This is a genomic window from Acinetobacter sp. YH12064, from assembly GCF_013419735.1.
GTDB lineage: Bacteria > Pseudomonadota > Gammaproteobacteria > Pseudomonadales > Moraxellaceae > Acinetobacter > Acinetobacter amyesii.
In genome coordinates, this window is sequence record NZ_VOZP01000002.1 from 57672 (window position 1) to 173014 (window position 115343).

The following is a 115343-nucleotide window of genomic DNA, read 5'->3' on the forward strand; positions in this document are numbered from 1 at the left end:
AGGTAAATATCATTCAATTACTGCTCAATTACGTTTCGAAGAGTTAGAACAAGTACATGCGGTCTATGCGGATTTAGCAGCTTGTAAACACATTCGTACCGCGCTGTAATTCTGTTGATTTAAATAAAAAAGCACGCTTTCGAGCGTGTTTTTTATATCTAAGTATAATAGTAATACCCTCAAGTAATTCAGTATTTAACCCCCCTTTTGTACGTCTAATTCATTATAATCCATACATGACTTTGATAGAAAAGGACACGAAATACGTGACTGAAACTGTTCAAAAACCCGAATTAATCATTCGTCAATATAACCACCTTACCCCTTATGCAGACCGCTTTTTAGAGATGAAAACTCTCACTGAACAGCGAGATGAATACTCACCCGATGAGCTGTGGATATTGCAACATCCCGATGTATTAACTCAGGGGCAAGCTGGCAAACCTGAACATATTTTGGTGCAAAGTAACATCCCTGTGGTACAAACAGACCGTGGTGGACAAGTCACTTGGCATGGACCGGGTCAGTTGGTCGCTTATTTCATGTTTGACTTAAATCGCTTAGGTTGGAACGTGCGTACGCTGGTTTCCTATGCAGAAAACTTGATGATCGAACTGCTGAAAAAGTACGGCATCGACGCTTATGCCAAGCCTGATGCACCGGGTGTTTATGTTGCAGAACGCAAAATTGGTTCTCTCGGTTTTAAAATTCGTAAAGGCCGCAGTTATCACGGTTTGGCACTGAATATCGATTGTGATCTATTTGGTTTTCATACCATTAATCCATGTGGCTATGCTGGATTAGAAATGGTTCGTATACAAGATTTGGTGCAAGATTACCCTAAATTTGAAAACTTATGCGTCGATATCATTGATACTTTGAAAAACAGTGGTTACTTTAAAGACGTAACAGTCAAACAACTATAAAAGACTTTGCTTTCTCAAATAAAATAATTTAGAGTAAAAGCTCTAAATTTAATAATTATAGATAAGGGATGTACACGTGATTGCAACTAAATCCGTTAAACCCGCGCTCCAGCAGGCCTATGTCAAACTCATGATGGATGTGATTGGCAGAGGTCTGGTCATGGCGAGCCAGGTCGATGAAGAAATTAAACAAGAAGTTGCTAAATTTCCAGTTAATTTTATTTTATCTATGAATGTTTTTCCTAATGGTGCTGCATTTGTCGCGCAAGTTACGGAAGACCATCAACTCAAACTCCTCACACCCGGCACTCAAAAGCCTGACTTAACCATTACGTTTAAGCATTTGAATCATGCCTTTTTGGTCTTCTCATTTCAAGAAAGTACCGCACAAGCCTTTGCCAATGACCGCATGATCGCCGATGGTGATTTGTCTTATGCCATCCGACTGGTGCGTTGTCTCAACAAAATGGAAGCGTTAATTTTACCTAAATTGGTGGCTGAATTGGCTGTCAAAGAATATCCAACACATTTAAGCCTAAAAGAAAAACTGAGCGGTGCTGCAAATATTTATTTAAAAGTAGCCCAGTCTTATTTAAAACGGAGCGCATAACACATGGCTAAACCATATTACGAATTTTTCTGTCCTGTAAAAGTGATTGCTGGCCATGCTGCTTTAGAACACATTCCATTCGAACTGTCTACTTTAGGTGCTAAACGCCCCATGATCATTACTGACAAAGGCGTTCGCAGTAATCAATTACTTGCACCGATTGAAGCGGCATTTGAAAGTACCGAGACGGTGATTGGCTATATTTTTGATGATGTTCCGCCAGACTCAAGTCTAGAAACCGTACGTAAAGCGGCTCAACTTTACCGCGACAACCAATGTGATGCCATTATTGCAGTCGGTGGTGGTTCAGTGATTGATACCTCCAAGGCAACCAATATCTTGGTGTCTGAAGGTGGCGATGACCTACTGAAATACTCAGGTGCGCACAACTTACCTAAACCTTTAAAACCATTTTTTGTGATTCCAACAACCTCGGGTACAGGTTCAGAAGTGACTATGGTCGCTGTGGTTTCTGATCCTGAAAAGAATGTCAAAATGGCTTTTGCATCGAATTATTTGATGCCACATGCGGCAATTCTTGACCCACGTATGACGCAAACTTTGCCACCTCATCTTACGGCGATGACAGCGATGGATGCGATGACGCATGCCATTGAAGCCTATACGTGCATGGCGGCGAACCCGATTTCAGATGCCTATGCAACTGCCGCAATCAAGAAAATTAGCAATAGCTTATTTGGTGTATTAGATAATACCAGCGATGCACATGGGCGCTTAGAACTTGCACAAGCGTCTACAATGGCAGGAATTGCATTTTCAAATTCAATGGTTGGATTGGTGCATTCATTAGGCCATGCGCTGGGTGCAGTCGCTCACCTGCCCCACGGCTTATGCATGAACTTATTCTTGCCGTATGTGTTGGAATACAACAAACAAGTGAATGGCGATAAGATTGCTGAATTGCTATTACCACTGGCTGGTCCTGATATTTATGCACAAACACCGGCCAACCTCCGCGCTGAAAAAGCCATTTCAACGCTTTTAGCCATGCGTGACCGCTTGTTTAGTTTGACCAAATTACCACGTACTTTGAGTGAAACAGGTAAAGTGACTGAAGCTCAATTAGATGAAGTGGCAGAGAAAGCACTGAATGATGGATCTATTATTTATAATCCTAAAGAAGCCAGCTTAGAAGACCTCAAAACTATTCTAAAAAAAGCTTGGTAATTGCTGAAAAATAAGCGAATATAGCGAAAAATTAAGCCTGATGTTTTTTTAAACATCGGGCTTTTCACTTGCAGAACGCAATATCAGTTATTTTTTAATCAAACTGGCATAATTTCTGCTAAAAATAATTTCAAAGTTACTGACAAAATGTACCAATTTGGAGTAGATTGGCGCACTTTTGTTTTAAAACGTAGGGGGGATCGTTCGTCTCAAACGATCCTTAGAATATGACTGATCCTTGATCAACGATAAGAGGATAACGCCGTTGACAAATATCTCTGGGACTCAATCGGCAGCTAAACTGCAAAAAACGCTTGGACTCTGGCACATTATTATTATTGGTTTGGCTTACATCCAACCAATGACTCTATTTGATACTTTTGGTTTAGTATCTGAAGAAAGTCATAGACACGTGCCGACTTCTTACATTATTGCCCTGATTGCAATTCTGTTTACCTCGATTAGTTATGGTCATATGATCCGTCGCTACCCTTCTTCGGGTTCTGCGTATACCTATGCCCAAAAATCTATTCACCCGAACGTAGGTTTCATGGTGGGTTGGTCTTCTTGGTTAGACTACCTATTATCTCCAATGGTAAATATCATTCTTGCAGTGATTTACCTTGAAGCACTATTTCCAACAGTAAACCACTGGGTATGGGTCATTGTGCTAACGGCATTCATGACTGGAATTAACTTACGCGGTGCGCGTTTTGTTGCTAACTTCAACAGCCTGATTGTACTTGTGCAGTTATTAGTAATTGGTATTTTCACGTGGATGGTCTACAGCAAGCTTCAAATGGGCTTCAATGCTGATGGCCCGATTTCTGCGGCAGAACGCTATCAATTATGGAGCCTTGAGCCATTTTGGAATGAGCTGACGTCTGTGGGTGCGCTGATTACAGGTGCAACATTACTGTGCTTCTCGTTCACTGGTTTTGACTCATTAAGTTCATTGGCAGAAGAAACCAAAGATACTGAGAAAACACTGCCGAAAGCGATTTTCTTAACTGCTTTAATCGCAGGGATTATCTTCATTATTAGTACCTACTTCATGCAGCTGTTCTTCCCTGCTGAGCCGGGTAACTATTTCAAGAATATTGCTGAAACACAGCCAGAGATACTCTTGCTCGTCGGCGGCTCACTGTTCCAATCCTATGTGTTAACTTTTGCGATTGTGACAGTAATGGCATCAGGTATTTCTGCACATGCTGGCGTATCACGTCTGATGTATGTAATGGGTCGTGATGGCGTCATTAACAAAAAGATTTTTGGTCATATTAGTCCGAAAAACTTCACACCATCGTACAACATCATGATCGTAGGTGCGGTTGCATTAACTGCGGGCTTTATGAATCTTGATATTGTCATTTCGATGATTAGTTTTGGTGCATTGACAGCCTTTACTTTCGTGAACTTATCTGTGATTTCACGTTATGCGCTACGTGATGGCCGCACAAAAACAGCCAAAGATATTTTTAGCTTTGTCGTTATTCCAATGCTTGGCTTTATCAGTATCTTTGCAATGTGGTTGGAAATTGAAGAAACTGCATTGAAATATGGTTTGTGGTGGGCAATGTTTGGTATTTTATACCTTGGTTATAAAACCAAAGGTTTTAAACACCCTGCCCCGCAACATAACGAATTTGATGATAAATTCTAATCAAGTTTATCTCTAAACAAAAAAGGCGCTTAAAGCGCCTTTTTTGTTATTCTAAATATACCAATTAAGGTTGTATGGCTTTTCTAGATTGCTGAAATTGAATTGAAATTTCTTCACACTTGTCTGGTGTATTGCCTTTTAATTCAACCGATGCTCCATCACCGTGTGACCATATACCATCTTCAACAGTCTCTAAATTTACAGCTGCTTCAAATATATGCTGTTGTTGTGGATAGAGTTTGATATCTATAGGTGTATCACATACTTGTTTTGGAAAATATGGTCTAACCTGCTCGAATAATTGCATGGTTAATGGCATATCACATTGCAAATGAATGGTGACTGGTACGCTATTGGTATTTTTTAAGATCAATTGAACATTTTGCGAATTAAGATCCGCTTGGGCAGCAGGTATTTCTACATACGTTTTTGTGTCAATCGACTGACGATCAAATGGATTGAGGAAGGCTAATTTACGTTCAACGCCATAACAAGAATCCTGCACGGAAGCTGAAAACTCTAAATATCGTGTCCCCAAGATAATTGTTCCGCGGCCATCCCCTGCATGACCGATATCAATGATTGGATCACCTGTACCTTCAATTGAAACCCCGCCACTGCGAAAAAACTCTATGTCACAACCCGCTAAAACGCTGATCAAGCCACAAAGGGTTAAAGTCTTAAAGTTTAATTTTCGTATCATGTTGATAAACTCCAAAGCGAAATACACGATTTGCTTCAGGATTTCCCTCATCCATTTCGCAACGCTCCGCGGCAAGTTTTAAAAGTTGTAGTGAGTATTTCTGCCAAAGCTCTAAACTCATTTCATGTAATTTATTAATCGAGTCTTCTGTTAATTCATCAGCACAAATGGCTTGTTCTAAGTATGGTATTTCATCAGGATTCAATAAATTATGCAAACCTGCTTCTAAATGCGCTTGAACGTTTCGCGTTAAAATTTTGCGTGCTTCTAATTGTGAAGGATCTGGAATAAAACGACGCTGTTGTAAATACACCTGCCCATCTTTTTCAGTGGCAATTTCCAAACGAACAAGTTCATTGAGTACCGAACGCGGATGACGTTCTGTTGAAATTCTTTTCACCAGCATTTCAAAGCTATTTTCTGACTCACTGCTAAATGGTAAAGAATCCCCCCAGCCTTCTGCTAACCATAAACCAATCACACGTGATGGCACACTAATCGGCTCTGAAACAGTCGCTTCGGTCAAATCCTTACCTTCAGAAATCACTTCTTTATAAGCTGTCACGTCTTTACGGTGTAGGCCTGAAAGTAAACTGATCGCAGAAATCGTGGGTTTTTGATCGATACGCTCTAACTCACGTAAAGCTTGTTGAAAAAATATAGGCTTCAATGCAGCAGTAAACTCAGTATATCCAACACCTGATCGTATCAACCATTGGCTCAACTCATTCATCAGCACCAATACTTGCTGTAAATTTTGATCTGCCTCATTGGTGAGAAGTTTGCTCATTAAATTGCCATGAAAATTAGACTGCATAAGTGAAATTTTCGCATTATTCTTTCTACTACACAATTTTTATCTGATGAGATCTTGAGGGTATTCAGTAAAAAAATCATTCTTTACATTAAAGTGCGTAAACGACACGCTGATCGATATATCCAAACTTTCAACGCTATGCCACCACCCAATCGGTATAAATAATGTTTCTCCCGGATGCAATGTACACTCAATAGGTGTGACCTTTTTCAACGATGGATAGTCTGCTAGATCAGCCTTTGCGACGTCTGAAACCTGACTGAATACCCAATGATCGTTATACATATACGGCATTTGCCATGCAGGAATCAAAGTCACTTTTTTACGTCCATAGATTTGTGCCAACATATTATTGGTTAAGTCATAATGCAGTGGTGTAAATGTGCCTGCAGGGCCAAACCATAAAAAATGTCGATTTTTGATCTCTTTTTGACAATAAGCTTTGGCGAAGTCACCTAGATCTTCACTAATCTTTTGCATGAATTGCTTATTTTGAGCGGCGTTATTCGCAGTTAAATAAATGTCATTGCTGTGCTTAGTGGCTTTAATTTGTGCGACAAAATCTTGCATCAAAATAATACGTTTCAGTTGTACCGATTTTTTTTCAAAATCTTGATGCTGCTCACGATGCATCTGGACTTCAACCAACTCATTTTCAAAATGCTCTGCAAAATAATCAGGACTCCATTTATGCAATGCAGGCCAATGTTGTATCCCACCGTTTAAAATGACCGGTCGCATCTGGCTATAATACCGCTCTATAAATGTTTCAAAATCAGGTGTTTCTATGCAATCGATTGTGGATGAAATATGGTCGTTCAATTGATTCAATTGACCCATCACCTGTAATAGCCAACGCTGTTTATTCTGCTGTTGCTGTACTTGCTTCAGTTTTTTAAAAATTACGTTATTGTTTACACGCTTTAAAAACTGAATGATCAAATGATTTGAAATATTTTTTTGCTTAATTTTTTCTAAAATTTCATCTGTCTCTAAGCCCTCAAGACTGTAGTCCAAAAGTTCATTTTGCAGCTGTTCTGAAAGTTGGTCTACATCAGAAAATAAGTATTGATCCGCCCTTGGGCTTAATCCATGTGATTGTAAAATCAGACTTATTTTCTGTACATCGCAACCATTTTCAATATTTTCATTCAACCAATTTTGCCATTCCGTCGGTAAGGACTTATACCAATTTTTACTTTGCTTTAGATGTTCACTCTGGCTTTCTACATTCATTTTCACCACTCCACCCTCTTTACAAGTGAAGTATAAATGATCTATTTTAAAAATGCTAAATTTTCGCATTTTACAATTATTTAAACACCGCGAATGTTATGAATCCGTCAAATATCACGCGGAATGACATAACAAAGTAAAGGAGAAAGTTCATGAAAATTCGTCATTTAGTCATCGTTAGCAGTCTGTCTTTAGCTTCAATACCAGTATATGCAGGTTTTGCCGATACCATGCGTGATTTAAGAAATACGCTGAATCAATTTAATGAAACATCCAAAGAAGTATCGAATACCGCAAAAGAATGGACAGGCAGTCGGGCCACGACTAACTCAAGTTATGCTGCAAATGGTTTCAGCATGGGACAGCAACTCAGACCTAAAATTAATAATCTACCGCTTTATCAAACTGCCGATAAGTCGAGCCAAGTCATTAATAAACTGTCAAAAAATGCAGACATTATTTTTGCGGGAAACATGACTAAAACAGGTTTGATAGAAGTCACTACAGAACATGGCAATGGCTGGATTGAATCACACCTTGTTCAATAAATCTTGATTTTAAATGTTTATACAACCGCATCAGCCGTACATAACAACTTTACTCTATTGAGCACTAGTCATGAATAATAATCACAAAATCAGCATTATCGCTGCTGTATTTACGACATTGGTGGGCTGTGGTGGATCAAGCTCCAATGATGGTGGCGCGACACCTACACCTACACCTACACCTACACCTACACCTACACCTACACCTACACCTACACCTACACCAACGCCAACGCCAACGCCAACGCCAACGCCAACGCCAACGCCAACGCCAACAACTGTAGCGGATAAATTCACAGGAGAATGGATTCAAGGGAACTCTGCCCTCGGTAACGGTAATTGCGATTTACCACAAATTTCAATTCATAAAACCAGTGAAAACTCAGTCAGTGCAGTGAACGAAGAACTAAAATATGCGGTACACAATAGTTCAAGTAAAACTTGCAGCGGTGAATTTGTTTCCAAACGCTATCAATTACTTCATGACATGGTTATAAGTGAAATACAGCCGGCTGCAACACTAAATAACTTTGAATATCATGCAATTAAGTTTCAACCAGTCAGAGGTGGCGCGACGAGCAACCGTGTCTTAACTTTTTTAAATAATCATTCTTTCTGCGTGATTAACGCAACGATTTCAAATCCAAGCTATATCATCATGCAACGCGGACTAATTACTGACCCACTCAAGGACAGCCGCTGCTATACAAAAAATTCCAATGAATTCTTCACCAATTTAAAACCGAAAACCAAAATCACAGCTGCGGACTTTAAGTCTGAGAATTTTATTAATACCACCGACACAGTAAACTTCTTAACTCAGCTCAATACAATGGGACAAAGTGGTTATAAGTTAATTGGCTATGATTCTAAAACTTTGGACAATGGTAATGTTAATAGCTACATGAAACTTGCCAATGAAAATACGCGTTTCAATCATATTGTGGCAGACCGTACAGCACCCTCTATCGCTGACATATATTTTACATGGCGTAATCAGTTAAATGAAAAAGGTAAATCAGGCTATCAATACCTGCATAGCGTCAGACCAACCAATGCCCTGAATTTCAAAGATTATTTTATTAAGAAGGAAAATGATACCGCGACATATACTTACGACAGCGGCTATGTTTCCCCGCTCGTAGACCCAGTGCAACTGGAAACTATGCTCAATACACTGGGTGCCCAAGGCTGCCGTATTATTCAATTCAAAAGCTATTACACAGGTTTTCGTCCTGAAATTCTGAACGGCAATCAAAACAGTCCTAAAGTTGCAACCTGTATAAATAGCAGCGCACACCATGGCACCTACAGCTATCGCTATAAAACTTACCCAACCGGCAGCAATAGTGTAGAGCGCAGCTTAAAATTACAGGAGATGATCGATGAGCAAGCAAAAGACGGTTACCGCTTAGTCAGCCGTGCTTTAGATATGAGTTCAACCACCAAAAACGGCATGCTGTTTATGAAAGACAGCGAAAACACTAATGTCGGTGAGTTTAAAGTCTTTAGTGAAACTGTCTTTGCAACGTCGACATTTAACGACGTCTTACTGAAACGTCTCCAGCAGCAAGGTCAACTCGGTTGGTTATACACCAGTGGTCAACTGCTGTTTGCAAACAATCCAAAACATCTACAAACAGAACTGAGTGACTTTAATTTAATTGATTAATTCATGAGGTATCTCGAGCTTTTCCATGTCCTTTATTTTTTACCTCAAGGACATGGATCATTCACATAAATCAAAGCAGTGATAAAAATCACTTATTTTAAGCGGCAGTTAAAACCCATCTTGGTATCTACAATATTTTTTTCATAACCTAAACTTTGAATAAATTGATTTCGATCTGCTACTAACTGCTGATCGGCAGGGCTAAGACGCGCTTTATTTTTTTGTGCCAACCCATAGGTTTCATTCACTAAACCCTGATAGATCCCGCAAACTTCCTGACGCTTGGACTTTTTCAATTGACGACCACCATACCATGAACGTTCAAAATCGTCGGCTTTTAGTGTTTTTCCCCATTCCTCAATACGCTGATTTTGTCTTTGCTGCATTTCCAGCATGCCCTGCTGGATTTCAGCCTTAGTAAAAGGCTTGATCACCTCAACCTTCGGTACAACTGAAACATTTTCTGTAGTTGCAGTAACGGTGACTGGTATCTGTTCCGTTGTGGTTGATACGGTTGGATTAGCCCAACTCATTGATGAAATGAATCCGGTCGCAATCACGACACCAAAAGCTTTTAAATTTATAGATTTCAAGTTTTAAGTACCCGTTTTATTTCTTCACAGTGTTCTTATACACATTTTTATATTGATGCTGAAGTTTTTAAGCCCTTATTTTACAAAACTTCATTGCTGTAAACGGTTCACTGTGTTCACTCCCAATAAAAAACCGCTCGAAAGAGCGGCTTTTTGAACAGATCACACTTAGACCAATTCTTTAAAGTCTTGCTGACGCCAAGCTTCATATAAAATCACAGCAGTAGCATTGGACAAGTTTAAACTGCGTGAATTAGGTGCCATCGGCAGGCGAATCCAATGTTCTTTCGGGAACATCATACGGACATCTTCCGGCAAACCACGTGTTTCTGGCCCCATCAACAGCGCCACAGGACGGTTTAAATCAGAGGTATGCGGTGTTTCAAAACCTTTGGTGGTTAATGGATAAATGGCATCCATCTCAATACCTTGCGCTTTTAAGCCCGCAAGGCATTCTTCAAAGTTTTCCCACACTTTCATGTGTGCCCATTCATGATAATCCAAACCGGCGCGGCGGAGTTTTTTATCATCCAGCTCAAAACCTAATGGCTTGACCAAATGCAACTGCGCTCCAGTATTGGCACATAAACGAATGATATTCCCTGTATTTGCAGGAATTTCTGGCTCGTATAAAACAACATGGATCACAGTTTTTTTCTCTACTCTTTAGTTAAATAATGGCTTAAAGCTCAGGCTATAGTTTCTGTAGCTGTAGCATAAGTTTAGATGGTACAACAAGCGCTTGCATATCTACATTGCTTAGCTTTCGCTTTACACGAGGACAATCCACTTACTCATATCCTTTGTACTTAGCTTTCGCCTTGCAATTGGACAATACAATAACTTGCTTATCCTCTTTGCTCAGGCATAGCCTTCGCCTTGCGCTCGGGCAACGCGTTGCGTTGCTTACCCTCGCTCATGCCATTGAAGTTGTTCACGCAGACTCACCACATCACCAATAATCGTCAATGTAGGCGCCTGAATTTGGTATTCACTGACTTTAGATGCAATATCTGCCAATGTCCCGACCACGACTTTTTGTTCAGGTGTCGTCCCTTTAGAAACCAATGCGACAGGCATGTCTGGACGCTGCCCATGCGCAATGAGTTTCTCACAAATTTTTTCTAGACCGACCAAGCCCATATACAGCACGAGCGTTTGATTTTGATAAACCAACTCATTCCAAGGTAGCTCAGGTGAACCTTCTTTGAGATGCCCTGTCAAGAAGCGTACACTTTGCGCATAATCTCGATGCGTTAAAGGAATCCCTGCATAAGCCGAACATCCAGAGGCAGCAGTAATTCCCGGAACGACTTGGAAGGCAACGCCTGCCGCAAAGAGTTCCTGAATTTCTTCACCGCCGCGGCCAAAGATGAACGGATCTCCGCCTTTTAAGCGGCAAACGCGTTTTCCTTCACTTGCATATTTCACTAGTAAGGCATTGATGCCTTCTTGCGGAACAGCATGATTGGATCGTGCCTTACCTACGTAGATTTTCTCTGCATCACGGCGGCAGAGGTCCATAATCGGCTGAGAGACCAAACGGTCATAGATCACCACATCCGCTTGCTGCATTAAACGCAGGGCTTTTAAGGTCAGCAGTTCAGGATCACCCGGCCCTGCACCCACCAAATACACCTCACCTTTCGGCTGTTTCCATTCCAATAAGGCCTGTTCAATCAAACGATTGGCTTCAGTGAAATTGTCATTGAATACCTGCTCTTTGAGCGGGCTTGCATACAAGTCTTCCCAAAAAATACGGCGTTCATCTGGATTGACGATTTTGGCTTTAACGGCTGCGCGCCATTGGCCTGAGAACTCAGCCAGTTTGCCCATGCCATGCGGAATCGAGCTTTCTAACTGGGTGCGTATTTGGCGCGAGAGTACTGGCGATGTGCCATTAGATGCAACGGAGATGACCAGTGGAGAACGGTCAATGATCGCAGGAACCATAAAACGGCAATGCGGCGGATCATCGACACTATTAACCAAGACATTTTCAGCTTCGCAGGCTTCAAAAACCGCCTGATTGACCGCTTTGTCATTGGTTGCTGCAATCACTAAACGAAACTGACGAAGCGCAATGGCATTTTCTTGATAAACCGATTCGTGATAAACCGAGTTGAGATATTGACCTTGGGTTTTATTAACCAAGGTCAATAAATCATCTTCAATTTCGGGTGAGCAAACTGTCAGCTGAGCGCCCGCTTTTGCAAGCAGCACAGCCTTTCGATATGCAATTCGACCACCACCAACAATCAGACAAGGTTGCTGCTGCAACTTCAAAGAGATTGGAAAGATATCCACACACGACCTCAATAGTTTAAATCTGATTGTCTTAAGCAATTTTTGTGCACAAATGTATGCACTTTATCGACTATTAATCGATAAATTCAGCACCGCCCATATATGGACGAAGTACTGCTGGAATTTCAATTGAACCGTCTGCACGTTGATAGTTTTCCATCACGGCAAGTAAAGTACGACCAACGGCCAAACCTGAACCATTTAGCGTGTGTACAAACTCAGTTTTCTTTTGGTCAGTACGGTAACGTGCTTTCATGCGACGTGCTTGGAAGTCACCCATGCATGAGCAAGATGAAATTTCACGGTAGGTATTTTGGCTTGGCACCCAAACTTCTAAATCATAAGTTTTGATTGCACCAAAGCCCATGTCTCCGCCACACAGAACGACTTTACGGTATGGTAAGCCTAATGCTTGAAGAATACCTTCGGCATGACCCGTTAATTCTTCCAACGCATCCATCGAAGTTTCAGGTTTTACAATCTGAACCATTTCTACTTTGTCAAATTGGTGTTGACGGATCAAACCACGTGTATCACGGCCATACGAACCCGCTTCACTACGGAAACATGGCGTATGCGCTGCATATTTTAATGGCAAACGTTCTGGATCAATGATTTCATCACGCACGAAGTTGGTTACAGGCACTTCTGCAGTCGGGATCAGGTAGTATTCTTTTTCGCCTTGAAGTTTGAATAAATCTTCTTCAAATTTAGGCAATTGGCCTGTACCACGTAAAGAATCTGCATTAACCAAATACGGTACATACGCTTCGGTATAGCCATTTTCCAAGGTATGTGTATTTAACATAAATTGAGTAATTGCACGTTGTAAACGCGCCAATGGGCCTTTGAGTACGCTAAAACGAGTACCTGTCAATTTGGTTGCGGTTTCAAATTCTAAACCGCCCATCATTTCACCCAAGTCAGTATGGTCTTTGATCTCAAAATCAAACTGACGTGGTGTACCCCATTTTAAAACTTCAACATTGTCATTTTCGTCTTTACCTTCTGGCACAGACTCATGAGGTAAATTCGGAATCGATAAAGATTTGGCTTCAAGTTCAGCCTGAAGCTCAGAAAGTGCAACTTCTGCGGCTTTAATTTCATCACCAATAGCAGACATACGTGCCATGATTTCAGATGCATCACCGCCAGCTTTTTTAATTTGACCAACTTGTTTTGCACCAGCATTACGTTCAGCTTGTAACGACTCAGTTTTAGACTGAATTTCCTTACGGCGAGCTTCAAGGTCTGCCCACTCTGCTACGTTAAGTTGAACACCACGTTTTGCTAAGGCTAAGTTTACAGCCTCAATATTATTTCTGAGTAATTTCGGGTCGATCATAGCCAATCTTAAGTAAAGAAAAAAACTGGCTATAGTGTAAGCTCTTAACACTCAAAAATACAGTGACCGTGCTTACAGCTGCCCCTTATTAGACCAATAATCTTGCTTCAAATTGTCTTATTTGGTGTCGTAATTTGGCAAACTTGGTAAATATTCAGGTTTAAATAGTCCTTTAGCCGTAAAATATGGAAGTTTTAGCTCAGGCATGCCCTCTGCATAACTCGCCAATTCATACAGTGGATAAGCAAATACAATCCCGTTCGCACCATAATAAAAATTATCGCTTAACTGAAGTTTTGAACGTTCAATATTATGACTATCTAACCACATATAGTTGGCATCAAAAAGTGCGCTAATCACTTTCGCATCTGCACCTTTGACCAAGACATCTTGTAAAGCCAAACGTTTTTTGGCTTTTAAATCAAAATTGACATATTCAACATGGGACATACCATGAGCCGCATGCGCTGCGTAGGTATAGCTTTCGATTGCAAAAGTTGCGATATGTCCCCACTGACTAATATATCGAACAGAAGTTGTACTTTGACTTAAGCCTGCATCCGTCTTGTCTGATAAATCGATTTTTTGATTCGGCTCAGTTGAAAATGCAATCGGGTCTGCTTTTTTAATCCGATCAATAAAATATTGATTAATCCAATCAACATTGGTTTCAACCGTTTGAATCCTATATTGGGTACAACCTTCCGCATCGCAAGCTTGAGCTTTTGGTAATTGCATCTCGACAGATTTAGATTGAATAAGTGGAATCGCATCAGCGACGACCGCTGGCTTCTGTTCCGTTGTTTCACCTTCAACAGGTTCATTTCGAGGATGGCAGGCCGTTAATGACCCGACTAAAACCACAGCTGAAACAGCCCAAGCTATATTATTCATATGATTTTTTTTCATCCCAAAATTCCCTATAGCAACAGTCAAAACCACAAGTCACTTCATTTAAGCAAACTGTGAATATCAGCATACTACTAAATTTCTCTTATATTCAGCTTGCTGGCTTTACATTTCTCCATAAAAAAAGCAGACGGATGTCTGCTTTTTTCGATTATGAGAATTATTGATCAATAATGTCCGTACCTTTTGGAGGTACAAAATTAAAGGTTGATGCTGGAATAGACGCATTCACCTTCACATTATTGAAACGTACATGGGTTGTTTGACCTAATGAGTCTTGGAGAATCATTAAAGTCGGCGCATTTTTCGCACCGAAACTAATGGTTAAGCTTTGAAACACGCCATCGTCACTTTTTGGATATAAGGTGTAATAGGTTTTAGTCTTATTCGGCTGTGTAATACGATAAGACTTCATGATTTGAGCCGTATTACCTGACAATAATAATGCAGGTGTATTCGCAACTTGGTCATCTAAGCTTTGGCGTACTGCTTGTTGTAGGTCTGGGTCATAGATCCAAACTGTTTTACCTGTGGTCGCAATAGTTTGCTTAGATGGACTGGTTGTTTCCCAATAGAATTTACCCGGACGCTGAACTTTCATGACCCCAGTAAAAGTTTGATTCATATGCTGCGCACTTAAACCTTTCTTTTGAGTAGCTTTCGGGTTGGTCACTTTTGTAGTTTGCTGAAAGTTAGCAGTAAAACTTTTAATACCCGATAATTGTTTCACCAAATTGGCAGTTGCCTGCTGCTCCGACGCTGCAACTGGTGCCGCGAATACTGTCGTACTCATAACCGGTGCCAGTGTCGCTGCACCTAATGCCATAGCACAGATGGTTTTACGAAGCATTTTCATAGATTCACCTTTTATATTTGCATCAACGCAATTTGTTAGATGGCTCCATCTTAAACCACTTTCATTGACTAAATTTAGAGAAAATAAGAAGTTTTGTATGGTTATTAATGCAAATTGCTGTTTTTTATTCATCATGATGGAGAAATATAAAATAAAAAGGCACTTGATTTGACTCAAATGCCTTTCAAATAATTAAATCATGATTTAGCAATTTTAATAATCCAATTTGAGTTATTTCCATTGCCAACCGATCGATGCACCAGCGCCAAAGTCACCTTCAGAGTTCCCTGTTGCAGCCAATTTATACACATATTTATTGCTTTCAGTCACTCCACTAAAACCAACTGCATAGCCTTGTGAACCTTCCCAAGTCCCCATATCTACGCTAAACATGTTGTATCCAGCATCTGTGGGTTGCGGTAAGGAGGCGATTGCAATACTTGAAGCAACAGCACCGTAAAGATTATCTTTAAATTTATTGAAATTATGGTTCATTTCATTCACACGTTGATTGGTATAACTATTGGCTTGATTAAGTACATTTGCCCCATGCTGATCTGTATATGCTTTTGAACTATTTAACACTTCTAGATCTGCTTGACGCATTTGTTTCACGTTTACCGCATCGGTGTCTGCCGTACCTGCTGCCACATGGATAACTTGCCGCTCTGCACCAGCCGAGCCAACGGAAACCGTATTATTGCGGTCAGAGCTTGAACCATTGCCAAGTACAATAGCATTATTTGCAGAGGTGTTGATATTGTTACCAACCACATAGGTATTATTACCTGTGACTCTGTTATTTGAACCTACAGCACCAGATCCATCACCACTGACTGTATTGTTTACACCGAGGGCAATAGAATGATTACCATCAGCTTTATTACCTGCACCGACTGCAATCGCATCTTGTCCATTCGCAGTTGGTTTAGGTGCTGTATTGGCAACGTTTGATTGTATTTTAATGTACGGATCTGTTCCTTTTAAGCTCAACAACCATTCAACTTCAGTACCGACAAATCCATTTTTTATCGCAAGTTCATATGCACTGAAACCATTTTCACCTGTTAGCCCTTGTGCGCCAACTGCACCATGTAGACTTTCTAGCCATTGGTCTTCATTGCCTTCATAACCATTGTTCACCGCAACTTGATAAGCACTTGCACCATCTAAACCATTGCTACCATTCAGACCGTTCAACCCATCCTTACCATCGATGCCGTCTCGGCCATTAAATCCATCTTTACCAGTAGCACCTGTAGCGCCTGTTGCTCCAGTATCGCCTTTGTCACCTTTAGCTCCAGTCTCACCCTGTGCACCTGTTGCTCCTGTCTCACCAGCAGGACCTTGAGGTCCCATTGGCCCTACTGGCCCAGGAATACCACTATTGCAACGATTACAAGTATGCTCAGGATATGACGAGCCACTCCCACCAGCCCATGCAATTGAGCCTAGAGAAAGTAAAATACTCACAGCAAGTAATTTTGGTACAGCTTTAATAGCGATTGAAGTTATTTCACCAAGTCCTAGTGTCTTTTCAAATGCAATTTGTTGGCTTTCATCAGGACAATTCCTTTTCTGATAGTCAGCATTGATAAAAACTGTATTCAATATTTTATTCATGTCCCTATCCTTTTTTTGTATTTGTACTCCTCTATTACGCTCTTTAATTTTTGTGATTTAAATCGCTATTTATGGTGATTTATTGATATATACATCATTTGTAACAATCTAAAATAATACCTCACATTTTATTCAGACGAAAAAAAACCCGCAAAAAAATGCGGGTCTTTTTTCTATTCAAGCTTACGCTTCAACAGATACGTAGCGACGACCGAATTGGCCTTTCACTTCGAATTTTACAACGCCGTCAGCAGTTGCAAATAAAGTATGGTCACGGCCCATACCTACATTTACACCAGCGTGGAATTCAGTACCACGTTGACGAACGATGATGTTACCAGCAGTCACAGATTGACCGCCGTAGATTTTAACACCCAACATTTTTGGGTTCGAGTCACGACCGTTTTTAGTCGAACCACCGGCTTTTTTAGTTGCCATGTCTACTTACTCCTCGTAATTAGCCTGAAATAGCTGTAATTTTCAACTCAGTGAACCATTGACGGTGACCTTGTTGTTTACGATAGTGTTTACGACGACGCATTTTGATGATGCGGATTTTGTCGTGACGACCATGGCTAACTACTTCAGCAGTTACTTTAGCGCCAGCTACTACTGGTGCACCAATTTGAATGCTGTCACCGTTAACAAGCATCAACACGTCATCAAAAGTAACAGTTGAGCCAGTTTCAGCTTTCAATAATTCTACTTTAAGGGTTTCACCCTCAACTACACGGTGTTGTTTACCACCGCTTTGGATTACTGCGTACATTTAAGTACTCCAAACATGCCCGTGTTGTCGTGCCGGTAAAGGGATATACCGATCTTAAAACGATCGTCACTGGGGTTTCGCAAAGGCAAAGATTTTAAGGGATAACCCAAAAAACAACAAGTCATTTCCGTAAAATATTAGATGAGTATGCGTTTATTATATAAACAGTGTCATTAAAACTATTAAAATGAGTGCTCTATTTCACTTATCATGCTTTTGGCAAGGTTTGACATAGATTTTTAGCAACAATTCGCTAATATACACTGGACTGACATCAACAACATGCTGTTCAAACAACATGCTAAAGATAAAAGTCTGTTAAAAAATAAGTACAATACTTCCGCTTGATGAAAAAAATCACTTAAGATTAAGTCAATTGAGTAAGTTCTTATCTGTTATTCATATAACAAATTGCTACACTACGTCTGTAATTCAAAAATTATTGAGGTTTCTCTTCATATGACCATCGACTTTAAGCAAGATATTCTCGCGCCTGTTGCTACTGACTTTGCTGCGATGGACAAATTTATTAATGAAGGGATCACGTCTAAAGTTGCCTTGGTCATGGCAGTCAGTAAACATGTAGTCGAAGCAGGCGGTAAACGCATGCGTCCCATTATGTGCTTACTTGCAGCAAAGGCTTGTGGCGCAGAAGATTTAGAAAAACACCGTAAACTTGCAGCAATTATTGAAATGCTACATACCGCAACCTTGGTTCATGACGACGTAGTCGATGAATCGGGATTACGCCGTGGCCGCCCAACAGCAAATGCGACATGGAATAATCAAACTGCCGTACTTGTGGGTGATTTTTTGATTTCTCGCGCTTTTGATTTATTGGTGGATCTAGACAGCAAAGTTTTACTCAAAGACTTTTCAACGGGTACCTGTGAAATTGCTGAAGGTGAAGTTTTACAACTTCAATCACAGCACCAACCTGAAACTACTGAACAAACCTATTTAGATATTATTCACGGTAAAACTTCGCGTTTATTTGAGCTCGCTACCGAAGGTGCAGCGATTTTGACGGGTACACCAGAGTACCGTGAACCTCTTAGAAAATTTGCCGGACACTTTGGAAATGCCTTTCAAATTATTGACGATATTTTAGATTACACCTCAGATGCTGAAACATTAGGTAAAAATATTGGTGATGATTTGATGGAAGGTAAACCAACTTTACCTTTAATCTCGGCCTTAAAGAATACCACTGGCGAAGAACATGACATTATTCGCCGCAGTATTGCCACAGGTGGTACGGCAGATTTAGAGCGTGTTATTCAGATTGTACAAAGCTCTGGGGCACTTGATTATTGTAGCCAACGAGCGACTGAAGAAACTGAGGCAGCACTAGCCGCTTTAGCAGCGCTACCAGATACTGAATATCGTCAAGCTTTAATCAACCTCGCAAACTTGGCATTACACCGAATTCAATAATTAACAATATTCCTCGTAATTCCCATTGCCTATGCATATAAAACTGAATGATATCTTTTTGACCATGCAGCAACAGCTCGATACCCCTCGGGCTGTGCTGGATGAAAACTTGCTGATCGAATTGGTCAACCGAATTCGACCAGAAGATACAAAAAATACTGACGAAATTAAGAAAAAATTTCAGGCTTTCATCCAAGCTTTACTCATCACGCCAGATGCAGCCTCTACCTTGCAAAGTTTTGTCCTAAAACTCATTAGCCGATATAAACAAACCAGTTTATATGCGGACACAGGTATTTTGTCTCTCGATGGTTTTTGGGGACAACTGTTCCAACGGCTTGGCGCACATTTTCTTCCTCTGATCAATGACGAAACTCAATTACAAGATTTAGTCCGTCGAGTTTTTTATCGTCATAGCGACAAATATTGGCTGGACAGTATTGATGATCAGCAATGGATGCAGCTCTTTCGATTGTTTAACCAAGGTCATAGCAATCAGGAAGAAAAAAAGAAAATTCGCCGTGAGTTAATTAAAGCCATTACCGTTTTGTCCTATCGGGTAAGTGGTATTGGCTTATATCCTGAATTTATTAATGCACAGCCTGAACTGACCGAATATGAATCACCTTTTTTGGTGCAAAACCGCGAAATAAACGATTTTATTCAGCAGTATAAAAAGCTCCATCAAAGTGCTGAAGAAATGAGTGCTGTGCTACCGCCAGATGCTTCTCAAGCGTTGGTAATGCTGGAACAATGTCGTGATGTGGTACTGAAGATTCGGCGTGCGACCAAACGAATTGGCGTAAGTGTCAGCCTGACTTACTTATTGTCGCTTTTAGAACAGTGTTTAGATCGCTTAGAAATCTTACTCAACCTGATTGTTGAAGAAGATGATGTCCGCTATGTGTCTATGGGTAGTTTACTCAGTGATGTGACGTCAGCGATTTATAGCGAACGCAGTGTGCGCGATTTGCTCGCCACCAATAGTGAATTGGTTGCCCTACAAGTCACCGAAAACGCAAGTAAAACTGGCGAACACTATGTAAGTACGGACAAACAAGGCTTTATGAGCATGTACCGATCTGCGGCAGGTGCCGGTGTGATCATTGCGTGTATGGCAACTTTAAAAGTGCTGATGGCCCGTGTCAGCATGGCACCGCTCATGCAAGCCATTTCATATAGTCTGAACTACTCTTTCGGCTTTATGCTGATTCATGTCTTACATTTTACTGTTGCCACTAAACAGCCTGCGATGACAGCTGCCGCCCTTGCCTCGACGGTTCAGCATCGTAAAGGCTCGAAAATGGCGCAGATTGCCGAGCTTGCCGCGCTGATTATTAACATCATTCGAACCCAGTTTATTGCAATCTTAGGCAACATCAGTATTGCGATTCCAGTTGCAGCATTGATCGCATTAAGTTGGGACATGGCTTTACATGAGCCATTAATGAATCATGCAAAAGCAGCTAAAACCTTACACGACCTCAATCCATTTACCTCATTGGCTGTGCCACATGCTGCGATTGCTGGGGTATGTTTGTTTTTATCAGGTTTGCTTGCTGGATACTTTGACAACATGGCGATCTATCGCAAAGTTGGACCACGGATTCAAGCACATCCAAAGTTAAAACGCATCATGGGTCAAGAGAGACTGGATAAGCTTGCCGCTTACATTGAGCGAAACTTAGGTGCTTTAGCAGGTAACTTCTTATTCGGGATCATGCTGGGCAGTATGGGAACGATTGGATTTATTTTTGGTTTACCTTTAGATATTCGCCATATCGCCTTCGCCTCGGCCAACTTCATTCAAGGCCTCATCAATATTAATGGTTCACCAGACATTGGCTTAATCATTGTGTCATTCTTAGGAGTTATTCTGATTGGTCTGACTAACTTATTCGTCAGTTTCACGTTAACCATTATTGTGGCACTACGGGCACGTCGCGTAAGATTTGAACAATGGAAACCACTGGCTAAATTGGTGATGACTCATTTTCTAACGCGACCAAGTGACTTTTTCTGGCCACCGAAAACCCCACTTGAAGTTGAAGATGGCACACAAGCCAGTAAGAACAATCATTAGCAGATTTGTGTTTTATTTTAGTAAGATGTAAATGAACACAAAAAATAAAATCAGTATGATTTACACATACTTGAAATAAAGTGTACTGATGAGTACACTTTAGTCCATTAATTAACCGAGCTCAAACCGGTTAAAATGACAAGGAATAAAATATGCCACGAACGCTACTGTTTGTTGGTTTTTTTGCATTAATTATCAGTGTGTTGTCGCTTTATTCTAGCTATTTAAATCTATTAGATTTAAGTATCGTGGAATGGATGAGTCAGCACCGTATTGCTGTTTTTAATCAAATTGCCATCGGACTTTCGGCGCTAGGCGGCATGCCTTTTGTATTATTTTTCACCACACTATGGTGTTTACACTTTGCGTGGTATAAAAAATACACAGAGATTGTTTTTATCAGTATAGGGATCTTTGGAAGTATCGGCCTTGCATGGTTGCTTAAATTTACGTTCACCAGACCGCGTCCCCCAGAAATGTACCATCTTGTAGCGTCTTACGGGAGTTCATTCCCAAGTGCACACAGTTGTTATGCTGCATCGCTTGCGTGTCTGATGATCTTGATTTACCGACAACATGCTCAACATCGCTTGATCACCATTTTGGCATTGTTATGGATGCTGTGTATGGGTGTTTCGCGAGTATATGTTGGGGTTCATTTTCCGACAGATGTCTTATCCGGTTGGAGCATAAGTTTTATTTGGATCGCGCTACTTTATTTGAGTTACATCAAAATCAGTAAAGCGTAAACAAATGAATAATTTAGATAAATATCTAATTGAGGTGGAACAATGATGTCTGCAAAGCTTTGGGCTCCTGCCCTGACTGCTTGCGCATTGGCAACAAGTATTGCACTTGTTGGTTGTAGCAAAGATCCTAAAAATGCACAGCAAGCTGCTGCTGCACAGCAAATGCCACCAACTGAAGTCGGTGTCATTGTTGCCCAACCGCAAAACGTTGAACAATCTGTTGAACTTTCAGGCCGTACATCTGCCTATGAAATTTCAGAAGTACGTCCACAAACCAGTGGTGTAGTACTGAAACGTTTATTTGCAGAAGGTAGCTATGTTCGCGAAGGACAAGCCTTGTACGAGATCGACTCGCGTACAAACCGTGCTTCAGCTGACAGTGCTCGTGCTGCTTTAAGACGTCAACAAGCAAATTTAGGCGTGTTACGTGTTAAAGAAGGTCGCTACCGTCAGCTTGTGGGATCAAATGCGATTTCTAAACAAGAATATGACGATATTGTTGCGCAAGTAAAACTGGCTGAAGCAGACGTTGCTGCATCTCAGGCAGAACTTAAAAATGCAGAAATTAACTTAGGTTACTCAACTGTACGTGCGCCAATTTCAGGTCAAACCAACCGTTCTACAGTCACAGCGGGTGCATTAGTTACTGCATCTCAGGCTGATCCATTAGTCACAATTCAACGTCTTGATCCAATGTACGTTGACATTAACCAATCAAGTGCTGAACTTCTTCGCTTACGTCAACAATTAAGCCAAGGCAACTTAGACAGCAGTAATAACACCAAAGTGAAATTACGTCTTGAAGATGGTAGCGAATACCCAATTGAAGGTCGTCTTGCATTTTCTGATGCAAGTGTGAACCCCGATACAGGTACGGTTACACTTCGCGCTGTGTTCTCTAACCCGAACCATTTATTGCTTCCGGGTATGTTTGCCAATGCTCGCATCGTTCAAGGTGTGATTCCAAATGCTTACCTGATTCCACAAGCTGCTATTACACGTACCCCTACAGGTCAAGCGATTGCAATGATTGTGAATGCAAAAGGTGCTGTTGAATCTCGTCCTGTAACCACTGTTGGTACACAAGGTTCGAATTGGATCGTGACTCAAGGCTTGAATACTGGCGATAAAGTGATTGTTGACGGTATTGCGAAAGTTAAGCCAGAACAACAAGTTGTAGCCAAACCGTATCAACCTCAGGCTGCTGCACCTCAAGGTGCGCAACAACCTGCTGCAGCAAAGCCAGATGCTAAAGTTGCAGAACAAGCAGCACCTAAATCTGAACAAAAAGCTACTTCAAACGCATAGGGAGTAGACTGAATGGCTCAATTCTTTATTCATCGCCCCATTTTTGCGTGGGTGATTGCATTGGTGATTATGTTGGCGGGTGTACTCACGCTATCTAATATGCCAATTGCACAGTATCCGACCATTGCGCCGCCAACGGTTTCAATCTCTGCGACTTACCCTGGTGCGTCTGCAGAAACAGTTGAAAACACCGTAACCCAAATCATTGAACAACAAATGAATGGTTTGGATGGCTTACGTTATATTTCGTCAAACAGTGCGGGTAACGGTCAGGCATCTATTACATTGAACTTTGAACAAGGGATCGATCCAGACATCGCCCAAGTTCAAGTCCAAAACAAACTCCAGTCTGCGACAGCGCTATTACCTGAAGACGTACAACGTCAAGGTGTAAAAGTCACCAAATCTGGCGCAAGCTTCCTACAAGTTGTAGCATTCCACTCACCATCGGGTAAGTTGACTGCGGACGACATTAAGGACTATGTAAACTCGAATATTTCTGAACCTCTCAGCCGTGTGGCAGGTGTAGGTGAAGTCCAAGTATTTGGTGGTTCTTATGCGATGCGTATTTGGCTAGATCCAGCCAAAATGGCAAACCTGAAAGTTACACCGAGTGATGTGGCTGCGGCTATCCGTACACAGAATGCTCAGGTTGCTGTTGGTCAGTTAGGTGGTGCGCCTGCAACTGAAGGTCAAGTACTGAACGCGACCGTTACAGCACAAAGTTTGTTGCAAACACCAGAGCAGTTTAAAAACATTTTCCTGCGTAACAGTAGTGATGGTGCTCAGGTACGTTTAGGTGATGTTGCACGTGTTGAATTAGGTGCTGACAACTATCAGTTCGACTCTAAGTTCAACAACAAACCTGCTGGTGGTGTAGCGATCAAACTAGCAACTGGTGCAAACGCATTAGACACAGCCGAAGCTGTTGAAGCACGTTTAAAAGAACTACGTCCAAACTACCCTGAAGGTTTAGAAGACACGCTTGCATTTGATACGACTCCATTCATTAAGTTATCGATTGAAAGTGTTGTACATACCCTTGTAGAAGCCGTGATTCTTGTATTCTTTGTGATGTTCTTATTCTTACAGAACTGGCGCGCAACGATTATTCCGACATTGGCTGTACCTGTAGTGGTATTGGGTACTTTTGCTGTCATTAACATGTTTGGTTTCTCGATCAACACACTCACCATGTTCGCGATGGTACTGGCGATTGGTCTCCTCGTGGATGATGCGATTGTTGTCGTAGAGAACGTTGAACGTGTCATGGTTGAAGATCATCTTGACCCAGTGACTGCAACTGAAATCTCAATGAAACAGATCTCGGGTGCCTTAATCGGTATTACCTCTGTGTTAACCGCTGTATTCGTGCCGATGGCATTCTTCGGTGGTACGACAGGTGTTATTTATCGTCAGTTCTCAATCACGCTGGTAACAGCAATGATTCTGTCATTGATTGTAGCATTGACCTTTACCCCTGCCCTATGTGCGACCATGTTGAAACAACATGATCCAAACAAACCTGAAAGCAACAATATCTTTGCCCGTTTCTTCCGTTGGTTTAACAGCTCTTTTGATAAAGTTGCGCATAAATACCAAGGCGGCGTGAACTTCATGACACACCACAAGATTTTCTCTGGTGTGATTTATGCAGTTGTAATCGGGTTATTAGTGCTTTTATTCCAAAAGTTACCTTCATCATTCTTACCTGAAGAAGACCAAGGTGTTGTAATGACACTGGTACAGTTACCACCGAATGCCTCACTTGAGCGTACGGATAAAACTGTCACTGCAATGACCGATTACTTCCTGAAAAACGAAGAAAAATATGTCGATTCTGTATTCAGTGTTGCCGGTTTCTCGTTCACAGGTGTAGGTCAAAACGCAGGTCTTGCATTCATCAAGTTAAAAGATTGGGAAGACCGTACATCACCTGAATCTCAAGTGGGTGCGATTATTCAACGTGGTATGGCATTGAACATGATCGTGAAGGATGCTTCATACATCATGCCAATCCAATTACCAGCAATGCCTGAATTGGGTGTAACTGCCGGCTTCAACTTGCAGTTAAAAGCTTCTGCAGGTCAAACTCATCAACAACTTATCGATGCCCGTAATATGGTACTCGGTATGGCTGCTCAAGATAAACGCCTCATGGGTGTTCGTCCTAACGGTCAAGAAGATACACCACAGTACAAAATCACGATTGACCAAGCTCAAGCTGGTGCAATGGGTGTGAGTATTTCTGAGATTAACACCACAATGGGTATGGCATGGGGTGGTTCTTACATCAATGACTTCGTTGACCGTGGTCGTGTGAAGAAAGTCTATGTACAAGGTGAGGCTGCGGCACGTATGATGCCTGAAGACCTGAGCCAGTGGTATGTCCGTAACAACCAAGGCACAATGGTTCCATTCTCGACCTTCGCTACTGGCGAATGGACTTATGGTTCACCACGTCTTGAACGTTATAACGGTATCGCATCTGTGAACATTCAAGGTTCACCGGGTGTGGGTGTAAGTTCGGGCGACGCGATGAAAGCGATGGAAGAAATTGTACAAAAACTTCCTTCGATGGGCGTTCAAGGCTTTGACTATGAATGGACTGGTTTATCTCTAGAAGAACGTGAGTCTGGCGCACAAGCACCATTCCTATACGCACTTTCATTGTTAATCGTCTTTCTATGTCTTGCTGCCTTGTATGAAAGCTGGTCTATTCCGTTCTCAGTATTACTGGTTGTACCATTAGGTGTATTGGGTGCGTTATTACTGACTTTCCTTGGAATGGTGTTCTTCAAAAATCCAAACTTGGCGAATAACATTTACTTCCAGGTGGCTATTATTGCCGTCATTGGTTTGTCCGCGAAGAATGCGATCTTGATCGTAGAATTCGCCAAAGAACTTCAAGAAAAAGGTGAAGATCTGTTTGACGCAACATTGCATGCCGCTAAAATGCGTCTACGTCCAATTATCATGACCACTTTAGCCTTTGGTTTTGGTGTACTTCCGCTTGCCCTTTCTTCGGGTGCAGGTGCAGGTAGCCAGCACTCTGTAGGTTATGGTGTATTGGGTGGCGTAATCAGTTCTACCCTACTTGGTATTTTCTTTATTCCTGTGTTCTACGTATGGATCCGAAGTATCTTTAAGTACAAACCAAAACAACAAAATAATCAGGAGCATTTATCGTGATGCAAAATGTATGGTCTATTGCAGGTCGTAGCATTGCGGTTTCTTCACTTGCGCTTGCTTTGGCTGCCTGCCAAAGCATGCGTGGTCCAGAGCCGGTTGTTCAGACCAATATCCCCGAAAGCTACACAGCAAGTGCTTCTGGTACTTCTGTTGCTGAACAAGGATATAAAGATTTCTTTGCTGACCAACGTCTGGTACAAGTTCTTGACTTAGCTTTAGCCAATAACCGTGACCTACGTACGGCTGCTTTAAATATTGAACGTGCACAGCAACAGTATCAAATCACTGCCAATGGTCAATTACCAACCATTGGTGCAAGTGGTAGTGTACTTCGTCAAGACACGTTGAATACACAAAAGCCTATCACCTCTTACAATGTCGGTTTAGGTGTCACTGCCTATGAACTTGATTTTTGGGGTCGTGTACGTAGCTTAAAAGACAATGCTTTAGACAGTTACCTTGCAACTGCAAGTGCCCGTGATGCAACACAAATTGCATTGATCGGTCAAGTGGCTCAAGCATGGTTAAACTATGCATACGCTAACTCAAACTTGAAGCTTGCAGATCAAACCTTAAAGGCTCAGCTTGAATCTTACAACCTGAACAAAAAGCGTTTTGATGTCGGTATTGACAGTGAAGTTCCTGTTCGTCAGGCTCAAATTTCTGTAGAAACTGCACGTAATGATGTTGCGAACTACAAAACTCAAATTGCTCAAGCGCAAAATTTATTGAATCTATTAGTGGGTCAACAAGTACCTGCGAACTTGCTGCCGAACCAACGTGTCAATCGTATTACTTCGACCAATACCATTGGTTCAGGTATTCCAAGTGATTTGTTGAACAACCGTCCAGATGTACGTGCAGCTGAATACAAACTATCTGCCGCTGGTGCGAACATTGGTGCAGCTAAAGCACGTCTGTTCCCTACGATTAGCCTGACAGGTTCTGCGGGTTATGCTTCAACGGACTTAGGTGATCTATTTAAATCAGGCAACTTTGTATGGTCTGCTGGCCCTAGCCTAGATATTCCAATCTTCGACTGGGGTACACGTCAGGCCAATATTAAAGTTTCTGAAACTGACCAGAAAATTGCATTGTCTGATTATGAAAAATCAGTTCAGTCTGCTTTCCGTGAAGTGAATGATGCGCTTGCAGTTCGTCAAAACATCGGTGACCGTATTGCAGCACAGCGCCGTTTAGTTGATGCAACCAATACAACTTACAAACTATCAAATGCTCGCTTCCGTGCTGGTATTGATAGCTACCTAACTGTGCTGGATGCGCAGCGTGCATCTTATGCAGCTGAGCAAGGTTTGTTGTTGCTTGAACAAGCAAATCTCAACAACCAAGTTGAATTGTATAAAACACTTGGTGGTGGTATCAAAGCCAAAACTTCTGAAGCTGTGCAACACCAACCTTCTACTGCTGAGCGTAAAGCAGCATCAAAACAATAATTTGATTTGGCCTAGCCAGTAAAATTTGAAAAGCTCACTTCGGTGGGCTTTTTCATTTTTAGATCGAAGCTTTAAAATAAAAATGAATTTATTGCTTTTTGCTAAAGAGTTTTCTATCTTCAATTCACCTTTTTATATTGATAACTACAAATGCTTTTAAGTAATCTTGAATCTGTTCCGGGTCATACCATTACACAACAACTTGATGTCGTTTATGGCAGTACTGTCCGCAGTAAACATGTTGGTCGTGACTTTATGGCTGGCCTAAAAAATATCGTGGGTGGTGAACTTAAAGGTTATACAGAACTACTCGAAGAATCTCGTCAAGAAGCTATGAGCCGTATGATTGATAAAGCACGTGCCTTAGGCGCGAATGCAGTCGTCGGCATCCGTTTTTCAACCTCAAATATTGCTCAAGGCGCCTCTGAATTATTTGTGTATGGCACGGCAGTTCGCGTAGAAGCCAACTCAGCAAAACTACCAGACCCATTTCCAACTCAGGACTAAGTCATGGATGCCTTAATTTTTAAAGTCCTGATCTTTGTGGTGCTCTTTTGTATTGGTTGGGGCTTCGGTCGCCATATCGAACAAAAGCATCTCAAAGAACTCGAAGCTCAAGAAAAGCGATTGGCGCATATTCACATAGACAACAACCGCTTTAAAACTACTGAACATTTCGGACAACTGATTTCAAGTAATGTAGTGATTTCACATGATTATTTTAAATATGTGATTGCCAATATTCAGAACTTCTTTGGCGGACGTTTAACCAGTTATGAAAGCATCGTCGATCGGGCGCGTCGTGAAGCCGTGGTGCGTTTAAAGCAAGAAGCTGAAAAGATGGGCGCAAACCAAATTATGGGCTTACGTTTAAGTACCACCGAGCTTGGTATGCAAGGTGGCATGGTCGAAGTTTTTGCTTATGGAACAGCAATTCAAAAGAGAGACATCTGATCTCTCTACTTCTCCCCAATTCATTTTTACTATTTAATTTACTTTACACAATGTGTTTTCAAACTCTTCATAACTCACACTTTCATTGCGACAAACTTTAAAACAAACTTCATTAAATTTCTTTTCATCAATATTTGGATCATGATAACTAAATGCAACATCTCCAGCATAAGCACGTGCCAGATCTTGCACCACAATGTCAGCTTTACATCCATATAAAGTTGGACATGCCTCTAATGTTCCTTCGTAATACTCTTTACACTGAGTCGGTTCGACATCCACCTTATTGGGTTTTTGCATCGACAAATTTAAACCATTTTCATTCATTAGAAGAAAATATTGAAGTTTTCTAAATGGTTTTAAGTCAATCTCGAGTCCCGAATGATTGATACGAGCCAATTGATCTTTGTAAGAATTATGATCATCTGAGATTAACTCTGCATTACCAGCTTTGTCGATTTTGATAAAGCTATAGTTGACAGGCATATATGCGCCACTCCCCTTATGTGCAATCACTTCGATCAAATGATCTTTCGCAATAAATGCTCCCGTAAATACAGTCGATTCAACACTGGTCAGCAACTTACCTTTCACTAAAACACAATATCCAAAACATTGATCTTTGAATCTAGCCTGATCGCCTTTAAAATCATCAACAGGATGAAATTCAGCTCGCCATTTAAAATCACCAATTTTATTCGAGCTATAAGGTAATTTATCAACATCTGAATCTTGAGGATTTTGACTGTAATACTCAGACTTCAATAATCCTTTTTCATCAAACAGTGCTTCGATCGGTAACCACCCCTCATTTGGTCCTCGCATAACAACTTCTGCACTCGCCGCTTCAACTTTAGGTTCAATCTCAACAGATTCAATAACTGGTTCTGATACAGTTCCTATTTCTTTTTCAGGCTTTTCGAGCGTTGACTTCTGCTCAATTTTTTGAGTTTTCTGTTTAAAATAAAAATATGCCACTGTACCGATTGCACCAATGATTGCGCACAAAATGATGGCTATTCCCCATTTGTTAAAATTATTCTTTTTCATTTCTTATAATCTCGTTACTCATTAAAAAAGTCACTGTTAAGAGTGACTTTTAAACTTGATAAAATTTACTTCACTTTGGTTTTACGAATCATTTTATATAACGTTGTCGGTGATAATCGAGATACCCAAACACCGAGCTTTTCTTTAGAACCACCCACCACGATGTATTCTTCCCCACGTTGCAAAGATTGCACCACCGTTTCGGCAAACTCATTGGCTTCTAGACCATTTTCAATGGCTTCATCCTGATGCCCTTGTGGCTTGCCGGCACCATTGAGTGCATTAAATGAAACATTGGTTTTGACAAATCCGGGGAATATCACCGATACGCCCACCCCTTGATCCGCAACTTCCGCACGTAGACTGTTCGCCCACATATGAATGGCAGCTTTTGCAGCAGAATAGGTCGCGCGGTATTGTGTCCCTAATAAGCCTGCAACACTTGAAACAAAAGCAATTCGACCAGACTTTTGTGCTAAAAATGTCGGTAAAACGGTTTTAGTCAAATAGACTTGCGAAAAATAATCTACTTCCATGATGGCACGTTCAGTTTGCATAGTCGTATCCGTGATCAATGCACGCTGACTCAATCCCGCATTATTGATTAGCCAATCAATTCGGCCTTTATGCGCAAGGACTTGTTCATAAGCATGGCGAACTTGTTCTTCATTGGTAATATCGGCACACACTGAAAGATGCTGATCTGGATGTAATAATGAAACCCGGACTTTTTCCAACTCTTCAAAACGACGTGCGGTCAAAATGACCTGCGCCCCTTGCAAAGCACATTCTTTTGCTAAAGCTTCACCCAAACCTGACGATGCCCCAGTAATCCATACCACTTTTCCGTTCAAATCATCACGTTTTGCCATTTTGACATCCTTTTAAATAACTAATTTATTCATTTATATGTATTTTATGCTTTACGTAGTACAGGCTCATTGTTCAAAAACACCATAAAATGATCAAAGTACTGACTCATTGACTGTGCATCATAAATTTTGCCGAGTTTATCAAAACGTTTATAACCGAGTTGCGTGGTGAGATTGATGACACCGGTTAAAGTTTTATCCACCACCATGTTAAATTTCAGCATTTTTTTCGGTTCTCGCACCAAATGCGTCACCCCGGCATCGACCACTTGTGTAAATGCCTTCAATGCGAGTGGGACATATTGATTCTGCCCTTCTTTCATTTGACTGACATAGGCAAGCAAGTCGGTTGCTAAAGAGGCATCGATCGGATAATGCATATAATGCTGACCATCTTCGCTGTAAAAACGTCCATATAAATAATTTACCATCGGTACAAGGCGGTCATTGCCAAAAAAAGACACCGACCACGGCATATATTTACGGGTCGTTTCACGTATTTGCTGAATAATTTTTTCGGATTCATTGTCTCCAGACTTATTCATGCGCGCCATTTGGCCAAAAACTTGATCTAAAATTTCACATGCAATATCCGCTAAATTATCCCCTAAGGCTTTGGACTGACTTTCTGTTTCACCTGCATTGAGTTTTTGATGAATCGTCTCAAAACGTTGATATGTCGTAGGTTGAATCTTTAAAGAAATAGAATAAGTCATTTGATATTGCTCCTTTTATCTTAGTTTTGGGATCAATGGGTACTTCTTATCTTAGGTCCTATCATACGGACTCTTTTATTTACTGCCAAATCCTAAAAGTTAACATTCGCCCAACATCCCTAATTCACCATTTTTTTTGCTACAATAGATCTAATTTTTTATCCACTTTTGATCTGTTTAGACTATGACTGATTCAGCGCAAAATATTGCTACGACTTACGATCCGACCGAGATCGAAAAAAAATGGTACAAGACTTGGGAAGAGAGAGGCTACTTCAAGCCATCTCAAAAAGGTGATTCATTCTGTATTATGATTCCGCCGCCAAACGTCACCGGTAGCTTGCACATGGGTCATGGTTTCAACAATGCCATTATGGATGCGTTGACTCGTTATAACCGTATGTCTGGCAAAAATACCCTTTGGCAGCCGGGTACTGACCATGCAGGTATTGCAACGCAAATGGTTGTTGAACGTCAATTGGGTGCTGAAGGCATCAGCCGTCACGACCTTGGCCGTGAAAAGTTCATCGAAAAAGTGTGGGAATGGAAAGAACAATCTGGCGGTAATATTACCCGTCAAATCCGTCGCCTCGGTTCTTCTGTAGACTGGTCTCGTGAACGCTTCACCATGGACGAAGGTCTTTCTAACGCGGTTAAAGAAGTATTTGTTAAGCTACATGAAGAAGGCTTAATTTACCGTGGTAAACGCCTAGTCAACTGGGACCCTAAACTACAAACTGCCCTTTCTGACTTAGAAGTTGAGTCTGATAAAGAAGAAGCAGGTTCACTTTGGCACTTCAAATATTTCTTTGAAGACAAATCAATCCGCACCCATGACGGCAAAGATCACATTGTTGTGGCGACAACACGTCCTGAAACATTACTTGGCGATACCGCTGTTGCAGTTGCACTGGATGATGAACGCTATGCAGCGCTTGTGGGTAAAAACATTATCCTACCTATTACAGGCCGAGCAGTTCCAATCGTTAAAGACGAATATGTAGACAAAGAATTTGGTACAGGCTGTGTGAAAATCACCCCTGCGCACGACTTCAATGACTATGAAGTGGGCAAACGCTGTGAACTTCCAATCATCAACATCTTCAACAAAAATGCTGAAGTTCTTGCTGAATTTGAATACATCGCAAAAGCGGGCGAGCAAATTTCTAAAACCATTCCTGCCCCTGCAGACTATATTGGTTTAGAACGTTTTGAAGCACGTAAAAAATTGGTTGCTCAAGCAGAAGCTGAAGGCTGGTTAGACCAAATTCAACCGTACACATTGAAGCCACCTCGCGGTGACCGCTCAGGCGTGATTGTTGAGCCACTTCTAACAGACCAATGGTATGTGAAAATTGCGCCGCTTGCTGAGCCTGCAATTAAAGCGGTTAAAGATGGCGACATCAAATTCGTTCCTGAGCAATACAGCAACATGTACATGGCTTGGATGAATAACATTCAAGACTGGTGTATTTCACGTCAATTGTGGTGGGGTCACCGTATTCCTGCTTGGTACGATGCTGAAGGTAACGTATTTGTAGGTCGTGATGAAGCTGAAGTTCGTGCAAAAAACGGCATTGCACCTGAAGTTGAATTAAAACAAGACGAAGATGTACTCGATACTTGGTTCTCTTCTGGTCTTTGGACATTCTCAACTTTAGGTTGGACTGGTGACGCTGCGAAAGATAAAGAAAACTACTTCTTAAATACTTTCCACCCGACTGATGTACTAGTAACAGGTTTCGACATCATCTTCTTCTGGGTTGCCCGCATGATCATGATGACCATGCACTTCATGAAAAATGAAGACGGCACACCGCAAGTTCCGTTCAAAACTGTGTACGTTCACGGTTTGGTTCGTGATGGCGAAGGTCAGAAAATGTCTAAATCTAAGGGCAACGTGCTTGACCCATTAGATTTGATTGACGGTGTTGATCTTGAAACTTTAGTACAAAAACGTACAACAGGTTTGATGAACCCGAAACAAGCAGCGAAGATTGAAAAATCAACCCGTAAAGAATTCCCTGAAGGTATTCAATCTTACGGTACTGACGCTGTACGTTTCACATTCTGTGCGCTTGCGAACACTGGCCGTGACATTAAGTTCGACATGAAACGTGTTGAAGGCTACCGTAACTTTGCCAACAAAATCTGGAACGCTACCCGTTTCGTGATGATGAACTGTGAAGAGCAAGTGATTGGTCAGGAAGTTCGTCAAGACCTTTGGGAATTGCCTGAACAGTGGATCGTGAGCCGTCTACAAAAAGCGGAACAAGCGGTGCAAACAGCATTTGCAACATACCGTTTAGATTTGGCTGCACAAGCGATTTACGAGTTCATTTGGAATGAATACTGTGACTGGTATGTAGAGCTGACTAAGCCTGTTCTAAATGATGAAAACGTATCAGTTGAACGTAAAGCTGAAGTACGTCGTGTATTGCTTGCTGTGATGGAAGCGTCTTTACGTTTGGCTCACCCATTGATGCCTTACCTAACAGAAGAAATCTGGCAAACACTTGCGCCGAAACTCAACATTTCTGGCGAAACAATCATGTTGGCTCAGTACCCTGTTGCGGATGAAGCGAAAATCAACGAACAAGCTGAAGCAGATATGCAATGGCTGCAAGGTTTGATTGGTGCGGTACGTAATATCCGTGGTGAGATGGGTCTAGGTAATGCTCGCTTGTTGCCTGTTCTTCTTCAAAATACCACTGATGCTGAAAAAGCGCAGATTGCTCGTATTGAACCATTGTTTAAAGCATTGGCAAAAGTTGAAAGCATTACCTTCTTGGCTGATGGTGAACAACCGCCATTGTCTTCTTCATCTGTAGTCGGTCACGTGTCTGTATTCGTTCCTATGAAGGGTTTAATTGACCCGAAAGCGGAATTGGGTCGTTTGCAAAAAGACTTAGACAAGGTTCAAAAACAGCATGACCAAATTGCGAATAAACTTTCCAATGAAGGTTTTGTGGCTAAAGCACCTGCGGCTGTGGTTGAAGGTGAGAAAGTGAAACTTGCTGAATTTGCTGATCAGTTAGCGAAGATTAAAGCGAATATGGAGCAGATTGCGGCGCTTTAATGTGTTGTTAGTTTGATTCAAAAAAATCCCCTCAATTGAGGGGATTTTTTATGCATCCAAAATACTTTTTAAATGTGTGATCAATTTAGAATTAAGCTCTCGAATCTCTTCAATAGTTACTTTTTCATCTTTTCTATTTTCAAAAATCCATTGTATAAATTCTTCACTATGATCAAACCTATCATTTATCTCTATATCTTCATCAAATATATATGGTAAAACTAAAACATCATTACGACTATCTTGATAATGAAATCTATCAGGCCATTGAATTGTTGCACTAAAACCTAATTTTCTATATTCTCCCCACGCAGGAAATATTTTTCTACAACCGATCTCATAAAATCCTGACTTTATATCCAAATTTAATATTTTCTTTAAATAGCAATTTGAAACTGGTTGCATATCCTCTTTACTAAACAAATATTTTTTAACTGAGTTTTCTCTATAATCAACTTGATAATAAATATTACCTCTAGTCAAAATAAAAAGTATGATTTCTAAAAGCTCTTTATTTGCAATATTTTTAAACAAATTATCAATAGAACCATTAGAACTATGACTATCAGATATTAATAACTCATTAATTTCATTACTCTTAACTTTTTCAATAAAATCACCTAGTTGAATTATATTATCTCCTATTAATAATTTTAATTTTTTTAAATCACTCAGCATTAAATCTGAAATTTTTTCATATTCACATAAGCCTACATAACAGGCAACTGCATATGGCTTTTCATCATCAGGAATAAACTCATATCTACTTCTAATATAGTTTTTTATTGCATCTTTTACTTTTTTTCCAATTTTACGCTTTACTTCTGCCAAAATTTTTTCACGATTAAATGTTAAAAATTCATCAGCACGCTCTCCATAAAAATCCAAATTTCCACTAAAAAAACTTAAGTAGTTATCAACATCAAAATCTTTAAAAAATTGCCCTCTAAAGTAGGTACTACTACGACTATAATGATAATCACCAAAATTAATTTGAGAAATCATTATTCCTGTTTCTTCATCATAAATATATTTACCATTATCAACCTTTTTGGTTAAAAAATTACTACCTATGGGGCTCTCAAAGAAAAATTTAGTTATACTATTTTTTATATTAATTATTTCATAATCTTTTAAATTAGAACCTGATTTAGTGAAATCATATTTTTTTAATTTATTAGATATTTCTTTTTCTCCAAATGGCAATGATATTCTTTCCGGAAAATCTTGAATTTTCAAATCAATAATAAATTTTGTACCGTAATCCATGGCAACTGAATTGTTAATTTTTTTTATTACTACATTTCCTTTATTTTTATTAAAACTGATTTTTAAAGTTTCATTGCTAATTATAGACTTAGAAACTATTGTAAATTTATTAGATAACAAATATGCACTTTGAATTCCGATTCCAAACATACCAGATGGTCTAAACCATTTTGGCATATCATTAATAGTTTTTATTTTTTTCTTATTTTTTCTTGAACCACCAACTTCAAGCATGAATTTCAAAGTGTCTCGATCGATACCAAGACCATGATCAGTAATCTCTAAAGTCCATATATCATCTTTTTTGTGTTCAAAATTTATTTCAATAGGATACTTAGCATATAAACTTTGAATTGATGAATCTAATGGGCTTTTTGCCTCATTAATAATTTTTGAATCTTCTAACCAAATTCTTTGCAATGTGGCATCAACAGCATTTTGTAAAATTTCTCGAATACTATCTACTTTTGATGTATATAATCCTGTACTACGTAATATTCCCAATACAGCATCTTGATTAATTTTAAAGTTGGGTTTTTTCCCCTTTTCTAAAATTAAGTATGGCTCTTCAATATCTACTTTTGGTGTTGTTAGAGTCGGTAATCTACCTAATTCTTTATTCGGTACAATTTCATTCCATCTTTGTGTTTGATTATGATATTCCTGCTGTAACCATGAAAACCAATCATGTGTCACCTCATAAGCATCAGGATTAGGACATACTGAATCTACTTCAATTCTTTCTGAATCTAAGCGTAAATGTCTAATTGAAAGATGTTTTTCATTATGAATATGACTTAAATGTGGCATATGACTCCCACACATATTCATCATTACAGGACAAAATCTATTATCATCTACATCTAATAAATCACCCATTCTAATCAAACAAGCTACATATCTAGGATGACAATCTTCCGAAGCCATTCCTGCTTCTGCATGAGGTAATTTCATTACATCATCAAAACTGTCGCCATGTGCACGACAAATATCTGCTACAACACGAAATAATCTATTAGGAAGTAACTCATTACGTGGCGAATCTAGACCTATTTCATGTAATGGATTTTGAACGATTTTAGCGGAGTTTTCAGGATGCTTTCTACGATACCATTCTGCAAGTAATTGAATATAATTATGAAAAAAAGAATGTGCTTTAGCTTGTTTAGGTAATACTGCTTTTTCTTTTAACCATCTTTTCGCAAAAGAATGTAATTCATGATCTTTATCATCTTTTAAACTTTTTACAAAATCATCAAACTCTTGAGAATTCATATCCTCAATTTGCTTTTGCGTGATCACCATTCCAATATCATGATTATAAGCTGACTCTAGGATTAACCATGTATCTGTCGCACTTAAATACTTAATCTTATCTCCTAACATTCGTTCAATATTCACAATAATTTGTTTCGAATGAGACGCATCATGACGGCTATAATGTGGAAAAATAGTATTTATATTTTGTAGTGCTTTGCTAATTAACTCTTGGTCAAATCTCCATTGAGATTCTAAAAGTTTTAAATGGGGATGCCGATTACAAGCCACTTCAAAATGTTTTTCTAAACTATAAAATTGATCATTTTCAATTGTTATATTTGAATATGTCCCCATTTCACCCTCTTAAATAAATTTAATATTTTTATCAACTTTATCATAATTTTAAAGAAATGAATCTAAAGGAAGCTATAGTACCCCATGCCCCAACAACATCTCCAACCCACTCTCTTTCCCCATAAAATTAAGTCTCTGCTTTTCCGCTTTAAGCTGTTGCTTCACCGCAGACACATCCGCATCAATCTGTTTATACAAATCCGTAATATTCAATTGCCCTTTTGATTTACTCACCGCAATTTTGGCTTTATTCGACCACACAAGTGAATCAATCAATTCCTGAATTTGTTTTTTTAAGGACTGACTTTGCGCTTCTAAAGCCTGTTGGTAAAACTTCACTTGCTCCGCAGTTAACCCTTTATTTGAACCGTTTTTACTTTGCTCAACTTCAAGTTGAAGTTTCAGTAAAAAGAACAAATCTTCCTGTTTATAAGCTTCATTGGCACGTTGTAAAAGCTCGGTCTTTTCAGCTTTTTTCGATTCATCAGGCTCACGGTCAGGGTGAATAATCGAGGCAATTTTTAAATACACTGTTTTCAGCGATTGATTCACCATCTTTTCAGCTTGTGCTTGTTTGTCTTGCTGACGTTTGAGTTTGGCTTGTTCACGTGCTTGTTGGTATTGGTCGCTATTCCAATCCTCATCAAAACTTTCTTCTTCAGCCTGAGTCTCGATATTTTCAGGCTCATCAAAGAATTCTACATTTTTCTTCTTGGATTTTTTCTTATCGTACTCGTTCGCCTGTACATAATAAGCATACATCTTCTCAACTTCATCCACCTGCTGTTGGTTCAGCATTCGAGAACCTCGCAGTAAACTCGCGAGCGCTTGGATTTTATCTTCAACAGTCGCTGTATCAGTTTTGCTTAAACGGTATAGATTCAAGCTATTCCACAAGGTCTGCATTTGTTCATACAGCGTGCTGTAAAGTTCACGATAAGCAGGCATGAGTGCCTTTTGGCTATAAGCTCGAATCTCGTCTTTGGCATTTTGCCATGCAACCAGCAATGCTTTTTGTTGTTCAATTTCATCAATTAAACGATTCAGCTTTTTATGCTGTGGCGAGACTTCAAGCACCGTCTGGTGCGTCGGTTTAAGTTCAAAAGACATACATAAAAACGTACAGCGAAAATATCATTATAGCTGAAAACACAATCTCCAAAGCAGTGCTACATAATGCGTGTCGTGTCGTTCATGCAGCATCGATTGGATAATTAAAAAAAACATTTAAGCAAAACGTTGTAAGTATTGTTCTAATTCCTCATGGCGTACAACATCATGTCCTGCATGACTTCGACTTTGTTCCAAGAGATGCTCTGAGTCGATCACTGCCACGCGATGACCATCTGCAATTAAACGATCTACACCTTCAAAGAGCATTCGGACACCAACATCGTGTATCAAAGAAATATTGGTCAGGTCTAAAACGATATGGTTAGTCGCAATAGGTTCATCCTCTAAGATCCGCAGCAACATTTCCGACTCAGTAAATTGCAATACGCCGCGCAGTTCATACACCACCACTGAACGATCTATCCCGCAGGTATAGCGACTTTGGACGATCGTTTGCGCTGAAGGTGTTCCCTCCATGACATGCAGTCCCATGTCCTTAGACAGTCGTTCAAATATTTCGACGCCTCGAACACTATTCCCATGTGTATCCAGTTTCGGACTAAAGACCGCCAGCCCAACCTGCCCCGGTAAAGCCCCCATGATGCCACCGGCCACACCGCTTTTGGCAGGAATACCGACCGTTGTCAGCCAATCACCCGCAGCATCATACATGCCGCAAGTCATCATCACGCTTAACACTTGGCGCACCACCGAACGTGACAGCAACCGTTTACCTGTGGCAGCTTGCACGCCACCATTGGCAAGCACACTGGCCATTTTTGCCAAATCTTTAACTGTCACTAATATTGCACACTGACGAATATAGCCGTTCACCACATCTTCAGGGTCTTCTTCAAGTACACCGACTGTGCGCAGCATGTAACCAATCGACAAATTTCGAAAAGCCGTCTTCACTTCAGACTGGTAAACCGCTTCATCAAAACTCAGCTCACGCCCTGCCAGTTCACTTAAAAATTCACGGAGTTTTTCAGCTCGGGTGCTGTGTTCGTCATGCGGTAATAGTGAATGTGTGGTGATTGCCCCCGAATTGATCATCGGGTTTTTCGGGGTATTGCTCTGTGGATCGAGCGCAATTTGATTGAATGCCTCTCCCGATGGCTCGACACCGACTTTTTGTAAAACGCTGTCTAAACCAAGATGACGAATCGCTAAGGCATAAGCAAAAGGTTTAGACATCGACTGAATGGTGAACTCGACTTCGTCATCACCCGTGGAATAAATCGTGCCATCTACGGTAGACAGTGCCAAAGCCAGTCTATTTGGATTGGCGTTAGCTAACTCAGGAATATAATCTGCCAAAGCTCCGTGCTGATTGGCATCGCAGCCATTGAGGACATGCTGTAAATAATCTGGAACAGGCGTTTTCATAAGGGCTATTTTTTGTTGTGTGCTTTTCTATTTATAACAAATTGAGCTGCCTCTGTATAAGTCCTTATGGTGAAGCCGTGTTCTGAGCTAAAACCTGTATGTGCTGTATATTCAAATGGTGCATCATTTCTCGAATAAAAACGAAATAACTGAGTTGAATGATTGCCTGCTCACCAAATAGATTTTGATAATATTCGGTATGTTCAATCATTTCATTAAAGCCATGTTCTAAGCTTTGTCGGTCAATGCAGGACGCATGTTCAAAAAAGGTCTGCGCCAATATATGTAGCATCGTGTCATTCGACTGAGCATAGCGCTGCGTCTGATAATCAAGCTGTAATCGTTCTAAAATTTCTTCAATTTCATAGATCAAATATTCAATCGCTAAAGCATCGAAGCGCTGATGTCGGACACATTTTTGCACCAAAGCCGCTAAGCCATGATCAAAATGAATATTCTGTTGCTCGGTCTGAAAGTCGAGCTGCGCTAATCCGAGCTGAAATTGTAATTGCTGCATAACTATCGTTTAAATTATTTAATCTTCTGCAAAGTTTAACTCACGAAAGCTACGCACTTGGTTACGACCTTGTTGCTTTGCCATATACAGCGCTTGATCGGCCATACGCGTGACCACAGCAGACGGTGTCCCCTCAATCGCCGTTGCCACACCAAAACTTGCACTAATCTTCAACATTTGTTGGTTGGCTATCATAGTTTCAGCTTCAGAAATGGCTAATCGACAGCGTTCAGCGACATCTATCGCCTGCTCTAAACTCTGATTTTTTAAAATTAAAATAAATTCTTCGCCGCCATAACGCCCAACCACATCTTGCACACGGGTATTATCATTTAAAATTTGAGCAACACGTTGTAAAACGGCATCTCCTGCATCATGTCCATATTGGTCATTGATCAGTTTAAAATGGTCGAGATCAAGCAAAACCACTGCAAATTCAGGCCGTGTCTGTTTGCTGAGTTTATCAAGTTCATGACTAACATAACGTCGGTTAAACACATTGGTCAGCCCATCGACACGGCTGAGGACTTCCATCTTTTGTTCACGGTGTCGCCACTGTAAAAGCAAAATCTGAAAAAATACTGCACTGATGATCAATATGGGTAAATACAACTCCGCCATACTCATCAGCCAAAAGGCATTGTCGTAAAACTCACTCTGTTTTAAAGCTGGGCTGAAAATCGGTGCATATTCTAGATGGTCAATCGAAGTTTGATAGCAAATGTAGCCAATAAACAGTGTGATCGGAAATGTAATACTGAGCATAATTGCAGGACGATAAAAAACCAAACCGACCATCAGCAGATTGACCGTCCCCGCCATAGTGGCAGGACTATAGATCCCGATCATATAGCCACCATAGATCATGCCGATCCCAAATAGGACGGGCGCAAAATAGCTAAAAAACAGTCTAAAATTTAAATATTTTTTGAAATAAAGACTGAGTACTGCCAATACGCCATAACTGAGTAGGACTATACAAGCGACGATGATCCTGAACTTGAGTTCACTCGGATTAAACCAAATCCGATTGGTCGAATAATAAAAATTCATGATGCACCACTTCAACACGCTAACTTGACTCAGCATGCCAAAGATGAGGAGTAAACGCCCTTTATCATAGTCAGACCAATTGATGATGAGATAGTCGGATTCAAATAAAAGATGCTTCAACTTACGCCATTGTACGCCCCAGTTCGTACAGACAGCATTGCCCCAGTTTTTCCCCATTAATCTACTTTTTTATTTTATTGTTTCGCTAGTTATACAAGGTTTTAACTTCAAAAAGAATGCCTATTTTCACAGTTATAAGTGCAACATTTGAAGCCTTTAAACTTCACTTGCACCACTATTCAAATTACTTTTCCTCTATTTTTTAGCTCAATTGGTCATTTTTATATTTTAAATAGCATGGTTTATTATTCTAAACGCTCGGTGAATAAGATCCCGTTCAGATGATCGACCTCATGTTGCACGATCCGTGCGGGAAAGCCATTCAGGGTTTTCTCTTTGACTTCACCTTGAAGGGTCAAATATCGCACGTGAATTTGCTCGGCTCTCGGGACTTGTCCTCGTGCATTCAGCACACTTAAGCAGCCTTCTTCACCCAAAACCGTGGTCGTAGATCGAGATGTAATCACTGGATTGACCATCACGATCGCCTCCATTTCAGGCGCATCGGGATAGCGTAAATTTGCACGTGAAGCCACGATAATCACCCGCTTTGAAACATAAATTTGCGGCGCGGCAATGCCTACGCCTTGACGCTCAAGCATAGTGGCATGCAGTGTTTCACTTAGTGCAGTTAACCATGCAGAACCTATTTCAGATGCTTGTACCTCTGCGGCAGTGAGCGTCAAAATCGCTTCACCACGCTGTGCAACAGCAGCAACATTACTCATGTTTTTATCCTTTTTAAGTCTAGCGGGCTGAAATCACTTTAAAAAAACAACCATGCAATATGCATTATTATCGGTTCTGAGTATAAAACAACAGCGTGCTATGGCTTTGAATCTTTTGTGGTTTATATAGAGCACAAAGTAAAATAGTAGATCATACTACCCTATGCCATTGATATTTATCATTTATACATCAAGGTACGCCATTATCTATTACCAATCATTCTTTAAGTTAATGCGACTTTATCTATATTATTTTGTTCTTAATTAATGATATTTTCATAACTATAAGTTTTTAATAAGGCAACAAAGTTTGATTATTCAATAAAAATTTGAATCACTAAAATCGTCAAATGCTATTTGCTGCTGGAAAATATTTGCATGGAAGCTCAGCCACGCCTGACTCGTCAAGATAAACGCACCCTCGGACTGTCATCCCTCGGTGGCGCACTTGAGTTTTATGACTTTGTCATTTATGTGTTTTACGCCAAAATTATTTCGGAACTGTTTTTCCCCACTGGCCTCAGTCCATTTTGGGCGATGTTGAATACCTACGGTATTTTTGCAGCAGGATATTTTTTCCGCCCATTGGGTGGTGTGGTGATGGCGCATTTTGGCGATTTGATTGGTCGTAAGCGTTTATTTAGTTTGTCTATTTTACTCATGGCTCTGCCTACACTGATGATTGGTGTGATGCCGACTTTTGAAAGTATTGGCTATGCAGCACCACTTTTGCTCCTACTGATGCGTGTGATTCAAGGCATCGCGATTGGTGGTGAAATCCCTGCTGCATGGACTTTTGTTTCAGAGCATGTGCCTGAGCAAAAAATTGGTATCGCCAATGGCTTACTCACTGCTGGCTTATCTTTAGGTATCCTATTGGGCGCACTGATGTCTTTGTTTATTTCATTACAATTTACAGAGTCAGAAATCCATGATTGGGCATGGCGGATTCCATTCATTCTAGGCGGGATCTTTGGTTTTATTGCGCTCTATCTCCGCAGTTATTTAAAAGAAACGCCTGTATTTAAAGCCATGCAAGAAAAGAAACAATTGGCTAAAGAGCTTCCAGTGAAACAAGTACTGCAACAGCACAAAACAGGCGTTGTGATTGGTATGCTGTTTACATGGTTCTTAACAGGCTGTGTTGTTGTGCTGATTTTAGCGATGCCAAATCTACTCACGGGCGCCTTTGGTTTTGAACGTGCAGATGCCTTTAAAATGCAAAGTGCCGCTATTGTGATGCAAATGGTCGGTTGTATCTTGGCAGGTCTTTTGGCAGATCGCTTCGGTGCGGGTAAAGTGATGCTATTCGGTTCCCTCCTTGTTGCGATAATTGCGGGCGTGTTCTATAACAGCTTGGGCCATGTGGCAGCATCGACCGTGTTTGCACTCTATATGCTGCTCGGTTTGGCATCAGGCACGGTTGGTATGGTGTCTTATAGTATGGTGAAAATGTTCCCTGCACAGATTCGTTTCTCGGGCATTTCATTTTCATACAATTTGGCCTATGCCATCGCGGGTGGTATCACCTTGCCTTTGGTTCAATGGTTGAGTTTATACAGCAACATTGGCGCCATGTATTATATATGGAGCGTCTGTTTGGTGACCTTCTTTACTGCGATGCTCTATCGTCAACGTTTTGAAAAAACTTCGCACTAAAAATAAAAAAAGCGGTCAATGACCGCTTTTTTTAACTTGCTTTCAAATCAATTCAGGCTTTTAAATTTTTACGTAATTCATCTTCTACAATTTCAATCTCAAGCTGACTAAAACGACGAATTTCACCTTCTGCATGTTTTTCAAGTAATCCACCAATCAGTGGAACTTTGACTTTCACCGTCCAGTCCAAATTGAAACTCACTTGTGTTGCATCACCACTGACACTTCGTTTACAACTGGCTTCGAGCGGTAGGTTCGGATCTAGTTTGACGTCAGAGGTTAATGCCGCCAAATTACTAATATCCGTACGTTTCAGACGAAACGCATCTTTTAAAAACTTCTTGGCAATATCTGGAATATTTACATCCAAGTTATAGGCACGTTTTAAGGTATACATATCACCTGTTTTTTTTGATTCTAAAATTTCTAGATTTTCACCCGGTATGCGTTTGCACACCGCTTCATGCAAGCTGATATCTGCGGCTAGTCGTTTAAAATCTTCAAGTGAAACGCCATGAATTGTGGCATTGACGGTAAATTGATGTGCCATTCTCGTAATCCTTCAGGTCAATATTGGTTTTATTGTTTTATGTCGCCTAGTCTACAGTTGCTATAACTGTGTTTTGGATTAAATCGGAAAGCGCTGTGGCTGTCATTGACCCGAAACCAAGCTAGAAATACAGAATTGCCATACTTCAAGTCAATCGGGCTTTGACTTAAAGGCTTTTTTGATAGATTTGCCCATGCTGATCTTTAAACTCGAGCTGAAATTCCCAGCCCGCATCAATTTTTAAATACATCTCCGCGTAGGACAACTTTGCGTACCAATGACCAAAGTCGAGGCTTACAATATCAAAGCGGGCTTGTTCAGGGAGCTGTTGCATTGGTTTTGCATGTATCAAAGCGCTGGGTTCAAAAGACGTGCAGTGCGAGCCATAATCATGAAAAAGTTCGAAACATAGCTGTTTAAAAATTTTAAATGTTGAATCTTTGGGATCAAGTTGCGTCATTGCTTTAATAGCTTCCCATTTTCATTTCTTCTTGCGCTTATTTTTATATTTCTATAACAAATCTTTGTGGTACTGCTTTTATAAATCTCAGTTTAATTTAAGCTGTTAATTTAACAGCATGCTATGCACTACACCATCCCGATCACGGTGTACCAATTTGATCGGTTGTGAATAATCGATCAAGATGCTTTGGTGTTTATAACTGATTTGGATGCCGTATTCATCTGCACCATCATCCAAACCGCTGATGCTACATTGCGTCCCTTGTGGAAATGCCTTGAGCCATTCAGCGTTATACACATCTGCTATTTGCTCAAACTGAAAAAAGCTCGCCTTTTGCTGCAGTAGAACCGTAGCTTGTCGGTCAAAACGCAGTTGCTGCTCAAGTTGAAAGTCGATAATCATGACTCTGCACGCTCTTTACTTATTCATCGGGATCGGATCATCGGCTATTAAAATCAAGCTTCGCAGACACCCAATTTTGCTTATAAATTCACAGAGGATTTTATGACATGTCTTAGACTCAAATGAACACAGCCACATTTCTTAAGGCATAAAAAAGGCACTTCTCATCGGGGTGAAGCCCGATTATGAAATGCCCTTTATGGTTACAAAGTAAATATATTTTTATAAATTGTCAAATTGGGAATGAAAAAAACATCTGTGGGCTAAATGGATAAAGCTTTCATCGCCTGTTGCTGCTGTTTATTTTTGACTTGTGTCCATTGCCACCAACCAAACGCCGCCAAGCCCACAAAACCGGCATACAACGCCGCAGTGAGATACAGGTCTTTGTATATAAACATACCCACATAAATAATATCGACAAATACCCAAAGCACCCAAGTGGCAATATGTTTCCGGCTGGTCCAATATGTTGCGAGTAAGCTAAACGCGGCCAATTGTGCATCCAAAATCGGTACGGCTGCATCGGTAAAATAGTGCAGGCTTAAACCAAAAATCAAACCACCCACCGCAGCTAAGAGCATTTGAAAGATCACGAGTTTGGTGGCAATCGGTTCAATACGAATGTCGTGATCTTGTTGTTTGCCCTTTAACCAATGATAAAAACCGTAGAAGTTCACCACCACAAAGAAAAACTGCAAAATGGTTTCGCCATAAAGTTTGTAGGTATAAAACAAGTAGGCATACAGCAAAAAAGCTGCAAAGTTAAACCACCAACACCACATATTTCGCTTTATGGTTAAAGTCACCCCGATTAAGCTAATAATGACTGCAAATATTTCTAAGTTCGACATGGTTGATTGGGCCTTAAAAAAGCTGCAGCTATTATGGAAAAAATCGGCCCAAAGGCAAGCTATATCCTGCACTATTTCATATCAACTCTGTAAATTTTAAATAAAACCATTCATCCCCCTGACGATGATTTTGATATTTTGAACACATCAGTTTTGATAGTTTTCTAACAATCGTTTAAAAACTTAGCTATGCCTAAAAAACAATCAGAAGGAATCACCCAAATGTCAGAACAACAAGGTCGTGTAAGTCGAGAAATTCGTGGTCATCTTTATTTGATCGGTTTGGACCGTGCGGATAAACGAAATGCGTTTGACAGTCATTTAATTCATGACCTTTCACTGGCACTCACTGAATATGAAGATGATCCAAATTTACGTTGTGCAGTAATTTTTGCTCATGGTGATCATTTTACTGCGGGTCTAGATCTGGTCGAACTACAACCCAAACTTGGCAGCGGGCTGTTTAATTTTCCTGATCAGCAAATTAATCCGTGGGGAACCAACTCACGACAACGAAAAAAACCAGTTGTGGTCGCGGTACAAGGGTTCTGTTTTACAGCGGGTATTGAACTCATGCTGAATGCCGATATCGTGATCGCACAGCGTCACACGGAGTTTGCTCAAATGGAAGTGCAGCGTGGCATTCTTCCCTTTGGTGGCGCAACAGTTCGCTTTGTGCAAGCAGCGGGTTGGAATAAAGCCATGCGCTATTTACTCACGGGTGAACGTTTCAATGCACAAACGGCATATGACATGAACTTGGTGACTGAAATCACAGACCAAGCGCCCTTATCTCGTGCAATTGAACTTGCAGAACAAATTGCACAGGCTGCACCACTGGCGGTTCAGGCAACACTCGCTGCAGCACAGCAAGGTGTGCATTTGGGAGCCGATGCCGCCTTTGCGCAATTAGATCAGCACTTACAACCATTACTAAAAACACAAGATGTACAAGAAGGCGTGATGGCCATGCTACAACGTCGCGCAGCCAATTTTCAGGGCAAGTAAGCCTTTATTTAAACTGAGTAAACCCTTTCCGTCCTGCCTATTCAGAGAAAAATTATGCCAACGGATTTAGAACAAGCAACGCAAGAAATACATAGTACACCCGTGAGTTTCCCTGCAACCGATGGTTATACGCTTTCAGGCGTTGAATATCGGCCTAATTCTGCAGCTAAAGCCAATATTATTATTTCAAGTGCGACAGGTGTACCTCAACAATTTTACCGTCGTTTTGCCGAGTATGCCGCAGGACTCGGTTATCAAGTACTGACTTTTGATTATCGTGGTATAGGACGTTCTGCACCGTCAAAACTTAAAGGCTTTAAGATGTCTTATCTTGACTGGGGACGTTATGACCTTTCTGGTGCCATAGCTTATATGCAACAACACGGTCAGGAAACTTTTCTAGTGGGACACTCCTATGGCGGTCAAGCACTAGGCCTCACCTCAAATCATGATCAGATACGTGCCATGTATTGTTTTGGCACTGGCGCAGGTTGGCATGGCTATATGCCATTTAAGGAAAAAATGAAAGTGCACGTGATGTGGAATATCGTTTTTCCACCGATGGTTGCTGTCAAAGGGTATTTGCCTTGGAGCAAACTCAATATGGGCGCTGACCTTCCTGTCGATGTCTATAGACAATGGCGTCGTTGGTGTAAAAACCCAACCTATTTCTTTGCCGACCCTGAGCTGAGTGAGTTATCTCAACAATATGCTGCAGTTCAAACGCCGATTTATGCGGTCGCTGCACTTGATGATGACTGGGCATTACCCAATTCACGACATGCTTTTATGCAACATTATGCGCAAGCGTCAATGCACTATATCAATATTGAAGCGCAAGATTATGGTCTAAAACAGATTGGTCATATGGGATATTTCCGCAAAGGTGCTGAACTCTTATGGCAGGAAGTGATTGGAAGGTTTAACGAGCTATTAGTCGCCTAGACCAATTTACTTCATACATAGCACATTGATTTATTCGGATAGAGAGATACATGCGTCCACGGAAAAACACCTCTGAACATCTATTACTACAGTCAGCACACGCCTTTAAACGCTATGGTTATATGGGCTGTAGCATGGGGAAATTGGCTGAAGCCTGTGGACTCTCAAAAGCTGCGTTTTATTATGACTATCCGAATAAAGACGCTTTGCTGATGGAAATTTTAAACCTGACACACGTGAAGTTAAAGCACAGTATTTTTCAGCAATTACAGCAATCCACTGCATCACCTCAACAGACTTACCCGCACATCCATCAACTCGCCATCCAGTTTTTTAGCCAAGGTGGATTAGGTTGTTTAGTCGGGATATTAAGTATGGAACGTCAACATTTGCCTACCGAGATTTTTGCAAAATTACAGTCCATCTTTCAGGAGTGGCAACTGGCCTTTGAAGTGTTTTTTCAGCGATGCATGAGCATCGAACATGCCGCTCAACTTGCCAAAGTCAGCTTGGCGGATTATGAAGGCGCGATTTTAATGGCCCGAATAACCGATGATTTGAGTTATCTCGATTTAGTCCAAGATCGCATTTTGCTTCAACTTGCGGAGTCTTGATAGCGATATTCAATTTTATGTTCTTCGCCAAAACGGTCGACATGTGTATAAAACTCACCGTATCGGCCTAAATAATACTCGAGCGATTGATTGTAAAAACTCCAATAAATCGACCATTCATTCAGATCTAATTGGCGAATTTGAGTTTTACAATTGACTGGCATGCGACGTAAAAAAACTTCTTGTAACTGTTCGGCTGCCTGTAGCGAATCTAATTTGTATTGTTGTTGAAAGAAAATTTCCGCAATATCATCAAAAAGTTGCTGTTCATATTCATCTACTTCAATGACTTGATCGACGTCACGAATAGCATCATCATTCGATGCTAAAGAGATACTTTTCGATTTTTTTGGTGCTTGGTAACGCGTATATTTTTGACGATATTTTTCTGTTTTTATTATTTTTTTGACCACGATTCCTGCTGCAGACAACGCAATCAGAATACACATCACAATGAGAAAAATAACCATAATAACAACCTACTGCCGATGACGCGCATGCACATCTTGAATCATCGAATATTTTTATGGACTAATATAACGCACAATAACGTTTAAAATTCATACAAAATTATTTTAAAGCTGAAATCTTGCCAATTTTCTTTGCTAATTTATTTCAAACTATTACACCTGCTGAAATCATTGAGTATGTATACATTTCTAAAAAATCTATTATTACTTTAAAAACAGTATAGTTAGATGCATTTGTGTGGTTATTTATCCGTATTTAACGATTAATTTATAAATATACATTTGTAAATTTTGCAACAATTTTGAAATAAAAACCCAACCCAACGGCGCAATGGCTGCAAAAAAACATAAAACGCAACAAGAAGCCTCTTTAAGCACAAGGCGATATCTTCTGAAATGACAGGCTGTTGGAGTTTTCTATAAAAAGAAAAAATTATGATACGCGAAGCACAAATTCAGGATATACCCGAAATTATTCACGTGATTCACAACAGCATTCGTTCATGTATCCAGGACCATCAACGTAATGAAAGTGTGATTCAAACTTGGCTTGAGGAGGCAAATCAATCAAATATCTTAATGTGGATGCTTTACAACGATAGTTGGGTCTACGTCAGTGACAATCGAGTGGTCGGCTTTATTTTAGTCAGTGATCAGGGACAAATTTTACTGAACTATATCTGCCCAGAACGTCAGTACCAAGGCATTGGTAAGGCGTTATTGTTAAACATGATGCACTGCGTCAGGAAAAAGAATATTACCGAGATCAGTCTAGAAAGTACTCATACGGCACTCGCCTTTTACCAAAAATATGGTTTTGTCGCACATCAGGATTTTGAGCCTGCCGATGTTCCGCTCAAATTGGTCAAACAGCTCTGTTAGTAGAGAGGCAAACCTCATAAAAAGATAGATTTTCAAATAGGATGATTATGATAGGTGAATTTAAAAAGAGATCAATCTAAATAAGTATTGGCAAAGGATACTAGCGATAGCACCGCAAAGTTTTCGCCGTTTACAACGGAGTATCAAGGCTTAAGTTGATCGCGTCCTGCCTGTTTAGCCATATATAAATAATGGTCTGCATGCTTCATTAAGGCTTCGATACTGTCGAAGTCATTTTGCTTATCCATCCATGCCATGCCCAAACTCAGTGTGACGTAATTTTTGTCATCCCCCCGATTAACATGTTCAAGTTGTTCATTACGCATGGCTTCGAGTACCAATTGCAATTGTTCTTGGGCAATCGCATACGGAACATCATGCATCAATATGGCAAACTCTTCTCCCCCATAGCGAGCCACATAGGCTGAACTTGGCAGGGTATTTTGCATGGTTTTCACGATCTGCTGTAACACCTCATCGCCTTTGAGATGTCCATAGTGGTCATTATAATTTTTAAAATAATCGACATCTAACATGGCAAAGACCAATGTTCGATGACTATGAAAACGGACTTCTGAATATAAACGTTGAATTTCGGCATTCAAAGCACGACGGTTGAATGCCCCCGTTAAGGCATCAATACGAATTTGTAGCTCTAATTTTTTATTCAGCTCATGGAGCTGTAAGGTGCGCTCTTTGACTTTCTGATCGAGTGAACTGTTTAGCTCAAGCAGACTATTATTTAACTGCTCGGTATGCATCGACTGCTGTGCATAATGATGCGATTGCTGAAACATGATCAACAAGGCATACAAACTGGTTGAAATGAACGATAAATTGACGGAATCAATCAAATTCATCATCAGCAAAAAGTCGTTTAAAAAAGTAATGCATAGGAAAATAACCGCGATTAAATTTAATTTTGAATACGGTTCTTTCTTTTTCAGTGTTACGTAAAAACCATACGCAAAATTACTCAGAACAACGATCACATAGGCAAAGCTGTAGGTTGCCAAAGGCTGAAAAATCTCAGGCGTCGAAACAAAAGTCACTGAAATATTCAAAGACAACAGCAACATCGCGATCTGATAATTTAAGGTAAATAAATAGCGACGACTGAGCAAGTGGATATAACTTAAAAAGAAAATCGATGCCAAATAGGTAAATAAGTATTCTAATCGCGTGCCCCACAACCAATTAATATCGGTAAAAGTTGTATAGGCATAAGGTGCTGAAAATAAATTATGGAGTGCTAAAAAGACAATAAATAAGCCAAACACCAAATTACTTCGGCTATTGCGACCGCGTAACCCTCGGAAGACTGAAAATAGGATTGTAAATAGTCCCACACCCAAGACGGCACCAGACACCATTCCAATACTCATCATCTGTTGTTGGAATTGGCGGTTTACTGTCTTAGCAATACCAATACGCATCGGGTTTTCAAACCCGCCGTGCATACTGTTAAAACTTGAAGCCTGAATGGTTAAGGTGAAATATTCATCTTGTGCCACAAAATAGGCAATTCGTGGTGCATTCTCCGTTTTTTGTTCTGCTTCAGTTCGCCCAACTTCACCCAAACGAACGATCACATCACCATTTAAAAAGACCCGATACGCACCGTACTGATTTGGAATCAATACCGCGATACGACGACCAATAAATTGTTTGGGGATTTGGAAATGTCCAGTATATGTCCCAAAGCCTTTACTGTCCCCTGTGATGTCTTTAAATGATGCAGGCAGATAGACCGTTTGACCGACTAGAACCGAACTCGGAGAAGTTAAAAATTGATTTGGATAAAACAACCATTTGCCTTGTAAGAGGCTACTGGTGTCTTCCGTGAAGTAGATTTGGTTAACTTCGTTTTGATGTTTTAAATAAAACGATTTAGGAGCAGTTTCATACTGTGCTTGAGCAGTCGATACAGTGAATGCCAATATAAAAATAATAAAGGTAAGAACCCAGAACAATCTGGTGCAAGGCAACTGTAAAGACAACGACTTTGATTCCTGCGTTTATACTCGAGCAATTATTCTAATCTACGGTAAAAGACAAAAATAACAACTACTATTTTATCAAATTGATCAATAACTTCCATGTCACTGATCTAAAACAGTCGCTGTATTAATCGCGAGTTTTTACATCATACAATTCAATCTCAAAAATAAGATTTGAATTGGCAGGAATTACATTACCCATTTTACGTTCACCATAAGCCAAATGTGATGGCACAATTAACTTACGTTTACCACCGACTTTCATCCCCATGATGCCCTGATCCCATCCTTTAATTACACGGCCTGTACCAATCACTGTTTCAAAATAATTACCACGATCCAGTGATGAATCAAATTTAGTACCGTCTTCTAACCAGCCTGTATAGTGTGTTGTAATCAAAGCGCCTTTAACCGCTTCTTTACCTTCACCTACCACTAAGTCAATAATTTCTAATTCCGTGCTCATGCTCTCAACCTCAAATGCCGCAATCTAAATAAAGCACCATTATAAACAGAATCAGTCTGAACATGATGCCCTTGAATGCGTTAGAACTTACCGACTCAAAGTTGAGAACACAATAATTTAGATCAGTATGCAAATAAACATTTACTAGTAAAGCTCACATGTCTTGAAACATTTAGGAGTATTCCGTTATCACTAAGATGCAATGGGAAGAAACGAATAAAAAATTTAAAGCGCTCTAAAAGTTTGAACGTTCATTGAATGAAGAAGTTTAAGCGCTATAAACAACGCTATTTACATAGCTAATAAAGAGGATTCTTCCATTGGCGTTACATAAATTGAGGGCTAGAAATTTTCCCGAATTAAATTTTTATGATGGTTTTAGATTGACTGAGTTTCAAATCAACTTTTAAATTAACAGAATCGTATTAGCTGAAAAAATAGTTATAGCGACAAGGATGCAAGCCTAAACTCGCATCCATCATCATGAGTTAAATCAAATCATGCGCTTATTGCAATTGTGTCCATTCAATCACCGCTTGAGCTTTATCACCAATCAAAGTCCATTCGCCATCCATTACGTTTAATTGTAAAGACATGGTTCGTTCGCATAACTCTTGAATGGCAGCTGTACTCGCTTCCGATAATTGCCAAATTTCAACATTCTTCAATGTTTTCAGTTTGCTGTTGCGTTTATACCATTCGTCTACTGATGAGCCATAAGTAATCACAGCGACTTGTGGGCAACGAGCACTGGCTTTTTTGACTTTGTCTTCGTCAGGGCAACCGACTTCAATCCATTTCACCAATTGACCTGTTAAATCTTTTTCCCACAGCGCTGGTTCGTCTGTTTCGAAAAGATCTTTGGTAAATTCTAATGCATCATCTGCATAGCGTGCATATGCCAAGACACGCACCATCAAACGTTCAATCGTTTCAGAAGGATGCAAAGCCATCGTCAATTGATAATCACCATATTGGTGTACATCCATATTGGCAATGTTCAAATCTGCTTTATAAATTGTAGCTTTTAGCGCCATGGTAAAGTCCTCAAATTTGGCGCCTAGCATATAAGATTTAGCAAGCTTTTGCTGCGTTGATTTACTTATTTCTCAGCTTTATCGGCATCGATACGACACTGCATTAAGCGATCTTCAAATTCGAGCCATTCACGTTCAGTTTGGTAAATAATTTCGACACGATTATCGATACTTTCCTCGCTCGACTGATAATTAAACTGATCGGGATTAAAGTTAAAGGTTTTCCACCCTTGGTCTGTCTGAAAAATACCTTTGATCCGTAGCCAATCTTGCTGCTCACAGAGTAAATCTAACAGCTCAAAAAAGTCGAAGGTCCATCGTTTTGGGAGTTTCCAACCTGCGACACTATAGCCCTGAGCGGATTCAACATAATGATAAGGCAACTGTTTAATTTCTGTGGGCACATCGACCAACGTTTGCTTTTGTATCGCCAATAAAGGCTGAATTTTACGAGGACTTCCCACATAGGCAAGATCAATATTTGTTAGTTTTAAATCACCTTTGACGACATTGATCCATTGCTGCTGATACGGTAAATACGCTTGTTTGAGTCGTTCCAAACCAACTTGATCGGCCTCACTCATACAATCGACATGCGACACCACCACGATTTGTGCCACTTTGAGTTGATCGGCATACAGATTTTGCGAAGTCCACTCTTGATCATGTAAGCGTGAGCCATCAACCACGGTTACCAATGCCCGCATGGCTAAATGCGAATGCCAATGTGGCTCGGTCAATTGCTCCAAAAGTTGCCCAGGATGTCCCAAACCTGTCGGTTCAATAAACAGTCGGTCAGGTTTCACCTCTGACAATAACCGTGACAACGCAATTTGCATCGGCAGTTGGCTACTACAACATAGACAACCACCCAATAATTCCTTCACCGCAAAGCCCTGATCTTGCGGCAACATCTGTTGATCGACCCCGATTTGTCCAAACTCGTTCATCAGTACGGCCCAAGTTTCGCCCGCTGGCTTTTGCTTCAATAACTGCTGTAAAACTGTGGTTTTACCCGCACCTAAAAAGCCAGAAATAATATGAACAGGAATCGCACCGTGGGTAGAAACTAATTTCAAAAGTGAGTCACTCAAATAAATAGCCAATGATTGATGGCCTTTACCATAATGATTTCAAAAAAATGCTGCAAGCCTAGTCTTCATATCTCTGTCTTCATTTTCCTAAAGCATAGATCAGTCTCGTATTCCAACGAATTGTATAATCATCTGGCTATTAAGAGCCTGTTTATTCCATTTGCATGAATGCATGACATATCTGGTCACACTTTATTGGCAAAGTTAACTCTTATATTTTAAAAAATGGTTATCTCGAAAAGAATCCTTACATTTGGATTTTAGTGAAATTTCTGGATTCTGCTTATTTACGACATCGATGTAATCATCATGTAAACAATGAATGAATCATGAAGCCGATTTGGTCATTTTTTCTTGCAAAGTTAAATGAAGATTCCGATATTTTTTTACATTTGAAACACAGGATGGACGGTTATGTATTCATCCAGTTAACCAGTCTGTTTCACTTTGTTGCTCGCATTGATCACTCGGTTTTCTCGATTTAGCATGAGTTCTCTCCTGATGGACGTGATGATCTTTTCAGGACTTACTAAAATATATAAGGATGCTCAAAATGAAATTAACTCAAATTTTACTTGCTTCTACTCTAGCTGCTGCAGCTGCAACAAGTTTTGCTGCGAGCAAAGATAAACAAGAAGCGCCTGAACAAGAAAAAGTAGTGGTTAGCACTCAAGAACAGCCAGCGACTGAAACAACTGCTGCTGAAGGTACTGCTGCTCAACCTGCTTCAGAAGCAAATGCTGAAGGTTCTGCACCAGCCCAACCTGCTCAGTAATAGACGAATAGCGTACTCCACACGCTAAATTCATTTAGTCTGCTGCTCAACATTTATCCCTCACTAATAAAATGTTGTGCTAAATGAATAAAAGTCGCCGGATCATTGAAAAATGGTTCGGCTTTTTTATGCTCAAAGCCACTGATTGATAGATTTTAATGATCGATAAATCATTCAAAATGATTGATGATTTTCATATAAATAAATATATATCATCCACTTAAAATAAAACCCTGCAAAAAACACGACAATTCGATTCATCGTTTCGACTTATGCCTAGCTTGTTGAAAGTCTCTGTTTAGAACTTAATAGTGGCATATGTGAAGTGATTGGATGTTTACGCATGAGCAATAAAGCAAATTACACAACGGAAGTTGCCATTCTGGGCGCAGGTCCTGTCGGCTTAACCATTGCAAACTACTTAAGTAAGCAAGGCGTCAATGTCACTGTGATTGAACAACTGGACAGCCTGATTGACTACCCACGTGCGATTGGTATTGATGATGAATCATTACGTACCATCCAATCATTAGGTTTAGTGGATCAAGTGTTACCGCATACAACACCGAACCACGCGATGCGTTTCTTAACCCCTAAAGGTCGTTGTTTCGCAGACATTCAACCGCTCACTCGTGAATTTGGTTTCTCACGTCGTAATGCCTTTATTCAACCGCAAGTCGATAATGTACTACTACAAGGTTTAAAACAGTACGAAACCACAAATGTTTTATTCTCTCGTCAATTGTCTGATTTTAGCCAAGATGCCAATGGTGTAACGCTAAATATTCAAAATAAAAACGGTGAAGCTGAAAAAATTCAAGCGCAATATTTGATTGCTTGTGATGGTGGTAACTCAGTAGTACGTCGTACCCTCAACATCGGCTTCGATGGTAAAACTGCACCGAACCAATGGATCGTGATCGACATCAATAATGACCCACTTGCAACGCCACACATTTACCTATGCTGTGACCCTGTGCGTCCTTATGTATCTGCTGCTCTTCCACACGGTATTCGTCGTTTCGAATTTATGGTGATGCCTGGTGAAACTCAAGAAGAATTAAGCAAACCTGAAAACATTGCCAAACTATTGTCGAAAGTACTTCCAACGACCGATGGTATTGAAGTGATTCGTCAGCGCGTTTATACCCACAATGCCCGTATTGCAGATAAATTCCGTGTAGACCGTATTTTACTTGCAGGTGATGCTGCGCACATCATGCCAGTATGGCAAGGTCAAGGGTATAACAGTGGTATGCGTGATGCATTCAACCTTGCGTGGAAAGTTGCAATGGTTGTACAAGGCAAAGCTGGCCCTGCGCTTTTAGATACATACCAAGTTGAACGTAAAGATCATGCCAAAGCGATGATTGATCTTTCTGTAATGGCGGGTCATGTCCTTGCGCCACCTAAAAAATGGCAAGGTTTCGTGCGTGATGGTATTGCCTATGCGCTCAATTACATCAAACCGATCAAACAATATCTATTGGAAATGCGCTTCAAGCCAATGCCGAAGTACAACGACGGTGCATTGATCAATAACGGTGTTAAAGATTCACCTGTGGGTAAAATGTTCATTCAACCACATGTTCAACTTGAATCTGGTGAAAAAGTCCTACTTGATGAAGTCATCGGTAACGACTTTGCAATCATTGCTTGGGGCGTCGATCCGAAATGGGGTCTGTCAGATGCAACCATGAAAAAATGGCAAAAATTGGGCGTTAAATTTATCCAAGTATTGCCTGCTGTTCAGCTTAGCAATGAAAATCGCACCAAGTACGACAATGTGATTACGATTGGTGATATTGGTACTGATATTCGTGGTTGGTTTGGTAAAACCACTGAATCTATTACGATTCTTCGACCAGACCGTTTTGTTGCAGCGATTGCAATTCCACAAACTTTAGACAGCGTGAGCCAACAATTGTTTGCAAAATTGCATGCTTAATTGGGTTTAGTACCCAATTAAAAAAACCACGCACATCGCGTGGTTTTTTTTGACGACAAATCGGTTTAAACCGACTGAAACCAATGCACATCTTTTACCGATTCACGTTGCTGAATCTGCTGAATAAAAGGTTTAAATTCCTCTAAATATGGCAATATTTTGAATGAAATGGCATACACCATCCAATAAACCAAATATAAATCTGCTGCGCTAATTTTATCCCCCAACAGATATGGCTGGGCCTGCGCAAGCCCTGTTTTAATAAAATCTAAAAGTATTTTTTCATTACCAAAACTCAAACTGCCACGTTTCTCATCCATCAACTCAGTGCTAATGCCGACATTTTTCATGTCCATGTATTCAGTCAGCGGACCATGACAGAAAAACATCCATTTCAAATATTCACCCCGTTTTGGATCATCCAAGGCGGGAGCTAAACCTTTTTCACTAAATTTATCGGCTAAATAACTAAAGATGGCAGCGGTCTCACTAATCACGACAGTGCCATCGACCAAGCAGGGAACTTTGCCCATGGGATTTATCTTGAGATATGCCGCTTGATACATCTCTTCATATGGCACTTCAATAATCTCAACTTCTAACTCGATATTTAATTCTTTCAATAGATATTTAATTCTTTCAATAAAGGCAGAATGGTATTACTGCGTGAGCGTGGATTGCTGTAGAGTTTCATTGTTGGGTTCATTGTAGATATCCTTATTTTCATCCTTATTGTTCTATCTATTACTATACGCAGCTTTATGTAGAATTATGTTGCGTTCATCCCTGCTTTAAACACTTTTCGATACAATACGCCCAACTAATAATTACGCTAAATTTGAATTAATATTTAAAGCAAAAAGTATTTACTCTGACTTTCTGATAATCAAACAATTGAGCTCTACATCGATGAAAAATAAATATTTAATTGCCATGTTTACGGTGATTTTAATTTCAGGCTGTTCCAAGAAAACCGAAGAAATGGCAACTGAAGCCAGCGCAGATGCACAACCTGCTCAAGTCAGTACACAGCAAGATCAAGCAGCGGAAAGCACTTCCAATGAGCCGTCTACCACGCCTGCAACAACACAAAAACCTGAAACTATTTTAAATGAACAGGTCAACCCAGCTGAAGCCTCACGTAAAATGGTACGAGAAGCCAATGTCAGTTTTGAGTCGAAAGATGTCGTTAAAACGGCCTTAGAAATTGAAAAACTAACGCTAAGTTTAGGCGGCTTTATTGAACAGAAAAATATCGACTTTATGGTGCAAGAGAGTCAATCCTACCCGATTACTGACGGCAAAATTAAAATCTTTGAAAAAGTAAATCCGAACGTGGAAATGATCATTCGTGTGCCAAGTGAAAAAGCTGCACATTTCGTCAATCAACTTTTGCCCCTTATGCATTTTTTGAACCGTCAGCAATATTCGGCAAAACGCTATGAGCTAAAACTACTCGAAGAAAAAATGTCGCAAACAACGGTCGTGCCAGACCATGTAGCAGCAGCGCAAGTCAATGAAATCTCACGCCTGACTCGCTTAGAAGTTCAAGATCGTGTCCGCTATAGCACGATTGTGATTGGCTTTACTCAACCTGCCACTGTCCGTGAACATATCGATATTAACCTTGATGCTGTTGCGCAGTTAAATGGCGATAGTTTCTGGCAAAGAGCGTGGTACGGTATTCAACAAGGTTGGCAATTTGTGTTGAGCCTGTTGGTTATTCTTATTACGATTTGGCCACTCTATCTGATTATTTTTATCGGTTTGATTGCCTACCGCGTGATGAAACCCTATTTACAAAAATGGTTTAAATAAATCAGAGCGATAAAGGCAACATATCATTGAGTCTTTGATTAAAAATATGATAACTAAAAAAATCCCGAAGCGCTTAATTCGGGATTTTTTCATTTAAATCTTAGGGCAATATTTAAAGGCTTAGAAAAAGCCCATATAGAACTGCTCTTTTAATACTTTTAAAATCAACTCGATCGCATCATTTTTACGATCTTTTCGATAGCTCGCATACAAACCAATGGTCGGCAAAGGTTCAACGGTACTTTTAACCAATATTTTATCACCGAGCAATGGAATCACATAAGAAGGTACCAAACTCCAACCGACACCCATACCGACCAAATTGACATTTAACAAAATATTGGTCGAATGCTGTACCAAGTTCACATTCAGTTTATTTTGCTTAAAGAAATCTTGAATAATTCGGTATAGCTCAGGTGATGAATGTTCATCACTAATAATAAAATCCTGATTATTCATGTTTTTAATGCTGATATGCCGCTGTTCTGCAACAGGCGAATTTTTCGGTACAATCAGCGCCAAAGGCTCAGTAAAAATCTGAACAGATTCTATATCAGGGCTCTCTTCGACATAACGGGTAAAGGCAATATCAATCTCCCCTTTACGCACTGCACTGATCTGATCGACATCCATTAAGCTATGAAAATGGATTTTTAACTCAGGAAACTGAGCACGAATATTTGGCATGATATAAGGAAAGACCTTCATTTCAGCCACAGGAACAAAGCCGATATTCAGTTGTTCTTTACTGAGCTTCGCGATTTGACGCGCATCTATCATGGCTTTTTCAGCATGCTCTAAACTCAAACGCGCTTCTTTTAAAAAGGCCTGACCTTCTGCAGTCAGTTCAACTTTTCGGTTGGTTCGCATCAATAATTGCACCCCAACTTCCTGTTCTAGGTCTTTAATTTGCTGACTTAAAGAAGGTTGCACAGTACACATTCGCTGCGCAGCCTTGGTAAAATTTAGCTCTTCGGCAACCGCAACAAAATATCGTAGATGTCGTAATTCCATTATTCAGCTCCTAAAGCACTGCGTTTGAATTGGTTTGCCACGAATAGACGATACATCCACGTAGTGAACAGCACCATCACCGCACAAAATAAATAGGTTGCCTGAAATCCAAAGTATGCAATCAGCACACCCATAATGACCGAACCGACAGCAAGGCCAATATCAAACAAGGCAAAAAAGGTGGATATCGCATGTCCCATTCGGGCTTTTTCTACCGTTTGAATCGCGACCGTTTGCAGGCATGGGAACACTGAACCGTAGCCGATGCCCATAAAAACTGCCGATATCCAAAGCACCCATTGATTCGTGAGAAAACTCACAACCACCAAACCAATGGCAAAGCAAATAAAGGATGGATATATGACTGCACTCGGGCCTTTACGATCATAGACTTTGCCAACCCAAGGACGGACGAGCAACATCGACACAGCAAAGACAATAAAAAAGATACTGGTATAAGCGAGTAAATGCTTCAACTCTGCATAAGCGGTGATAAAACTCATCACACTCGAATATGCAAATGCGGTCAGCAATGCCACAAAACTGATGGCAAGTACCCGTGTTTCTATCACATCACGCCATTGGATGGCTGCGGATTGGCTCGCTTGATCACTTGATTTATGCTGTACGTGTTCTTGTATTTGAACTAACCACGTAAAAATATAGCCCACTGCAACCAATAAGGCTAATACTGCAAATAAGGTACTAAAACTGCTGAATTGAATCATACTCAGCGCTAAAAATGGCCCGATCACCACGCCTAAGTTGGTCGACATGACAAAGTAACCCATGCCTTCGCCCTTTCGATGATCTGGGATGTAATCATTTACGATGGGAACATTGACCGTGGTTAATATACTGAACCAAAAACCATGTAAAAAACGAATGACCAACAACGACCACATGCTGTCAATCCACAAATAACTCAGCGCAAAAACGACAAAGATAAAGCCTGAAATACGTACAGAATTGGCTTTACCAAAACGCTCAATGATCATGCCGGAAAAGGGACGAATCGCAATGGATGACACCAAAAACAGCGTTAAAGCCATACCCGCTTGCTGAATCGAACCACCCAATTCTTTCATAATATAAATGGGCAATATTGTCAGCAGCGCAAAGTAATAGCTAAATAAAAACAAGTTATTACACAGACAAAAAACGAAAGACTTGTTCCATAGCGATGCCTGATGTTGAGTAGTCATGAGGTAATTGTCTCGCTGCTACGCGTGGCTTGGGACTGCGTAAAAATCGGGTTTAGCGCCAACTGCACCAGTCGCTTGATATAGTCTTCATCTGGCTGGGTATTAAAGAAAATGATCTGATAATGAATCGGGCCGTACAACATGTCCAACATGAGTTCGAAAGGATAATCCGCGCGAATTTCGCCTCGTTGAATGGCCAATTGGATCAGCTCACGTGTCGCTTCTCGTCGAGGTAACAAATACTGTTTAAAAAACTCACCCGCTGCTTCACGATGCTCCGCCAAAACCACGAGCAATGCTCGACCCACGTGCTGATTTAAAGCCCTTGATAGTTTGAGCAATTGTTGATTTAGATTGAACTCTAAACTTTGTGATAAATCGAGTTCAAACACCGACGCGGTGTGCGCTTTAAAAGCATCGAAAACCAGATCGGACTTATGCTTCCACCAACGGTAAATCGTCGATTTTCCCACGCCTGCACGAGCCGCAATATCTTCAATGGTCATGCTTCGATAATCACTTTCCGCTAAAGCATCTGTGACCGCTTGTAAGATACATTGCTTACGCCGAGAAGTTTTTTCAGTTTCACTCATAATTTAAAAACGAAACGCTACGTATCGTTTTATATTAAACAGTATTGGACTGAATGACTATCTTTAACTGAGCTTTGAAGGATAAACTTTAGTCGCACACTCGGAATTCAAATCCCTATTGCACTATCCAAAAGAATTTCAGAATAAAAAAAGATCGCCTAAGCGATCTTTTCAAATATTCAGCCACCAAAGTGATTAGCTTTGTGTCGACTTTTTATAAATACTGCAAGAAGGATGATGATTTTCCTGTAAACGTGCCACTTTACGTTGTTCCGCAGCTTCGAAACGACAACGTTTCCAGTCATTATCTAGATTCAATGCTGGAATTTGTTTCGGCTTACCTTGATCATCAACAGCGACCATTGTGAAATAGCAACTATTGGTATGACGTACTGTACGTTTTTGAATGTTCTGCGCTTCAACACGAATACCAATTTCCATTGAAGTACGACCAACATGGTTCACACTTGCAAGGAAAGTCACTAACTCACCCACGTGAATTGGTTCTTTAAAATTTACTTTATCGACTGATAGTGTCACCACGTAGCTACCAGAATAGCGACTTGCACAAGCATACGCGACTTGGTCTAACAATTTTAGAATCGTTCCACCATGCACATTACCCGAAAAATTCGCCATGTCAGGAGTCATTAAAACTGACATCGATAATTCTGACTGGTCGTCTAGTGCATTCGCAATTTGATCTAATGGGGACATCTTGTTTCTCTAGACTCGTGATATAACAATGATTAATGTGATTATTATATAGATTTTAATCAAAATTAAATGTTCAAATCGGCAAAAAAACCATCATTATTATTTATAGTGATCATACCATCATTCAGTAAAATATATATCGATAACGATATACACCCGATAAACAAGTATTTATCGCGCTATCTATCAGTTTTTTTTAATCCAAGCTATGCTGTGTTTTATATTTAAAACATATACATTAAAACGCGTTGTTCATCGATTCAACATAGCACGGCATTAAACTTAATCTTCTAAGACTTTTAACATCTCGAAAGATACGTTGTCATAGCTGGTTTTTTGTCCACCATCATTGGTACTTTCTAGCGTGTAAGAATTATCTACATGTACATGAGTGACAATAAATACGTTATCTTCCATCATCGCAAGCTTTACTTTTTGTCCTACATCAAGCGTTTTCATCTACAGCCACCTTTAAAAAATTTATTGGTTTTAAGTATTAATAACCTGATGATATTCTAAACACTTCAACAGTATTGGTAAACGTAAGCACATGAATAAAAACGCTAATATAGATATATACTCTTAAAAGCTACGTAAAACAAATTAATATAAATTTCTTAATTATTTTCAAACAATTAACTGTATATTTTCTTAGTATTACGATTTTTATATTTGACAAATCTTTTGATTAAGACCTAAAACCAATCAGCATCCAATATATTAATGATTACTAGATACTATTAAGCATGGGAAAAGCTGAGAGCAAAAATTAAAATGCTTTGCTGAAAAAAATTGCACCCTATTACGTGAACAGGATGCATGTTAATTTGCGAATCGTACCAGCCTAGTCTTTGGCTGCTAAATAAGGAATATGATGTCCCTTACTATACTGATGTTCAGCATAAACGCGAGAAATCTCTCCAAGTTTTTCTAAAGTTGCCTCTTCACCTGCAAGCATCGTCGCTTCACGACCTTTTACATCAAATATATGTGCTTTTTCACGTAAATCAGGTTGAATCACAATGTCTGCTCGCTTGAGCTCTTCTTGAGCTAAACGATTTTGCATAATGTTGATATTTTGGTTAAACAAGCCCCATACATTCGACGTTTCGGTATGAATCGGTCGTGCCAAAATATCCACCGCAATAATAATATCTGCCCCTAAATCGCGTGCAACGTCCACAGGAACAGGACTGACCAAGCCACCATCAACATATTCTTTGTCTTCAATAATCGTTGGAATAAACATACTCGGAATTGACACCGAAGCACGAACAGCCTGCCCCGTATTACCATAATTGAACACGACTTTTTTGCCATCCTTTAACTCGGTTGCCACCACATACATTGGGGTTTTTAGCAACTCTAAAGGCACGTCATCAACTTGCTCATTAATATAATCTTCAACTTTTTTACCGTCAAAAAACCCTTTTTTGTCCAAACGTATTTCTCGAACATCATTGGCTTTCATATTTAAGGCGATATCTCTTAACTCATTGGCACTTTTACCTGAAGCATAGATTGAACCCACAATGCTACCCGCACTGGTTCCAACAATAAAATCTGGGTGTATTCCCTGCTGTTCAAGTATCTGAATGGCGCCTATGTGAGCATAACCACGTGCCCCACCACTCCCTAAAACCAAAGCAACAATCGGACGCTTTTCCTGCTTTTTCACTTTTTTAAAGTCAATGCGGTTATTCGCCACTTGAGCAGGTGCTGCTGTATAAGTTCGAATTTGTGTGGATATTTCAGCGCTGACCTTTTTTGAGCCCACACTTTGACAACCTACAAGGCTGATTGCGAATGCAGTCATCAAAACAGTTATGCTTTTCATTGAGAGATATTCCAAATGCAACTCGAGATTTGAAGAGAAAAAGTAGTCTAATCAGTCCACATTCACGTCACTGTTATTATTCGTTAATGCCTCTGACCGATGCACATTATATTGACATACAACCTAGAAAGTCATTGGCTGTCAAAATTTCAGTGTCTAGCAGAATTTCCACATCAAGATCCAAAACATTGTCTAGCAAAAAAAGCCCCGATAACGGAGCTTTTTAAAGTTAATTTTTGACTTTACCAAATATCGGAATTAACGCGATCCTTATATTTTGGATGTTCATCCATCTTAAATACTGGCTCTTTTACACCCCGTTTTAACTGTGAGGTGTAGTCTTTCATCAGCATCAATAAGAATGGAGTCAGCAATAAAATCGCAAAGAGGTTAATACTCGCCATCACGCCCATGAAGAGATCCGCTAAGTTCCAAATCAGTGGCACACTCATGATTGAGCCAAAGTACACCATCATGAGGACGACTACGCGGAATATAAACATGACCTTAGGATTGTTATTGATAAACTGCACATTACCTTCAGCATAAGCATAGTTACCGATTACTGAAGAATAAGCGAATAAGAACAAGATTATGGCAAGGAAGTCATCTCCCCATGCGCCAATCTGGCTTTCAAGCGCCATTTGCGTCAAAGCAACACCCTCAAAGCCTGCATTTTCATACAAGCCAGATGCCAAAATAATGATCGCCGTACAGGTACACACCACAAATGTATCGACAAAGACACCGAGCATCTGAACCAGGCCTTGATTGACCGGGTGTTTAACATCTGATGCTGCCGCAGCATTCGGAGCAGAACCCATACCCGCTTCGTTTGAGAATAATCCACGCTTAATGCCTTGCATCATCGCCATAGAAACCATAGCACCGAAGAAACCACCAGCCGCAGCATCAAACTCAAATGCTTTGCTGAATATTAACTGGAAGATATCAGGCAAGATTGCAAAGTTAGCAAAAGCGATATAGAGCGCGACTGCCAAATAAAGTAATGCCATAAATGGAACAAAACGTTCTGCCACTTTTGCAATACGCTTAATACCACCAAAAATAATCAGCGCTGTTATAAAGACAAGGAATAACCCTACCCATGAAATTTCAAAACTAAAACTGCCCAAACTCAATACTAGATTGGCTTTATCCCAACCCCAAGCATGTGAAGTTGCACCCGTAATGGCATTGGCTTGTACTGCATTAAACACAAAGCCATAGGTTGAAATCAGCGCAATCGCAAATACTACACCCAACCACTTTTGCTTCAAGCCTTGCGTGATGTAATACGCTGGACCACCACGGAATTGCTGATTTTGCGTATCACGCACTTTAAAGAGCTGTGCAAGTGAAGACTCCACAAATGCAGAACTCATGCCTAAAAATGCGGTAAACCACATCCAGAACACTGCACCCGGCCCACCAATTGCAATCGCAATTGCAACACCTGCGACATTACCCACACCGACACGACTTGCCAGTCCAGTCACAAAGGCTTGGAATGGTGTAATCCCATGCTCATCATCGCCTTCTTTACGGCTAGATTTCATCACTTTAATACTATGAAAAAATAGACGAATCTGAACTGCACCAGTGATTAAGGTATAAAAAATACCAACCGCCACTAAAAATACGACTAAGAAATCCCAAAGCGGATCATTAAAAACTTTGACCCAGCTCATCAGGGTTTCGTTTAATTGTTCATTCATATTCAACCCTAGTTTTAAATGGTCAAAAGTATAAAAGGCTCTTTTTTGAAGAGCCTTTCTAAATTAAGCAAAGAATTTAAGAATTAATTGAATAACTGTTGCGTTAATCAAATCAACAAAAAATGCGCCACATAAAGGAACGATTAAGAAAGCCTTATGAGATGGACCATACATATTGGTAATGGCTTGCATATTTGCGACTGCGGTAGGTGTTGCCCCCATACCAAAACCACAATGACCCGCCGCTAAAACCGCAGCATCATAATTTTTGCCCATTACACGGAAAGTGATAAACGCAGCATATAGTGCCATTGTTAATGTTTGGGCTCCCAAAATCACAACTAATGGTCCTGCAAGATCTGATAGCTGCCATAGTTTCAACGATAATAGTGCCATTGCTAAGTACAGTGATAATGAAGCATTACCAAATACATCAATTGCACGATCAAATATTTGTACACGGAAAATACCTTCTAATACATTACGTAAAATGACACCACCAGCTAAAGCCCATACAAATGTCGGTAATTCAAACATCGTACCTTTACTGAAAGCCGTCATAAAATCAGCAAATGCTAAACAGCCTGCAAATAAGCCTAAAGTCGTAATTGCATTATCTGCGGTAATTAAACGAACACGATGTGGATATTCAAAAGGTACATATTCTGTTGAATTAATATCAGCTAGTGGTGTGTTATCACTACGCTCAATTTGCTCATTCGTGCGCGGAGTTGCTAGGCGATAACGATTAATTAGCAACTTAGCTAATGGTCCACCAATAATACCACCAATGATTAAACCAAAAGTTGCACTTGCCATACCTAAAGCTAATGCACCTTGTATACCGTGTTCAACTTCAAGAATTTCACCCCATGCACCAGCTGTACCATGACCACCTGTCAACGTAATTGAACCTGCAATCAAACCAATCAGTGGATCAATACCCAATAAAGTGGCAAGACTGATACCAACGACATCCTGCACAACAATGAAAGAAGCAACGGCTACCAGAAAAATAACAAGACCAATTCCGCCTTCTTTCAATTTGGCAAAGTTTGCGCTTAAACCAATGGATGAGAAGAAAATCAGCATAAAACTGGTTTGTAATTCACTACTCGTAGTAATGCTATAACCCCAAATGCTATGTACAACCAATGAAATTATTGCAGCAACCAAACCACCAGCTACGGGCTCAGGAATATTGTAACGCCTCAAAAAACTGATTTTATTTACCAGAAAACGTCCTAATAAAAGAACGATCACCGCCGCAATTAAGGTATAAAATGCGTTAAAGCTAAATTCCATAATAATTTGTCCAAAATGGTTAGAATATTTATTAGTCCAATTAATAGAAATTAGTAGCGTTTATTAATTAAAATACAATTCCAATTTGTAAATTCAACCAATAAATCAGGCTACCAGCTATTCATTGCCAATCATAAATATTCATCATCTGATTCAAATATGTATGCCTGAGTTAAAAAAAGTGAAAACTCAATTCGACAAAACAAATCCATAAAAGCAGTTCATGCTTACTAAACCAACACTTACTACAATATTCACATCATAGATGAAATACATAAAATCAAATGCTGATTAGAAAAGTCGCACATTATGCGTGGAGAACAGAGAAATTTCATTAATTTTAATTACAAAAAGTTTTATTTGCTATAATTTAAAGTTATATCTGTTTGTTTTTACTAAAATGTATTCGCATTTTTTATCTATATAAAATATTAAAGATTTGAACATGATGCCCATGTAAGACGTGGTTAAACGACTGCTTTAACCAGTACGACATCAAGACTCAGGCGATTTAGTGATTCCATCTGCTTAGTGCTATGGGTTAATTTGCGTTGAAAAATCTCCTGTTTCAACAAAAAAAGCCTGAACTGAGTCAGGCTTTTTTGATCGATTCTTTTCGATGATTTAGCTTAGAAGCTATATTTAGCCATTAAGCCCACGCGGTCATCGTTATAAGATTCACCCGCAAAGTTTTTGCGTTTACCGTTCACATATTCCAAGCCAAGTTCAACTGGTTTTACAGGTGCGTAAATAAAGTTAATCCAAGCTTGCTGTGCTTCTTCGTTTGCATTTGAGTTAGATGCATCTTTCGCATACGCGCTGCCATCATCCGCAAATAGCGCACCGTAAGCTAAAGTCGAACGTAGTTTTTCATTAAACTTATAAGTTGCACCCACTTGTACAGCAGTGAATTTGTTTTGCTCGATGTTGCCATCTACCACAGAGTAAGCCGAGTTAGAACCATATAAATAGTTGCTGTTGCCTTCTGTATACGAAACATCACCATTCAATTTCAATTGATCAGTCACTGCATAAGATGCACCCGCTGCTACACCCCAAGCTGTTTCTGTATCATCCGCAGTTTTAGATTTGTAGTTTTCAACCAATGCACGAGCTGAAGCGGTACCTTTCCCTGCAGCAAAACCTTGAGTCACTTTGGCAGTTAAGTTTGGAAGGCGATACGTCGGATCTGCAGCAACAGTCCCTTTACTATCCCCTTCTTCCGCAGAAACAAATAATTGAGTATCTGGAGCTAACTTGTAGTTATAACGAACTTGAGGAATACGTGTAGTACCACCACCCAAGTTTGTATTGAAATCAATCATTTCTGGTGCATGGTTAGACAAGAAGTTAGATGTCGTTTGACCAAATAACCAGTTGTTAAAGGTTAAGTAACCATGGCGTAGACGAATAGTTTCGCCACTTCCATTGAAATCGACCTCGATTTTACCGCCCACTTTATCATCACCACCGACAGGTGCCGTAAAATCTAAACCAAAACGTGTGGTTTTTGCAGTTGCGCGAAGTTTATCTCGTGCTTCTTCTTTAGACGTATGTACGTTATTAAAGTCGTTATCCGCACCTTCAATAATATAGTTCGCATCACCACGAACAAAACCGTAAAGACTTACATCTGCACCTGTTTTAGATTTTAAGCTTGCAGCTGGAGTAGCTGGTTGCGGTGGTGGTGCAACAGGACGCGCTTTAACTTGCTGAATCTCTGTTTGTTGCTGTTGTTGAACTTGCTGCTGCGCTTTAATCAAACTTTTCAGTTCTGCAACTTCTGCACGTAATTGTTCAATTTCAGAAGTATTGCTGCCTGCATGAGCCATTGAGACCGTTGCCAAACTCATGGCAACAACAAGGGTTTTCATTGGGTGGAATACAGTTTGAGTTTTCATCCTAAGCTCTCTATTGTCCTGTCATTGTTGTATACCCTAAATCCGGGTGCTTTGTTATTCAGCTATTTGAGCGGACAAATTTCATGCTGCATATCCGTGCTTTAGTCGCATTAAAACCTTAACTTGTAGCCCCCAATAACGAAATACTTGAAAGCAAAAAGCAAGAAACCTGAATCCATTACTGAAAATAGACTGAAATATTTAGTTAAAATTCAGACTTACCCGATTCAGATGGCAAAAAATCTCAATACCCATACCTTAAAGGTAAAAATCCATACCCTGTAGGTATGCAATAAAAACTATAAAATCCGACATATTGCCAATAGAGGCATTTGATATATAGTGATTCAACATAAAGTACTGTGTTTAATGCAAATAATACTTATTTATCAGTTGCTCTATTTTATTAGAGTGGGATAACAGCGATCCACCGTTTCACTTTTTATTTTCAAGTGGATGATTGTTTAGATATAAGTTTCGAGAAAATAGAAACTGACCTCACAATGGGAAAATAGCAAAATCATTCATCGTTATGATGATGAACATTTATAATGAGTGACGTGGATATTTGATCAATAATACTAGTACGTTGATGACTGACGTTTAAGTAAGACCTGCTAAACGTCATCACCTGCATTCAGCTCAACCCATGGCTGAAGCTTTTAAACTGCGCATAGTAATCATAGCAACAACCACAAATAGCAGCATAATCAGGGCCATATTGATCAGCGCTGACCATACTAAAAAGTTCAAAAACACTCCAGCCAATAGACCACAGGCAAATTGCATACTTCCCATGATTGCACTGGCTGTGCCAGCTCGTGAGCCTTGTTCAGACATCGCCAAAGCCATCGCATTTGGCCCAGTGAAGCCAATTGATGCAACACATAAGAACATGCCCAACATTACAACAACGATAGATGAAAGATAAAATAGCCCCGCCGCCAATAAGATCAGCACACCACACAATTGAAGTGCATTACCCAATTGCAAACGATGGCGAACATCCAGTCGATTTGCAAGTTTCTTGTTGAGGGTCGAAAACACCATAATCCCTAAAGCATTCGCACCAAATACATAAGCAAATTGCTGTTGGCTCAGACCATAACCATCCATTAAAATGGCAGATGAGCCACTGATATAACAAAATAAAATTGCGCCAGAAAAACAGCCTGTGAGCATCGGTTTACGGAAGGTTTCGTCTTGCAAAATCGCACCATATAAACCTAAGACTTGTTTTAAACTTAAGTTTAAGCGCCGCTCAACAGGGAGGGTTTCTTGAAAGAAAAAATGTACGCAGAAAAGACAAAAAATACCGACAAGTACCAATACCGCAAATATGTATTGCCATTCAAACACCTGTAACACCCACGCGCCTAAAGTAGGTGCAATGATTGGTGCAATTGTTGTCACGATCATCATACTCGCAAAGGCTTGAGCAGAAGCTTGCATACTTAAGCGATCACGAATTGCAGCACGGGCAATCACCACACCGACACAGCCACCCAAGGCTTGCAGAACACGAGCCGCGATCAAGCTCCATTCACTATTGGCAAAGACACACAGAAAACTGGCACAAATATATAAAACCAAACCGAAATATAGCGGTGTTTTACGCCCAATACGGTCGCTGACTGGCCCATAAATTAACTGCCCAATCGCCAAACCCAAGAAATACGCAGGAAGACTATTGGCCACTTGTTGCGTTGTGACACCAAAATCATCGGCCATTTGAGGTAAAGCAGGCAAATACATATCGATTGAAAGTGGCCCCAAAGCAGTCAGCAACGCCAATAAGACGATCCAGCGTTGAGAAAATTCCTTTTGTGATTCGACGCTTTTCATAAGAATAATTCATTTATTGCAAGCAAGTTTTGCAGACAAGTTTACACTGCACATAGTATTATTTCTTGGCTTCAATGTGAAAATTCACACGATACACATTGCTTACTGCCCCATCGCTTTAGCAAAGGAAAAATTTTGAACGCCTGGCTCGCACGACTGAAACAAGCAACCTATAACACGACCTTTATGTATAACTTGCGCATGGTCATTGCCTTCGCAGGTACAGCCTTTGTCCCATATTTTTTAGATCAGCAATTAATGACCATTCCCCTCACTTTGGGTGTGGTGGCCGCAGGTCTAAGTGATATCGATGACCGCTTTTCAGTCCGTGTGCTCAATCAAATTTATACCTATATCGGGTTCTTTGTTACTGCGGTATCCATTTATCTGTTGTTCCCGCATCCGATTTTATTTGCTTTGGGGCTGATTGTGTCTTGTATCGGTTGGATTCTTTTGGGTTCATTGGGTCGTCGCTATGCCACCATTTCTTATGGCTGTCTGGTGATCTCCGTGTATTCCATGCTAGGGGTCGAACTTTTTGAAAATTGGTATACACAAGCAGGTTTATTGGTCATCGGTGCGATGTGGTATGGACTGCTTTCGACTTTGAGCTTTCTACTGTTTCCTGTACGTCAAGTTCAGGACAAATTGGCGCAAAGCTATTCATCTCTAGGTGACTTCTTATTTGCAAAATCTAACTTGTTTGATGTCGATATGACACCAGAAAGTTACCAGCAAAGTTTGATTGAGCTATCGCTCGAAAATGGCAAATTAATTGGCATTTTCAACGATATGAAAACGGCCTTATTAACGCGTTTAAAAGGTGACCGTGGACAAAAAGATACGCGTCGTAGCCTGCAATATTATTTTGTCGCGCAAGACATTCATGAACGTGCCGATTCCGCGCATATTGATTATCAAAAATTGACCCGTATTTTTGAACATAGTGATATTTTATTTCGCTTTCAACGCGTGCTTTCGATTCAAGGTAAAGCTTGTAAAGATTTGAGTATCAGTATCTTACAGCGAAAACCCTATCATCATAATCAACGTTTTAAACATGCATTTCATAATCTAAAACTGTCACTCGAAAAGCTGCGCGAAGAGCAAAAATACGATGAAGTCTGGATCAACTCTTTATTTGCTTTATACCAAAATCTAAAAGGCATCGATGCGCAATTACGTAACGTCGAAACTGAGCGTTATATTGACCGACAAGCCCTGATTGAAAATCGTTTAAAAGATGATGATTTAAAAGGTTGGGATGACATCGTCATTCGATTTAAACAACATTTGAGTCCTGAATCGGTGCTGTTCCGTCATGCTGTGCGTTTATCGACCGTGTTATTTATTGGTTATATCTTTGTCCAAGTGACCAATATCAGTTATGGCTATTGGATTTTATTGACCGCCCTGTTTGTCAGCCAGCCGAACTTTAACGCCACCAAGCGCCGTCTCTATTTACGTATCATTGGCACCTTGGTCGGGATTATTTTAGGTTATGCAATTTTATATTTTGTCCCTTCTGTCGAAGGTCAGTTATTACTGCTCATTTTAAGTGGCGTACTGTTTTTTGAATTACGCAGTAAGCAATATGCACAAGCTACTGCATTTATTACCATTTTGGCGCTGATCAACTTTAACTTAGATGGGATGGGTTTTGCCGCAGCTATGCCGCGTATGATTGATACACTGATTGGTTGTGCCTTGGCATGGTTTGGTGTAAGTTTCATTTTCCCAGACTGGAAGTTCCGTCGCCTACCTCGGACCATCAGTCGCTCTATTCAAGCGCAGTGTGATTATTTGGCCGAAGTGGTTGAACAATACAAATCTGGTCGTAATAACGGCTTGAATTATCGTGTGGTCCGTCGTGCAGCACATAATACCGATGCAGAAGTAGCATCACTGATTTCCACATTAGCCACCGAACCCGATACCGATCCGACTCAAAAAGCTTTAGCCTTTGAGTTTTTGTGTCTCAATCACACCTTTATTAGTTATATCGCGGCCTTAGGTGCGCATCGTGAAAAAATTCAAGACCAACAGGTCTTAACCTTATTGGATAAAGCCACAGATGACATTCAAGGTGCATTGCTGCGTGACGAAGTTCCAGACTTATCTGCGCAAAATATGTTGCAAGAAATCCGTCAGCGTTTGTCGCAAAACAGTGAGGAAGATCAAAAATCCTTGATCGTGCTACAACAGCTTTCGTTGATGTTTAACGTGTTGAACCAATTTAGCCAATTGAAACAAAATCTAAGTCATGAGCATGATCAAGCATCGACGGAACTGGCTTCACTATAATTTGGATGATTTTGGAACAATATACTCACTGAATTGGTATAAATAATGCTAAACTTTTTACAGTTTTAAATCTGTTACTTTCACTATGACCGCAAAAAATTTATACGCCTACACGCTAGAGCCAGTGGCTTATGAAATTTCTGAAGAAGAACAACGTTATGCTCAACTTGTTCTGTCTCGCAGTAACTTCAAAATTGGCAAAAAAGCATGGCTAATTATGGGTGCAATTCTTGCACTGGCACTCTTGGGCCTCATCTTTATTAAGAACTATTCAACAGTATTTTGCTGGGTAGCTATTGTCTGTGTCGTGATTTACTTCCTTGTGCGTAAATTCGGTATCGAATGGTATGCGAAACGCAAACTGAACGAAGTCCCTGTTCAAGAAATTAAAGGCATCCGTATGGGTGTTCAGCCGCATGGGATCTCTATGCAGCAACGTATGGGCGCAAACATGGGGACGATGACTGTCGGTTGGAAAGACATTCATGAATGGTATGACACCAAAGACTTCATCCTTTTGAACTTTAAAGTAAAGGGTCAAGACGGCGCATACATCTTGCCTAAACGTATGGATAGCAAGAAGTTTCCATTTTCGACCATTCGTAAACATTTAAATGAAACTGTAGGCCCTGCTAAACCAATTTAAGCCTAACAGACATTTGTGTATAAAAAGCCTCCTCTCTTTGGAGGTTTTTTTATCTGTTTAATTTTCGAACGATCATTGATAATTACAATAATGAGAATGAATATTACTTACTTTTTCCACATTCTCTACTACATCATCGTTTATAATTCGTCGCAATTCAGCAACCTTTTATCAATATTAAATCCATCATGTTTAAGAAAACCCTTTTCCAGATTCACTGGTTCCTGGGGATTAGTGCCGGCTTAATACTCTCGCTCATGGGGGTTACAGGTGCCATTTATTCCTATGAACAGCAAATACTTAAAGCAATCAATCAGGACAGTTATGTGGTTCAGGCTCAACAGCAGCCTAAACTAACTCCTGCTGAGCTTTATCAGCACTTTAGTCAGTCTGATCCTGACATGAAAATTAATAGCATCTCTATTGCCTCAGATGCTACCGCCTCAAGTACCGTGAATATTGTCAAAGAAGGTGCTCGTCGTGGCTATAACATGATGGTTAACCCCTATACAGCCGAAGTTTTACCTGAAATCAAAGGTCAAAAATTCTTCCAGTTTGTACAGCAGCTACACCGTAATTTAACTGTTGGCCCTGTTGGTAAACAAATTACCGGCGCATGTACACTGATGCTGATTTATTTTGTATTGAGTGGTTTGTATCTGCGTTGGCCAAAAAGACATTCTGTAAAACAATGGCTTGCAGTAAAACCGAAGCTCAAAGGACGTAATTTCCTATGGGATTTACATGCAGTCGTCGGCACATGGGTGATTGTTTTTTATCTCATTTTGGCATGTACAGGTCTGTACTGGTCTTATGATTGGTGGCGTAATGGCATGTTTAAAGTCATGAGCGTTGAACGTCCACAGCCCCAATTGCAAGAAGGTCCAAAAACGAATGGACAACCTGCTGAACATGCGGGCGAAAAGCAAAGCGCTGAAAAACAAGCCACTGAAGCAGGACAAACTCGTGGTGAACACCAAGCACGTTCTGAAAGAAACCCTGCAACGTCGAGTCCCTCTGAACACGGCTCTCAAGAAAACAAACATGGTGCTGAAGGTCGCGGAGAAAAACGTGGTCTAAAACCAGAACAAGTGAATATTGCCCTTACCCAAAGTTGGAATGGCTTTAATCAAAATATTGGTCGTGAATACTCAAGTGTCACTTTTAATATTCCGAAAAAAGCCAATGGTGAATTAGAAATTAACTTTGTGGATGCCGTCCCTCAACATGAACGTGCTCGCAACAAAGCGACTTATAACTACAAAACGTCTGCTCTCACCGATATCGAGTTATACGAAGATAAAAAATTAAATGAAAAAATCATGACCAGCATGTTACCTGTGCATCGTGGTAGTTTCTTCGGACCGATTTATCAGTTCTTTGTGGTTATTGCATCCCTCATGATGCCGCTGTTCTTTGTCACTGGATGGATGCTCTATCTCAAACGTCGTAAACAGAAAAAACTGACACAGCAAGCTCGTCAAAGCTTAGCACCTGTTGCCATCGATCCAAACGCACAGCCTTGGTTAATTTGCTATGCATCACAAACAGGTCAGTCTGAACAATTGGCATGGCGTACAGCAACAAGCTTACAAGAGGCTCGTCAGCCCGTCACAGTGAAAGCTGTTCAGCAACTTTCTGCTGATGACTTAACGCAAGCCGCTCAGGTTTTATTTGTTGCAAGTACTTATGGCACTGGCGAAGCACCTGACCTCGCTTCAAGCTTTGAACGTAAACTGATGACACAAAGCCTCGATTTGAGTCATGTTCAGTTTGCCGTATTAGCTTTAGGTTCAGAAGAATATCCTGATACTTTCTGTAGCTTTGGTCATGCGATTCATCGTTGGATGCAGAGTAATGCGGCGAAGCCACTGTTTAACACGATTGAAGTCAATAATGGCGACACCCAAGCCATTCAAGCATGGAATAGCGCTTTAGCCAAAGCGACTAAACTTGAACTTCAGCACATGCAAATTGAAAAAACTTTTGATGCATGGACATTGACCAAACGTGATTTACTCAACCCGAACAGTTTAGGTGCACCTGCATTTAATATTGAGTTAAAACCGCAACATGAAGCCAATTGGCAAGCGGGTGATATTGCAGAGATTCAGCCGGGTAATAGTGCTGAACGTATTGCAAACTTCATGCAAAAGTATCAGATTCAGAGTCAGCAAGTGGTTGATTCTACTCAGCAACGCATTGAAGATGCATTATGGGATCGTAACCTAAACACGGATGTCGAACCATTTGCCAACCTTGATCACTTGCTCGAACAGCTTCCACCGCTTCCAACTCGTGAATACTCGATTGCCAGTATTCCAAGTCAGCAAGTATTACGCTTAGTGGTGCGTCAGCAATCCAATGCGGATGGTGAGCTTGGTTTAGGCTCTGGTTGGTTAACACAACATGCTGCGATCAATAGCACACTACAACTGCGTATTCGTACCAATGAATCATTCCATCTGATTGCAGATAATCGTCCTGTGATTTGTATTGGTAACGGTACAGGTATTGCTGGTTTACTCAGCCTGTTACATACACGAGTTCGTCAAGACTATACGCAAAACTGGCTGATTTTTGGTGAGCGCCAACGCGCACATGATTTCTTTTATCAAGACGTCATTGAAGCATGGCAAAACACCGGTTTAGTTCAACGCATAGACCTCACCTTCTCTCGTGATCAAACGGAGAAACGCTATGTGCATCATGAGCTACGTGATCAAGCGGCCTTATTAAAATCATGGGTAGAACAAGGTGCCGTGATTTACGTCTGCGGTAGTATCAATGGTATGGCAACGGACGTTGACCACGCATTGATTGATATACTAGGTGAAGATGTTGTTGCTGAACTGCGTCAAGCTGGGCGTTACCGTCGTGATGTTTACTAAGTAAGATGTTTTCCAATAAATAGTCCCAACTCAAAACCAGACCTCGTGTCTGGTTTTTTTCACGCTATACTTGGGCCAAATACGGATACTGCTTTAATTTTTTGCATGAAAAGAATACTACTGCTTTGTGTAGGCTTGCTGCTCTGCGTAGATGCCATTTGGTTACTTACATTAGATAAAATTCATTTAGGCATCCTTTTACCCTTAGTCATTGGGTGTATTTTTATTTTATCCGGACTATTTTCAACCCAAATCCACAATATTTTAGATCAATGCCCTAAACTCAAAAGGCTCTGGCGTGCTACATGGTGGTTGTTTTGGCTTTGGCTATTGAGCCTTTTACTGTTTTTTGCGTATTTACACTTCAATAGCCAGCAATCCAAGCCATTTACTTCCGTCCAAGCCATCATCGTTTTGGGTAGTGGTATTGAAAATGGTCAACCCTCTCCGACCTTAAAGGCGCGTCTCGATGCCGCAGCACCGTATGCCTTGCAACAACCCAATACTATTATGATCATGACGGGTGGTTTAGGCTTTAATGAAAAAATGACCGAATCTTCCGTTATGAAACGCTATTTACTTCAACACTATGACATTTCAGCGGCACGCATATATGAAGAAAGTAAAAGTACCAGTACAGAACTCAACCTGATCAATAGTAAAAAGATTTTAAAACAACATCAGATTTCTCTTGATGCCCCCATTGCGATTGCCAGTAGTGACTTTCACCTTCCACGTGCAAAAGCAATTGCACGAAAGTTAGGCTATACACAGGTGTATACCATTGCAGCGCCTACACCGCTGTACATCCGCTACAACTCTTGGCTACGAGAATATTTTGCCTTTTTGAGCGGTTTTGTACTTAACGAATATTAAAAAAAGCCCTTGTTTGATCAGTAAACAAGGGCTTTTTATGCTGTGAATAAACAATTAATTTAAACGAATGTTACGTGGCAAAGGAATTTTAAGGTTTTCAAAAATTTCTGGGCGCTGTTGATAGACTTGATATAAATAATTTTTAATATCTAATAGCATCTTTTCAGGCGCAACCAAAATATTTTGCCCTTCTGGGGTTAAATCTAAAGATACCGTAGTGCTCTCGCTGCGTAAAAACGGAATGACTTTTTCGATAAAGTCTTTTAATGAAATTTCCTGAATTTCATAATTGGACCAATTGTCTTTAATTAATAAACGTGCCAAACCACGATTTTGCCAAATGGCGAAGGAACGCTGACCTGTAGGTGTCGCACAAAGTGCCCAACCATCTTGATATAAAGCAATCACGCCACCTTGAGCGACCATATTTTCAATAAATTGTTTATAGGTTTCTTGAGGATTGTAATTTGTAGTTTGAGTTTTAGACGCTGCCTTGCGCTGATATGGATTTCTCATAGATCACATACAATATTAAAATTATTATAGAGCGGATTCTATGTAAATCAGAAAATTTAGGCAAGCTTTTGGATAAAGAAGTTTCTATAGAAGAATATGGTGGGCGCTGACGGGATCGAACCGCCGACATTCTGCTTGTAAGGCAGACGCTCTACCAACTGAGCTAAGCGCCCTGAGCGAAGAGTAACAAAGCGAAGCTTTGTCTGAGCGTAAGAGAAAAATCAAAGATTTTTCTAAAGGCACTCTCTTGAACAGAGATTTTTAAGATAAATGGCGCAGCGGACGGGACTCGAACCCGCGACCCCCGGCGTGACAGGCCGGTATTCTAACCAACTGAACTACCGCTGCATCACGTAGTTTCTTTCGAAACACAACCTATATCTTAAAAGATATGGTGGGCGCTGACGGGATCGAACCGCCGACATTCTGCTTGTAAGGCAGACGCTCTACCAACTGAGCTAAGCGCCCTTAAAGGGTACAACAATTATATTCTTTGTAATGGCGCAGCGGACGGGACTCGAACCCGCGACCCCCGGCGTGACAGGCCGGTATTCTAACCAACTGAACTACCGCTGCATCGCAAAAAATATGGTGGGCGCTGACGGGATCGAACCGCCGACATTCTGCTTGTAAGGCAGACGCTCTACCAACTGAGCTAAGCGCCCTCAAAAGGTCTATCATGTAAATGGCGCAGCGGACGGGACTCGAACCCGCGACCCCCGGCGTGACAGGCCGGTATTCTAACCAACTGAACTACCGCTGCACTTACACAATGTCGCTATTGTGGTTCAAACGAATTAAGATTTAAAGTGGCGCAGCGGACGGGACTCGAACCCGCGACCCCCGGCGTGACAGGCCGGTATTCTAACCAACTGAACTACCGCTGCACTCTAAATATCTTAACGCTGAAAAGGTTTGGTGGGCGCTGACGGGATCGAACCGCCGACATTCTGCTTGTAAGGCAGACGCTCTACCAACTGAGCTAAGCGCCCTTTTCAAAACATGTTCATCGTTTGATGAGGTGCATTATAGAGAATCCTCACGGTCTGTCAAACGCTTTTCTAACTCTTTTCCACTTTTTCTGTTTGAGTGATTAAAAAATAAGTTATATTGCGGAAAAATCAGTATTTTTGAACATTTTTTAGCTATAAACCTGTAAATTTATTATTAAAAATATGACTTATATTCTGCATCATTCACATAAAAAACAGTTTTTCGCGTGGACTCATAACTAATCATTCAGCGAACCGACGATTAATTCACCACACACTGCATTCTAAAACACATTAGTGTACAAAATACATTCAAACCTGATTTTCTGTTAGTTTACGAGCATTAGTCCTGACAAAAGTCCTGACAAAAAAACGCCTTTCAAACTCACTTTAATTCTTCAAACCATGGTTTGATGTCATGAATTTCGGCTTTCATGGCTTGTGCTTTTAACGACGTGTTCAATGTTCAGTGATGTAAACCAGCGCATTTAATGGAATCAGTTGATAAAGTTCTATAACATCGCTGTTTCGCATGCGAATACAACCATGTGACATCGGTATACCCATAGGCTCTCTATCTGGTGTGCCATGAATATAAATATAACGTTTATAAGTATCACAGCCCTCACCTGCATTAAAGCCGGGTTCTAAACCACTGAGCCATAATATTCGAGATAAAATCCAATCCCGATCAGGATATGATGCGGCAAGTTGCTCGTCGTAAACCTCTCCTGTCCATTGACGCGCTGTAAAAACTGCATTTTGAGGTTGTTGTCCACCAAACTTTTCAGCGACTTGATGCCAGCCACGTGGCGTCTTGCCACTATTTTCCTGTTCACCAATGCCATTTTTACCCGATGAAATGAGGTAAAATTTATTTAGCTTAGGCAAAGTTAAAGTTTGATCTTTCAAGTTAATCAGGATATCAGCTTGATCTTGGGTATATTCAGACATGCTCTTGCTCTTTCTGCTTATCTTTATCTTGTGGTTGTGTCTGCGGCGATGTTTCAATAGTCCTAATCTTATTTGGCTCTGGTCTTGTCCATAACCAAATGCCAACAATCAACATGGTTAAGTCAGTGAAAATCTTGACGGCAATCGGTGCAGAAGTAAAAAGCATAATCAGACCACTCACAAACATCATGATCGATGCAAACCATTTTGCTTTGCGGGGGACGGTGCCATTTTCGCGCCAAGCGCGTAGGGTTGGGCCGTATTTAGGATGATTCAACAACCAAGCATCCATTTGTGGCCAGCCTTTTGAAGCCGCCCATGCCGCTAAAATTAAGAAGACTGTCGTGGGCATTCCCGGCAATAAAGCCCCTATAAAGCCTAAAATGACAAAGACAACCACTAAGCTTCGCCAAAACAACGTCTTCATACCGCTACCCTGAACTTTCAATTCAGGTAGTATAAGATGTTTTTAACAATTATCCGTTGTTATTCTGCATTATTCAAAAGGTTTCAATATGGCTGTAGCCCCGACAACGTCGTCTTATTTTGAGCCATGGTTGCAATTTAAACAGCCCTTAGTTCGCCAATTGGCTTTCTGTATTGCTAGCCCAAATATTCTGCAGCAAATTCCCAATGAACTCGAAATCCGCTATCCCTTTCATTTTCATCCAAACGAGCTGTGGCAAAAACATTTTGAAGCCTACCTTCCCCGTTTAAAACAACTCGAACAACACCCAAGTGTATTAGTAGAATTTTTACAAAAATTAAAAAGTACTCGCCTTGGTTTACGTTTCGAAATGTTTATATGGTTTTGGCTTCTCGATCACCCATACCATCCCTACCAGTTACTCGGACATAGCATTCAAAAAATTGACGGCCCTCGTACAGTAGGTGAACTCGACTTTGTTTTAAAAAATACTGAAAGTGGTGAAGTTGAACATTGGGAAGTGGCTTTAAAATACTATCTAGCAGAGCGCGATTTTCAATTACCCTATTGGTATGGCTTAAATCGTAGTGATACTTTGGCTCGAAAGCTTAATCATTTTATCCAAAAACAATTCCAATTTGATGAAGCACTTGGGCAGCAGATTCAACAACGCTATTGCGTTTTAAAGGGTCAATTATATTTACCTATTCAGCTTACCAGCACATTACCAAACTGGGTCAATTCTGCGCGCAGAACAGGTCAATGGGGACATGTCATTCCGTCCATAAGTCAAGGTTTCTATCGCCTACAACGACATGAATGGATCTGCGTACAGCAGCAACCCACAAGTAAAACTGCACATTGGTGGACAGATGGTTTATATAAAAAGGACAGCGATGAAAGCTATTATATGTATAGATTACCACGCTTAGTTTTGCCTCAAACCACTTGAAATGGCAGAATACTAAATATAAAGCCTGATAGATAATTACATTTATTTACTCAACCACCGTAAAAACTACCTACTGTTCAATAAGCCTATTTTTTAATCTAAATCTCACAACAGAATAATTTAGTCCTCTAAAAATTATTCTTTCATAATGGAGATTACATTCTATGAAAAAAATTTTAGCTGCATCACTTATGGTTGCTTTCGTACTGACAGGTTGTAATACAGTAAAAGGTGTTGGTAAAGACGTATCTAAAGCTGGAGATGCTGTAACCAATACTGCTGAGAAAACTTCGGAAGAAATTCGCCGCAATTAATTTCTTTCCCAAGAATTTATAAAAGAGCCCTATTTTTTTAATAGGGTTTTTTTACGTGTAAATTTCCCTTCGCTTGTTGATTCGCCTATTATATTGCGACATTTTTGACTTCTGTATTTAGCATGACCTCAACAGCAACTCTTGATCTCAGCCTAGAACTACTTCGCCAACCGTCGGTGACACCAATTGACCATACCTGCCAGAACATTATGGCGGATCGTTTAGCCAAGATTGGCTTTAACATTGAAAATATGCGTTTTGATGATGTAGATAATCTTTGGGCACGTAAAGGGACTGAAGCACCAGTATTTTGCTTTGCAGGTCATACTGATGTAGTACCTACGGGTAACTTGGATGCATGGGGTTCTGACCCATTTCTTCCTGAAATTCGCGACGGTAAACTGTATGGTCGTGGCAGTGCAGATATGAAAACAGCGTTGGCAGCTATGGTTGTAGCGTCAGAACGTTTTGTTGCGAAGCATCCAAATCATAAAGGTTCGATTGCATTTCTCATTACCTCTGACGAAGAAGGTCCTTCGATCAACGGGACAGTTAAAGTTGTTGAAACGTTAGAAGCGCGTAATGAAAAAATGACGTGGTGTTTGGTGGGTGAACCTTCTAGCACCAACACACTCGGCGATATTGTTAAAAATGGTCGTCGTGGTTCGCTAAATGCCAATTTAACGGTTAAAGGTAAACAAGGGCATGTTGCTTACCCACATCTTGCGATTAACCCAATTCATACTGCGTCAAAAGCACTGGCTGAACTTTGCGATACCGTGTGGGATAATGGCAACGAATACTTCCCTGCAACGTCGTTCCAAATTTCCAATATTAATGCCGGCACAGGTGCAACCAACGTTGTTCCGGGCACGATGAATTTACTTTTTAACTTCCGTTATTCAACAGAAGTAACGGCAGATGAACTCAAAGCACGTACTTTGGAAATTTTAGATCGTCATGGCGTTGAATATGACATCTCGTGGACGTTATCAGGTTTGCCATTCCTAACCCCAGTAGGTGAGTTAGTAAATGCCGCACGTGATGCCATTCGAGAAGTTACTGGGACTGAAACTGAACTTTCGACCAGTGGTGGTACTTCTGATGGTCGATTCATTGCGCCTACAGGTGCGCAGGTGCTTGAACTGGGTGTTTTAAATGCCACGATTCACCAAATCAACGAACATGTCAATGTGGCAGAACTAGAGCCGCTTTCTGAAATTTACGAAAAGATTTTAGAAAATCTTTTGGCCTAAACATTTCCCGTAAAGATATAAAAAAGGAACTCCATAGAGTTCCTTTTTTATATCTCTTTTTTGCAAATATTAAGCCGCTTGAAGCCCAATGCTGTTTTGAATATTAGCTAAATTTGGAATATGAAATACCTGATCGGCCATGCGTACATATTGGAAAATATTGGCGTCTTTCACAGGTTTTTCTTCATCAACCACTTCAGAAATACGCAGACGAATGGTTTTCGGCATTTCATTACACATCAGTGCAAAACGCTGTCCAACATCATCGCCTTCAATCACCAAAGCCACGCCCTGATTTTTTGCAGGATCATTGACCGAGAAAACAGGCAATTTCAATTCATGCCATTCAACAAAAGGAACCTTGGTTGCACTATCGAGCGCTGAAAGCACAATATTTTGTGGCAACAACATTGGCTCTTTACCATGACAATCAATGATATACGCATCGATAAATCCGGTAGATACCGTAATGAGATGTTGCAATTCCTGTTGATCAATTTTATCGCTGACAATCTGAGAAACAGTATTTTGGCTCATAGATTACCCCTGCTTTTCTGCAATTAAAGCTTCAATATTGGCAAGCAATTCAGCTTCTTGGAATGGTTTACCCATATAGTGAGTCACACCTAAGCTAAATGCACGCTCACGATGTTTTTCACCTGTACGTGATGTAATCATAATGATTGGCAGGTCACGGTGAATGTCATGGTGACGAACTAAGTTTGTCACTTCGAAACCATCCATACGTGGCATTTCAATATCGAGTAGCATCAAGTCTGGACGGACATTTTCAAGCTGCTCAATTGCATCCACACCATCTTTCGCTGTCACAATGTCATAACCTTGACGTTCAAGTAAGCGTGAAGTCACTTTACGTACAGTTACCGAGTCATCGACAATCATCACTAAACGACGCGCATTGGCTTGACGGCCCAAATCACGCTGTTCAGCTGAATGTTTAACACGCTGCGTAGTTTGAATTTGACGTGCAATATTTTGCCCATCCAAAATCAAACATACATGACCATCACCTAGAATCGTGGCACCTGCAATCGCGGCTACACTGGTAAATTGTTGACCAATTGGTTTCACCACGATTTGAGAACGTGAACCCACCAGCTGATCGACCAATAAAGCAATGGTTTGACCACTGTTGCCTTTAATTAGTAGTACAGGCAATGAATGGCCGACATTATTTAAACGTGGAATTGGCTGATTACCCACAAACTCTGATAGATAACGTAGTTTGTAATTGGTGTTGTCAATTTTAAACACGTCATCCTTACTATTGAAGTAAGTTTCGAGTGCCGTAGGTGCAATACGGACAATACGTTCAATTTGCGCTAATGAAATCGCATATTGCTGATCGCCCGCTTTCACCATCAAGGCATCGCTGACCGCTACTGTGGTTGGTACACGAATGGTAAAGGTCGTCCCTTTACCTAACTCAGACTCAACGGAAACATGACCACCCAAGGCTTTAATTTCACTTTGCACCACATCCAGACCAACACCACGACCCGAAATTTGCGTTACCGATTGTGCCGTTGAGAAACCTGGATGGAAGATCAATTGCAAGATTTCTTGTTTATCGAGGAACTGATCCGCTTTGATTAAACCAAGTTTTAAGGCTTTGTCTTTAATTTTGGTTTCATCAATCCCTTTACCATCATCACTGAAAGACACCAGTACATCAGTACCCTGACGACTAATGTTCAAGACGATGCTACCTACTTCTGGCTTTTTTAAAGCCAAACGGTCAGCAGTATCTTCTAAACCATGGTCGACCGCATTACGCAGCATATGTTCAAATGGTGTCACCAAACGCTCTAAGATCGTACGGTCCAATTCACCTTCTGTATTTTGAACAATCAATTCTGCAGGACGGTTCAAGGTCGAAGAAGTTTGACGCACGATACGTTGTAAACGTGGTAACAAACGATCAAATGGCACCAAACGGGTACGCATCAGACTTTCTTGAATTTCTGACTGAATACGTGATTGTTGTAATAACAAACCTTCCGCATCACGGATTTTTTCTGCCAAAGTACTCTTGAAGTCAACCAAATCCGACGCAGATTCGGCTAGAGATTTTGACAATTGGTTAATCGATGAATATTGGTCCATCTCCAATGGGTCGAAATCCGCATAGCGTGAATTTTCAGAACCATGTTTGGCAATAATTTGTGACTCAAGCTCACCATCCATTCGACGTAACTGGTCAGCAAGTCGCTTAATCGCCAACTCCATTTCATTCAAGGTATTGCCTAGCTGACCTAAGTCCATTTCAATACGTGAACGGTTAATCGAGTTCTCGCCTGATAAATCAATCATCTTCTCGACGAGATCAGCCGAGATCCGAATCATCTCATTGCTATTATCAGAAGAATTGGCTTCAGTCCACTCACCCAACATCGATGGCGGTTCAACACCATCACCCTGAATAAATTCAAAGCCTTTGCTGACGATACCTTGTTCCAATTCTGCAACACGGTTTGGCAGTTGAACCGTAACATCCACATATTGAATGGACTCTAAGCTCAATTTGATGCTGTCAAAATTACTATAGTCATGGTTGAAGATCGCTTCTTTTAACCATGCTAACGTCGTTTTGAGTAAGCCGTCATATGCATTTGAGTTGAAATGATGAACCGCGAAATGCTCAAACGTCGTCTCAAGTTGATACGCAATTGCGGCAACAGGTTCATTTTCAACCATACGCGCACCACCCTTAATACTGTGGGCAGCACGTTGTAATTGAAGCAATACGTTACGGTCACTACGTTGTTCAGTCCATTGATTTAATAATTGAACGGCTTGTTCAAGAATTTCCTCAGACTCTTCAAGGAAGGTTTCTTCCATTACAGAACGTAGATCGTCATCTGGATGCTCAACATGTTCAGCAACCGCATGTTCAAGATCTTCAACAGCAGACTCAGTGTGAGCAGTCGTTTGAGCTTCAATCACTGCTTCTGCAGTGTCTTCAGCAGCATCCATCGGCTCTGACACCGACACATCTGGCTCTACTGTAGCTTGTAGAGTTTCAGCTGAAATAGGAGCCGAAGCCAATGCAACAGGTTCTGAACGCTCTCCTGCCACAATTGACTGAATATTCCTTAGAATATCGATCACATTGTCCGCAGGGTAGTCGATCCCTTGGTCACGAATGGTTTGAATACGATCTGAAATATCATCTTGCACCAAACGAATAATTTGAATTAACGCAGGAGTATTCGAAATTTGCTGACGAATAATGCGCTCATAAATTGATTCCAATTCATGCGAAATCAAACCCACATGAGACGCGGCAATCATATTTGCACCACCTTTTAAGGTATGCAAATAGCGCATTAAATTATTCAAAGCTGAAGTATTGGTTTGATCGCGCGTCCAAGTACTGAGGTCTTGGTCAATCCCCACCAATAATTCTTCAGCCTCTTCAATAAAGATCACCAAAAGATCTTCATCAAAGTCATTATTCGCATCCGCCGCTTGCATCTGTTGATGATCAAGTTGAATACGCTGACTTAATTGTGCAAAGTCTACTGCTGTTGTATTTGGAACAGCGGCTTTATCTTCTGCAGTGGCAACAGGTTCAGCAACTACATGGGCTTCTGGTGTTGTCGTCGCTACAACTGCTTCAATGTCTTGTTGAACAAATGCAGTCAGCTCATTTAAGAAACGTTGAACATCTTCACTTAACACCACACGCTGACCCGCAGCTAAAGTGTCAAATAAGTGAATAAACTCCTGATGTGCTTGCGCAAATAACTCATAGCCATAATCAGCATGGAGTAATTCAGGCTTTTCAACTAAAGACTGATATGCTGCACGCAGTTGAGTTGTGAAATCATGGATTCCAACAGACGCACGATTATCCGTATGTTCAATCAACTCTAAAGCTTGCTGACTGAGCTGTTGAATATAGTCAGGGAATTCAACAAGGGCACGTTTATCAAACTCAAATTCAGCATCTAATAACTGATCAATATTTAATTCGATTAGTTTAGAAACCAAACCTTGCGGATTATCTTCAGGCGCCAATTGATCTTGGCTAGCAAAACCATAATCATCCCAAGCAGCTTTGAAGGTTTCATAAATAGATGCAAGATTTGCCTTATCCCCTGAACGCAGCACGTGCAAATAATCACGAACAAATTCAGCATATTGAATCAATAAAGCAGTTTCTTTCGAGCTCGATACGATTTCGTCTTGTAATAAGGTTTTGAATAAGTTTTCAACTTTTGAACTGGCTTCAAAAATCTCTTCGATTTGCGCCATCGACGAACTACCACGCAAGGTGTGTAGCGCGCGAATCAAACCATTATAATCTTGTGATTTACTGTCATCAGATTGGAGGAACTGATCAATCGTTTGTAGATGTTCTTCAGCTTCTTCAATAAAAATGCTCACTGTCTCTTCGACCAGTGATGCATCTGCATCTACTTGTTCAGGAGCAGGTTCTGATTCAACAACCGCATCAATCGTGTTTTCAAGCACTTCTACAGGTGCTGTAGCTTCAACATCAGTCAGTTCTAAACCAGTGACACCATCTTCAGATTTTAATTGATCTGCCAGTTTTAATAATTCTTCGAGTGCAGGCTCAAGGCTGATATTTTGTTGTAATTGTTGCCCCATTAAAACCAATGGGCGTAAATCAACATCCAATTCGGCAACATTTTTAAACCGTGGATAGAGCTTATATTGATAAACATTTAAAACTGTTTGTGCAAACTTTTGAACGGTCGGCGTTAACTGTACTGAACCCGCAATGACACGGTTCAGCGTATCTTCAACTGCCCATGCAGTTTCACCCGCCGATTTTGCCCCGACCATACGACCTGAACCTTTCAGGGTATGGAAATGACGACGAATCGTCGTTAAAGTGTCTTTATCTTGTGGATTTTCCAACCAAGTTGTAAATAAACCCGCCAGCTCTTCAAAGATTTCTTCTATTTCTTCAACAAAAATCTCTAAAATTTCTGCATCTTGATCAAGATAACTATCTTCAGGAAGCGTAGTTGTTTCAACTAAATTTTTTAATATTTCTTTCATAGCTAAGGCTTCTTATGTTTTGCCACCAAGAAGGTTGCTCAAACTTAATTGTAACCATCACCTAAGACTTAACTGTGACGTTAAGTTCACCTTATCGATGTGTTATCTGTAATCGGTGCAGTACCCTAGCCGCAGCTAAGGTACTACAGGTTTGCGCCTGACTTACTCTGGGAGTTTAAAGTCAGATACAGATTCACGTAATGATTCAGCCATATTCGCCAATTCAGATACCGAACGTGCAGTATCAAATGTTGCACTGGTAGTTTGCGAGGTAATTTCTTGTACAACGTTCATCGTTGTCGCAATATGACCTGCAGAAGCAGACTGAAGTTTTGCAGCATCCGAAATGTTTGCAATCAGTTTCGCCAAGTTACCCGATACAGACTGAATTTCATCCAGTGCTACGCCGGCATCCTTAGACAAGTTCGCACCACGTACAACTTCCGAAGTCGTTTGTTCCATTGAAATTACGGCTTCGTTGGTATCCGTTTGAATGGTTTTTACCAAGCCTTCAATCTGTTTGGTTGCAGACGCTGAACGTTCCGCAAGACGCTGTACCTCATCTGCTACCACGGCAAAACCACGACCTGCTTCCCCCGCCATTGACGCCTGAATTGCTGCGTTTAATGCCAAGATGTTTGTTTGGTCGGCAATATCGTTAATCAGTGCGACAATGTTACCAATCTCTTGAGAAGACTCACCCAAACGTTTAATACGTTTTGAGGTTTCCTGAATCTGTTCACGAATCGTGTCCATACCTTCAATTGAACGGTTTACGACATCTGCACCGTTTGCAGCAATTTGTACAGAACGTTCTGCTACGACAGCTGATTCTTCAGCGTTCGAAGATACTTGGTCAATCGACATTGCCATTTCGTTAATCGCGGCAGATGCACCAGCAATTTCTTGCGCCTGATGTTCAGATGCTTCTGCAAGCTGGTTGGTAATACCCTGCGTATTCGCGGTATATTGCGCAACTTCTTGAGAAGTTTCTGTAATACGCGATACAAGGTCACGTAATTGGTCGATTGCGAAGTTAATCGAGTCGGCAATCGCACCCGTAAAGTCTTCAGATACCGTCGCATACGAACGTAAGTCACCGTCTGCAAGATCGGCAATTTCATCGAGTAAACGTAAAATCGCGTTCTGGTTACGGTCATATTCTTCTTGAAGACGGGTTACACGGAATTTATCCGATTGACCACGTAAAGAAAGAAGTTTGAACACACAGATCAAGAAGGCTGTTAAAGCAAGAATCAACAGTACCGCAGGTAAAATGGTTTTCAAGCCTGTGCTAGAAGACAATTGATTTAAGTTGTCCAATAATTTGTCTGACTCAGCAAAAATTTGTGAAGATGCTTTACGTACGTTCACAATTTGCGTTGAGTTTTTCAAAATTGTCGCAGCCGCTGATTTTAATACATCGTCATATTCAGCTTTAATACCTTCAAGTGACTCACGTAATTCAGGGCTTTCAATACGTTGTACACCAAGCTCTGTACTACCATCCAATTGGGCATTTAAGTACAAACCGAAGGTTTCAGTATCGGCACTGAAGTCATCTGCAGACTCACGTGAACTATCAGAACCGGAAAGCACCGAGCTGATCGAACGTAAAATACGTTCAGCAATGAATACCTGGTTTTTCGCAATCACCACCTGGTTCGAAGGCATGTCTTGACGTGCCATTTGGTCGACCATCAAGTTATATTCCGCCTGAATCCCCGGAATGGTTTCACCAATCGCGATGTTCGTGTCATATAATTTATTAATGATTTTTTGTTGCGAAGTAATCAAGTCAATACTTTTTGAAACTTCAGCCCACTGCGTATCTACAGATTTCAGCGCATCTGTATTTGCATGAATGTCTTTTACAGTTTCTAAGTTTTCTTTGAACGAATCTTGAGAGGCAATTAATTTTTTCATTGCATCTTCAGTACCTGATGCTGTTGCCTCAGTTGCTTGACGCGAAATTGTTTGCGAAAGAAGACGGAGTTCACCCAAACTTTGCGTTAATTGGTTACCGCGAGGAACGCTATAGAATAGGTATAATAAAATAATCGTTGCCAGTACTAATGAACCAATCGCACCATAAATAAATGGTTTGGATTTTTCACTATCACCAAAAACTCGAGATAATTGATCTGTCTGTGATTGCAGTTTTGCCAGAAAAGCATTACCGCCTTTACGACCACTGGTGCTTTCACCCGTATTTTTCTTTTTAAGTTTAAAGCCCATTCAGCTTCTCCCCGATTACGCCTTCTTTCGTTCGTGCGCGACAATTAATTTATAAATTTTATAGATGCGTTCATGTATTTTGGATTTTGCAGTAAACGACTGAAGAGAAATACATTCCACTGCTGGTTATGCTGGTGGAAATACCCCTGACAATATTCCTGCAAATTTCGATCCAACTCATTATGTTTAGAAAAATAACTTTTCTTATTAAAGTGTTGAATACCCAAAACTTGATCGACTACCAAACCGACATAATGGTCATTATGACTAATACATAAAACTTTTTGAGTGGGTGAAAAACTACTTCGATGACCGGTTATATATTGTGCTAGGTCAGACAAAGAAAGTAAGCGTCCCCGAATATTGGCTAATCCCATCACCCAAGGTTGGGTATTGGGAACTGGCGTATATTTTGGTGGGTAGATCACTTCAGATACTTCACCTAAAGGAGCAACGTAATATTGCCCCATCATCTCAAAAGCAATGCCTGACCATCGGTTTACTTCATTTTCAGTGGAAACGTAGTTTTTGTTTCCTCGTTTTGCGATTCGAAGTAATTCGATAAATCCATTTGCTGCCATAGAGCTTTATCCTGCATTGAGGTGTTGCTTAATCACATCAATTAATTGTTTTTCGTCTACAGGTTTAGTTAGATAATCAGAAGCACCTTGGCGTTTACCCCAAACACGGTCAGTTGCCTGATCTTTGGTACTTACAATGACAATCGGGATATGTTTGGTGGTCGCACCACGTGCAATTTGACGTGTTGCTTGGAATCCATTCACACCCGGCATTACCACATCCATTAAGACCAAATCAGGTAACTCAGCTTGAGCCATTGTCACCCCGTCTGCCCCATTTGAAGCTTCAATCACTTCAAAACCGTGTTTACCTAAAATTTCTTTAAAACGGAATGTTTCTGTTGGTGAATCATCAACGATTAGGATACGTGCCATGCTTTTTCCCCAAAAATAAAAAATCTAATTAAGCTGTAACGTGATTACGGATTGCATTCAGCAATTCATCTTTACTGAATGGCTTAGTCAAGTATTCATCAGAACCTACAACACGACCCTTCGCCTGATCAAATAAACCATCTTTACTTGAAAGCATAATCACAGGAATATTTTGATAATTTTGAGAGTTTTTAATCAGGGCACAAGTTTGATAGCCATCTAGACGTGGCATCATTATATCGACAAATACGATATCTGGATTCGCATCTGCAATTTTTGAAAGTGCTTCAAAACCATCTACAGCAGTGACTACTTCACATCCTTCACGCTGAAGCAGCGTTTCGGCCGTACGACGAATGGTTTTTGAATCATCAATTACCATGACTTTTAGATTTTGGAATTTATCGTCCATTTATTGACCCTACCCATTGAGGATGTACAAACAATTAAGTTAGCAGCATTATTATTTACAAGTTGTGAACATTTTTAACATATCTTTACTTGCGTTTTCAATGAACATTTTCTGCGCAAACACACAAGATTTCTTGTTTTTATTAACTGCTTCACACTTTCCGATGACCAACGATTTTTTTTTAACTTGGAATAGTATTTAATTGTCTTAATTAAGCATATTATAGCAAGATTATTACTTTAAAATAAGTAATTTAGTCAACTTTAAACTGGGGAGTACAAGGTTGAGTCCGCTTACAAAAAAAATTCACTTGATTGGCCTTAAACATTTCTCAAAAAAAGTCATCCTGACGACTTGTTTACTAGCTTATACCCCGCTTTTATTTGCTGCACCAACCAATTCGCAGCAACCACAAAAGGCGAGTTGGTATCGTTACTATGACAGTAAAGGTGTAGCAAACATCAGTACCAATGTGACACCAAATCACATCCGCTATGGTTATGAAGCACTTGATCAAAATATGCAAGTGATTAAACGTAACCGCCCCTACAATGCTGAAGCTGACATTAGACAAGCTCCTCAGCGTGCTGCCCAAGCACGTCAGCAAGCGTCAGATATCAAACTTAAAAAAGCCTATACCAATAGCCGAACTGCAGCCATCAAAAAGCGTGATGCACTGACTGGTATACGTAAACAGATCGTGTTTGAACAAGAACAATTAAAACAATTACAAAATGATCGTGTATTATTTGTTCGCCAAGAACGTGAACATTTTCGAAAAGGTGAAACCGTTCCGGCAAAATTAAAAACAATGTTGGATAATAATCAAAAAAATATGGTAGCGAAAAAAGAATACATTCAATCGTTACAAACTCGCTATCGAAATACAGAAGCTGAATACGACAGAATTATTACGCGTTTAAAAGCGATGGAATAAACTTGTTATTCAATTGCTTTTGTAGACCGCTGATATAAGGACCATTATGCACTCTGCACAGCAATCATCCCCATTTTTAAAGCTTAGCCTGCTTTGCATAAGCCTGACTTTGGCTGCATGTCAAAAAGAAGATCCGCAGCAAAGTGTTAAACCAGAAAATAAGATTGAATTGATTCAACAAGATCTGGTCACGATCGAACAAGGCAACGCCATTTCAAAAACAGCCTTTACAGGTACCATTCGGGCGGTCAATCAGAGCAGTATTCAAGCCCAAGTCACTGCGACTGCAACCAATGTTAATGCAGAAGTCGGACAACGTGTCAGCAAAGGCCAAGTGTTGGTGCGTTTAAATAATCAAGACAATGCCGCACGTCTTGCTCAATCTCAAGCAAACCTTGCATCAACGCAAGCTCAAGCCAATCAAGCCAAACTGATGATGGAACGTAAACAGCGTTTGCTGAATCAAGGCTTTATTTCCAAAGTAGAGTTTGAACAAAGTCGTGTCGATTACCAAGCTCAAATGGAAAATGTTCGCGCTCAACAAGCCAATGTCGATATTGCACGTAAAGCCAATCAAGATGGTACCATTTATAGCCCTATCCAAGGCGTGATTACCAAACGTGATGTTGAACCGGGACAAACAGTTGCTGCCGGACAAACCCTTTTTGAAATCGTCAATCCAGACCAATTAGAAATTCAAGCCAAATTACCAAGTGATCAGCAAGCTGCACTGAAAATTGGACAAAAGATTGAATATAGCATCCAAGGTAATAGCAATTTACTCACAGCACAAATCAGCCGAATTTCACCGATTGCCGATCAAGCCAGTCGTCAAATTGAATTTTTTGCAGCCCCAAATGAAACCATTACGTCATTAAGTATTGGTGCTTTTGTCGAAGGTCACATCTTAGGTACAGATAATATTTCAGGCCAAAAAATTCCACTCGATACCATCCAAAGTCTAAAAGACCAACCTTATGTCTGGGTCATTCGTCAAAATAAAATTACCAAAGTACCAGTACAAATTTTGAATCAGAGTTATAGCAATAACACCGCGATTGTTCAGGGCTTACAAAATAGCGATCTGATCAGCCGAATTAAATTTAATGATTCAGATATCAAACAAGATGTAAGTATCAGCCAAAATTAAAAGAATAAGGCAGGACAGTTGTTATGTGGTTAACCCGAATTAGTGTGAAATATCCTGTTTTCACCATCATGATGATGTTCTGTCTGATGGTGCTAGGACTCGCTTCTTGGCAACGTATGGGTGTTGAAGAGTTTCCTGATGTCGACTTCCCTTTTGTTGTTGTCTACACCAACTATCCGGGTGCTTCTCCTGAGTCTGTCGAATCTGAAATCACCAAGAAACTTGAAGATCAGATCAATACCATTTCAGGCCTCAAGCAAGTCATTTCACAGTCCAGTGAAGGTTTATCCACGGTCATTGTCGAATTTAATCTAGATGTCTCGTCCTCTGTAGCTGCACAGGATATTCGAGATAAAATTGCACCAGTAACCGCACAATTTCGTGATGAAATTGATGACCCGATTGTAGAACGTTATGACCCTACTGCCAGTGCAATTATGTCGATTGTTTTTGAATCGAAGGACATGTCTTTACGTGATTTGAGTTCCTATCTGAATCAACGGATTGTGCCACAGCTTAGAACGGTTCCCGGTGTCGGTACGGTCAATTTATTGGGTGATGCGCAGCGTCAAATTCGAATACAAGTAAATCCGCAAAAATTACAAAGTTTCGGGATTGGGATCGATCAAGTTATAAACACCCTAAAATCTGAAAATATTGAAGTTCCAGGAGGAACTTTAAAACAAAAGAACTCAGAATTGGTGGTCGAAATTAAATCTCGGGTTATTCACCCAAACTCATTCGGTGATTTAGTGGTTGCCAATAAAAATGGCGCGCCGATTTATCTCAAACAAATTGCCGAGATAGAAGATAGCCAAGCTGAAATGGAGTCGAGTGCTTATCTGAATGGTAAAACAGCCGTCGCTGTCGACATTCTGAGAAGTTCGGACTCTAATGTAATTGAGGTGGTTGATAATACCCGTAAAACCTTAAGTAAAATCCAACAGCAATTGCCAAAAGGCACGACCGCAGAAATTGTGGTTGATTCTTCAAAAGGTATTCGTGGCAGCATTAAAGACGTGGCACGTACGATTATTGAAGGTGCAGTACTTGCGGTACTCATTGTATTGTTATTTCTCGGCTCATTTCGTTCGACAGCCATTACAGGTTTAACCCTACCGATTTCGCTACTAGGTACCCTCACCTTTGTTTGGATTTTTGGTTTTACCATCAATATGATGACCCTACTGGCTCTCTCACTAAGTATCGGTCTACTCATTGATGATGCCATTGTAGTACGCGAAAATATTGTCCGCCATGCCGATATGGGCAAGGACCACGTCACCGCTGCACTCGACGGCACAAAAGAAATTGGTTTAGCCGTATTGGCCACAACATTGACCATTGTCGCGGTATTTTTACCTGTGGCATTTATGGGCGGCATTATTGGGCGTTTCTTCTATCAATTTGGTGTAACCGTCAGTACCGCTGTACTGATTTCAATGTTTGTGAGTTTCACCCTTGACCCCATGTTGTCTGCTCACTGGGCAGAGCGCCAAGATCCAAATAAAAAGCCGGGTAAAATCAAACGTTTTTTTAACTGGATTTCGGGCAAGCTCGACAACCTAAGCCATCATTATGAAAAATTACTCAAGCTTGCTTTAAAATTTAGGCTCATTACCCTTTTAATCGCCGTCGCGTCTTTATTTGGCGCATTAGCTTTATCCAAACTGATCGGAACTGAATTTGTACCCGTACCAGACAAAGGTGAAATTCGGATCAAATTTGAAACACCAGTTGATGCAACCCTTGAATATTCGCAGGCTAAGCTTAAGCAAGTTGATCGTATCATTCGCCAACATCCAGAAGTCAAAGCCACTTATGGTGCAATTAATAGTGCCACTGATCGGGGTAAAAACCATGCTAGCATTCGTGTCACTGTTTCACCACGTACGGAGCGTAGTCAAACCCTAACAGATCTCAACAATGAATTCCGTACCCGCTTAAAACATATAGCAGGTATTACTATTACCTCGATTGCCTCAGCCGATGAAACAGTATCGGGCGGCCAAAAGCCGGTAATGATCTCGATTAAAGGACCAGACTTAGATGAGTTACAACGCATTTCTGACCGCTTCATGAAAGAAATTTCGAAAGTCGACGGTATTGTCGACTTAGAAAGCTCACTCAAAGAACCTAAACCGACCTTAGGTGTACATATCAATCGCGTTTTAGCCAGTGATTTAGGTTTATCCGTCAATCAAATCGCCAATGTATTACGCCCTCTTCTTGCGGGGGATAATGTAACAACGTGGAAGGATGATAAAGGCGAAACCTATGATGTAAATTTAAGACTCACTGAAGATCAGCGTCGACTGCCAACTGACATTCAAAGCATGTACATCACATCACAAAAAACCGATGCTGCAGGCTTACCTATTTTAGTTCCATTGGCAAGTGTGGCAAGCTTTGAAGAAACACTTGGTGCTTCACAAATTAACCGTCGTGATCTGGCACGTGAAGTGATGGTTGAAGCCAACACAGCAGGACGTCCTGCGGGTGATATTGGTGCCGAAATCAATGAGATAGAGAAAAACTTCGACTTGCCACCAGGTTATAGTTTTGTCACGCAAGGTGCCAATAAAGATATGGCTGAGTCTGCGGGTTATGCAATGACAGCGATTACCCTCTCTATTGTATTTATTTATATTGTTTTGGGTTCACAATTTAATAGCTTCATTCACCCTGCAGCCATTATGGCTTCATTGCCCTTATCATTGATTGGGGTTTTCTTAGCCCTATTCTTATTTAATTCAACCATGAACCTCTTTTCCATTATCGGGATTATTATGCTCATGGGCTTGGTGACAAAGAACGCAATTCTACTCATCGACTTTATTAAAAAAGCCATGGATCATGGTGTAGATCGTTATGAAGCGATTATTGAAGCAGGTAAAACCCGTTTACGTCCCATTTTAATGACTACCAGTGCAATGGTGATGGGTATGGTTCCGCTTGCACTTGGTTTAGGTGAAGGCGGTGAACAAAGTGCACCAATGGCACATGCCGTGATTGGCGGGGTGATTACCTCTACCCTACTAACACTTGTGGTTGTGCCGGTGATTTTTACCTATTTGGATGATTTCCGAAACTTCCTTGCACGTCAGGCCCAAAAAATCATGTCATAATGACAAAATCTAAAATGAGGTGACTTTGGAAAATGTTCACCTCATTTTTTATTGTATACTCTCCACTTTAACGCTTAATTATTTAGGACAGTTTCCATGCGCGCGAGTCGCTTTTTATTTGCAACGTTAAGAGAAACCCCAAACGATGCTGAAGTTATTTCACATCAGCTTATGCTTCGTGCCGGGATGATTCGTAAATTGGCTTCAGGTTTATACACTTGGCTGCCGATGGGCGTTCGCGTATTAAATAAAGTTGAAGCGATTATCCGCGAAGAGATGGATCGTGCTGGTTCACTTCAAGTCCTGATGCCTGTCACTCAACCTGCATCTTTATGGGAAGAATCAGGTCGTTTCGTACAATATGGTCCAGAACTTTTACGTTTTAAAGACCGTCATAACAATGACTTTGTACTTGGCCCTACACATGAAGAAGTGATTACAGATCTTGCTCGCAATGAGTTGAAAAGTTATAAGCAATTGCCTGCAAACTTCTACCAAGTACAAACCAAATTCCGTGACGAAATCCGCCCTCGTTTCGGTGTGATGCGTTCACGTGAATTCATCATGAAAGATGCCTATTCTTTCCATGTTGACCAAGCTTCTTTACAAGAAACCTATGACAAGATGTATGCAGCTTACTGCAAGATTTTCACGCGTTTAGGTTTAAATTTCCGTCCAGTTCAAGCGGATACAGGTTCAATTGGTGGTTCTGGTTCACACGAATTCCACGTCCTTGCGTCTAGCGGCGAAGATGACATCGCATTCTCTACAGAGTCAGATTATGCTGCTAACGTAGAAATGGCGGAAGCAGTATTAGTAGGTGAACGTGCTGCTCCGACTAAAGCACTTGAGATTGTTGATACACCAAATCAAAAAACCATTGCTGAGGTTTCTGAATTCCTTAAATCAGACCCTACTCAATCTGTCAAAGCATTATTGGTTCAAGGTGTTGCTGAAGAAGGTAAAGCTGCACCAGTGGTTGCCTTATTCCTACGTGGTGACCATGAACTGAATGAAATTAAAGCAGAAAAACACCCATTAATTGCTGCTCCATTAACTTTTGCAACTGAAGCACAATTAGCTGACTTAGGCTTAACTGCTGGTTTCTGTGGCCCTCAAGGCTTAACCGAAAAAGGCATTACCGTTATTGTTGACCGTGCAGCGTCTGTACTTTCAGACTTTGTTGCTGGTGCAAACCAAGTTGATAAACATGCTGTAGGTGTAAACTGGGAACGTGATGCACAATACACCGAAGTTTATGACCTGCGTAATGTTGTTGAAGGTGACCCTTCTCCAGATGGTCGAGGTACAATCTTGATTAAACGTGGTATCGAAGTTGGTCATATCTTCCAGTTGGGTCAAAAATACTCTGAAGCGCTTGGCTGTAAAGTTTTAGGTGAAGATGGCAAACCTCTCGTTGTGACTATGGGTTGCTACGGTATTGGTGTAACCCGTGTTGTTGCTTCTGCAATTGAACAAAACTTCGATGACAAAGGGATTATCTGGCCATCTGCAATTGCTCCTTTCGAAGTTGCTATTGTGCCCATGAATGCACATAAGTCACCGCGTACAATGGAAGCTGCTGAAGCACTGTATGCAGAATTAACTGCTGCTGGTTATGATGTGCTTCTTGATGATCGTAATGAACGTCCGGGTGTTAAATTCTCTGATATCGAGTTAACAGGTATTCCACACCGTATTGTCATTGGCGAGAAAGGTTTGGATGCTGGTACATTTGAGTACAAAGGTCGCCGTGATGAAGAATCAAGCAACTTAAGTAAAGAAGACCTTTTAGCGAAACTTGCAAAATAATTTGCGCTAAACATAAAAAATCCCGCTAGGTGCGGGATTTTTTATGTCAAATATTTTAAGCCTTAACAGAATTTCAGCCCCCCGAAGCAGTTAGAACGAAACTCCTGTCCAGAAAGTTTCAAATTGGTTAATGGGAAATCAATTAATGACGGGTTTTTAATCTCTTTAACATCCAAAGCCGAACCTGCAACACAACCAAAAAGTAAATCTCCACAGTTACGAACATTGGTACTTAAGTCATGGTTAATTCCGGCGATCGTTTGTTTCAATACTTCATCCGTGATCGCCACTTTATCTGATGGTGTAATACTGCCCAAATCAACTTCATCTTCCATCGCCAGCCACCACCCTCTTTCTGCTGCGACTGCAGCACCAGGCCAGAGTATTTTTTGAGCTTGTAAAGATAGCGAAGCAGGGTTATTTAAATATAGTGCGTGAATCAAACCTAAACTTTGATTTACCGTAATATCGGTTTTTAGCCCAGTAAGATACCCCGTCACATCTTTATTCAAATTAATGTTTAAACCGAGTAGAGAGATTTGAGCTACTAATGGACCACTAAAATCTAGACGATCAACAGTTCCTGTACCCTTTAACTGTACATCTGTCATTCGATTACCACTTACAACAGTAGCTGGAATCGTAAAAGGAGCTGTGGTTGATTTTAAATTAAAGGAATAATTATCTGATTTGTAGTGAAGCGGTAGATCAACTTCTGCACCAAATAATGTCCCCTTAACTGCTCCTTCAATATATTGCTGCGTAGAAGCATAGTCCATCACACGCTCGGCAGTTGTTGCAACACCCGCAGATGCTTTGGTTTTCATATAACCACTAAAGGTATTGATACCATTGGGTGTATTGCTATTTTCTGTACCTAATGTCATTAATCCAGAAATTTTTTCAGCGCTCAAACGAAAGCCCATCACTTCACGTGTTGCCGCTGATTTCGGATCTTTAATTGCAATTTCGATAAAAGGATTGGTCAGCAAAGCTGAAGTTGCCGCACGTTCATCCGACGTATAATTGCTATTTGCAGGCAAGCCACTCAGTGAAATATGATCAATATCAATATCACAAGCACCTGAGCCATTTGCACCACCACAACCCAATTGGAGCTTTTTAATATTGGCATTGAGCTCCATTTCAGCTTCCAAACCAAGTTTATAAAAGCCAACTTTGGATTGGTCAACGGCTTGTCCACTCTCATCCACAGAATTATACCCCTGCGTATATTCCATGGAGAGTAAAGCTTGACCATCAACTTTTGATAAGCTTTCATCATCTAAAGCCATCATTGCATGAGATAAGCTACTCATCGCAAATGTCGAGAATATCAAACCTCTGATTAACTTCTTTTTCATAACAAATTCCCTGTTCGTTATTTTATTTATTTGTTATTGATTTAATTTTACTAGCGTGGAGTAATCCCCATCGTACTTCGCATTGTTCCACCGGTTAGGGCAATATCCGCCATCTTTTGCATATTGCCATTCGTTAACATCGAAACTTCTGCACGAAACGCTTTAGACATATTATTGGTTGGATTGAATTTTACCTGATTATCAAACTCTACCGAATCTTGTTTCATTTTAATTCGAGCATCAAAGCCTAGATCGCCCTGCATTTTATTAATATTGATACTTGAAGCTGAAACGACACCGCTGGCATTTACATCTTCATTCATCAAACTTAAATAGCTTCCCATAACTTTTTGATCTTTCTTTTCAGCATCAGTTAATGCTTTAAATTCAAAGCTTCCACGGAAAGATAAATAATTATTTTCTGCAGTGTCATTTAGACCCGGTACTATAAATAGCTCACCTTTACCATCAAGTTTAAACGCAATATTCGTCAACACATCATCACGTTTAGAGAAATTATCTAAAGGTACTATAGTCCCACATTTGGCAGAAGCTGTAGTCGCACAGTTATAGGTTGAACCCGGCAGTTGACCAATCGCTAACTCGGCATTGGCTGCAATCAATAAATTATCTGCACGTACATAGATGCCATCATTTTCATAGCCAATCACACCATCAGATTGAATAAGTGCATTGATGTTTCTTAAGCCTGCATAATAATTGACTTCTTGACCATTAATACCTTTTTTACCATCAATCAAAATAATGGATGTTGTACTTGGCGTTCCTGTTTTTTTATCAACACCATAACCATCTGTGCTCATCACAAGGTTATAGCCAATACCTGATTTTTCAGCCGCATTTTTATAACTGTATTTTTTCTCTGATAATGCAACGTTGGCATTCATATTATAAATCGGGATACCAATCCCCCAACTGTTGTCATTACTTGCAATTGCAGCAATTGAGTTATCCGAAATAAATCGTGCGGTACGCGCGATGGACTGAAAATCCATACCACGAATCGCCACTAGTGCAAAATTTCCGCCCGTCGTTTGATTTGACAAGTTTTGGGTTAAAACATTATTGGTTAAACCTAATGTTGCTTTTAATTTATCATTTACCAGAAAATCAAGGCTTTTTGCTTGAATGGTATTGATATAAATATCGCCAAAATCAATATAGGCATTTTTATCAGCAACTAAAGACGTTAAATTAGAAAATTCAATGGCATAACTACCAATACCCGTATGGCCAATTTCTAAGGTTGTCGGTGCTTGACCTGCAACAAGGCTAGGATCATCCTTTGAAGTGAAATCCGCGCGCACACCTAAATGTAAACCACCTGAACCAACGGACTCATATCCAGAAGCCTTCGTTGCTAGACCAAAATCTTTAATTCCTTCTTGATTGGCATTTAAGGCAACTCGTGCATTAGTAACAGCACCCGATGCTCCCATACGAATTAAATTGCGCTGTGCACCACCATCGGTACCGTAGCGTAGATCGATATTAACGCCAGGGTTTGTGGCATCGCTACGTGAGCTATGTACATCTGAAGTGTCCTTGACCCGCCCCAAATTGACCGTATGGTCTTTGCTCCCTGTAGATTTTGTAGTGAGAACAATGCCTTCATCAGCAGCCACATACATATAACCTGAACCCGCAAAGTTAAAGTTAAAGTCCTTTAAGGTTACGCTATGTCCATTCATACCATGACTAATACTGGCATTTTGCAATTGAAATTCCATATACGCCGTATCATTACGGTTAAATAGACCATTGCTGGTTTCAAGTAATACTTTTAAAGGTGAAGATGTTGCAATCGTAAGTGAACCTAAATTTTGTGTAGGCGTTTGGCACGTTGCACCTTGACACAGCAACATAATATTTTGTGCAACAGCCGTAAATGGGCTGACACTCGCAGCTATACGCATGCCTACACCAGCATCCGTAGTCCCGACATCAAAATCTAATTTTGATGTAATGGTGCTTTGCCCAACGCCATCTATTTGCACATTGTGCAAACCCATTTTCATCTTATTTTGGTCGGTTGGGTCAACCCAATTTAACTGATCAACTTTGACTCTAGAAACTTCATGGGTAATCGAAATACCATCTTGGCCAGTAACTGCACCCAAGCTTTCATCGGTCATCGCTTCAAAAGCATAGGCATGTTGAGCAAGTAAAATACTGGTTGCGAGTGCCGTTAAAGTTGCTATTTTTTTCATCACAATATCCTTATATTCAGTCACAGCTGATTAACAGCGACCTGCACCATTTCCAGTGCAGTTAAAACTGAAGATGTTTAACTTTCCACTCATGTGCATGTTGCCATGCACATTAACACCCATAAATCCTTGTTCTGAACCACGATCAAAATCAGGCACTGCTAAAGTTGAAGTTGTTCCATCAGCTTTCTTTTCGGTATAGGTCGTATAAGTACTGGTATTTTCATAACCTTCCTTACCTGTCGTCCCTGTTTCCACCGCCAACGTAGCAAAACCTAAATTTCTAATTTTTAATGGCTTATCATCATAAAATGTCAACTGCATAGCCGTTTGTGGATTACCTTCACGATTGATAATCGTCACACCATCTAGTGAAAATTGATCGATCTGTAACGTTCCTTGAAACTGTTTAAACACCAACCATTTCTTATTACCATTTGCATCCACATGATTATTGGGTGCAAGTGCTAAGCGACAAAATTCATTGGATGAACATTGATATCCATAAAAAGCTTGAGTCGTTTTACCATTCGCATCCATGATTGATATGTTGTTTTTTGACATATCATTGGCGTATTGATGGTTTAATGAAAGTGTCCAACTGAGATCAGCACCGCCTTGACCGGTTGCAGCAGTGAGTTCGGTATTATCCATAGACACTAAGCCTGCATGAGTTTGTGTCAGTGCAGCACAAACAACAGCGCATAAAATTTTATACATGTAATTTCTCCTACAGCCCTGTTGTTCTTATTTTTAAGTGCTGAATCAATACGCCATCTATGGCAACAGATCCTAAATTCGTGCTTTGTCCATTGACACCTTTAAAGACCACACCTGTCGCCGTATCCGTACTTTTTGCATTCAGCAGATTACCAGGCAAGCGCTCTACTGTACCGATTGCAATACTACTATGTGTTGCATTACGCCCTTGATATAGTGCTGTCGCATCTGAAGAGTTTGCTTTTAACTCCGTACCACAACTATAGACGTTACAGGTTGAACCTTTAAAGTCAGCAGCGGTTAAACCCGATGTACCTGTGGTATTACCCGGGATATCCGTATAGTAGGTATAAATTTTACTGTAAATAGAAGGCACATTTGGAATACGAGTTACTTCCAGAATAATATTTCGACCTTCTGAACCCACAATAAAGGGCTGATACATATTTCCTAAAACTAAATTGATATTTGGGCTATATAAATATAGACCTTCAGTTTCATGAAAGATTGGAGCTGCAGATCGATCCATCGCTGGTGTCGCTGCAGTACCATCATCCAGTTCGGAGCGTGCAGCTGTACTGATACGCATACCGCGAGCATCCAAATCACCGTCATTGATACTCAGTGACTCAGCACGATCATTGGTATTAATACGAATTAAACTGGCTAAACCTAAAGTTTGGTTATAGTTGGTATTTGTTGATTTTAGGGTTTGAAAAATTCGAACTTGTGAACCATTAAAACTCAGACCATTCGCAACAACTTGAGTCCGTAATCGATAATCTTTATCTAAGCCACTGGTGGGCGCTCCTGTAATCGGATCGACGACATTACTTGAATTTAAAGACCGTGAAAATACATCCATCCACAAACCAAGCTTGATGTTGTTAGATGCATCATCTGCCGCAATTTTCTTTAATGGTGCCTCAATCGCTAAGTAACCAACATTCCCCTTATTATCTTTCGCAAATTGTTCAACATCTTGATTCCCCGCATGGAAAAGCCATGGGTTTTCTGCTGTACCCCAATTAAATCCTTGGTCTGTATAGCGCGTTGCTAATGAACTTTTTCCATTTTTATCTTTGCTATTGGACAGGGCTAAGCCATATATAAATACATCTGCTTTCGATCTGAGACTCGATACGGTCGCAGTCGAAGCAATTTGTTTTGCTGTAATTTCAGCATTTTTCTTCACGGTTGCTAATGCTGCATCGCTTGCCTTTTGAGCTTCAAGCTTGGCATAGTCCGTTGCCAACTGATTGAGGGTTTCTGCAGCTTTGGCATTCAACTGAGCATTTTTTGTTGTATCTATAATATTTGAACGTGTAATTTTTCCTGAGACATAATTTTTATAAAAAGTCGAAGTGGTTGGCAAGTTACCCGTACTATTGTTACCGTATAGTAACTCAATCATCTCATAGGTATTTTTTAAAGCGGCAGCTTGAGACTTTTCTTTTAAGAACGGTGTAATTGATTCTTTCGTTGTGCCATCGTTTTCAAAAGATAAGCCAGCCGATGAACCATCATAATAATCTGCATAACGCTGATCGTAATATGCCTTCATCGTTGGTGATTCAAGATAAGACTGTACTAATCGGCCACGATATTCTGTTGAATATGTTGCTATGGTTTCATTGGTAATACGTGTAGCATTATTGGTCTCATAGGTGCTTTTAGAACTTAAGAAAGTGGAGTCATAAACACCGTTATAGCCCGTAACTCGGCCTTGCTGATAGGCATCAACATATGCAGCTTTATAGATTTTATCGTAAGCACGCTGGCCTAATTGTTCATAGTTTTCACCTGTAGGAATAATCCGAATAAAACCTGTATCGCTTTTCCCTGGATCAACCATACCTGACGCATAACTAGAAGCTGTAGAACGGTCATTTGGGCCTTGAAAGACCATTTTGAAATTTTCTAAAGTGAGTGCAACACCTTCACCCGTTGTGGCTGAAAGTGCTTCATCTGATAAATCTTGAAGCGCATAAACAGATGGTGCAGCGAACATGCTGACTGCGGCTGCTAAGCAACTCTGGCGGAATAACTTAGCCTGGGTGAATTGAGTCATCTCGACCTTCCTTTTATCAGATGCTCTGCATCTCTCTTATATTTATTCCTGAGAACTGGCTTTGATGTTATTGTCCATTTATTCCTTAAATGGAGACTTGTGATAGACCAGTCACTTAACTTTTTATTATGCTGAATAATTACTCAATTGCAAAAACTTCCCCACCGAATGGTCTATTTTCCGATGAATGACCCAACAAAAAAGCGGGCTAATTCGCCCGCTTTTTTAAACTCAATCCGAAGGATTAAGCTTTCGGTAATGTCACACCGGTTTGACCTTGGTATTTACCACCACGGTCTTTATAAGAGGTTTCACACACTTCATCTGATTCGAAGAACAACATTTGTGCGACACCTTCACCCGCGTATATACGTGCAGGTAAGTTGGTTGTATTCGAAAATTCTAAAGTCACGTGACCTTCCCACTCTGGTTCAAGAGGCGTCACATTGACAATAATACCGCAGCGCGCATAGGTTGATTTACCCAAACAAACGGTTAACACATTACGGGGAATACGGAAATATTCGACTGTCCGTGCCAGTGCAAACGAGTTCGGCGGAATGATACAAACGTCTGATTCGATATCAATAAAGCTTTTATCGTCAAAGTTTTTAGGGTCAACAATTGCTGAATGAACATTGGTAAAGACTTTAAATTCACGAGCACAGCGCACGTCATAACCATAGCTCGACACGCCATACGAAATAAGCTTTTCGCCATTTTCATCATAACGGACTTGGTTTTCTGCATACGGTTCAATCATGCCGTGTTTTTCGCTCATTTCGCGAATCCAACGATCAGACTTAATAGCCATTTATCTCTATCCAAAAACTTAAATCAATTATTGCGTGGTACTTTAACTGAAATCCGACTTAATGAAAATAAGCTTTGCCGAACTAAGCGGATTTAGTCATTTTCAAATCAATTTAGAGTTTTAAAATCGCAGAATAACTCAGTGGAATCGAAAAACTAACCAAGACTAGCGATGCTGTTCGTTGTAGATTGGCTTGATTGAGCCAACTAATTTTATTCGATGCCAAAACTGAACCAAGAAAGGTCCAAAAGAATGCTATTGGAACGATCAACAGCAAAAAGATCAGCATGTGAGCTACATAATATTGCGCATTTTGCCAAGCCAACGCAGGGAAAATCGCAGATGCGAATAATAATGCTTTGGGGTTTAATAAAGTCGCAACAAAGAGTTCGCGTGCACGAATGCCCTTTTGATTAAAATTTTCAGCGACAGTTGCTGTACGCCATAATCGCATAGCCAGAAATAGAATATAGCCGGCACTAAACAATTTCAGAATGGTCGGCAGTAAAGGGAGATGTACGGAAATTTTACCAATGAGAAAACCCCATAGGCTAATCGAAATAAGATAACCAAAGGCTTCCGCTGGAATGAGTCGGAATGATTTACGTAGCCCAACTTGAATACCCGAAGATGCGAGTAACGTATTGGTTGGTCCCGGTGTTAACAAAATACTGATAACTACACCAATAAAAAACCATGAAATCATACTTTGACCTCAAACTTAATCCGCGAAGATTAATTCAGTTTGCTGGACTTAGCAAAAACTTATTTTACGATGATTAATGAATTTTAGTGATGACTAATTTTTATGTTTAAATATCAAAATATTAAGCAAATATTTCAGCGTAAAATTTATAAAACTGCGCAGTCAAAATCCTCTAAAAGTCTTATGTTTAACGCTGCTGTTTTTCATTTTGACAAAAAAAGCCTGACCGAAGTCAGGCGCACTGAAAAATCAATGGTCAGTGATTAACCCACAATCGCTTTTTTCAAGTCTTTTGTAGCTTTCTCTGCTTTAGCTTCAGCTGCTTTTTTCGCTTTAAGTTCTTTTGCAGTCAATTTTGATTTTTGATCACTGACTTTTTTTGCCGCTTTCGCTTCAGCTTCAGACTTTGCTTTTACCGCTTTTTGTACATCTGAATTTGCAGCGATTTTTTGTTGCGCAATTTGACCCGCAACCTGTTTCGCCGTAGGAGCCGTTGTATTTGCCATTGCAGAAGCAGCGAACACAGTTGTACTCACAGCAAGAACGATAGATTTGACTAAAGTTTTCATTTGGTTAACTCATTATTTATCAAGATAATTTAATGAGTGTGATTAAGCGCTAAAATATAGTGTTACATATTTATACAATCTAACATTGCGTAAACACAGCAACTAACTGCCTATAAAAAAATCAAAATGGGCCTTTTTAAGAAAAAAAATCTGGCACTAGGCCAGATTTAATGCGATCAACTTAAATTTCAGTTAACCCTTAGAAAATACGGTTTTTATCTTTTTCAGCCTGAGGCAATGCATCTGCAATTTTTTGCGCAATCGCCATATAGCTTTCAGCAGCATCATCACCAGCAATCACGGACGGTTTCCCTGCATCGGCATTTTCACGAATTTGTACGTTCAGCGGTAAACGGCCTAAGAGTGGAATGTCGTATTGGGCTGAAAGTTGGTCGCCACCACCTGTGCCAAAGATTTGCTCTTCATGTCCACAGTTCGAACAGATATGGGTCGACATATTTTCAACCACGCCCATCACAGGTATGTGTACACGATTAAATAGTTCAATGCCTTTAGTTGCATCCATTAATGCAACGTTTTGTGGTGTCGTCACAATCACAGCACCTGTCACTGGTATACGCTGTGCAAGCGTTAACTGAATATCACCTGTGCCTGGTGGCATATCAATGACCAATACATCCAGATCAGGCCATAAAGTTTGGTTAAAGAGCTGCATTAACGCCCCTGTCGCTTTTGGCCCACGCCAAGCCACTGGCGTATTGTTATCCCCAGTTAAGTGACCAATTGAAAGTACTGCCATACCATATGCTTCGATAGGAACAAATTGCTCAGCTTCAATCATCGGCGTGCGGCCTGCGTTACCAAGCATCGTTGGGATACTTGGACCATAGATATCCGCATCTAAAACGCCAACTTTTAGCCCCAATTGCTGTAATGCCAAAGCTAAGTTAACTGTCGTGGTTGACTTACCCACACCACCTTTGCCTGAAGACACTAAAATTACATTTTGAATGCGTGGATGTTTCGGCACATCACGTTGCAGAGGTGCCGCTTTTTGAATTGGTGGATTGTTTGTATCTTCTTCAGCCTTGGCTTGAGTAGCAGATGCATCCACAACAGGTGGCAGATTACTCGTAGTAGACTTTTGCTCAGTTTGTTCATTAGCTTTAGGCTGTGTTGAACAGCTTTCACCTTCTGCATGGTGATGACCGCAACCACCCGATGTATGTCCAGTCTTTTGCTGAATCACGTGCATATTTAATTCTGTGATGCCACATTTTTCCAATGCATCGGCCAAATCATCATGGATTTTTTGTAAGTCATCGGCTTCTGAAGGAAAGGTATTAATCGTGATCTGCAAGATCTGACCTTGCACATTTACCTGTGTAATACGGTCTTTTAAAGCATTATTTGAATGGGGAAGTACATAGTTTTGTAAAACCTGTTGGATTTCCTCTTCTTTCACCTCTTGGGAGGGTGAAAACACAGATTTTAGAGAAGAAAGCCACGACATTATGTTGTCTCCAAACAGGAACATCAAAAGATAATAGCGATAGTTTACCTGTTCATCTGCCCCAGAGTAAGAGGGAGATGAATGACTTATCCCTATAAGCTTATAAAGTTGAGTAATTTAGTCAGCTTTCAAACAATTTTTCTAACGTGTGACACTTAAAAATGCACCAGCAACTGATTTTTGCGGCTAAACCAAAGCCTTTAAATTTGAATTGATTACATATCAACCATACATTTTCAGCGTAATTTCAGTTTATATTTCAGTCGATTCAACAGAATAATCATAGCGATGGATGTGCAATCTAAAGGCACATTTTGTGCTTTTTAGTTTTTAAAATGGGGATGACGATGTATCCGAAGACTATCTATAAGAAGAATATTTATAAAACGACTTTATGTGCCTTGATGCTCCTTACTTCAGCAGCCTATGCAGAAATTGCGACTGAAGCCATTCAAACACCTGACCGACAAACTGTAGCGATTGGTGATAGCATCGATCTCATGCGCTCGCGTATGCAAGCTTCTCCGATGAAAATGGTGTCTTATCCGCTGCAAGAGAAAAATCTGCCTGCGAAACTAGCGGTAGATTACACCTATGAAATTGCCAATATGCGCTATGTGATTACCGTAGTCGATGATCAAGTCAAAAATATTAAGACTGAAAATTTAGATGGATTAAAACAATGAATCCTAAAAAAGCCGCTCTTGATAGAACGGCTTTTTTGATCAGCCCCAATTAAGCTTGATCATCTTTTTTAAACTTATTCAATGTGTCAGTGGCTTTCTTTTTTAACTCGTCAAATTTCTCTGTCGCCTGCACTTTTAGTTCATCAAATTTTTCGACAGCCTCATGTTTAAGTTCGGAAGCTTTGACTTTGGCTTCATCAAATTTATGACTCGCTTCTGCTTTTAACTGCTCTAGACGGTCTTTGGTTTCAGCATGCTGTTCTGCATGTTCATGTTTGGCGTCATTTAAGGTTTTTTCACCCTCAAGCTTGAGTTCTTCAACTTTATGCTTTGTACCATCGAGTGCTTTTTCACCTTCAAGTTGAGCCTCTTTGGCTTTGAGCTTTAGATCATCACCCAACTCTGACGCTTTATCTTTCAATTGATCAATTTTATTTTCAGTTGTCATCGTTCTCGCCTCTTCTCTGTTATTGTCTAACAATAGTTATAACGTGCTTTGACGGGATGACCTTAAAAATATGCATTTAGAAACAATTGAGCTACATGACGTTGCATTTATGCTTTTGGGCATAAGGTTAGGAGTTAAAATTGATCCGAGTTTAAATGTATTAAATCATTGAAAAATATAAAGGCTATTTTTATTGTATTGATATTCATTAATCTAAATTAAGCAAAAGGAATAACGGTAAAGCCCCTAATGACGCACTTTACCGCTACATAAAAAGATTATTTGCTGACCGTGCTCATAAAGCTTACTGCGGAAAACAGCCAAATAAATAGGATGAAACTCCGTCCCTGATTAAAATGCGCGACGTCGGTCCCATGCAAAATATTATGGCGGGTCATGGCTACAGTAGAGCTGCTATCCATTTGATAGGCTGCCAATTCGGCAAAATACGGATTCAACTCATTAGCAATTTTAGATTTGTGCCACAGGCTTTTAATTTCGCTGCCTTTAAGCCCCGGTACAATTTTATAGACATCGACAAACTTGGTACCGCTCTGCTTTAAAAAGCCCGTTTGAATCAGTACATCCGTTAAAATGCCTTCTAACTGTGCATACAAGACAGGGATACAACCGGCATGGAAATTCAGCTTATACAGTTTAAAAGCTTCAAGTAGAACCAAACGACGTTGCGCTTTATTTTCACCAATCTCTAAGGCATCAAAGGCTTTCAACATTTCTGTCTGAAAAAACTCGGTGTTAATCGCATCGAGTAAATGAAACTGTTTTTGATCTTCATGTTGATGCAGCAATTGCCAAAAATACAATAAATTTAAAGCATCATTCGCTACTTTCATTTCTACAGGCTGATCTAATTCATCGGCCAATACATCGAAGTAAGGTTCAGTTGTAGCCAAATCACGTAAAGTCTGAATCAGTAATGCATGTTCATCTGCCGAAATCTGCTCAAGGTATTGTTGTGCTTCTTTGACAATGTGCTGACCGAGTTGTTTATTACGCTGTTGATTTTGCGGAATACGGGTCACAGGCTGGTCGTCATCATAATCGTCGTCGTACATGGGCTTGTCACTCTAAAGGCATCACAGATATGCCCTATTATCACTGTAATTGTGTCAGCAATATAGATTTTTTTACTTTTGCAAAGATTTCACCTATTCCCTTGTGCAAGTACTGGCTATCTCATGTAAAATTACAGCCCATTGCATAAATACGAATGAGAGAGTCATATCCGTGCGTAATATTTTAGTTACTAACGCCCTTCCATACGCGAATGGCCCAATTCATATGGGTCATTTACTCGGTTATATCCAAGCTGATATTTGGGTTCGTGCCATGCGTGCAATGGGTCATAACGTGACTTATGTATGTGCGGATGATGCTCACGGTACAGCGATTATGCTACGTGCGGAAGCCAATGGTATTTCGCCTGAACAGCAAATTGCCAATGTGCAAAAAGAACATGAACGTGACTTTGCTGGCTTTAGAGTTGACTTTGACCATTACGACTCAACTAATAGCCCTGAAAACCAAGCACGTGCTTCTGAGATTTATATCAAAAACCGTGAAGCGGGCAACATTGCAGTACGCCCTGTGACGCAATTGTTTGACCCTGAAAAAGCAATGTTCTTGTCTGACCGTTTCATTAAAGGCACATGCCCGAAATGTAAAGCGGAAGACCAATACGGCGACTCATGTGAAGTGTGCGGTACAACCTACAACGCAACTGAGTTACTCAATCCAAAATCGACTTTGAGCGGTGCGACACCTGTAGAAAAATCTTCAGATCACTACTTCTTTAAACTGCCAAACTTTGGTGAATACCTGCAAAAATGGACACGTGACGAAGGTCGTCTGCCTGTGTCAATTGCCAACAAACTGGATGAATGGTTTGAAGCTGGTCTTTCTGACTGGGATATTTCACGTGATGCGCCTTATTTCGGTTTTGAAATTCCTGATGCGCCAAACAAATACTTCTACGTTTGGGTTGATGCGCCAATCGGCTATATGTCGAGCTTTGAAAACTACATCAAGACTAAACGTCCTGACCTAAGCTTTGAAGACTACTGGAAAAAAGATTCTAAAAATGAGGTGTATCACTTCATTGGTAAAGACATCGTTTACTTCCACGCGTTGTTCTGGCCTGCAATGCTTGAAGGTGCAAACTACCGCACCCCAACAAGCTTATTCGTCAACGGTTTCTTGACTGTAAATGGTCAAAAAATGTCTAAATCTCGCGGTACGTTCATTAAAGCGGAAACATATTTAGAGCATTTAAACCCTGAATATTTACGTTACTACTTTGCATCTAAGCTTTCTGACAAAGTTGAAGATTCTGACTTGAACCTTGATGATTTTGTTCAAAAAGTGAATTCAGACCTTGTTGGTAAAGTGGTCAACATCGCAAGCCGTTGTGCGAAGTTTATCAATACGAAATTTGATAACAAACTTTCTGCAACTTGTGCTGAGCCTGAGTTAGTTCAAAGCTTTATTGATGCAGGTGCATCAATCGCTGCTCAATATGAAGCCCGTGAATTCTCAGCGGCAATCCGTGAAATCATGGCGCTTGCTGACAAAGCCAACCAATATATCGACGAGAAAAAGCCTTGGGCTTTAGCGAAAATTGAAGGCGAAGAACAACAAGTTCATGACGTATGTTCTGTCGGCATCAACTTGTTCCGTCAATTGGCTGTGTATCTTGCACCAGTACTTCCTACATTGGCAGCAGAAGTTCAAAGCTTCTTAAAATTAGAATCTTTCGACTTTGCTTCAGGCAAAACGATTTTAGTAGATCATCAAATTGCTCAATTCCAACCATTGATGCAGCGTGTAGATCCAAAAGCAGTTGCTGCAATGGTCGATGCGTCTAAAGATTCTTTAGCTGCTCCTGCGGAAGCACCAAAAGCGGAAAAGAAAAAAGAGAAAGCCAAAGAGAAGAAACCTGAACCTAAAGTTGGCGAAGCTGAAATTATCGGTATCGAAGACTTTATGAAAGTTGACTTACGTGTAGCGGAAGTTTTAGAAGCAGCTCATGTTGAAGGTTCAGACAAACTGCTTCAATTGACTTTAAATGTCGGCGAAGCTGAGCCACGTAACGTGTTTAGCGGTATTCGTGAGTTCTACCAACCTGAAGACCTTAAAGGTAAACTGGTGGTGATGGTGGCTAACCTTGCACCACGTAAGATGCGTTTTGGTATTTCTAACGGTATGGTTTTAGCTGCGGGTAATGGTGAAGGTGTTTGGGTGATTTCACCTGAAACTGGTGCTAAACCGGGTGATAAAGTGTCTTAAGATTTAAGTCTTAGATAGGAAAAGCCTCTACTTTGTAGGGGCTTTTTTATGCCTTTAGTTTCCCTCTCCTTTTAGGAGATGAGAAGCGCTGCTTCGCAAGGGAGAGGTGTTTTATGAATCAATTTTTATATGGTTAGAAATATATATCTTTGGTTTTAAATCAAAAAACTCTACTCTTTTTTTCCATGAATCCACAGCTAATAAAAACTGTATCGAGTTTATTTCAATTAAAGATGAAACAGGCTGCTCTAAAACAAGCCATAATGCAGCTGACTCAAGTTTATCTTCAAAAGGAATAACTCTTTGTTTGATAAGTTCTACAGCCCCTTTCGACTGTTCTATATTATAAATTAGATCTTGAGGTTTTCCTGAAATTTTAACTGAAATTATTTCATTATCCTTATATAAATCAGCAACTTCAAACTTATAATTACGCCCTTTACTAGATAAGGATTGTATTGCTTCTAATTGCCTATCAAGCAATTTATAGCCATTGTTAAGACTAAGTTTCTCATTAAAATAGTATTCAAGGTACGTTATTTCATTACCTAAATTTACTCCATTTCTGATTTGGGTTTCTTTATTTTTTTTCCAAGTTAAATAATCACTTTCAATTAAATCCTGTTCAAATATTAGTGTTATTTGTTCTAAAGATTTTTTTAAATATGCTTTGAAAGTTTCGTTGAATTTAAACCATTTTCCACATTTTAGAAAATATTGACCATCTTCATATGAGGTGTAGAAATCTAAAATTTCTTTTAGTGGTTGTGTGAAACGACCACTACCTTCTATTTTAAATTTCACGTACAAATCATCAATACTTTGAAGATTATGTTCTTTAATAAAACTAGAAATCATAGAAATATCAAATGAATTGCCAAGTCCAAGTTTTGCAAGTTGCTTACGCTCTTTCTTGTAAATTAATTCGTAGTTATATTCATTAAATCGAAAAGAAATATTAATTCGAGCCACATGTATTTCTTCAAGACAGATAGATACATTTTCTTGTAAAGAATCTATAATTTCGGCATCTAATTGGGTTATTAAATTTTGATCTATAACTGGTTCTAATTTAGGTAGTTTTATTATTTCTTCAGTACCTAAAGTATCAGAAATTTCATTTAGAATTTGTGCAAATCACTAGGAGACTTATCTACATTTAACTGTACTGAATCAGCAAAAATAATATTTTTATCTCCCCATATTTCAGAGTTGGAAGCTTTAATTTTTAGATGCTCAACTGACTCCCCTGATTCATAGCTATTTATATTAAAGTTCTCATAGGATGAAACTTCATGTCTTTTCGTACCTGTAAAGTATCTACTTTTTTTAAGAATGGTAGTTTGTTCATTACCCATTCTTACAGCTAGGCTGATCCCAAAATTTGGCTCAATAAATTTTGCAAGATAAAAGTGAGATTTCCCTAAACTCACAGCATATATTTCTTGAAGGTTGTCTTCATTTTTACAAATCAACAATCCAAAATGGAAAATATTTTTTGGCGAATTATTTTGAGAAATCAAAAAATCCTTGTATGTTTCGTGCCACCAAACATC

The 115343-nt window shown here is 40.3% G+C and carries 98 protein-coding genes, 8 tRNA genes and 1 pseudogene (2 of these 107 cut by a window edge); 37 read left to right on the forward strand and 70 right to left on the reverse strand.

Going from position 1 to position 115343, the window contains the following annotated elements:
- From FTU13_RS01945 to FTU13_RS01965, 5 genes are all read left to right on the forward strand, one after another.
- Positions 1 to 109 carry the final stretch of a YbeD family protein gene (locus FTU13_RS01945; RefSeq protein ID WP_078191448.1) on the forward strand. 179 nt of this gene lie to the left of the window's left edge, so only the last 109 of its 288 coding nucleotides appear in the window; its start codon lies off the left edge, out of view; it ends in the stop codon at positions 107 to 109.
- A 157-nt stretch (positions 110 to 266) separates the two neighbouring features.
- Positions 267 to 926, forward strand: coding sequence for a lipoyl(octanoyl) transferase LipB (lipB, locus tag FTU13_RS01950; protein WP_180023222.1), 660 nt, complete (start codon positions 267 to 269; stop codon positions 924 to 926).
- A 76-nt stretch (positions 927 to 1002) separates the two neighbouring features.
- Entirely contained in the window at positions 1003 to 1536 is a 534-nt protein-coding gene (locus FTU13_RS01955) for a hypothetical protein (RefSeq protein WP_180011534.1), read from the forward strand.
- A 3-nt stretch (positions 1537 to 1539) separates the two neighbouring features.
- Positions 1540 to 2724 carry an iron-containing alcohol dehydrogenase gene (locus tag FTU13_RS01960; protein ID WP_180126298.1) on the forward strand — a complete coding sequence of 395 codons (1185 nt, stop codon included), beginning with the start codon at positions 1540 to 1542 and terminating at the stop codon, positions 2722 to 2724.
- Positions 2725 to 2989: 265 nt separating this feature from the next.
- Positions 2990 to 4387, forward strand: coding sequence for an APC family permease (locus FTU13_RS01965; protein ID WP_111885298.1), 1398 nt, complete (start codon positions 2990 to 2992; stop codon positions 4385 to 4387).
- 64 nt (positions 4388 to 4451) lie between these two features.
- Here the strand turns inward: FTU13_RS01965 and FTU13_RS01970 are convergent, their stop codons facing one another.
- The 3 genes from FTU13_RS01970 to FTU13_RS01980 all read right to left on the reverse strand — a co-directional run bounded on the left by FTU13_RS01970 (position 4452) and on the right by FTU13_RS01980 (position 7143).
- A complete protein-coding gene (locus tag FTU13_RS01970; protein ID WP_180126296.1) occupies positions 4452 to 5090 on the reverse strand; it encodes a hypothetical protein in 639 nt (212 codons plus the stop codon).
- Positions 5068 to 5880 (reverse strand): DUF6502 family protein, encoded by an 813-nt coding sequence (locus FTU13_RS01975; protein ID WP_180126294.1) that lies wholly within the window; start codon positions 5878 to 5880, stop codon positions 5068 to 5070. The genes FTU13_RS01970 and FTU13_RS01975 overlap by 23 nt, the downstream gene beginning before the upstream one ends.
- A 66-nt stretch (positions 5881 to 5946) precedes the next feature.
- The gene (locus tag FTU13_RS01980; protein WP_180161092.1) at positions 5947 to 7143 is read right to left on the reverse strand and encodes a cupin-like domain-containing protein; all 1197 of its coding nucleotides are present in this window, start codon (positions 7141 to 7143) and stop codon (positions 5947 to 5949) included.
- 152 nt (positions 7144 to 7295) lie between these two features.
- Between FTU13_RS01980 and FTU13_RS01985 the strand changes: the two genes are divergently transcribed.
- Both FTU13_RS01985 and FTU13_RS01990 read left to right on the forward strand, forming a co-directional pair.
- Positions 7296 to 7691 (forward strand): hypothetical protein, encoded by a 396-nt coding sequence (locus tag FTU13_RS01985; RefSeq protein WP_078191381.1) that lies wholly within the window; start codon positions 7296 to 7298, stop codon positions 7689 to 7691.
- 70 nt (positions 7692 to 7761) lie between these two features.
- On the forward strand, positions 7762 to 9363 hold the full coding sequence (locus FTU13_RS01990) for a PT dipeptide repeat lipoprotein (RefSeq protein ID WP_180161093.1): 1602 nt from the start codon (positions 7762 to 7764) through the stop codon (positions 9361 to 9363).
- A gap of 92 nt (positions 9364 to 9455) precedes the next feature.
- On the opposite strand, the gene FTU13_RS01995 is transcribed toward FTU13_RS01990, so the two are convergent.
- The 9 genes from FTU13_RS01995 to rplU form a co-directional block, all read right to left on the reverse strand.
- Entirely contained in the window at positions 9456 to 9956 is a 501-nt protein-coding gene (locus tag FTU13_RS01995) for a hypothetical protein (RefSeq protein WP_218955095.1), read from the reverse strand.
- 168 nt (positions 9957 to 10124) lie between these two features.
- Positions 10125 to 10604, reverse strand: a complete 480-nt coding sequence (locus FTU13_RS02000; RefSeq protein WP_078192202.1) for a tRNA (cytidine(34)-2'-O)-methyltransferase — start codon at positions 10602 to 10604, stop codon at positions 10125 to 10127.
- A 258-nt stretch (positions 10605 to 10862) separates the two neighbouring features.
- Positions 10863 to 12263: a siroheme synthase CysG gene (gene cysG, locus FTU13_RS02005; RefSeq protein WP_180126288.1), complete on the reverse strand. Its 1401-nt coding sequence runs from the start codon at positions 12261 to 12263 to the stop codon at positions 10863 to 10865.
- Positions 12264 to 12336: 73 nt separating this feature from the next.
- Positions 12337 to 13608 carry a serine--tRNA ligase gene (gene serS / locus FTU13_RS02010; protein ID WP_078192204.1) on the reverse strand — a complete coding sequence of 424 codons (1272 nt, stop codon included), beginning with the start codon at positions 13606 to 13608 and terminating at the stop codon, positions 12337 to 12339.
- Positions 13609 to 13725: 117 nt separating this feature from the next.
- Positions 13726 to 14517 carry an RsiV family protein gene (locus FTU13_RS02015; RefSeq protein WP_180126285.1) on the reverse strand — a complete coding sequence of 264 codons (792 nt, stop codon included), beginning with the start codon at positions 14515 to 14517 and terminating at the stop codon, positions 13726 to 13728.
- Between the two features lie 160 nt (positions 14518 to 14677).
- Positions 14678 to 15373 (reverse strand): outer membrane lipoprotein chaperone LolA, encoded by a 696-nt coding sequence (gene lolA, locus FTU13_RS02020; RefSeq protein WP_111885313.1) that lies wholly within the window; start codon positions 15371 to 15373, stop codon positions 14678 to 14680.
- 231 nt (positions 15374 to 15604) lie between these two features.
- Positions 15605 to 16996, reverse strand: a complete 1392-nt coding sequence (locus tag FTU13_RS02025; RefSeq protein WP_257226682.1) for a YadA-like family protein — start codon at positions 16994 to 16996, stop codon at positions 15605 to 15607.
- A gap of 183 nt (positions 16997 to 17179) precedes the next feature.
- Entirely contained in the window at positions 17180 to 17434 is a 255-nt protein-coding gene (rpmA, locus tag FTU13_RS02035) for a 50S ribosomal protein L27 (protein ID WP_067764378.1), read from the reverse strand.
- Positions 17435 to 17453: 19 nt separating this feature from the next.
- The gene (gene rplU / locus FTU13_RS02040; protein ID WP_078191390.1) at positions 17454 to 17765 is read right to left on the reverse strand and encodes a 50S ribosomal protein L21; all 312 of its coding nucleotides are present in this window, start codon (positions 17763 to 17765) and stop codon (positions 17454 to 17456) included.
- A 459-nt stretch (positions 17766 to 18224) separates the two neighbouring features.
- Between rplU and sdsA the strand changes: the two genes are divergently transcribed.
- The 8 genes from sdsA (at position 18225) to FTU13_RS02080 (ending at position 28942) form a co-directional block, all read left to right on the forward strand.
- A complete protein-coding gene (gene sdsA, locus FTU13_RS02045; RefSeq protein ID WP_078191391.1) occupies positions 18225 to 19202 on the forward strand; it encodes an All-trans-nonaprenyl-diphosphate synthase in 978 nt (325 codons plus the stop codon).
- A gap of 31 nt (positions 19203 to 19233) precedes the next feature.
- Positions 19234 to 21285 carry a site-specific recombinase gene (locus FTU13_RS02050; protein WP_078192207.1) on the forward strand — a complete coding sequence of 684 codons (2052 nt, stop codon included), beginning with the start codon at positions 19234 to 19236 and terminating at the stop codon, positions 21283 to 21285.
- A 152-nt stretch (positions 21286 to 21437) separates the two neighbouring features.
- Complete coding sequence (locus FTU13_RS02055; RefSeq protein WP_180023210.1) at positions 21438 to 22034, forward strand: phosphatase PAP2 family protein; 597 nt, start codon at positions 21438 to 21440, stop codon at positions 22032 to 22034.
- A 42-nt stretch (positions 22035 to 22076) separates the two neighbouring features.
- A complete protein-coding gene (locus tag FTU13_RS02060; RefSeq protein ID WP_180126283.1) occupies positions 22077 to 23342 on the forward strand; it encodes an efflux RND transporter periplasmic adaptor subunit in 1266 nt (421 codons plus the stop codon).
- 12 nt (positions 23343 to 23354) lie between these two features.
- Complete coding sequence (locus FTU13_RS02065; protein WP_111885287.1) at positions 23355 to 26534, forward strand: efflux RND transporter permease subunit; 3180 nt, start codon at positions 23355 to 23357, stop codon at positions 26532 to 26534.
- Positions 26534 to 27988, forward strand: coding sequence for a multidrug efflux RND transporter AdeIJK outer membrane channel subunit AdeK (adeK, locus tag FTU13_RS02070; RefSeq protein ID WP_180126350.1), 1455 nt, complete (start codon positions 26534 to 26536; stop codon positions 27986 to 27988). Before FTU13_RS02065 ends, adeK begins: the two co-directional genes overlap by 1 nt.
- 150 nt (positions 27989 to 28138) lie before the next feature.
- Complete coding sequence (locus FTU13_RS02075; RefSeq protein WP_078192212.1) at positions 28139 to 28495, forward strand: YbjQ family protein; 357 nt, start codon at positions 28139 to 28141, stop codon at positions 28493 to 28495.
- Between the two features lie 3 nt (positions 28496 to 28498).
- Positions 28499 to 28942, forward strand: coding sequence for a YbjQ family protein (locus FTU13_RS02080; protein WP_180126281.1), 444 nt, complete (start codon positions 28499 to 28501; stop codon positions 28940 to 28942).
- A gap of 33 nt (positions 28943 to 28975) precedes the next feature.
- Here the strand turns inward: FTU13_RS02080 and FTU13_RS02085 are convergent, their stop codons facing one another.
- The 3 genes from FTU13_RS02085 to FTU13_RS02095 form a co-directional block, all read right to left on the reverse strand.
- A complete protein-coding gene (locus tag FTU13_RS02085) occupies positions 28976 to 29992 on the reverse strand; it encodes a hypothetical protein (RefSeq protein WP_180126279.1) in 1017 nt (338 codons plus the stop codon).
- Positions 29993 to 30057: 65 nt separating this feature from the next.
- On the reverse strand, positions 30058 to 30864 hold the full coding sequence (locus tag FTU13_RS02090) for an SDR family oxidoreductase (RefSeq protein WP_078191399.1): 807 nt from the start codon (positions 30862 to 30864) through the stop codon (positions 30058 to 30060).
- Positions 30865 to 30908: 44 nt separating this feature from the next.
- Entirely contained in the window at positions 30909 to 31580 is a 672-nt protein-coding gene (locus FTU13_RS02095; protein ID WP_180083723.1) for a hypothetical protein, read from the reverse strand.
- A gap of 184 nt (positions 31581 to 31764) precedes the next feature.
- Here FTU13_RS02095 and FTU13_RS02100 point away from each other — a divergent pair, with 184 nt between their 5' ends.
- Positions 31765 to 34659 (forward strand): valine--tRNA ligase, encoded by a 2895-nt coding sequence (locus FTU13_RS02100; protein WP_180126277.1) that lies wholly within the window; start codon positions 31765 to 31767, stop codon positions 34657 to 34659.
- Positions 34660 to 34707: 48 nt separating this feature from the next.
- Here the strand turns inward: FTU13_RS02100 and FTU13_RS02105 are convergent, their stop codons facing one another.
- The 6 genes from FTU13_RS02105 to def form a co-directional block, all read right to left on the reverse strand.
- A complete protein-coding gene (locus FTU13_RS02105) occupies positions 34708 to 37542 on the reverse strand; it encodes an ATP-binding protein (protein ID WP_180126275.1) in 2835 nt (944 codons plus the stop codon).
- A gap of 72 nt (positions 37543 to 37614) precedes the next feature.
- Complete coding sequence (locus FTU13_RS02110; protein WP_180126273.1) at positions 37615 to 38652, reverse strand: molecular chaperone DnaJ; 1038 nt, start codon at positions 38650 to 38652, stop codon at positions 37615 to 37617.
- Positions 38653 to 38769: 117 nt separating this feature from the next.
- Positions 38770 to 40044, reverse strand: coding sequence for a glutaminase (locus tag FTU13_RS02115; protein WP_180126271.1), 1275 nt, complete (start codon positions 40042 to 40044; stop codon positions 38770 to 38772).
- A gap of 64 nt (positions 40045 to 40108) precedes the next feature.
- On the reverse strand, positions 40109 to 40561 hold the full coding sequence (locus FTU13_RS02120; RefSeq protein WP_180126269.1) for a hypothetical protein: 453 nt from the start codon (positions 40559 to 40561) through the stop codon (positions 40109 to 40111).
- A gap of 18 nt (positions 40562 to 40579) precedes the next feature.
- Positions 40580 to 41791 carry a GGDEF domain-containing protein gene (locus tag FTU13_RS02125; protein WP_180126267.1) on the reverse strand — a complete coding sequence of 404 codons (1212 nt, stop codon included), beginning with the start codon at positions 41789 to 41791 and terminating at the stop codon, positions 40580 to 40582.
- Positions 41792 to 41979: 188 nt separating this feature from the next.
- A complete protein-coding gene (def, locus tag FTU13_RS02130; RefSeq protein WP_180126265.1) occupies positions 41980 to 42462 on the reverse strand; it encodes a peptide deformylase in 483 nt (160 codons plus the stop codon).
- Between the two features lie 378 nt (positions 42463 to 42840).
- Between def and FTU13_RS02135 the strand changes: the two genes are divergently transcribed.
- Positions 42841 to 44121, forward strand: coding sequence for an MFS transporter (locus tag FTU13_RS02135; RefSeq protein ID WP_180126263.1), 1281 nt, complete (start codon positions 42841 to 42843; stop codon positions 44119 to 44121).
- A 52-nt stretch (positions 44122 to 44173) separates the two neighbouring features.
- Here the strand turns inward: FTU13_RS02135 and FTU13_RS02140 are convergent, their stop codons facing one another.
- From FTU13_RS02140 to pnuC, 4 genes are all read right to left on the reverse strand, one after another.
- A complete protein-coding gene (locus FTU13_RS02140; protein WP_078192225.1) occupies positions 44174 to 44671 on the reverse strand; it encodes a DUF2505 family protein in 498 nt (165 codons plus the stop codon).
- Between the two features lie 166 nt (positions 44672 to 44837).
- Entirely contained in the window at positions 44838 to 45131 is a 294-nt protein-coding gene (locus FTU13_RS02145) for a hypothetical protein (RefSeq protein WP_180126261.1), read from the reverse strand.
- Positions 45132 to 45236: 105 nt separating this feature from the next.
- Positions 45237 to 45536, reverse strand: coding sequence for a hypothetical protein (locus FTU13_RS02150; protein WP_180023193.1), 300 nt, complete (start codon positions 45534 to 45536; stop codon positions 45237 to 45239).
- Between the two features lie 263 nt (positions 45537 to 45799).
- Positions 45800 to 46390, reverse strand: a complete 591-nt coding sequence (gene pnuC / locus FTU13_RS02155) for a nicotinamide riboside transporter PnuC (protein ID WP_180120566.1) — start codon at positions 46388 to 46390, stop codon at positions 45800 to 45802.
- Positions 46391 to 46612: 222 nt separating this feature from the next.
- Between pnuC and FTU13_RS02160 the strand changes: the two genes are divergently transcribed.
- Genes FTU13_RS02160 through FTU13_RS02170 form a run of 3 tightly spaced genes read left to right on the forward strand, consistent with a single transcriptional unit; the run spans position 46613 to position 48957 of the window.
- Positions 46613 to 47398: a crotonase/enoyl-CoA hydratase family protein gene (locus tag FTU13_RS02160; protein WP_180007551.1), complete on the forward strand. Its 786-nt coding sequence runs from the start codon at positions 46613 to 46615 to the stop codon at positions 47396 to 47398.
- Positions 47399 to 47452: 54 nt separating this feature from the next.
- Positions 47453 to 48343 carry an alpha/beta fold hydrolase gene (locus FTU13_RS02165; protein ID WP_180126259.1) on the forward strand — a complete coding sequence of 297 codons (891 nt, stop codon included), beginning with the start codon at positions 47453 to 47455 and terminating at the stop codon, positions 48341 to 48343.
- A 50-nt stretch (positions 48344 to 48393) separates the two neighbouring features.
- Entirely contained in the window at positions 48394 to 48957 is a 564-nt protein-coding gene (locus tag FTU13_RS02170; RefSeq protein WP_180126257.1) for a TetR/AcrR family transcriptional regulator, read from the forward strand.
- Here the strand turns inward: FTU13_RS02170 and FTU13_RS02175 are convergent.
- Complete coding sequence (locus tag FTU13_RS02175; RefSeq protein WP_180034488.1) at positions 48939 to 49427, reverse strand: hypothetical protein; 489 nt, start codon at positions 49425 to 49427, stop codon at positions 48939 to 48941. The two genes, FTU13_RS02170 and FTU13_RS02175, sit on opposite strands and share 19 nt — an antisense overlap.
- A 435-nt stretch (positions 49428 to 49862) precedes the next feature.
- Between FTU13_RS02175 and FTU13_RS02180 the strand changes: the two genes are divergently transcribed.
- Positions 49863 to 50309 carry a GNAT family N-acetyltransferase gene (locus tag FTU13_RS02180; RefSeq protein ID WP_078191420.1) on the forward strand — a complete coding sequence of 149 codons (447 nt, stop codon included), beginning with the start codon at positions 49863 to 49865 and terminating at the stop codon, positions 50307 to 50309.
- 143 nt (positions 50310 to 50452) lie between these two features.
- Here the strand turns inward: FTU13_RS02180 and FTU13_RS02185 are convergent, their stop codons facing one another.
- The 4 genes from FTU13_RS02185 to FTU13_RS02200 form a co-directional block, all read right to left on the reverse strand.
- Entirely contained in the window at positions 50453 to 52249 is a 1797-nt protein-coding gene (locus FTU13_RS02185) for a diguanylate cyclase domain-containing protein (protein ID WP_180083811.1), read from the reverse strand.
- Between the two features lie 187 nt (positions 52250 to 52436).
- Positions 52437 to 52775: an FKBP-type peptidyl-prolyl cis-trans isomerase gene (locus FTU13_RS02190; RefSeq protein ID WP_078191421.1), complete on the reverse strand. Its 339-nt coding sequence runs from the start codon at positions 52773 to 52775 to the stop codon at positions 52437 to 52439.
- Between the two features lie 506 nt (positions 52776 to 53281).
- Positions 53282 to 53812 (reverse strand): YaeQ family protein, encoded by a 531-nt coding sequence (locus tag FTU13_RS02195; RefSeq protein ID WP_180126255.1) that lies wholly within the window; start codon positions 53810 to 53812, stop codon positions 53282 to 53284.
- A 65-nt stretch (positions 53813 to 53877) separates the two neighbouring features.
- Complete coding sequence (locus tag FTU13_RS02200) at positions 53878 to 54891, reverse strand: GTP-binding protein (RefSeq protein ID WP_180126253.1); 1014 nt, start codon at positions 54889 to 54891, stop codon at positions 53878 to 53880.
- Between the two features lie 568 nt (positions 54892 to 55459).
- Between FTU13_RS02200 and FTU13_RS02205 the strand changes: the two genes are divergently transcribed.
- Positions 55460 to 55681 (forward strand): hypothetical protein, encoded by a 222-nt coding sequence (locus tag FTU13_RS02205; protein WP_078191424.1) that lies wholly within the window; start codon positions 55460 to 55462, stop codon positions 55679 to 55681.
- A gap of 343 nt (positions 55682 to 56024) precedes the next feature.
- Positions 56025 to 57629 carry a bifunctional 3-(3-hydroxy-phenyl)propionate/3-hydroxycinnamic acid hydroxylase gene (locus tag FTU13_RS02210; RefSeq protein WP_180126251.1) on the forward strand — a complete coding sequence of 535 codons (1605 nt, stop codon included), beginning with the start codon at positions 56025 to 56027 and terminating at the stop codon, positions 57627 to 57629.
- 65 nt (positions 57630 to 57694) lie between these two features.
- Here the strand turns inward: FTU13_RS02210 and FTU13_RS02215 are convergent.
- Positions 57695 to 58323: pseudogene (locus tag FTU13_RS02215) on the reverse strand (glutathione S-transferase family protein).
- Positions 58324 to 58538: 215 nt separating this feature from the next.
- Between FTU13_RS02215 and FTU13_RS02220 the strand changes: the two are divergent.
- Positions 58539 to 59447 carry a DUF4349 domain-containing protein gene (locus FTU13_RS02220; protein WP_180126250.1) on the forward strand — a complete coding sequence of 303 codons (909 nt, stop codon included), beginning with the start codon at positions 58539 to 58541 and terminating at the stop codon, positions 59445 to 59447.
- A gap of 120 nt (positions 59448 to 59567) precedes the next feature.
- On the opposite strand, the gene FTU13_RS02225 is transcribed toward FTU13_RS02220, so the two are convergent.
- The 10 genes from FTU13_RS02225 to FTU13_RS02270 form a co-directional block, all read right to left on the reverse strand.
- The gene (locus tag FTU13_RS02225) at positions 59568 to 60461 is read right to left on the reverse strand and encodes a LysR substrate-binding domain-containing protein (RefSeq protein ID WP_078192238.1); all 894 of its coding nucleotides are present in this window, start codon (positions 60459 to 60461) and stop codon (positions 59568 to 59570) included.
- The gene (locus FTU13_RS02230) at positions 60461 to 61666 is read right to left on the reverse strand and encodes an MFS transporter (protein ID WP_078192239.1); all 1206 of its coding nucleotides are present in this window, start codon (positions 61664 to 61666) and stop codon (positions 60461 to 60463) included. Before FTU13_RS02230 ends, FTU13_RS02225 begins: the two co-directional genes overlap by 1 nt.
- Positions 61663 to 62259, reverse strand: a complete 597-nt coding sequence (locus FTU13_RS02235) for a TetR/AcrR family transcriptional regulator (RefSeq protein ID WP_180126248.1) — start codon at positions 62257 to 62259, stop codon at positions 61663 to 61665. The genes FTU13_RS02230 and FTU13_RS02235 overlap by 4 nt, the downstream gene beginning before the upstream one ends.
- Positions 62260 to 62454: 195 nt before the next feature.
- Positions 62455 to 62976 (reverse strand): acyl-CoA thioesterase, encoded by a 522-nt coding sequence (locus FTU13_RS02240; RefSeq protein ID WP_078192241.1) that lies wholly within the window; start codon positions 62974 to 62976, stop codon positions 62455 to 62457.
- A gap of 282 nt (positions 62977 to 63258) precedes the next feature.
- A complete protein-coding gene (locus tag FTU13_RS02245; protein WP_171263721.1) occupies positions 63259 to 63435 on the reverse strand; it encodes a hypothetical protein in 177 nt (58 codons plus the stop codon).
- A gap of 385 nt (positions 63436 to 63820) precedes the next feature.
- Entirely contained in the window at positions 63821 to 64813 is a 993-nt protein-coding gene (locus tag FTU13_RS02250) for a patatin-like phospholipase family protein (RefSeq protein ID WP_180120554.1), read from the reverse strand.
- A gap of 242 nt (positions 64814 to 65055) precedes the next feature.
- A complete protein-coding gene (locus FTU13_RS02255; RefSeq protein ID WP_180126246.1) occupies positions 65056 to 66531 on the reverse strand; it encodes a sodium:alanine symporter family protein in 1476 nt (491 codons plus the stop codon).
- 63 nt (positions 66532 to 66594) lie between these two features.
- Complete coding sequence (gene gltS, locus FTU13_RS02260) at positions 66595 to 67836, reverse strand: sodium/glutamate symporter (protein ID WP_180126245.1); 1242 nt, start codon at positions 67834 to 67836, stop codon at positions 66595 to 66597.
- 629 nt (positions 67837 to 68465) lie between these two features.
- Positions 68466 to 69737, reverse strand: coding sequence for a DcaP family trimeric outer membrane transporter (locus FTU13_RS02265; protein WP_180126243.1), 1272 nt, complete (start codon positions 69735 to 69737; stop codon positions 68466 to 68468).
- 642 nt (positions 69738 to 70379) lie between these two features.
- Entirely contained in the window at positions 70380 to 71582 is a 1203-nt protein-coding gene (locus FTU13_RS02270) for a multidrug effflux MFS transporter (protein WP_180126241.1), read from the reverse strand.
- A 135-nt stretch (positions 71583 to 71717) separates the two neighbouring features.
- Here FTU13_RS02270 and yccS point away from each other — a divergent pair, with 135 nt between their 5' ends.
- The 4 genes from yccS (at position 71718) to FTU13_RS02290 (ending at position 78299) form a co-directional block, all read left to right on the forward strand.
- Positions 71718 to 73886: a YccS family putative transporter gene (gene yccS / locus FTU13_RS02275; RefSeq protein ID WP_180023177.1), complete on the forward strand. Its 2169-nt coding sequence runs from the start codon at positions 71718 to 71720 to the stop codon at positions 73884 to 73886.
- Positions 73887 to 73971: 85 nt separating this feature from the next.
- Complete coding sequence (locus tag FTU13_RS02280) at positions 73972 to 74532, forward strand: YcxB family protein (protein WP_180004995.1); 561 nt, start codon at positions 73972 to 73974, stop codon at positions 74530 to 74532.
- Positions 74533 to 74720: 188 nt separating this feature from the next.
- Positions 74721 to 77423: a sulfite reductase flavoprotein subunit alpha gene (locus tag FTU13_RS02285; protein ID WP_180126239.1), complete on the forward strand. Its 2703-nt coding sequence runs from the start codon at positions 74721 to 74723 to the stop codon at positions 77421 to 77423.
- Positions 77424 to 77528: 105 nt separating this feature from the next.
- On the forward strand, positions 77529 to 78299 hold the full coding sequence (locus FTU13_RS02290; protein ID WP_180126238.1) for a YdcF family protein: 771 nt from the start codon (positions 77529 to 77531) through the stop codon (positions 78297 to 78299).
- A 54-nt stretch (positions 78300 to 78353) separates the two neighbouring features.
- Here FTU13_RS02290 and FTU13_RS02295 read toward each other — a convergent pair whose 3' ends face one another.
- From FTU13_RS02295 to FTU13_RS02345, 11 genes are all read right to left on the reverse strand, one after another.
- Complete coding sequence (locus FTU13_RS02295; protein WP_180023173.1) at positions 78354 to 78815, reverse strand: DUF2750 domain-containing protein; 462 nt, start codon at positions 78813 to 78815, stop codon at positions 78354 to 78356.
- 97 nt (positions 78816 to 78912) lie between these two features.
- A tRNA-Val gene (locus tag FTU13_RS02300) sits at positions 78913 to 78988 on the reverse strand.
- 98 nt (positions 78989 to 79086) lie between these two features.
- Positions 79087 to 79163, reverse strand: a tRNA-Asp gene (locus FTU13_RS02305).
- Between the two features lie 44 nt (positions 79164 to 79207).
- A tRNA-Val gene (locus tag FTU13_RS02310) sits at positions 79208 to 79283 on the reverse strand.
- 31 nt (positions 79284 to 79314) lie between these two features.
- Positions 79315 to 79391 (reverse strand) — tRNA-Asp (locus FTU13_RS02315).
- A 13-nt stretch (positions 79392 to 79404) separates the two neighbouring features.
- Positions 79405 to 79480: transfer RNA gene (locus tag FTU13_RS02320), tRNA-Val, on the reverse strand.
- Positions 79481 to 79501: 21 nt separating this feature from the next.
- Positions 79502 to 79578: transfer RNA gene (locus tag FTU13_RS02325), tRNA-Asp, on the reverse strand.
- A gap of 47 nt (positions 79579 to 79625) precedes the next feature.
- Positions 79626 to 79702: transfer RNA gene (locus tag FTU13_RS02330), tRNA-Asp, on the reverse strand.
- A gap of 29 nt (positions 79703 to 79731) precedes the next feature.
- A tRNA-Val gene (locus FTU13_RS02335) sits at positions 79732 to 79807 on the reverse strand.
- Positions 79808 to 80266: 459 nt separating this feature from the next.
- A complete protein-coding gene (gene elsL / locus FTU13_RS02340; RefSeq protein ID WP_180126236.1) occupies positions 80267 to 80761 on the reverse strand; it encodes a cell wall-recycling L,D-carboxypeptidase ElsL in 495 nt (164 codons plus the stop codon).
- Complete coding sequence (locus FTU13_RS02345) at positions 80754 to 81188, reverse strand: YbaN family protein (protein WP_180004991.1); 435 nt, start codon at positions 81186 to 81188, stop codon at positions 80754 to 80756. The genes elsL and FTU13_RS02345 overlap by 8 nt, the downstream gene beginning before the upstream one ends.
- 88 nt (positions 81189 to 81276) lie before the next feature.
- On the opposite strand from FTU13_RS02345, the gene FTU13_RS02350 reads away from it, so the two are divergent.
- The 3 genes from FTU13_RS02350 (at position 81277) to dapE (ending at position 83710) form a co-directional block, all read left to right on the forward strand.
- The gene (locus tag FTU13_RS02350; RefSeq protein ID WP_180126234.1) at positions 81277 to 82140 is read left to right on the forward strand and encodes a DUF1853 family protein; all 864 of its coding nucleotides are present in this window, start codon (positions 81277 to 81279) and stop codon (positions 82138 to 82140) included.
- A gap of 164 nt (positions 82141 to 82304) precedes the next feature.
- A complete protein-coding gene (locus tag FTU13_RS02355; RefSeq protein ID WP_078191053.1) occupies positions 82305 to 82454 on the forward strand; it encodes an entericidin A/B family lipoprotein in 150 nt (49 codons plus the stop codon).
- A 122-nt stretch (positions 82455 to 82576) separates the two neighbouring features.
- Positions 82577 to 83710 (forward strand): succinyl-diaminopimelate desuccinylase, encoded by a 1134-nt coding sequence (gene dapE, locus FTU13_RS02360; RefSeq protein WP_180078161.1) that lies wholly within the window; start codon positions 82577 to 82579, stop codon positions 83708 to 83710.
- Between the two features lie 69 nt (positions 83711 to 83779).
- On the opposite strand, the gene FTU13_RS02365 is transcribed toward dapE, so the two are convergent.
- The 6 genes from FTU13_RS02365 to pilG all read right to left on the reverse strand — a co-directional run bounded on the left by FTU13_RS02365 (position 83780) and on the right by pilG (position 92371).
- Positions 83780 to 84247, reverse strand: coding sequence for a hypothetical protein (locus FTU13_RS02365; protein WP_180126232.1), 468 nt, complete (start codon positions 84245 to 84247; stop codon positions 83780 to 83782).
- A 3-nt stretch (positions 84248 to 84250) separates the two neighbouring features.
- On the reverse strand, positions 84251 to 88765 hold the full coding sequence (locus tag FTU13_RS02370; RefSeq protein WP_180126230.1) for an Hpt domain-containing protein: 4515 nt from the start codon (positions 88763 to 88765) through the stop codon (positions 84251 to 84253).
- Between the two features lie 162 nt (positions 88766 to 88927).
- Positions 88928 to 91003, reverse strand: coding sequence for a methyl-accepting chemotaxis protein (locus tag FTU13_RS02375; protein ID WP_078192256.1), 2076 nt, complete (start codon positions 91001 to 91003; stop codon positions 88928 to 88930).
- Positions 91004 to 91047: 44 nt separating this feature from the next.
- Positions 91048 to 91584: a chemotaxis protein CheW gene (locus FTU13_RS02380; protein ID WP_180126228.1), complete on the reverse strand. Its 537-nt coding sequence runs from the start codon at positions 91582 to 91584 to the stop codon at positions 91048 to 91050.
- A gap of 6 nt (positions 91585 to 91590) precedes the next feature.
- Positions 91591 to 91959, reverse strand: coding sequence for a response regulator (locus tag FTU13_RS02385; protein ID WP_078191059.1), 369 nt, complete (start codon positions 91957 to 91959; stop codon positions 91591 to 91593).
- Between the two features lie 28 nt (positions 91960 to 91987).
- On the reverse strand, positions 91988 to 92371 hold the full coding sequence (gene pilG / locus FTU13_RS02390; RefSeq protein ID WP_078191060.1) for a twitching motility response regulator PilG: 384 nt from the start codon (positions 92369 to 92371) through the stop codon (positions 91988 to 91990).
- Between the two features lie 346 nt (positions 92372 to 92717).
- Between pilG and FTU13_RS02395 the strand changes: the two genes are divergently transcribed.
- The 4 genes from FTU13_RS02395 (at position 92718) to FTU13_RS02410 (ending at position 99398) form a co-directional block, all read left to right on the forward strand.
- Complete coding sequence (locus FTU13_RS02395; RefSeq protein WP_257226683.1) at positions 92718 to 93308, forward strand: hypothetical protein; 591 nt, start codon at positions 92718 to 92720, stop codon at positions 93306 to 93308.
- Positions 93309 to 93354: 46 nt separating this feature from the next.
- Positions 93355 to 94458, forward strand: coding sequence for an efflux RND transporter periplasmic adaptor subunit (locus FTU13_RS02400; protein ID WP_180101814.1), 1104 nt, complete (start codon positions 93355 to 93357; stop codon positions 94456 to 94458).
- Positions 94459 to 94481: 23 nt separating this feature from the next.
- On the forward strand, positions 94482 to 97586 hold the full coding sequence (locus FTU13_RS02405; protein ID WP_180126225.1) for an efflux RND transporter permease subunit: 3105 nt from the start codon (positions 94482 to 94484) through the stop codon (positions 97584 to 97586).
- 96 nt (positions 97587 to 97682) lie between these two features.
- Positions 97683 to 99398 carry a proline--tRNA ligase gene (locus tag FTU13_RS02410; RefSeq protein ID WP_180023163.1) on the forward strand — a complete coding sequence of 572 codons (1716 nt, stop codon included), beginning with the start codon at positions 97683 to 97685 and terminating at the stop codon, positions 99396 to 99398.
- Positions 99399 to 99460: 62 nt separating this feature from the next.
- On the opposite strand, the gene FTU13_RS02415 is transcribed toward FTU13_RS02410, so the two are convergent.
- From FTU13_RS02415 to apbC, 8 genes are all read right to left on the reverse strand, one after another.
- Positions 99461 to 100762, reverse strand: coding sequence for a hypothetical protein (locus FTU13_RS02415; RefSeq protein WP_180126223.1), 1302 nt, complete (start codon positions 100760 to 100762; stop codon positions 99461 to 99463).
- A gap of 50 nt (positions 100763 to 100812) precedes the next feature.
- Complete coding sequence (locus FTU13_RS02420; protein ID WP_180126221.1) at positions 100813 to 102993, reverse strand: DUF6160 family protein; 2181 nt, start codon at positions 102991 to 102993, stop codon at positions 100813 to 100815.
- Positions 102994 to 103023: 30 nt separating this feature from the next.
- The gene (locus tag FTU13_RS02425) at positions 103024 to 103713 is read right to left on the reverse strand and encodes a hypothetical protein (RefSeq protein WP_067764582.1); all 690 of its coding nucleotides are present in this window, start codon (positions 103711 to 103713) and stop codon (positions 103024 to 103026) included.
- A gap of 10 nt (positions 103714 to 103723) precedes the next feature.
- Positions 103724 to 105784 (reverse strand): hypothetical protein, encoded by a 2061-nt coding sequence (locus tag FTU13_RS02430; RefSeq protein ID WP_180126219.1) that lies wholly within the window; start codon positions 105782 to 105784, stop codon positions 103724 to 103726.
- A 244-nt stretch (positions 105785 to 106028) separates the two neighbouring features.
- Complete coding sequence (dcd, locus tag FTU13_RS02435; RefSeq protein WP_005008040.1) at positions 106029 to 106598, reverse strand: dCTP deaminase; 570 nt, start codon at positions 106596 to 106598, stop codon at positions 106029 to 106031.
- Positions 106599 to 106710: 112 nt separating this feature from the next.
- A complete protein-coding gene (locus FTU13_RS02440; RefSeq protein ID WP_180126217.1) occupies positions 106711 to 107304 on the reverse strand; it encodes a LysE family translocator in 594 nt (197 codons plus the stop codon).
- Between the two features lie 263 nt (positions 107305 to 107567).
- Positions 107568 to 107873 carry a hypothetical protein gene (locus tag FTU13_RS02445; protein WP_180126215.1) on the reverse strand — a complete coding sequence of 102 codons (306 nt, stop codon included), beginning with the start codon at positions 107871 to 107873 and terminating at the stop codon, positions 107568 to 107570.
- A gap of 199 nt (positions 107874 to 108072) precedes the next feature.
- The gene (apbC, locus tag FTU13_RS02450; protein ID WP_180126213.1) at positions 108073 to 109347 is read right to left on the reverse strand and encodes an iron-sulfur cluster carrier protein ApbC; all 1275 of its coding nucleotides are present in this window, start codon (positions 109345 to 109347) and stop codon (positions 108073 to 108075) included.
- Positions 109348 to 109694: 347 nt separating this feature from the next.
- On the opposite strand from apbC, the gene FTU13_RS02455 reads away from it, so the two are divergent.
- A complete protein-coding gene (locus tag FTU13_RS02455; protein ID WP_180126211.1) occupies positions 109695 to 110033 on the forward strand; it encodes a hypothetical protein in 339 nt (112 codons plus the stop codon).
- 49 nt (positions 110034 to 110082) lie between these two features.
- Here the strand turns inward: FTU13_RS02455 and FTU13_RS02460 are convergent, their stop codons facing one another.
- On the reverse strand, positions 110083 to 110481 hold the full coding sequence (locus FTU13_RS02460) for a hypothetical protein (RefSeq protein WP_180007518.1): 399 nt from the start codon (positions 110479 to 110481) through the stop codon (positions 110083 to 110085).
- A 278-nt stretch (positions 110482 to 110759) separates the two neighbouring features.
- Complete coding sequence (locus FTU13_RS02465) at positions 110760 to 111557, reverse strand: hypothetical protein (protein WP_180126209.1); 798 nt, start codon at positions 111555 to 111557, stop codon at positions 110760 to 110762.
- Between the two features lie 172 nt (positions 111558 to 111729).
- On the opposite strand from FTU13_RS02465, the gene metG reads away from it, so the two are divergent.
- Positions 111730 to 113787, forward strand: coding sequence for a methionine--tRNA ligase (gene metG / locus FTU13_RS02470; protein WP_180126207.1), 2058 nt, complete (start codon positions 111730 to 111732; stop codon positions 113785 to 113787).
- A 111-nt stretch (positions 113788 to 113898) separates the two neighbouring features.
- On the opposite strand, the gene FTU13_RS17415 is transcribed toward metG, so the two are convergent.
- Positions 113899 to 114915 (reverse strand): DUF6119 family protein, encoded by a 1017-nt coding sequence (locus FTU13_RS17415; RefSeq protein WP_373684817.1) that lies wholly within the window; start codon positions 114913 to 114915, stop codon positions 113899 to 113901.
- On the reverse strand, positions 114909 to 115343 hold the 3' portion of the coding sequence (locus FTU13_RS17420; RefSeq protein ID WP_257226681.1) for a hypothetical protein. The gene runs 153 nt beyond the window's last position; only the last 435 of its 588 coding nucleotides appear in the window; its start codon lies off the right edge, out of view — the gene reads right to left on this strand; it ends in the stop codon at positions 114909 to 114911. Before FTU13_RS17420 ends, FTU13_RS17415 begins: the two co-directional genes overlap by 7 nt.

Coding starts and splice junctions, on each gene's coding strand:
- FTU13_RS02245 (WP_171263721.1), bottom strand. CDS start 63,435: ATGAAAACGCTTGATGTAGGACAAAAAGTAAAGCTTGCGATGATGGAA.
- dcd (WP_005008040.1), bottom strand. CDS start 106,598: ATGGCTATTAAGTCTGATCGTTGGATTCGCGAAATGAGCGAAAAACAC.
- FTU13_RS02015 (WP_180126285.1), bottom strand. CDS start 14,517: ATGAAAAAAAATCATATGAATAATATAGCTTGGGCTGTTTCAGCTGTG.
- FTU13_RS02370 (WP_180126230.1), bottom strand. CDS start 88,765: ATGAAAGAAATATTAAAAAATTTAGTTGAAACAACTACGCTTCCTGAA.
- FTU13_RS02280 (WP_180004995.1), top strand. CDS start 73,972: ATGACCGCAAAAAATTTATACGCCTACACGCTAGAGCCAGTGGCTTAT.
- def (WP_180126265.1), bottom strand. CDS start 42,462: ATGAGTAATGTTGCTGCTGTTGCACAGCGTGGTGAAGCGATTTTGACG.
- FTU13_RS02240 (WP_078192241.1), bottom strand. CDS start 62,976: ATGTCCCCATTAGATCAAATTGCGAATGCACTAGACGACCAGTCAGAA.
- FTU13_RS02465 (WP_180126209.1), bottom strand. CDS start 111,557: ATGTACGACGACGATTATGATGACGACCAGCCTGTGACCCGTATTCCG.
- FTU13_RS02150 (WP_180023193.1), bottom strand. CDS start 45,536: ATGATTATCGACTTTCAACTTGAGCAGCAACTGCGTTTTGACCGACAA.
- FTU13_RS02165 (WP_180126259.1), top strand. CDS start 47,453: ATGCCAACGGATTTAGAACAAGCAACGCAAGAAATACATAGTACACCC.
- FTU13_RS02140 (WP_078192225.1), bottom strand. CDS start 44,671: ATGGCACATCAATTTACCGTCAATGCCACAATTCATGGCGTTTCACTT.
- FTU13_RS02265 (WP_180126243.1), bottom strand. CDS start 69,737: ATGAAAACTCAAACTGTATTCCACCCAATGAAAACCCTTGTTGTTGCC.
- gltS (WP_180126245.1), bottom strand. CDS start 67,836: ATGGAATTTAGCTTTAACGCATTTTATACCTTAATTGCGGCGGTGATC.
- FTU13_RS02025 (WP_257226682.1), bottom strand. CDS start 16,996: ATGAATAAAATATTGAATACAGTTTTTATCAATGCTGACTATCAGAAA.
- FTU13_RS02120 (WP_180126269.1), bottom strand. CDS start 40,561: ATGCAGCAATTACAATTTCAGCTCGGATTAGCGCAGCTCGACTTTCAG.
- FTU13_RS02100 (WP_180126277.1), top strand. CDS start 31,765: ATGACTGATTCAGCGCAAAATATTGCTACGACTTACGATCCGACCGAG.
- FTU13_RS02460 (WP_180007518.1), bottom strand. CDS start 110,481: ATGACAACTGAAAATAAAATTGATCAATTGAAAGATAAAGCGTCAGAG.
- pnuC (WP_180120566.1), bottom strand. CDS start 46,390: ATGTCGAACTTAGAAATATTTGCAGTCATTATTAGCTTAATCGGGGTG.
- FTU13_RS02235 (WP_180126248.1), bottom strand. CDS start 62,259: ATGAGTGAAACTGAAAAAACTTCTCGGCGTAAGCAATGTATCTTACAA.
- FTU13_RS02415 (WP_180126223.1), bottom strand. CDS start 100,762: ATGAAAAAGAAGTTAATCAGAGGTTTGATATTCTCGACATTTGCGATG.
- FTU13_RS02180 (WP_078191420.1), top strand. CDS start 49,863: ATGATACGCGAAGCACAAATTCAGGATATACCCGAAATTATTCACGTG.
- FTU13_RS02095 (WP_180083723.1), bottom strand. CDS start 31,580: ATGACTTATTCTATTTCTTTAAAGATTCAACCTACGACATATCAACGT.
- FTU13_RS02365 (WP_180126232.1), bottom strand. CDS start 84,247: ATGAGCCAAAATACTGTTTCTCAGATTGTCAGCGATAAAATTGATCAA.
- FTU13_RS02345 (WP_180004991.1), bottom strand. CDS start 81,188: ATGAAGACGTTGTTTTGGCGAAGCTTAGTGGTTGTCTTTGTCATTTTA.
- serS (WP_078192204.1), bottom strand. CDS start 13,608: ATGATCGACCCGAAATTACTCAGAAATAATATTGAGGCTGTAAACTTA.
- FTU13_RS01990 (WP_180161093.1), top strand. CDS start 7,762: ATGAATAATAATCACAAAATCAGCATTATCGCTGCTGTATTTACGACA.
- FTU13_RS02445 (WP_180126215.1), bottom strand. CDS start 107,873: ATGAAAACTTTAGTCAAATCTATCGTTCTTGCTGTGAGTACAACTGTG.
- FTU13_RS02055 (WP_180023210.1), top strand. CDS start 21,438: ATGCCACGAACGCTACTGTTTGTTGGTTTTTTTGCATTAATTATCAGT.
- FTU13_RS02105 (WP_180126275.1), bottom strand. CDS start 37,542: ATGGGGACATATTCAAATATAACAATTGAAAATGATCAATTTTATAGT.
- FTU13_RS02050 (WP_078192207.1), top strand. CDS start 19,234: ATGCATATAAAACTGAATGATATCTTTTTGACCATGCAGCAACAGCTC.
- FTU13_RS02295 (WP_180023173.1), bottom strand. CDS start 78,815: ATGAGAAATCCATATCAGCGCAAGGCAGCGTCTAAAACTCAAACTACA.
- FTU13_RS02110 (WP_180126273.1), bottom strand. CDS start 38,652: ATGTCTTTTGAACTTAAACCGACGCACCAGACGGTGCTTGAAGTCTCG.
- FTU13_RS02075 (WP_078192212.1), top strand. CDS start 28,139: ATGCTTTTAAGTAATCTTGAATCTGTTCCGGGTCATACCATTACACAA.
- FTU13_RS02125 (WP_180126267.1), bottom strand. CDS start 41,791: ATGGGGAAAAACTGGGGCAATGCTGTCTGTACGAACTGGGGCGTACAA.
- FTU13_RS02285 (WP_180126239.1), top strand. CDS start 74,721: ATGTTTAAGAAAACCCTTTTCCAGATTCACTGGTTCCTGGGGATTAGT.
- FTU13_RS02270 (WP_180126241.1), bottom strand. CDS start 71,582: ATGAAAAGCGTCGAATCACAAAAGGAATTTTCTCAACGCTGGATCGTC.
- FTU13_RS02175 (WP_180034488.1), bottom strand. CDS start 49,427: ATGGTTATTTTTCTCATTGTGATGTGTATTCTGATTGCGTTGTCTGCA.
- FTU13_RS02135 (WP_180126263.1), top strand. CDS start 42,841: ATGGAAGCTCAGCCACGCCTGACTCGTCAAGATAAACGCACCCTCGGA.
- FTU13_RS02455 (WP_180126211.1), top strand. CDS start 109,695: ATGTATCCGAAGACTATCTATAAGAAGAATATTTATAAAACGACTTTA.
- FTU13_RS02350 (WP_180126234.1), top strand. CDS start 81,277: ATGGCTGTAGCCCCGACAACGTCGTCTTATTTTGAGCCATGGTTGCAA.
- lolA (WP_111885313.1), bottom strand. CDS start 15,373: ATGAAAATGCTTCGTAAAACCATCTGTGCTATGGCATTAGGTGCAGCG.
- FTU13_RS01970 (WP_180126296.1), bottom strand. CDS start 5,090: ATGATACGAAAATTAAACTTTAAGACTTTAACCCTTTGTGGCTTGATC.
- sdsA (WP_078191391.1), top strand. CDS start 18,225: ATGACCATCGACTTTAAGCAAGATATTCTCGCGCCTGTTGCTACTGAC.
- FTU13_RS02195 (WP_180126255.1), bottom strand. CDS start 53,812: ATGGCGCTAAAAGCTACAATTTATAAAGCAGATTTGAACATTGCCAAT.
- FTU13_RS02090 (WP_078191399.1), bottom strand. CDS start 30,864: ATGGCAAAACGTGATGATTTGAACGGAAAAGTGGTATGGATTACTGGG.
- FTU13_RS02220 (WP_180126250.1), top strand. CDS start 58,539: ATGAAAAATAAATATTTAATTGCCATGTTTACGGTGATTTTAATTTCA.
- FTU13_RS02190 (WP_078191421.1), bottom strand. CDS start 52,775: ATGAGCACGGAATTAGAAATTATTGACTTAGTGGTAGGTGAAGGTAAA.
- FTU13_RS02225 (WP_078192238.1), bottom strand. CDS start 60,461: ATGGAATTACGACATCTACGATATTTTGTTGCGGTTGCCGAAGAGCTA.
- FTU13_RS02440 (WP_180126217.1), bottom strand. CDS start 107,304: ATGATTTCATGGTTTTTTATTGGTGTAGTTATCAGTATTTTGTTAACA.
- rpmA (WP_067764378.1), bottom strand. CDS start 17,434: ATGGCAACTAAAAAAGCCGGTGGTTCGACTAAAAACGGTCGTGACTCG.
- FTU13_RS02430 (WP_180126219.1), bottom strand. CDS start 105,784: ATGACTCAATTCACCCAGGCTAAGTTATTCCGCCAGAGTTGCTTAGCA.
- FTU13_RS02405 (WP_180126225.1), top strand. CDS start 94,482: ATGTGGTTAACCCGAATTAGTGTGAAATATCCTGTTTTCACCATCATG.
- dapE (WP_180078161.1), top strand. CDS start 82,577: ATGACCTCAACAGCAACTCTTGATCTCAGCCTAGAACTACTTCGCCAA.
- FTU13_RS02400 (WP_180101814.1), top strand. CDS start 93,355: ATGCACTCTGCACAGCAATCATCCCCATTTTTAAAGCTTAGCCTGCTT.
- FTU13_RS02425 (WP_067764582.1), bottom strand. CDS start 103,713: ATGTATAAAATTTTATGCGCTGTTGTTTGTGCTGCACTGACACAAACT.
- pilG (WP_078191060.1), bottom strand. CDS start 92,371: ATGGACGATAAATTCCAAAATCTAAAAGTCATGGTAATTGATGATTCA.
- FTU13_RS01985 (WP_078191381.1), top strand. CDS start 7,296: ATGAAAATTCGTCATTTAGTCATCGTTAGCAGTCTGTCTTTAGCTTCA.
- FTU13_RS02210 (WP_180126251.1), top strand. CDS start 56,025: ATGAGCAATAAAGCAAATTACACAACGGAAGTTGCCATTCTGGGCGCA.
- FTU13_RS02250 (WP_180120554.1), bottom strand. CDS start 64,813: ATGAAAAGCATAACTGTTTTGATGACTGCATTCGCAATCAGCCTTGTA.
- FTU13_RS02410 (WP_180023163.1), top strand. CDS start 97,683: ATGCGCGCGAGTCGCTTTTTATTTGCAACGTTAAGAGAAACCCCAAAC.
- FTU13_RS02290 (WP_180126238.1), top strand. CDS start 77,529: ATGAAAAGAATACTACTGCTTTGTGTAGGCTTGCTGCTCTGCGTAGAT.
- FTU13_RS01980 (WP_180161092.1), bottom strand. CDS start 7,143: ATGAATGTAGAAAGCCAGAGTGAACATCTAAAGCAAAGTAAAAATTGG.
- FTU13_RS02385 (WP_078191059.1), bottom strand. CDS start 91,959: ATGGCACGTATCCTAATCGTTGATGATTCACCAACAGAAACATTCCGT.
- FTU13_RS02080 (WP_180126281.1), top strand. CDS start 28,499: ATGGATGCCTTAATTTTTAAAGTCCTGATCTTTGTGGTGCTCTTTTGT.
- FTU13_RS01975 (WP_180126294.1), bottom strand. CDS start 5,880: ATGAGCAAACTTCTCACCAATGAGGCAGATCAAAATTTACAGCAAGTA.
- FTU13_RS02060 (WP_180126283.1), top strand. CDS start 22,077: ATGATGTCTGCAAAGCTTTGGGCTCCTGCCCTGACTGCTTGCGCATTG.
- adeK (WP_180126350.1), top strand. CDS start 26,534: ATGCAAAATGTATGGTCTATTGCAGGTCGTAGCATTGCGGTTTCTTCA.
- elsL (WP_180126236.1), bottom strand. CDS start 80,761: ATGTCTGAATATACCCAAGATCAAGCTGATATCCTGATTAACTTGAAA.
- FTU13_RS02255 (WP_180126246.1), bottom strand. CDS start 66,531: ATGAATGAACAATTAAACGAAACCCTGATGAGCTGGGTCAAAGTTTTT.
- FTU13_RS02115 (WP_180126271.1), bottom strand. CDS start 40,044: ATGAAAACGCCTGTTCCAGATTATTTACAGCATGTCCTCAATGGCTGC.
- FTU13_RS01960 (WP_180126298.1), top strand. CDS start 1,540: ATGGCTAAACCATATTACGAATTTTTCTGTCCTGTAAAAGTGATTGCT.
- apbC (WP_180126213.1), bottom strand. CDS start 109,347: ATGTCGTGGCTTTCTTCTCTAAAATCTGTGTTTTCACCCTCCCAAGAG.
- FTU13_RS02230 (WP_078192239.1), bottom strand. CDS start 61,666: ATGACTACTCAACATCAGGCATCGCTATGGAACAAGTCTTTCGTTTTT.
- FTU13_RS02375 (WP_078192256.1), bottom strand. CDS start 91,003: ATGGGCTTTAAACTTAAAAAGAAAAATACGGGTGAAAGCACCAGTGGT.
- FTU13_RS02145 (WP_180126261.1), bottom strand. CDS start 45,131: ATGACGCAACTTGATCCCAAAGATTCAACATTTAAAATTTTTAAACAG.
- FTU13_RS02205 (WP_078191424.1), top strand. CDS start 55,460: ATGAAATTAACTCAAATTTTACTTGCTTCTACTCTAGCTGCTGCAGCT.
- FTU13_RS02170 (WP_180126257.1), top strand. CDS start 48,394: ATGCGTCCACGGAAAAACACCTCTGAACATCTATTACTACAGTCAGCA.
- FTU13_RS02380 (WP_180126228.1), bottom strand. CDS start 91,584: ATGGCAGCAAATGGATTTATCGAATTACTTCGAATCGCAAAACGAGGA.
- FTU13_RS02085 (WP_180126279.1), bottom strand. CDS start 29,992: ATGAAAAAGAATAATTTTAACAAATGGGGAATAGCCATCATTTTGTGC.
- rplU (WP_078191390.1), bottom strand. CDS start 17,765: ATGTACGCAGTAATCCAAAGCGGTGGTAAACAACACCGTGTAGTTGAG.
- FTU13_RS02065 (WP_111885287.1), top strand. CDS start 23,355: ATGGCTCAATTCTTTATTCATCGCCCCATTTTTGCGTGGGTGATTGCA.
- FTU13_RS02160 (WP_180007551.1), top strand. CDS start 46,613: ATGTCAGAACAACAAGGTCGTGTAAGTCGAGAAATTCGTGGTCATCTT.
- FTU13_RS02420 (WP_180126221.1), bottom strand. CDS start 102,993: ATGAAAAAAATAGCAACTTTAACGGCACTCGCAACCAGTATTTTACTT.
- FTU13_RS02355 (WP_078191053.1), top strand. CDS start 82,305: ATGAAAAAAATTTTAGCTGCATCACTTATGGTTGCTTTCGTACTGACA.